Genomic DNA, 113313 nt, shown 5'->3' on the forward strand with positions numbered 1-113313 from the left:
GCTCCTGACGGGAGCGGGCCTGCTGCGCCGCCGCACGGCGTAACGCGGACCCCGGGGGTGCGGAGCACCGGGGGGGGGGGGGGGACTGCCTCTCCCCCCCCCCCCCCGCGGGCGGATCAACGGAATTCGGCGGTGCCCTCGTCGTACTGCTCGCCGAGGTTCGCGTTCGTGGTCTCGGCATCCTGCACGCCGGTGACCAGACCCTGCAGCTCCTGCACGATCACGTCGTAGAAGCCGGGTGCGGGCCAGTCCGGGTAGAACGACAGGCCGTCGGCGTCGAGCACGCCGTTGAACGTCTCGATGAGCGCGGCGCTCTTCTCGTCGGTGATGTCGGCGGTGTCGGCGGCGACGGGGAGGCCGCCGTTGTTGCCGATGATCGCCTGGATCTCCGGGCGCATCGTGATGTCGATGAACTCGTACGCGAGCTCCTTGTTGGCGGCGTTCTCGGGAACGACCCAGAGGTTGCCCGAGGAGCCGAGCGAGAGATCGGCGCCCGGGAAGGCGTTCATCGTCCACTCGAAGCCGGTGGCCTCGGCGACGAAGCGGCCGAACCACCACGAGCCCGACACGAAGATCGGCGAGGTGCCGTTGATGAACGAGACACCGGCGTCCTCGGCCTTGACGGAGGAGACATCGGAGGCGATGTAGCCCTTGTCGACGTACTCCTTCAGGGTCTCGGTCGCGGAGGTGATCTCCGGACCCTGCCAGTCGACCTCTCCGTCGTAGAGCTGGTAGGCGTCGACGAAGCTGCGGTCGCCCTCGAGCAGGGCGAGCTGGTACCAGAGCTGGCCGAGCGGGTACTCGGCGCCGGCCTCGGCCAGCGGGGTGATGCCCTGTGCGACGAAGGCGTCGAGCACGTCGACGAACTCCTCGTAGGTGGTGGGGATCTCGAGTCCCGCTGCGGCGAAGGCATCCTGGTTGTAGTAGACGCCGACGAACTCGCCGTAGTTCGGGACGCCGAACCAGGTGTCGCCGCCCATCACGCCGTCTTCGGAGTACTTGGCCGTGGTCTGCAGCGACGGGGCGAGCTTCTCGTCCCAGCCGTACTCCTCGACGGCGTCGGAGATGTCGGTGATGAGGCCGGTCGAGGCCAGGAAGCCCGCCGTCGCGTTGCCCTTGTTGAACTCCATCAGGTCGGGGGCGGCGTCGGTGTCGAGCACCTGGCTCGCGGTCTTCTGGATCTGCTCGAACGACTTCTCCTCGAACTCGACCGTCGCGCCGGTCTCCTCTTCGAAGATCTTGATCGCTTCGTCCCAGGCCTTGCCCATGGCGCTGTCGGCGCCCTCGTAGTGCCAGAGCTTGAGGGTCTGGCCGTCTCCGCCGTCGTCGGACGATCCGGCGGTGCAGCCGCTCAGCGCGATACCGGTCGCGGTGAGAGCGGCCAGGGCGGTGAGCGTCTTCGTCCTGCGTGTCGTGCGTGCCATCGTCGGCACTCCTTTCTCGGTGGCCCCGGAGGGCCGAACACTGCATCGGTGGGGTGTTCAGTTGTGGCGATCGCGTGATCGTCGAAGCGTTTCGATCTCGGCGATACGGGAGGGAGGCGTGAGGGGGAGGTCAGTCCCGGGGCGGTCGGACGGAACCCGCGCCGTGGTACTCGGGCGCGATGAGGTGGATCTCGGGTGGCACGTTCGTCTCGTCGAGGTGGCGCACGGCGATGTCGACCGCGAGCTCGCACGACTGCTGCGGGACGAGCGGGATCGTGTCGATCGGCGATGCGAGTACGGAGGTGTCGAAGGATGCCGCGGCCGAGATGACCGAGGCGTCGACGCCGAGCGCGAGGCCGCGTTCGTCCAGCACCTCGAGGAGCACGTCATGCACGTCGCCGACGGCGTGCACGACGAACGCGCGGATGCCGTCATCGAGAGCAGCCTCGGCCGATCGGCGCACGAGAGCGGGGTCGGTGGCGGCAGCCCCGGTCGCGGTCCAGGTCAGGGCGACGCCGCGGTCGGCGGCGCGCTCCTCGACCCCGCGGAGGAGTCGGCGGGGGAAGTTCGACTTGCGGTACGACACCTCTGTCTGGCCGAGGAGGTGCACCGCGGCGTGTCCGGCGTCGGCGAGCCGATCGATCGCGAGGTGGCCGGCGGCCTCGAAGTCGAGGTCGACGCAGGTGAGGTCGCGCTGATCGTCGGGGAGCCCGATGAAGATCGTCGGCGTGCGCACCGAGCGGGCGATGTCGACGCGCTCGTCGTCGGGCGCCACATCGAGCACGAGGATCGCATCGACGAGGTTCGACGCGGCGACGCGGTTCATCCCATCGGAGGTCTGCTCGTCGGTGAGGAGGAGGATGTCGTAGCCGCGGCGGCGCGCGGCGACGGCGGTGGCCAGCACGAACGCCATGTGCGTGGGGGCGTGCGTGTCGGCGCGCAGCGGCTCGGTGAGCGCGAAGATGTGGGTGCGGCGACCCGCGAGCATCCGGGCGCCGGCATCGGGCTGGTACCCGAGCGTCTGCGCCGCGTCCTCGATGCGGCGGCGGGTCTTCTCCGACACGGGGCGCTTGCCGCTGAGCGCGTACGACACGGTGCTGATCGAGACACCGGCGGCAGCGGCCACCTCGTGGATCGTCGTCATCGTGACTCCATCGTCGCTCTGGGTGAGATTGTCGAAGCGCTTCGCTCAGGCTTCTTCAGCGATGATAGACACGGTTTGTGGTCGAGCGCAACATATTTCTGTCACGCCGAGGGAGACGCGCGCGGGCACGGTCGCCCGACGCCCCGGCCGAAGGCGACGGGGTCTCGATGGGGGAGGGGATTCGAGACCCCGCCGCCGGCTTCAGGATGTGATGCGGATCGAGGCGATGACCTCGCCGTACTCCGTCTCGCCGACGGGCGTGAAGCCCACGCGCAGGAAGAACGCCTCGGGGCCGTCGTCTCCGGCCTCGTAGATCACATCGACATGGTCGAGGCCGCGGGAGCGGGCTTCCTCGAGCAGCTTCTCGACGGCGAACCGGCCGACGCCGCGACCCTGGTCGTCGGCGTCGACGTTGATGCGCCACAGCACCGAGCGGAAGTGATCCTCCGGGGCCTCGGGGTCGAAGTTGGCGCTCACGAAGCCCACGACGGCATCGCCGTCGAGGACGACCCGCTGCCACGACGTGGCCGGGTTGATGACGGTCGCCGCGATCCCGTACGAGACCGGAGCGAGGAACTGCTCCTGCCCGGGCTTGAGCGACATGTTGTTCACGGCGACGATCGTCGCAGCGGAGAGTTCGACCATGCGCAGTTCGGACATGACCCCAGGCTAACCCCTCACGCGCACGCGCACACTCGATCGGGTCGAGATTTCTCCCACAGCGTTGCGGGTATCTTGGTATCGAGACAAATCGCCCTTGTGAACGGAGATCATCCGGTGACTGACGACGCCATCATCTACACCTACACCGACGAGGCACCGGCGCTCGCCACCGCCTCGCTCCTGCCGATCATCACGGCCTACACCGGTCAGGCGGGCATCGAGGTCGAGACCAGGGACATCTCGCTCGCCGGCCGCATCCTCGCGGCCTTCCCGCAGAAGCTCACGCCCGAGCAGCAGGTGGGCGACGCGCTCGCCGAGCTCGGCGGCCTCGCCACGCTGCCCGAGGCGAACATCATCAAGCTGCCGAACATCTCGGCATCCATCCCGCAGCTGAAGGCGGCGATCGCCGAGCTGCAGAAGGCCGGATACGACATCCCGGACTTCCCCGACGACCCGACCTCGCTCGACGAGAAGGACGTGCGCGCGCGCTACGACCGCATCAAGGGCTCCGCCGTGAACCCGGTGCTGCGCGAGGGCAACAGCGACCGCCGCGCGCCCCTGGCGGTGAAGAACTACGCGAAGAAGCACCCGCACCGCAACAAGCCCTTCGCCGAGGGGTCGAAGACCCGCGTCGCGACGATGGGCCACGACGACTTCAAGTCCAACGAGAAGTCGTGGGTCGCGGCATCCGACGATGTGCTGAGCATCCGCCACACGGCCGCCGACGGCACCGTCACCGTTCTCAAGGAGGGCCTCAAGGTCCTGCCGCGCGAGATCATCGACGCGACCTTCCTCTCGGCCGCGGCTCTCGACGCGTTCCTCGCCGAGACCCTCGCCCAGGCCAAGGCCGATGACGTGCTCTACTCGGTGCACCTCAAGGCCACGATGATGAAGGTCAGCGACCCGATCATCTTCGGCCACGTCGTGAAGGCCTTCTTCGCCGACGTGTTCGCGACCTACGGCACGCAGCTCGCCGAGGCGGGTCTGCGTCCGAACGACGGTCTCGGCTCGATCCTGGCCGGTCTCGCCGATGTCGCGGACGGAACCGCGATCGCCGCGGCCTTCGACAAGGCCATCGCCGAGGGCCCGCGTCTGTCGTACGTGAACTCCGACAAGGGGATCACCAACCTGCACGTGCCGAGCGACGTGATCGTCGACGCCTCGATGCCCGCCCTCGTGCGCAACGGCGGCAAGCTGTGGGGCCAGGACGGCGGCGAGGACGACACCCTCGCGGTCATCCCCGACTCGTCGTACGCCGGCGTGTACCAGGCCGTCATCGACGACGTGATCGCGAACGGCCCGCTCGACCCCGCCACGATCGGCACCGTGCCGAACGTCGGTCTCATGGCGCAGGCGGCCGAGGAGTACGGCAGCCACGACAAGACCTTCGAGATCCCCGCGGCCGGTGTCGTGCAGATCCTCGACGGCGAGGGCAACGCGCTCATCGAGCACGAGGTCGAGGCCGGAGACATCTGGCGCGCCACGCAGACCAAGCACATCGCGGTCATGGACTGGGTCAAGCTCGCGGTCACCCGCGCTCGCGCGACCGGCGACCCGGCGGTCTTCTGGCTCGACGCGAACCGTTCGCACGATGCCCAGATCATCGCCAAGGTGCACCAGGGCCTCGCGCTGCTCGACACGCACGGCCTGACGCTGACGATCCTCGCCCCCGAGGAGGCCACGCGCTACACGCTCGCGCGCATGCGTCACGGACTCGACACCATCTCGGTGACGGGCAACGTGCTGCGCGACTACCTCACCGACCTGTTCCCGATCCTCGAAGTGGGCACGAGCGCCAAGATGCTCTCGATCGTTCCGCTGCTCGCCGGTGGTGGGCTGTTCGAGACGGGTGCCGGTGGCTCCGCGCCCAAGCACGTGCAGCAGCTCGTCGAGCAGAACTACCTGCGCTGGGACTCGCTCGGCGAGTTCTTCGCGCTGGCGGCCTCGCTCGAGCACTTCGCCGACCGCACGGGCAACGAGAAGGCCCGCGTGCTCGCCGAGACCCTCGACGCCGCGACCGGAACCTTCCTCGAGGAGGACCGTTCCCCGGGTCGCGCGCTCGGCACGATCGACAACCGCGGCAGCCACTTCTACCTCGGCCTGTACTGGGCGCAGGAGCTGGCGAAGCAGACGAAGGATGCCGACCTCGCGGCGGCCTTCGCGCCCATCGCCGCGGCACTGACCGAGAACGAGCAGACCATCGTCGCCGAGCTCAACGCGGTGCAGGGCTCGCCCGTCGAGATCGCGGGGTACTACCGCCCCGACGACGCGCTCGTGGCGGCCGTCATGCGTCCGTCGGCCACCCTGAACGGGATCATCGACGCGCTGAACTGATCGCAGACACGACGAAGGGGCGGATGCTTCGGCATCCGCCCCTTCGTCGTATCCGCTCGTGTCGGGCGTGATCTTGGATCAGACGTGGACCGCGTCGGTCAGTTGTGGACCGAGACCTCGAGGCCCTTCGGCGACCAGTCGTAGACGAACTTCGCGAGGTCGATCGGCAGGTTGACGCAGCCGTGGCTCATCCGGTTGCCGTAGTTGTTGTGCCAGTAGGTGCCGTGGAACCCGATGTTGGTCGTGAACCAGGTGATCCACGGGACATCCTCGGTGCAGTACGGGGCGCCCTCGTAGCAGCCCATGTCCTGCATGCGGGTGTGCGCGAACACCTCGAAGTTGCCCGTCGGCGTGGGCGTGCCGGGCAGGCCCGTCGACACCAGCCAGCTCTTGACGACCTGGTCGTTCTCGTAGAGCGTCGCGGTCTGCGAGCTGAGGTTGATGTCGATGTGGCGGTAGAGGTTCACCGACTCGAACGGCACCTCGGAGACGGCGAGCGGGAACATCCCGTCGCCCGCCTCGATCTTGGCGGCGACGTCGTCGGCGATGCCGGTCGTATCGCCGATCGTGCGTCCGGTGACGCCCTCGGTCTCGGCGCGGAGCACCTTTCCGGTCGAGTTCACGATGTTGCTCGCGTTCACGGGTGCGCGGTCGACGATCCCGGGCAGCAGGTCGACGGTCTTCTGGATCTCCGCGGCGTCGGCCGAGACGGCCAGCTGGCCGCCCTCATCGGTGACGGTGAGCCACGAGGCGACGACGTCGGGCGTCAGAGGGACCGTGCGCTCCTCGCCCACGTAGAACCCGGCGGTGCCGAGCAGGGTGTTCAGCGAGGCGGCGGTGGTCGCGGCGTCGTCGTCGGAGACCGCAGCTGCGGCCTCGGTCGGGTCGCCCGAGAATTCGACGTTCGAGCCGCCGGCGGCGACCGTGTCGATGATCGCGGCCGTGAGGGCATCGACGTCGATCGCGGTGCCGGCCTCGGCGGGGGTCGTGACGTACGTCTGGCTGGCGGCGTCGAAGGTGACGCCCGCATCGGTGGGGTCGACGAAGCTGGAGGGCACCGCGGCGCGCAGGGCGCTGGTGGCCGTGGCGGTATCGAGCGTGATGTCTCCCGCGATCGGCTCGCCCATCCAGGCGCCGAGGTTCCACATCGGACGCTCGGCGAAGGCCTGGTTGCTGAGCGCTTCACCGTCGAGGGCGATGCCCAGATCGCTGCCGCTGATGACCGTGCCGTCGCCGGCTCCGGTGAGAGTGATCTGCGTGTCGGCGAGGTGCGACTCGATCGCGTCGTTCGCGGCGCCGGGCGTCATCCACCCGACGTTGATGCCGGCGACCGTGGTGCCGGGGGCGATCAGGATCATCGAGGCCGCACCGGCGCCGATGGCCACGACGCCGAGGCCGAGGCCGATCCAGAGGCCCAGGCGGCGCTTCTTGGGTGCAGGCTCGTTGGGCGCCCACGCGAGGGGCTGCTCGCCCGTGGGCGGCTCGGACTCCGCCGCGGTCGGCGCTCCGTCGAGCGCTTCTGTCGCAGCCTCGTGAGTCGAGATCACATCCGTCACGAACTTCACCCCCCGGTTATCTAACGTGCCGTCTTTGACAAGAGTACCGGAGAGCATATAACGGGGAGGCAACGGTCGCCCGTGGCCTCCCCGTGAGAATCACTCGACGATCGCGATGCCGTCGATCTCGACGAGCATCTCTTCGCGCGGCAGGCCCGTGAAGACCGTGGTGCGCGAGGGCAGCACGCCGCTCGTGGTGTGCGCCTCTACGAACGCCCCGTAGGCGTCGTTCATGATCGGGAAGTCCTCGCGCTTGGTGAGGTACACGCGCAGCATGACGACGTCGTCGAACGTCGCGCCGGAGGCCTCGACGATCGCCTTGACGTTCTCGAGCGTGCGGGTCGTCTGCGCCGCGACGTCACCGGGGTAGAGGTATTCGTTGGTCACGGCGTCGACCGGGCCCTGGCCGGAGACCTGGACGAAGGGGCCCTTGCGCACGCCCTGCGAGAAGGTGTGGGCGGGAGCGGGGGCGGCGTCGGTGGAGATACGGGTCTTCGCAGTCATGAGGCCAGCCTAGTAGCCTTGTTAGATGCCTCAACAAATTGCGGATGCCGTGGACGGAGCCCCCGGAGAGGCCCTGGTGCTCAGCGCCGAGAAGGCCGCCCAGGGCCGGGTGCGCGTGTACCGCGGGGCGACCGTGGTCGACGGCACGGGTGCGGATCGCTTCGTCGCCGACGTCGCGGTCGAGGGCGCGCGCGTGGTCGCGGTGGTGCGGGAGGGCGCGGAGTCGCCGACCCTCGTGCTGCCCGAGGGGGCGATCGAGGTCGACGCCCGCGGACTCGTGCTCGCACCGGGGTTCATCGACATGCACGCCCACAGCGACCTCGCGGTGCTCGCCGGCGCCGCGCACGACGCGAAGATCCTGCAGGGGGTCACCACCGAGGTCATCGGCCAGGACGGACTCGGCTACGCGCCGCTCGACGACGCGACCGCACCCGTGATCGCCGCGCAGATCGCCGGCTGGAACGGGCCGACCACCGCGCCGTGGCGAACCGTCGCCGATCTGCTCGACGCGATCGATCGGGCATCCGTCGCGAATGCCGCGATGCTGGTGCCGCAGGGCAACCTGCGGATGATCGTGGTGGGCCACGAGAACCGTCTGGCGACGACGGACGAGATCGCTCGGATGTGCGCGCTGCTCGCCGACTGCCTCGACGCGGGCGCCTTCGGCATGTCGAGCGGTCTCACCTACACGCCGGGGATGTACGCCGACACCGACGAGCTCGAGGCGCTGTGCCGGGTCGTGGCCGAACGCGGCGGGTACTGGGCGCCGCACACGCGCAGCTACGGCGGATCCGCGCTCGACGCCTATCGTGAGGCGCTCGACATCGGCCGGCGCACCGGGTGCCCGATCCACCTCACGCACGCGACCATGAACTTCGCCCCGAACCGCGGGCGCGCAGGCGACCTCCTCGAACTCATCGATCAGGCGATCGCCGACGGCGTGGATGCGACGCTCGACACCTATCCCTACCTGCCGGGGGCGACGACGCTCGCTGCGCTCCTCCCGAGTCGGCTCTCCGAGACCGGCTCGCTGCTGCGGACGCTCGCAGACCTCGACGACGCCGGACGCGAGCGCGTGCGGGTCGAGCTCGAGGAGATCGGCTGCGACGGGTTCCACGGAGAGCGCGCGGACTGGACGCAGATCCAGATCTCCGGCACCGCCAACCCGGAGCTGGCCGACCTCGTGGGACGCACCATCGCCGAGATCGCCGCGACCGAGGGGCGTCGCGCGGTCGACGTGGTGCTCGACACGATCATCGCGGATGCCGGAGCCACGGGCATCCTCATGCACATCGGCGACGAGGCCAACGTGCAGGCGATCATGCGCCATCCGCGGCACACGGCGGGGAGCGACGGCATCCTGATCGGTGCGCGACCTCACCCGCGGGGACGCGGCACCTTCGCCCGCTATCTGGGTCACTACGTGCGCGAGCTCGGCATCCTCACGCTCGAGGAGGGCGTGCGGCATCTGTCGGGTACTCCCGCGCAGCGCCTCGGCCTCGACCGCGGCGATGCGCCTCGAGGCGTGATCCGCGAGCGGGCGACCGCCGACCTCGTCCTCTTCGACGCACGGACGATCGCCGCGGGTGCCACGTTCGAGTCTCCTCTCGAGCCGCCCGTGGGCGTGGTCGAGGTACTGGTCGGGGGAGTTCCGGTCGTGGCGGACGGCGCGGTCACGGGCGCCACCCCCGGTCGGGCGCTGCGCATGCCGCCGGCGCCGCACCGCGCGACCGTGCCCCGGATCGCCGCGCGCATCGACGAGAACGCGCCGGGGTTCCGGTGGTCCACGCGCACGCCGGTCGTCGGAGCGGACGAGCTGGTCGCCGCGATCCGCCGGCTCGGCGGCGGCGAACGGGCGGAGGACCGGGGTGAGGCGGTTCCCGCCATCCGACTCCGCGTCGATGCCGCGCTGGCCGAGGCTCCCGATTCCGAGGGGCGCATCGGCGCCGAGGCCTTCCGCCTGTCGGTCGATGCCGGGGGGATCGAGATCGTCGGCGCGACACCGGCCGGCGTCTTCCGCGGCGCGACCGTGCTGCGTCAGCTGCGCGATCCCGATGCGGAGGCGGAGGCGGACGCCCTGATCCCGGCCGGCGTCTGGCAGGGCTCGCCGGCGTACGGCTGGCGCGGGGCGATGCTCGACGTCGCCCGGCACTTCCGTCCGGCCGACGACGTGCGACGCCTCATCGATCTCCTCGCCGATCACCACCTCACCGTGCTCCACCTGCACCTCACCGATGACCAGGGCTGGCGCTTCGAGGTGCCGGGGTATCCCCGTCTGACCGGGATCGGCGCACGGCGCGAGGCCACGCAGCGCGGCCACGGCCCGCTCGCGACCGTGGAGCCGGGCGTGCACGAGGGGTTCTACACGCAGGCCGAGCTGCGCGAACTCGTCGCCTATGCGGCGGAGCGCTTCGTCACGCTGGTGCCGGAGGTCGAGCTGCCCGGTCACATCCAGGCGGCTCTCGCGGCCTACCCCGAGCTCGGCAACGTCGACGTGGGTGAGCCGATCACCGGCCCCTGGGAGCGCTTCGGAGTGAACCCGCGCACGCTCGCGCCCACCGAAGCGGCGCTCGCGTTCGGGCGGGCGGCCATCGATGCGCTCTGCGACGTGTTCGACGCGGAGTGGATCGGCATCGGCGGCGACGAGGTGCCGGTCACCGAATGGGCGGAGAGCCCGGCCGCGCAGGCGCGCATGGCCGAGCTCGGTCTCGCCGACCCGCATGACGTGCAGCCCTGGTTCACCGCGCACTTCGCCGCTCACGTGCGCAGCCGCGGTCGCACCGCGCTCGCCTGGGACGAGGTGCTCGAGGGCGATGTTCCCGAGGGAGTGCGCATCCTCGCCTGGCGCGGCCCCGTGGCGATGCGCGAAGCGGTGCGCCGCGGCATCCCGGTCATCGCCTGTCCCGACCTCGAGGTGTACCTCGACTACGCGCAGGCGGATTCGACCGAGGAGCCCATCCGCGTCGGGCCGCCGCTGACCATCGAGCGCAGCTACACGCTGCGGATCGAGGAGGGAGCGGTCGGCGGGCAGGCGAACGTCTGGACCGAGCACCTGCCCACGCGCGACCGTGTGGATTTCGCGATGTTCCCGCGCCTCGCGGCGATCGCCGAGCGGCTCTGGGAGGGTGGGGATCCCGCACCGTTCGACGACTTCGCGCGCCGGCTCCCCACGCACCTGCGGCGCCTCGCGGCCGCCGGGGTGCGGTACCGTTCCCCTGACGGTCCCTCGCCCGTGCAGCGGCGACCCGGCGTGCCGGGCAAACCGATGACGATCGAGGCCCGAGAGCAGATCGTCGAGGGCCTCGTCGCACGCCTCGTGACCGGGGCGGAAACGTCTCCTGACGAGGCCGTCACACAGAAGTAACGTTTCGGTAACCTCGCGGACTCGCTCGGCGAGCGGGGTTGCGTAAATTATGTTCGTAAGGTCTACTAACAAACATGTCCGTGTCGGATGAACAGCGCCCCGCATCGTCGTCGGAGTACGTCGATGCGAATACGCACGCCTTCGGACCCGGCCGCCACCTGCGCTCGCGGTCGAAGGTCCTCCCCGAGCACGCGCGCGGCCACAATCGTGCCCTCGTGCTGCAGACGCTGTACCACGCCGGCGCGATGAGCCGAGCGGACCTCTCCCGCGAGACGGGCCTCACGCGAGTCACCATCTCCGACCTCGTGGCCGAGTTCATCGCCGACGGGATCGTCATCGAGATGGGCGTGCGCGAGACCGCCGGTCCCGGCAAGCCGCCGATCCTCATCGACATCGACCGCGTCGGCCACCAGATCCTCGGACTCGACCTCTCGGGCCCGCACGCGTTCATCGGAGCCGTGCTCAGCCTCGACGGCGACGTGCTCGAGCGCCGCGAGGTGCCGCGGCCCGAGTCCGCCGACGGCGACGCGGCCTACGCCGCCACGCTCGAGCTCGCACGCTCGCTGGTCGCCGCCTCGACGCGCCCGCTGCTCGGCGTCGGCATCGGCACCCCCGGTGTCGTGCGCCCCGACGGCATCGTGCTGAGCTCGCCGAACCTGGGCTGGACGAGCTTCCCCCTCGAGGCCAAGCTCGGCGCCGACCTCGACCTCCCCGTGCTCGCCCGCAACGACGCCAACGCCGCCGTGCTGGCCGAGTACACCTTCGGCGAGGCGAAGGCCGACTTCATGCTCATCAAGATCGGCCGCGGTGTCGGCGCCGGTCTCATCACCGGCAGCCAGCCGCTGCTCGGCAGCCGCTTCGCCGCCGGTGAGATCGGTCACGTCACGGTCGGCACCGACGGGGGTCCGCGCTGCGCCTGCGGCAAGGACGGATGCCTGGAGGCATGGCTGAGCGAGACGCGCCTGAGCGAGGCCGTCGCCGCCGACCCGTCCGCCCGCGACGAGATCCTCCGCGACGCCGGCACCCGTATGGCGATCGCCATCGCCCCGATCGTCGCCGCCCTCGACCTCTCGGAGGTCGTGCTCTCGGGTCCCGCCGACCTGCTCGACGGCATCCTCATCGACGCGGCCGTCGAGACCCTGCACGCCCGCACGCTGGAAGGCGTGTTCGAGGACGCTCTCATCCGCCTCACCGTGCAGGACGACATCGTCCTCCGCGGAGCCGCAGTGATGGTGCTCTCGGGCCAGCTGGGAGTCTCGTGACCCGCACGACCCCGAGCCCCGGCATCCCGGAGCTCGCGACTCGTCGAGGCGCCGGCGAGTCCGCGGGCGGCGCCGTGCGCGTCGGACTCGACGTCGGCGGCACCAAGATCGATGCCGTCGCGGTCTCGCCGTCGGGCGAGATCATCGGACGCCTGCGGCGCCCCACCGGTTGGGGCGATGACGCCGTGGTCGAGAGCACCGTGCTCGCCGTGCGCGCGCTGGCCGCGGAGAACGCGATCGCGATGGCCGACATCGGCTCGGTCGGCATCGGCATCCCCGGGCTCGTCGACGTCGAGAGCGGGCGGGTCCTGCACGCGGTCAACCTCGGCGTCGAGTCGCTCGACCTCGCTGCCCGCGCCCAGGCCGAGCTCGGCACCCCCTTCCGCGTCGAGAACGACGTCAAAGCCGCAGCGCTCGGCGCCGCCGTGCTGCGCGGGGCGACCGGATCCATGGCCTACCTCAACCTCGGCACGGGTGTCGCCGCCGGCATCGTGATCGACGGCCGCATCCACCGCGGCTCCCGGGGCACCGCCGGGGAAGTGGGGCACATCTCCGTCGACCCCCGCGGACGCGTGTGCGGGTGCGGGCAGCGCGGCTGCATCGAGACCCTCTGCGGCGGCGGCGCACTCGCCAAGGCCTGGGGCAGGCCCGGCGCGCTCCCGGTCAAGGACATCATCGAGGCGGCCGACGCCGGTGATGCCGACGCGATCCGCCTCCGCGCCGATCTGCACCACGGGGGAGCGGCCGCCGTACGCGTGCTCGTGCTCTCCGCGGATGTCGACACCGTCATCATCGGCGGCGGACTCACCGCTCTCGGCCCGCGCCTGGAGGACGGCATCCGCTCGGCCCTGCAGGCGGATGCCGAGACCTCGCCGTTCATGCGATCGCTCCACCTCGATGAGCGCATCGAGATGCTTCCCGCGGGGTCACCCGCTGCCGCCTTCGGTGCCGCGCTCGTCGGCGCCGCCGTCCCCGAGAAGGAGATCGTCTTCCATGGCTGAGGTCGTCATCGTCGAGAGCAAGGAAGCCGCCGGCTCCCTGGTCGCCACCGAGATCGTCGAGCTGCTCGACGCACGCGCGGACGCCGTGCTGGGTCTCGCGACCGGGTCGACCCCGCTCCCCGTGTACGAGGCGCTGCGCGTGCAGCTCGCCGGTCGCGACCTCTCGCAGGTGCGCGGCTTCGCGCTCGACGAGTACGTGGGCATCGACCCGCACCACCCCGAGAGCTACCGCTCGGTCATCACGCGCGAGGTCGTCGAGCCGCTCGGCCTCGACCCCCGCCGCATCCACGTTCCCAACGGAGCGATGGAGACGATCCAGCACGCCGGCGACGACTACGAGGCCGCGATCGCCGCCGCGGGAGGCGTCGACCTGCAGATCCTCGGGATCGGAACCGACGGTCACATCGGCTTCAACGAGCCCGGCTCGTCGTTCGCCTCGCAGACCCGGGTGAAGACGCTCACGGCACAGACCCGCGAGGACAACGCGCGCTTCTTCGACTCGATCGACGACGTGCCGATGCACTGCATCACGCAGGGACTCGGCACGATCCTGAAGGCACGCCACCTCGTGCTGCTCGCGTTCGGCGAGGGCAAGGCCGAGGCCGTGGCCGCCGCGGTCGAGGGCCCGCTCACGGCATCGCTGCCGGGCTCGGCGATCCAGCTGCACCCGCACGCGACCGTCGTCGTCGACGAGGCGGCCGCATCGCGTCTCGCGCAGGCGGACTACTACCGCTACACGTTCGCGAACAAGCCGGCCTGGCAGGGCATCTGAGCGCGTTCGGACGAGCAGCGGGCCCGCGTCAGGGCTGAGGCGTCACTCCACGCGGAGCGCGCCACGCCAGCGGCAGCAGGTGCTCGACGCTGAGGGGAGCGAGGGGGAGCGCCGACGCGTCGTCGGGCGTGATCCAGCGCAGCTCCTCGAGTTCGGCCTGCACGCTCACCTCGCTCGGATCGATCGTCGTGCGGAACGCATCGGCGACCACCCGGTGGCCCGGTTCGTTCGCCGCCGCCGAGACGAACCGCCCGAGGGGTTCGATCGCGCTCTCGTCGAGCTCGAGTCCGAGCTCCTCGTGCAGTTCGCGCAGCAGCGTCTGCGCGGGCGTCTCGCCGGGCTCGGGTTTGCCGCCGGGCTGCATGAACCGGGTGGTGCCGCGCTTGCGCACGACGAGCACACGTCCGGCGCCGTCGTCGATGATCGCCGCGCTCACGTGGATGTCAGGCATCGGGGGCGAACACCTTTCCGGGGTTGAGGATGCCGAGCGGGTCGAACACCCGCGCGATCTGCCGCTGCAGCTCCCACTGGTCGTCGCCGAGCTCGTCGGCGAGCCAGCGGCGCTTGAGGGTGCCGATCCCGTGCTCGCCGGTCAGTGTGCCTCCGAGGGCGATCGCCGCCCGGAACAGGTCGTCGGCCGCCTGCCACACGTGCGCGGGCGTCTCGGCACCCGCGAACAGGAAGTTCGGATGCAGGTTGCCGTCTCCCGCGTGCGCGACGGTGGGGATCGTGAGTCCGTACTGCCGCTCGATGCGCGCGATCTCGTCGAACATCGCCGGCATCGCGCTGCGCGGCACCGAGACGTCTTCGATGAGGGCGGTGCCCAGCGATGCCATCGCCTGGTGCATCGACCGGCGGATCGCCAGCAGGCGCTCGCCCTCGACGGGGTCGTGCGTCACGGCGACGGTGCCCTGGTGGACGCGCAGGATCTCGGCGATCGCATCGGCCTCCGTCTCGGAGGCGGGGCCGTCGGTCTGGATCGTGAGCTGCGCGGCACCCGGCGTGGGGGCGGGGAGGTCGAGGACGGTGTGCACGGCGGCGAGACTCGCGGCGTCCATCAGCTCCATGATGGCCGGCTGCACGCCGGAGGCCGTGACGGCGGCGGAAGCGGTCGCGGCGCTGCGGACGTCGGGGAACGTCGCGGCGATCGTGCAGACCGTGCCGACGACGCGGCGGCGCAGCTTGAGCGTGGCGCCGACGACGACGCCGAGGGTGCCCTCCGAGCCGATCACGAGCGAGGTCAGGTCGAGGCCGGTGACGCCCTTCACGCTGCGGTGGCCGAGATGCAGCAGGCGGCCGTCGGCCAGGACGAGGTCGACGCCCAGCACGGCATCGCGCACCACACCGTACTTGGCGCACAGCAGCCCGCCCGCGCCGGTGGCGATGTTGCCGCCGACCGTCGAGATCTCGCGGCTCGCGGGATCGGGCGCCCACCACACGCCGTGCTCGGCGAGGAGACGGTTGAGATCGGCGTTCAGGATGCCGGGTTCGACGACCGCGAGGAGGTCGTCGGGGCGCACTTCGAGCACCGCGGTCATGCGGGCGGTGGAGAGGACGATCTCCCCCTCGCCGGCGTTCGCGGCTCCGGCGAGACCGGTGCCGGCGCCCCGCACGACGACGGGGGTGCGGGTCGCGGTCGCGATGCGCATCGTCTCCTGCACGTGCGCGACGGTCTCGGCGTGCACGATGGCGAGGGGGCGCCCCTCGGCGGCATGTCCGGAGCGGTCGGCCCTCGCCTCCTCGAGCGCAGCCGCGCGTGTGTCGACGAGATCGCCGAGGGCCGCGGTCAGCTGCGCGAGGACGCTCATCCGAGTGCGCGTCGTCCGCTGATGAGGCCGGTGACGATCGCGACGAGGGCGAAGGCCGATCCGACCAGGGCCTGATCCATCGACCACCAGGCGATCGTGACGCCCACGTAGATGAGCAGCTCGACCGCGGCGCGCAGGAACGGGTGCACCCGTAGTACGGGGCGCGGCGAGAGGAACAGCGCCCAGACGAGGATCACGACGACCGGGGCGCCGATGCCCACCACGATGCTCCAGGGGAGATCCCAGGTGGCGAAGCCCCAGAGGGCGAGAGAGGCGACGGCCACCACCAGCACGACGGCACGGATGACGTCGATGACCGTGATGACGGGGCGCTCGACGCCGGGTACGGGGGTGGGATCCTGGGGCATGGATCCAGTCTATTCGGCGGGAACCGGCTCCTCGTCCGGCACCACGACGACCTCGGGCGTCACCGCGGCGTCGACCCGGGCATCGGTCTCGGCGGGAGCGGTCGCCGCTGCGGGCTCGTCCTCGACAGGTGCCGGGGTGGGCTGCTCGACCGGGGTGGGCTGCTCGACCGGGGCGGGCTGCTCGACCGGGGTGGGCTGCTCGACCGGGGTGGGCTGCTCAGCGGCGGGTTGTTCGGCGGGAGCGGGCTGCTCGACGGCGGCGCGCTCGTCCGCGGCCTCACCCACCAGGATGAATCCGCACGGCGTGCCGTTGCGGCCGGGGAGCTCCGTCAGCCAGACGTCTGCGGTGCGATCGCCCGTCTCTTCACCGAGGATGTAGGCGAACGAGACGACTTCGTCGGTCTCGAAGGCGATGGTGAGCCGGCCTTCGAAGGTCACGGCGCCGAAGCCCGCGTCATCGAGGGTGATGGGGGCAACGCGCTGGGTGTCGCCGTCCAGGTACGTCTGCACGGTCGCCCCGGGTTCCCCCGAGACGTGGATCACGTACTGCGTGAATCCGACCACCGGATCGCTGACCAGCGGCGCGCACGACAGATCCGTCGACAGGACGCTCGGCGTCCCATCGGGCAGTACCGCCGGCTCGGTGGGGTCTGTTCCCGGGTCCGTTCCCGGGTCGGTTCCGGGGTCCGTTCCCGGATCTGTATCGGGGTCGGTTCCGGGGTCTGTTCCTGGGTCCGTACCCGGGTCGGTTCCGGGGTCCGTTCCCGGATCTGTACCGGGGTCCGTTCCCGGGTCGGTTCCGGGATTCTCGCCCGGGTCCGTTCCCGGGTTCGTTCCGGGACCCGAATCGCCGCCCGAGTCCGGAGACGGATTCGCCGGAGTCGTGACGACGGGGGCCGCGGGGACGTCCGTGCCGGTGTCGGCATCCGTCTCGTCTTCGGTCACCGGAGGAACGGTCTCGTCCTTCGGCTTCTCGACGGGCTCGTCGAGCTCGTCATCCACGGGTTCGGTGCTCATCGACGCGTCCGGTCCGACGTCCGAGGAGATCGACGACGAATCGGAGTCGCCGGCACTCGGCAGTGACGTCGACGGGTTCGCCCCGGCCAGGCCGGGGATGATCGTCGCCGCGGCGACGACACCGGCCACCACGAGAGCGGCCGAACCGGCGCCGACGAGGGCGCCCATGCCCGACAGCATCCCGCCGGATGCTCCGGCCGAACCGCCGGCACCACCGCCGGCCGACCCGCCTGCTCCGCCGGCACCGCCGGCTCCCGCACCGCCGGCGGTCGAGTCCGCCGCGAGGGCGCCAGATCCGCCGTCCCCGGCGACCACGCCGCCGGGGACGCTGGAGGGCATGGCCGCGAGAGCGACGATCGGTGCGCCGCCGCCCTGCAGCGTCGCCAGGTACCCCGCGGCGCCCGTCACGCCGAGCACGAGGGGGAGCAGGACGAGTGCGAGGCGCTTGGAGACGTCCTTCGCCTCGGCGGCCACGATCATGCAGCGGGCGCACTCGTCGAGGTGAGCCTCGATGCGACGGTGGTCACGCGATCCGAGATTGCCGCGCGAGTAGGCGCCGAGATGCTCGATCGTCCACTGGCACTCCGAACCCGGGGCCGAGCTGCGCAGGTGCGCCTGGATCCACGCCTCGCGCAGACCCTCGCGGGCGCGGAACGCGAGCTGTGAGACCGCGCCAGACTTCATGCCCAGGAGCGGAGCGACCTCCTGCGGCCGCATCTGCTCGATCTCGGTGTACCAGAGCACTTCCTGCCAGCGCGTGGGGAGACTGCGGAACGCCTGCGCGGTGAGGCTGCGATCGAGGGCGTCGTTCGATGCCTGGTCGGTGCTGTCGGGGTCGGCGACCGCGTCGAGCTCGTCCATCGCGTCTTCGCGGCGCGAGCGACCCCAGGCGGCGGCCGTGTTGCGGATGCTGGTGAAGAGGTAGGCGCGGAACGAGCCGTTAGGCCCGCCGCCCTTGACGATCGCCTGGTAGATGCGGGTGTACGACTCCTGCACGAGGTCGTCGGGATCGATCGACGAGGTGACCGAGCGTGCGACCGCGATCCCCGAGGGATAGTGACGACGCCAGAGTTCTCCGAACGCCCCCGTGTCACCCGAACGGGTGCGGAGGATGAGGTCTGCGTCGGCGATCGTGTCGTCGGTGTGAGGAGTGTTCTCTTCGTGCACTGTGATCCCTCGGTCGTGGGGCACGGGTATGTGCCTTCACAGAGTGAGACGCGTGATGGGCCGGATCATCACGCGAGTTCTCCATTCTCTCTCGGAACTCGCCCGAGGGCCAGCCCTCAACGGAGTCCGTCGACAAAAAGTGCTCGAGAAGGAAAGACCTGGTCAGAAATGGATAATTGTGAGTCTCAGAACTTTTCTCAGATTTTTTCCCAGGTTCGCGTAATGAATCGGGCCGCACGTCGTCTCATCTGTAGAGACAGCCACGACGAACTCCACCGGGGGGCGGGGTTCGGGCTCCGATGCAGGGGGTTCACGCATCGGTCGGGCGGGTCGGGAGCCTCGGGGGAGGAGTTCTCGGCCCCCCTCTCTACGTGGGGGAACCCGAGGGTGCCGATCCGGGGGGATCGGCACCCTCCACTCTCTCCGCGCGAAGGGACCGGAGTCGCCTGCGCTGTGCGTCGGCGCGCGGTGGAAGGATCTAGGCCCTGCGGGGCCGCTCCCCGACCCACACGCGCGCCACGCGTAGTTCTGCATCGAGCAGCAGGGCATCGCCCACCATCCCGGTGCGCAGCGCGCCCAGCTCCGAGGCGAAGCCCACGGCCCCGGCCGGGGTCTCGGTCAGCGCACGCACGGCGTCGACGAGCGCGACGCCCGCGGCGACCGCGCGCCGCAGAGCCTCGTCCTGGGTGAGCGTCGAGCCGGCGATCGCCCCCGTCTCGACGGTGCGGGCGATGCCGTTCTCGACCGTCACGCTCACCGCGCCCAGGTCGTAGCGGCCGTCCGCGCTCCCCGCTGCGGCCATGGCATCCGTGATCAGGGCCACACGCCCGGGAGCGGCGTCGAACACCAGCTTGACGACGTGCGGATCGAGGTGCACGTCGTCGGCGATCGCCTCGAGCACCACGCGGTGATCGGCCGCGGCGGCGAGCACGGGCCCCGGAGCGCGGTGGTGGATGCCGGGCATCGCGTTGAACGCATGGGTGAGGATCGACGCCCCCGCCTCGAACGCGGCGACCGCCATGGCGGCATCCGCATCGGTGTGGCCGACGGCGGCCGCGGAGCCTGCCGCGACGATCCGGCGGATCGCGTCGAGTCCGCCGGGAAGCTCCGGGGCGATCGTGATCTGACGGATCGTTCCGCGACCCGCGGCGAGCAGCCGGTCGACGTCGTCGGGCAGCGGTGCGCGCAGGAGCGACGGGTCGTGGGCGCCGTGGTGCCCCGGATCGAGGAACGGCCCCTCGAGGTGCGAGCCGAGGATGTCGGCATCCGTCTGCACGAGGTCGGCGATCAGTGCGGCGCTGCGGGCGAGTTCATCGAGCGGAGCCGTCACCAGCGACACCACGGCGCGGGTCGTGCCGTGCGCGCGGTGCAGGTCGCGTGCGGTGCGGATGGAGTCGACGCCGTCGTCGAACGACGCACCGGCGCCGCCGTGTCCGTGGATGTCGACGAAGCCGGGCGTGAGAAGCGCACCGGGGCCGGCAACGGATGCCGCGTCGACGACCTCGTCGGCGGGCGCCCAGTCGGCGCCCGTTCCGCGTGCGGCGACCCGGCCGTCGTCGAATCGCACCCAGGCGTCGTCGACGATCTCGCCGCGATCCACGACGCGCGCGGAGTGGACGACCAGGCTTCCGGTCGCTGCAGAGTGGACGCTCATCGATCGCTCCAGGGGATGTCTGCGACGGGGTGGAATCGGGTCCCCTCAGCCTTCCACAGCGGAGCGAGGGCGCCGAGCCGCTCGCGGAACGACGACCATTCGCGTCCCTCTCCATGCTGCGGCGACCAGGCGATCTCGGCCTCCGCGGCGGCGCGTGGGAAGACGAGCAGCTCGACGTCGTCGATCGTGCGCGTGGTCTCGGACCACAGCGGTGCCTCGGTGCCGAGGATCGCCGTATCCGGAACATCGAGCACGGCGGTCGGTTCCCAGTCGTACGCGGTTCGCACGTCGATCACGGCGGCCCAGGTGAGGCCGAGGGGGAACTCCTCGTCGTACTTCATGTCGAGGTACGTGGCATCCGCGGCCGACATGATCAGGGCCCCGCCGCGTTCCACGAAGTGCGCGGCCTCGGCGGCGTGCGAACCGGTGGGGACCTTCATGCCCCAGTACTGCCCGATCGTGCCCTCGGCGATGCCGTCGGCGGCACCCATCTCGTGCCAGGCGACGGGGATCTTCCCGGCGTCCACGACGATCTGCGTCGCGCGCTCGGCGAAGTGGTCGAAGTCCTCCTGCGAGGTACCCAGCGACTCGTCGCCGCCGATGTGGAGGTACGGGCCCGGGGTCATCTCGGCGAGCTCGCGCACGACGTCGCGCACGAAGTCGTAGGTGCGCTCCTCGCGGATGCGCACGCTCGAGTGGCCGACGCCCCAACCGAGGTACGTCTCTCCCGCGACGGGCAAGGGCTGCCCCAGAGTCTCGGACTGCGCGACGAGGGCGTCGTTGAGCACCGGCGCCTCGACGAGCTCGGGGTAGGCGACGCCGACCGCGTGGGTGTGACCCGGCAGATCGATCTCGGGGATCAGCAGCATGTGCCGCGACGCCGCGTGGGCGACGATCTCGCGGTAGTCGTCCTTCGTGTAGAAACCGCCGGGGTCGCCGCCGGCCGACGTCGCCGATGACCGCTCGGTGAGCAGCGGCCAGGAGTCGATGTGCACCCGCCACCCCTGATCGTCGGTGAGGTGCAGGTGCAGGCGGTTGAACTTGAGTGCGCTGGTGGCGTCGATGAACCGCTTCACCTCGGCGACGTCGAAGAAGTGGCGGGCGACGTCGAGCATCACTCCGCGATGCGTGAAGCGCGGGGCGTCGTCGATCTCGACGTACGGCAGGCTCCAGCCCTCGTCGTCCTCGCGGAGCAGCTGCAGCAGGGTCTGCACGCCGTAGAACAGGCCGGCCTCGTCGGCGCCGATGATCTCGACGTGCGTGCCGACCGACAGGCGGTAGCCCTCGGATGCCGCGGCGTCGGCGTCGATGCGCAGCACGATGTCGCCCGGGGCCGGGGTGTGCTCCGGCTCGTCGACGGGGGTGAGGGGAGGGGTGCCGCGCCGTGCGGCCGCGGCCGTCAGGACGTCGGCCGCGGGGGAGGATCCGTGCACGCGCGTCGTCGCGGTGATCGGCATCCGTCCTTCGTGCACGACGGCTGCGGCAGGCACCGGGACGAGCGGAAGCTGATGTGTAAAGACCATGAACAAACCCTAGCCGCGCGGCGGGGAGTCGACCAGGGGGAATCCGGTATGCTCGATCTGTCGCGACTGGCGTCTGGGTGGGTTACCACCGGGGAGCGACCGACCACGGAATTCGACCGCGCGCCTGGGCCGATGAGAACACCCTTCGAATCCGTCGTCAGAGGAGCCCGTCATCATGACCGACCGTTACTTCAACGCCCCGCTCGCCGAGGTCGATCCCGAGATCGCCGAGGTGCTCGACCGCGAGCTGAAGCGTCAGCAGACCTTCCTCGAGATGATCGCGTCCGAGAACTTCGTGCCCGTCTCGGTGCTGCAGTCGCAGGGCTCCGTGCTCACGAACAAGTACGCCGAGGGCTACCCCGGCCGTCGCTACTACGGCGGCTGCGAAGAGGTCGACGTCGCCGAGGAACTCGCGATCTCGCGTGCGAAGAGCCTGTTCGGCGCCGAGTTCGCGAACGTCCAGCCGCACTCCGGCGCCTCGGCCAACGCCGCCGTGCTGCACGCGATCGCGCGCCCCGGCGACACGCTCCTCGGCCTCTCGCTCGACCAGGGCGGCCACCTCACGCACGGCATGAAGATCAACTTCTCGGGCCGTCTCTACGACATCGTCGCCTACGGCGTGAACCCCGAGACCTCGGTCATCGACATGGACGAGGTGCGTCGCCTCGCGATCGAGCACAAGCCGAAGGTCATCATCGCCGGCTGGTCGGCCTACCCCCGAACGCTCGACTTCGCGGCGTTCCGCGCGATCGCCGACGAGGTCGGCGCACTGCTCTGGGTCGACATGGCGCACTTCGCCGGTCTCGTCGCCGCGGGCCTGCACCCGAACCCGGTGCCCCACGCCCACGTCGTCTCCTCGACCGTGCACAAGACGATCGGCGGCCCCCGCTCGGGCTTCATCCTGACGAACGACGCCGACATCGCCAAGAAGATCAACACGGCCGTGTTCCCGGGCCAGCAGGGCGGCCCGCTCATGCACGTGATCGCCGCCAAGGCGACCGCGTTCAAGCTCGCCGCGACCCCCGAGTTCGCCGAGCGACAGGAGCGCGTGCTGCGCGGCGCCGCGCTGATCGCCGAGCGCCTCTCGCAGCAGGACGTCAAGGATGCCGGCATCGCCGTGCGCTCGGGTGGCACCGACGTGCACCTCGTGCTGGTCGACCTGCGCGAGGCCGAGATCGACGGCAAGCAGGCCGAAGACCTGCTGCACGACATCCACATCACGGTCAACCGCAACGCCGTGCCGAACGACCCGCGTCCGCCCATGGTCACCTCGGGTCTGCGCATCGGCACCCCGGCGCTCGCCACCCGCGGGTTCGGCGACACGGAGTTCACCGAGGTCGCCGACATCATCGCGCTGGCGCTGCAGCCGGGTGCCGACGTCGAGGCTCTCCGCGCCCGCGTCGACGCGCTCGCCGCCGGCTTCCCGCTCTACCCGGACCTGCAGCAGTGACCGCGGTCGTCCTCGACGGCAAGGCGGCATCGGCCGAGATCAAGGCCGAGCTGACCGAGCGCGTCGCCGCCCTGCGCGCTCGCGGGATCACCCCGGGCATCGCCACGGTGCTCGTCGGTGCGGACCCCGCGTCGCAGCTGTACGTGGGCATGAAGCACCGCCAGTCCGAGGCGATCGGGATGAACTCGATCCAGCGCGAGCTGCCAGCCGATGCCACGCAGCAGCAGGTCGAGGCGCTGATCGACGAGCTCAACGCCGATCCCGACTGCCACGGCTACATCGTGCAGCTGCCGCTGCCGAAGCACCTCGACACGGATGCGATCCTCGAGCGGATCGACCCGGCGAAGGATGCCGACGGACTGCACCCGACGAACCTCGGTCGCCTGGTGCTCAACGTCAACAGCCCGATCCACACCCCGCTGCCGTGCACGCCGCGCGGTGTGATCGAGCTGCTGCTGCGCAACGACTACGACCTGAAGGGCAAGCACGTCGTGGTCGTCGGCCGCGGCGTCACGATCGGCCGCTCGATCGGACTGCTGCTCACGCGCCGCGACATCAACGCGACCGTGACGCTCACCCACACCGGCACGGTCGACATGCCGCGCTACCTCCGCGAGGCCGACGTGATCGTGGCCGCCGCGGGCGTCGCGCACCTCATCCGTGCCGAGGACGTCAAGCCCGGTGCCGCCGTGCTCGACGTGGGTGTGACCCGCACGACCGACCCCGAGACGGGCAAGAGCGTCGTCTCCGGCGACGTGCACCCCGACGTGGCCGAGGTCGCCGGCTTCCTCTCGCCGAACCCGGGCGGGGTCGGCCCGATGACCGTCGCGCTGCTCATGACGAACGTGGTCGAGGCGGCAGAGCGCCTCGCCTGAACGAAGACGCTGACGGCATCCCGCTCGACGGATGCCGTCAGCGTCGGCGCACGCGCGCCTGCACGCTGTCGTAGACCTCGGAGGCCTTCGCCTGCAGCTTGTCGTCGACCTGGTCGTAGATCATCCACCCGACCAGCAGCAGGAGCGGCGGGATCACGTAGCCCCAGAATCCGCGGGCGTCGACGCCGCTCAGCCACACCGTGAGCGCCCAGACGATCAGTTCGACCAGGTACACGAGCACGTACTGGACGACCTTCTCGCCCGCCTTCGTACGGTCGGCGGCCGACTTCGCGGCGGATCGGCGGAAGGCGGCTGCCAGCGTCGGCTTCACGAACAGCGCGGCGAGGGTGAGGATGATCGCCGCCCAGAACGCGTGCCATCCCACCGAGACGCCCCGCAGCAGCAGTCCGATCAGCAGCAGAACCACCACGTTGAACACGTAGAGCGAGCCGAAGCGCACGATTGCCTTCTTCATGGGATCAGAATCCCACAGCCCGCGCGGAGTGCGCATCCCCGGAGCGACCGGGGACGATGTCAGCGCTGGCCGCCGAGCGAGCTCTGCACGTTCGAGATGCGGGCGTGCTCGTCGAAGCTGAAGGTGGCGGAACCCGTCGCATCGACGACGGTCGCGCCCGAGAAGGACTCGTCGCTCCAGGTGAGCGTCCAGCCGGCGAGGCGGGCGAGATCCCACACCGAGGTGCGTGCGTCGGACAGGGACAAGCTCGCGAGCATGCGCGGCATGACGATCATGGCGTCGGCCACGGTGAGCTGCGGCAGCGGCGCGTCGAGGAGGAAGACGGCGCGTGTGCCGCCGCCGACGGGAGCGGAGTAGTACGGGGAGCGGCCGGTGAGCTCCACCGCGACGCCGCCGACGGTGTGCGCGGCCGCGGCGATCCAGTCCTCGTCGCCCGAGGCATCCGCGGGGAACGGCACCTCGGCCGAGGTGAGTTCGGCGATGCCGTGCTCCTCTCCGTAGGCGCGCAGCTGCGCGGCGACGCCCTGCGGGTCGCCCTGCGGGTGCGCCCAGGCCCAGAGCATCGAGCGCGGCCCCGGGGCGATGGTGGCGATCAGGTGCGCACGCGTGACGAGCTGACGCGAGGGGTCGGCGTTCGCGGTGAAGGTGAGGGTGCCCGCCGTCATGTCGGCGTCCCAGCGATGCTCGCCCAGCGCATCGGCAGCGGCCGAGAGCTGATCCTGGCGGATCACGGAGTAGAGGGCGGCACGATCGGCGAGAGGCTGGAGCGCAGCGAAGGTCATGCGAACAGTTTCGTGGCTGAGCCTATGAATCCGCCAGTCAGTAGCTCTGTTTCTCACCCCGGTCCGGAGCATCCGAACCACCCGAGGCGATGAACCGCGCGGCGAGAGCCTCGGATGCCCGCGCGAGCAGCGCCACGTCGGCACCGACCGCCACGAAGTCGGCGCCGGCGGCGAGGTAGGCCTCGGCAGCCACCGGATCGAAGGCGTTCACCCCGACCGGGGTTCCGGCCGCCTTCGCCGCGGCGAAGACGCGCTCGACGGCGGCGACGACATCCGGATGCGTCTGCTGACCCAGCAGGCCCATCGAGGCCGAGAGGTCGGACGGGCCGACGAACACGGCATCCACCCCGTCGACGGCCGCGATCTCGCCCGCCGCCTCGACGCCCGCCGTGGTCTCGATCTGCACCGTGAGCGACGTGTGCTGCGCCGAATCGCGCAGGTAGCCGTCGACGCGGTTCCAGCGCGCACTGCGGGCGAGGGCGCTGCCGACACCGCGCACGCCCTCCGGCGGGTAGCGGGTGGCGGCGACCGCGGCTCGCGCCTCCTCGGCGGACGACACCATCGGCACGATCACGTTCTGCGCGCCGAGGTCGAGGATCTGCTTGAGGGCCACGACGTCGTTCGCGGGCGCGCGCACGACCGGTGTCACCGGATACGCGGCGACCGCCTGCAGCTGCAGGAGAACCGAATCGAGGGTGTTGGCGGAGTGCTCCATGTCGATCAGCAGCCAGTCGAGGCCGGAGCCCGCGGCGACCTCGGCGAGCAGCGGGCTGCCCGAGCACACCCACATGCCCACGAGCGTGCGATCGGATGCCGCGAGCCGGTCGCGGAAGGGGGGATCTAGACGAAGCGGCATGCGATCGTTCCCATCGGTCCGTAGTCGCACAGCACCTCGTCGCCGCGCGACACCCACATCGGGCGTGTGAACGATCCTGCCAGGATGATCTCGCCGGCCTCCAGGCGCGCGCCGTGCTGGTGGAACTTGTTCGCGAGCCACGCGACGCCGGTGGCCGGGTGACCGAGCACGCCCGCGGCGACGCCCGTCTCCTCGATCTCGCCGTTGCGCGACAGCACGCCGGGCACCCAGCGCAGATCGATCTCATCGGGACGTTTGCGCACCGAGCCGAGCACCATCGCCCCGTAGGCGGCGTTGTCGCTGATCGTGTCGACGATCGTGCGGCCCTCGAGCTCGATGTGCGAGTTGAGCACCTCGAGCGCGGGGACCGCGTAGTCGATCGCCGCGAGCGCGTCGTCGAGCGTGCAGTCGGGGCCCTCGAGCGGATGCTTGAGCACGAACGCGAGTTCGACCTCGATGCGCACGTTCGAGAAGTGGTCGACGGGGATCTCGGCGCCGGACTCGTGCACCGTGTCGTCGAACATCACCCCGTAATCGGGCTCGGTGATGCCCGTCGCCTGCTGCATGGCCTTCGACGTCAGTCCGATCTTGCGGCCCACGAGCGTGCGGCCCGCGGCGACCTGCGTGTCGCGCCACACGCCCTGGATCGCGTAGGAGTCCTCGATCGTCGCCTCGGGCCAACGCGCCGTGATCCGGGGGATCACCGTGTGCTCCCGGTCGGCCCGGGCCAATTCTGCGGCGATCTGCGCGATCACCTCTGCTGACAGCATCCGCATCTCCTACAGCTGGTGGCCGAGCTTGTACTCGCCCTGCTTGTACTCGGGCATCGATGCCTCGCCCTCGTCCGGCCGCGTGTACGAGAAGCCGTCGGCGCCGATCGTCACCGCCATCTCGCTGGAGTCGGTGCGGGCGACGACGGGCTGAGGGTTGCCGTCGAGGTCGAGCACGAGCGACGCCTCGGTGTACCAGGAGGGCACGACGGGGTTGCCCCACCAGTCCCGGCGCTGGTTGTCGTGCACGTCCCACGTGATGACGGGGTTGTCGGGGTCGCCGGTGTAGTAGTCCTGCGTGTAGATCTCGACGCGGTGTCCGTCGGGGTCGCGCAGGTAGAGGTAGAAGGCGTTCGAGACGCCGTGGCGGCCGGGGCCGCGCTCGATCGCGTCGGAGCGGCGGAGCGCGCCGAGCTTGTCGCAGATCGCGAGGATGTTGTGCTTCTCGTGCGTGGCGAACGCGACGTGGTGCATGCGGGGTCCGTCTCCGCCGGTCGCCGCGGTGTCGTGCACGGTGGGCTTGCGGCGCATCCACGCGGCGTACACGGTGCCCTCGTCGTCCTGGATATCCTCCGTGACGCGGAAACCGAGGTCCTGGTAGTGGCGCACCGCGCGGGGCACGTCGGGGGTGACCTGGTTGAAGTGGTCGAGGCGCACGAGCTCGCCCGGGGTGTGCAGGTCGTAGCGCCACGAGAGGCGCTCGACGTGGGTGGTCGCGAAGAAGAACTCGTAGGGGAAGCCGAGCGGGTCGACCACGCGCACCGAGTCGCCGATGCCCTGCACGAAGCCGTTCGGCTCGCGGCGCACGTCGCAGCCGAGCTCGGTGTAGAAGGCGACGGCGCGGTCGAGGTCTTCCGCGCTGCGCACCCGGTAGGAGAACGCGGCGACGGCGGCGATCGGACCTCGGCGCAGGACGAGATTGTGGTGGATGAACTCCTCGGTCGAGCGCAGGTAGATCGCGTCGTCGTCTTCGGCGGTCACGTACAGCCCGAGCACGTCGACGTAGAACTGACGCGAGGCGGCGAGGTCGGTGACCACGAGCTCCATGTAGGCGCAGCGCAGGATGTCGGGCGGCGTGCTGGTCGGTGTCGCGACCGGGTTGTCGGAGTGGATCGGTGCCTCCTGCGACACGTAGTAGCCGGAGGAGGTGAGAGTCTTCTGCGTCTTGTCGGTCATGTCAGCGTCCTTGCTGTCGATTCCTGCGTGACAGGAGGGGGTCAGTTCTTGCCGAAGGTGGGGTTGTGGGCGCCGCCGAGCGTGATGTGCACGCTCTGCTGGTCGGTGTAGAAGTCGATCGAGCGGTAGCCGCCCTCGTGGCCGAGGCCCGAGGCCTTCACGCCGCCGAAGGGGGTACGCAGGTCGCGCACGTTGTTGCTGTTCAGCCACACCATGCCCGCCTCCACCGACTGCGCGAAGTTGTGCGCGCGCTTCAGATCGTTCGTCCAGATGTAGGCGGCGAGGCCGTACTTCGTGTCGTTCGCGAGCGCGAGCGCCTCGTCGTCGGAGTCGAACGGGGTGATCGCGACCACAGGGCCGAAGATCTCCTCCTGGAAGAGCCGGGCATCGGGGGCGACATCGGCGAAGACGGTCGGGGCGACGAAGTTGCCCTCGTCGAAGCCCTCGGGGCGCCCGCCGCCGGCGACGAGGCGGCCCTCGGTCTTGCCGACACGTACGTAACTCATCACCTTCTCGTAGTGCTCGGGGTGAACGAGTGCGCCCACCTCGGTCGACGGGTCGTGCGGGTAGCCGACCTTCACGCGCTTCGCCTGCGCCGCATAGCGCTCGACGAACTCCTCGTAGATCGCGCGTTCGACGAGGATCCGCGAGCCGGCCGTGCAGCGCTCGCCGTTGAGCGAGAAGACGCCGAAGATCGTCGCATCCACCGCGGCCTCGAGATCGGCATCCGCGAAGACGACGGCGGGCGACTTGCCGCCGAGCTCCATCGAGAGGCCCTTGAGGAAGGGGGCGGCGTTGCCGAAGATGATCTGCCCGGTGCGGCTCTCGCCGGTGAAGGAGATGAGGGGGACGTCCGGGTGCTTCACCAGCGCGTCACCCGCATCCTCACCGAGCCCGTTGACGAGATTGAAGACGCCCTGCGGCAGGCCCGCCTCCTCGAAGATCCCGGCCCACAGCGACGCCGACAGGGGCGTGAACTCGGCGGGCTTGAGCACCACCGTGTTGCCGGTCGCGAGGGCCGGGCCGAGCTTCCACGACTCGAGCATGAACGGCGTGTTCCACGGGGTGATGAGACCCGCGACGCCGATCGGCTTGCGGTTGACGTAGTTCATCTGGCGACCGGGCACCTTGAAGGCGTCGTCGGACTGCGCGACGATCAGGTCGGCGAAGAAGCGGAAGTTCTCGGCCGCGCGGCGGGCCTGGCCCAGCGCCTGCGTGATCGGGAGGCCGGAATCGTACGACTCGAGCTCGGCGAGGCGGGCATCGCGCGACTCGACGATGTCGGCGATGCGGTGCAGCACGCGGGAGCGCTCGCGGGGGAGCATGCGCGGCCAAGGGCCCTCGGTGAACGCGCGGCGGGCGGCGGCGACGGCCCGGTCGATGTCGGCCTTCTTGCCCGCGGATGCCGTCGTGTAGGTCGTGTTCGTCACGGGGTCGAGCACGTCGAAGGTGTCGCCGTCGACCGAGTCGACGAATCCGCCGTCGATGTAGTGCTGGATGTGGTCGGGCAGGTCGGCGGGAATGCGCGGATCGGTCATGACTGGTCTCCGGTCGTCGGGGCGGTGCGGGTGTGCAGTGCGTCGAGGAACGCGTCCATCGTGCGCCAGCGGTGGTTGCGGGCGGCGAGTTCGATCTCGAGCGGATCGGCGCCCGCTCGGATGAGGTCGAGGATCTCGCTGTGCTCCTCGACGGAGTGCTGGGCCCGGCCCGGGATCGACGCGAAGGTCGAATCGCGGATGCCGGAGAGCCGTGACCATCCGCGGTGCACGAGGTCGAGCAGGTGCGGGTTCGGGCACGGCTCGAACAGCACGGAGTGGAACTGCCGGTTGAGCTCGGTGAAGGCATGGGCGTCGAGGTGGTCGAGCATCCGGGCCATGCGGTCGTTGATGCGGGCCGCCTCGTCGAGGGCGTCGTCGTCGAGCAGCGGGGCGGAGAGAGCGGTCGCCGACCCCTCGACGATGCCCAGCGTCTGCATGGTGTGGGCGTACTCGCTCTCGTCGACGAGTGTGACCCGGGCGCCGACGTTGCGCTCGAAGGTGACGAGTCCCTCGGCCTCGAGGCGGCGGATGGCCTCGCGCACGGGCACGACGCTCATCTTCAGGTCGTCGGCGATCGAGCCGAGCACCAGGCGGTAGCCGGGACTGAACATGTGCCCGGTGATGCGCGAGCGGATCCACTCGTACGCGACCTCGGACTTGCTGGCGGCGGTGGTCGTCATGCGTTCGTGCCCGTCTCGGTGTGCGGGGCGGTCTCGGTTTGCGGGGCGGTCTCGCTCTGCGGGGCGGTCTCCGCCTCGTACCGGGCGCGCCATTCGGCGTTCAGGGGGAACAGGCCGTCGACGGGATGCCCCGCTTCGACCTGCGTCGCGATCCACGCATCCTCGTTCTCCTGGGCGATCGCGGCGTCCGCGATCTCCTCGGCGAGAGCCGGCGGGATCACGATCACGCCGTCGCCATCGCCCACGACGATGTCACCGGTCTGCACGGTCGCCCCGCCGCAGGCGATCGTGACGTCGACCTCCCAGGGCACGTGTCGGCGACCGAGCACCGAGGGGTGCGCGCCCTGCGAGAAGACGGGGAGGCCGATGTCGGCGACCTGGTCGAAGTCGCGCACGCCGCCGTCGGTGACGACCCCGGCCGCGCCTCGGGTGCGGGCGCGCAGGGCGAGGATGTCACCGAGCGTGCCGGTGGTTGCATCGCCGCGCGCCTCGATCACGATGACCTCACCCTCCTCGACGGCGTCGAACGCGCGCTTCTGGGCGTTGTAGCCGCCGCCGTGGCTCGCGAAGAGGTCTTCGCGGAAGGGGACGAAGCGCAGCGTCTTCGCGGTGCCGACGATCTTCGAGCCCGGGATGTTCGCGGTGACGCCGTCGATGAAGCACGAGTGGTGGCCGCGTTTGCGCAGCTGGGCCGAGAGCCCGGCGGTCGGGGCCTCGAGGAGCTTCGCGCGGAGGGCGGGGGAGAGGGTGGGCCCTTCGTCTCGCTTCGCTCGCTCAGGAACCGGGTCTCGCTTCGCTCGCTCAGGAACCGGGTGGTGCGCCACGAGACCGGCGGCCTCGGCGGAGCCCCAGGCCTCGGTGCGCTGCAGGTCGTCGACCGCGGGGAGCGACCCGATCGTCTCGTCGAAGGCGACGTGGCCCTGCGTGACGGTCGTGACGAGCCGGCCCGAGGTGGGCGAGCCCGAAGCGTCGGGAGCATCCACCTCGATCTCGACCACGTCGCCGGGGACGATGACGGATGACCCGGCCGGGGTGCCGGTGAGGATCACGTCGCCGGGCTCGAGCGTGAAGTGCTGCGACAGGTCGGCGACGAGCTGCGCGAGCGGGAAGATCAACCCGGCCGTCGTGTCGTCCTGGCGGAGTTCGCCGTTGACCCAGGCGCGCACGCGCAGCGCCGTCGGGTCGACCGTTCGGGCGTCGATGAGGTGCGGTCCGAGGGGCGTGTAGCCGTCACCGCCCTTCGATCGCACGTTCGATCCCTTGTCGTTCGCTCTCAGGTCGTAGAGGCCGAGGTCGTTCGAGGCCGTGACCCACGCGACGTGCGCCCAGGCATCCGCCAGTGCTACCCGCCGGGCGGGGGTGCCGATGACGAGCGCGATCTCGCCCTCGAACGCGAGCAACTCGGTTCCCGCGGGACGCTCGACCGTGCCGCCCGAGACCCCGACGGAACTGGACGGCTTGAAGAAGTACGAGGGGGCGGCGGGGCGGCGGCCGCGCTGGTCGGCTCGGGAGGCGTAGCTCAGATGGATCGCGATGATCTTGCCGGGGCGGGCGATGGTATCCGTCACGGGGCGCCTCCTCGCGCATTCTCCGACACCTTGTGCGTCGTATCCGAAATCATATATCATCGCTTCCACCCCCGGCAAGCACCTCCGACCGAGACTCGGATGCACGCCGTGACAATGCAGTCACGAACAAAGGAGACACCGCATGAGCGGTCAGTCACAGGCGGGTTTCACACCCACCGGAACCATCGCGACGGCGGCCGACCGTCGCCGCGTCGTCTTCGCCACGGTGGTCGGGACCACCGTCGAGTGGTACGACTTCTTCATCTACGCCACGGCCGTCGGGCTCGTGTTCGGGCAGTTGTTCTTCGCGCCGCTCGGCGCCGACAGCGCCCTGATCGCGTTCGCCACAGTCGGCGTGAGCTTCCTCTTCCGCCCGCTCGGAGCGTTCCTCGCCGGCCACTACGGCGACAAGCTCGGACGCAAGACGGTGCTCATGTGGACGCTCATCCTCATGGGTCTCGCGACCGCGCTGATCGGACTGCTGCCGACCTACGAGACGATCGGCATCACCGCCCCGGTGCTGCTCGTCCTGCTGCGCATCCTGCAGGGCATCTCGGCCGGCGGCGAGTGGGGCGGCGCGGTGCTCATGGCCGTCGAGCACGCCCCGCGCGCCAAGCGCGGCATCTTCGGCGCCTCTCCGCAGATCGGCGTTCCGCTCGGTCTGCTGCTGGCCTCGGGCGTCATGGCGCTCATGACGGTGATCGCGCCCGGCGACCAGTTCCTCGCGTGGGGCTGGCGCGTGCCGTTCCTGCTCAGCGTCGTGCTGATCCTCGTGGGCTACTACGTGCGTCGCCGCGTCGAGGAGAGCCCGGTCTTCGCCGAACTCGCGGAGCGCAAGGAGAAGGCGAAGATGCCGATCGTGCAGCTGTTCCGCAAGCACGCGCTGCTCGTGATCATCGCCGCGCTCGTGTTCGCGGGCAACAACGCCGTCGGCTACATGACCACCGGCGGCTACATCCAGGGGTATACGACCAACCCCGAGGGTCCGATCGGACTCGAGCGCGGTCCGGTGCTGTGGGCCGTCGCGGGGTCGGCGGTCACCTGGCTGATCAGCACGCTCGTCGCGGGCTGGATCTGCGACCGCATCGGTCGCCGCACGACCTACATCATCGGTTGGGTGCTGCAGCTCGGCGGCGTGTTCGCGCTGTTCCCGCTCGTGAACACCGGGGAGATCGGGCTCGTCTTCGCGGGCCTCGCGATCCTCACGATCGGCCTCGGCTTCACGTACGGCCCGCAGGCGGCGCTGTACACGGAGCTGTTCCCGGCCAGCATCCGCTTCTCGGGCGTCTCGATCTCGTACGCGATCGGTGCCATCGCCGGCGGCGCGTTCGCCCCGACCATCGCGACGGCCATCGTGGCGGCGACCGGTTCGACGCAGGCCGTCACCTGGTACCTCGCCGGCATGACCGTGATCGGACTCATCGCGACGTTGCTGTTGCGTGACCGTTCCGGCATTCCGCTCGGCCCGGATCACGAGGAGGAGCAGGCCGTGAGCCCGATCCACGGACTCGCCCGGGCCTGACCCGCGGATCCGTCCCATCGCAGTTTCCGTCGGCCCGGTGCGCCCGGGCCGACGGAAAAGTGCGACGGGAGCGCAGAAGCCGCGCACAATGAGAGAAGTTCGGAAGGAATCGACGACGATGCAGTTCCACCACCACGGCTATGTCTCCGGCGACCCGCGCGTGCAGGATGCCGCGGGCACGGGTATCGAGCGACCCGATGACCTGCCCGACGAGGTCGACGTGCTCATCGTCGGCTCGGGGCCGGCGGGAATGCTCCTCGCGGCGCAGATGTCGCAGTACCCGGGCGTGACGACCCGCATCATCGAGAAGCGCGACGGACGGCTCGTGCTGGGTCAGGCCGACGGCATCCAGCCGCGCAGCGTCGAGACCTTCCAGGCGTTCGGGTTCGCCGAGCGCATCACCGCCGAGGCCTACAACATCGGCTGGATGAACTTCTGGGGGCCCGATCCCGACGACGCCGCCGGCATCGTGCGCACGGCGCGCACCGCCGACTACGCCTACGACATCTGCGAGTTCCCGCACCTGATCGTCAACCAGGCGCGCGTGCTCGACTACTTCGCCGAGGCGGCCGCCGACGGGCCCGCACGCATCGTGCCCGATTACGGCGTCGCGTTCGAGGGGCTGACCGTGCACGACGAGGGCGAGTACCCGGTCGAGGTGCGCGTGCGGTACGTCGCGGGAGCGCGGACGGGGGAGGAACGGGTCATCCGGGCGAAGTACGTCGCCGGATGCGACGGTGCTCGTAGTCGCGTGCGCGAGGCGATCGGTCGCATCCATGTGGGCGACGTCGCGGCGCACGCCTGGGGCGTCATGGACGTGCTGGTGAACACCGACTTCCCCGATTGGCGCACCAAGTGCGCGATCAACTCGCGCGCCGGGAACATCCTCCACATCCCGCGTGAGGGCGGCTACCTCAGCCGCATGTACATCGACCTCGGCGAGGTCGCGGACGACGACGACCACCGCGTGCGGCAGACCCCGATCGAGGAGATCATCCGTCGGGCGAACGCGATCCTGCACCCGTACACGCTCGACGTCCGCGAGGTGGCGTGGCACAGCGTCTACGAGGTCGGCCATCGCGTGACCGACGGATTCGATGACGCCCCCGAGGATTCCGGGCGCTCGCCGCGGGTGTTCCTGACCGGCGACGCCTGCCACACGCACAGTGCCAAGGCCGGGCAGGGCATGAACGTCTCGATGCAGGACGGCTTCAACCTCGGGTGGAAACTCGGTTCGGTGCTCACCGGCCGCGCGCCCGAGGCGCTGCTCGCGACGTACGGCACCGAGCGGCGGCCCGTCGCGCAGCAGCTCATCGACTTCGATCGCGAGTGGTCGAGCCTCATGGCGCGCAAGCCGGAGGAGATCTCGGACCCGCAGGAGCTCGCGACCTACTACCTCGCGACGGCCGAATTCCCGTCCGGGTTCATGACGCAGTACTCGGCATCGATGATCACGGGGTCGGATGCGCATCAGGGACTGGCCACCGGCTTCCCGCTCGGGAAGCGTTTCCGCTCCGCGGAGGTCGTGCGGGTGGGCGACGGGAACGTGGTGCACCTCGGACACCACGCGCGCGCCGACGGGCGGTGGCGCGTCTACGCCTTCGGCGACGCGTCCGGCGACCGGTTGGCTGCGTGGGCGCAGGCTGCGGCACCGCTCTTCGAGCGATTCACCCCGGCGGATGCCGATGCGGACGCCGTGTTCGACGTGAAGGCCGTGTATCAGCAGCCCTTCGAGGATGTCGAGGTGACGACGACGCCCGCGCTGTTCCAACCCCGGACCGGGCCGCTCGGTCTCGTCGACTGGGAGAAGGTCTACGCGGCGGGGCCCAGCAAGTGGACGGGTGTCGACATCTTCGCCGAGCGGGGGCTGTCGCGCGACGGCGTCGTCGTGGTGGTGCGGCCCGACCAGTACGTCGCCGCGATCCTGCCGTTGGATGAGGCCGGCGTGCGGGAGCTGGCGGAGTTCCTGGCTGAGGGGATGCTGCCGGCGCGGTGAGGCTGACGTTCGCCTCCCGCCTGTTCCGGGGTCCGATCTGGCCAATGTCGGAGGTGCGGCCTACCGTGGGTGCGGACGGGCGATGACGCCCGCCGTGACCTGAGGAGTGGCGTGATGGACTGGAAGATCGAACTCATCTTCGTGCCGGTGTCGGATGTCGACCGCGCGAAGGACTTCTACGTGAAGATCGGCTTCAACGCCGACCACGACCAGACCCCGACCGAGGGGCTGCGGTTCGTGCAGATGACTCCGCCGGGCTCGGCGTGCTCGATCGCGTTCGGCACCGGGCTGGGTCTGGATCTCGAGCCGGGTCAGCAGAACTCGATCCAGGTCGTCGTTCCGGATGCCGACGAGGCTCTCGCCCACCTGCGGGGCCTCGGGGTCGATGCCCGCGGCGTCGAGGATCTCGACTGGGGGCGGTTCGTGTCGTTCGACGACCCGGACGGCAACACCTGGACGCTGCAGGAGCTGCCCGACTACGGCGCGCAGGGCTGAGGATTTTTGGCGGCGCGGGGCTGAGGGGCGCGGTCAGGCTCCTTCCGCGACGATCTCGACCTTGAAGCCTGCGGCGTTCTCCAGCCATCCGGCGTAGTGGTCGGGGCCGCCCGCGTGGGGGTAGCGCTCGTGGTACAGCGGGCGCCAGCCATTCTCCGAGGCGAGCGACATGATCGCGTCGACGGCCGTTGCGGTGCCTCCCTGGAAGGCGAGGTGGTTGACGCCCGGGCGACGGCGGTCATGGCCTCGATCGTCGACGCTCGGTGGGGTCGTGATCGTGAGGTAGGGCCCGCTGGCGGCAGCCCAGGTCTGCCCCTCCGGCCATTCCTGCTGCAGCGAGAAACCCAGCCGCGGGAGGAGCCATCCCCAGTCGCGGCGAGCGGAATCGGGGTCGGCGACCCATACTTCGACGTGGTGGAGACCGGGCATGGCATCGATTCTCGCAGGCGCAGGCGCAGGCGCAGGGGCAGGGGCAGGGGCAGGGGGGCAGGCGCAGGGGGCAGGGGCAGGGGCAGGACGACGGACACGGTCCTCACCGGGAACGCCCTTCTGCTCGACCGTGTTCATGCGCGGATCGGTGTTCGTGTCCGGTGTATCGCGGTGGCGGTGGCGGTGGCCGTGGCCGCGGCGGCGTGGGGTCTGGGGCGTGGTGTTCGCCATTTTTGGTGGGGGTCCCACCAGGCGGGTCCGCGGACGTGGGGTGTGCCGTTGTGCATGCGGATGCTCCAGCCGGAGGTGTCGAGGGTGCGGTGGTGGTGCCAGCAGAGGGTGACGCCGTTGTCGGTGCTGGTGGGTCCGCCGCGGGAATGTTCTGTGACGTGGTGGATCTCGCACCAGGCCGCGGGCACGTGGCATCCGGGGATGAGACATTCCTTGTCGCGGAGGGTGATCGCGCGGCGTTGGTGCGCGGTGAACACCCGGTCGGTCGAATCGATCCCGACGATGCGACCGGTGGGGTCGGAGGTGACGCGTTGGATGCTGCCGCCGCACGCGGTGTGCCGGGCCGTCGCGAGGGAGACGGGGGTGTCGATGCCGTCGACGTGCGCCCATCCTCGCCCGGTCGCGTAGTCCTCCGCGGTCACGGAGACGACGAGGGTCGGGGCGGCGCCGCCGAGGGAGGGCATATCACTGTGGCGGGCGGCGATGCCGAGGGCGGCGGCGAGGGCGTCGTGCTGCTTTTGCGCCCGGGACCGGCCATCGACCATGCCGCCGGGATCACCGGCCGGGAGCACATCACCATCGAGGAAGTCGTTCGTTTCACGTAGCGGCGCGTCGTCAACGGTCGGAACGAACCTCACGCCACCCGCCATCCCTTCATCAGACATCGGGGTCGCCGGGACAGGTGGTCCGTCCACTTTCGGGTTCAGGTACGCGTCCCAGATGCGTTGCAGTTGCCCCGCTGTCTCGGGCAGCAGTGACCCGCGGATCGGGATCACCCCGTCCTTGACACGGCCGAGGACGATCCCGCGGGCGCGCATCGCCCGCTCTTCGGCGGGTTCGGCGCCGTCCGGGTCGAGGTACGTCACGATCACCCGCGACAACAACCGGAGGTCCTCGGGAGTCGCCGGCGGCGCGGAGTCCCCACGGTGCTCCGTTCCCGGGTCGCCGCCGGAGTCTGCGCCCTCTCCGGCATCTACCTCACCGTCGCCCTCCGCACTCCCGCTACCGTCGCCCTCGACGGCGACGAGTCCACGCGCGTACTCCGCCAGCTCCACGTCCGCCCGCAGCCGGTCCGCCGCACCGATCCGCGCCCCGGCCTGCTCCACCGGCCCGGTCGCCGCCAACAGCCCCGCCACCCCGACCACCCCGTCCAGCAGCGCTTCCCGCAGGCCCGGCCACCGGGCGGGAAGCAGCGCCCCGGAGGAGAAGTCCACCTCCCGACGGACGACCTTCCCCGCTTTCACGACCCGTGCCGCCCCGGCCGCGTCCATACGGAGCACCCGTTGGACGAGTTCGTTCATCGTCCGGCATCCGAACCTTCCACAGAACGCCAATTCTCCCGATCCGGCCGGGCGTTGATCGACCGATCCGACCGTCTCGACGATGACCGCATCCACCCGGCGGGCGACCTCACCCGCGGCGCGGAGCACCTGCATCTTCTCGGCATCCGACAACCCCGCCAGCGCGTCTGCGCGCAGCACCGCGGCCAGGTCGGCGGCGACCCGGTCCAGGACTTCGGCGGTGCTGTTCATACGTCTCAGTCCATCAGTAGCCACCGACATTCCGACACGAAAAACCCAGGCCACAGCGAGTATCCACGTGATCGGTGGAGAACTCCGAACAACACGGCAGTGGTGCAGAACGAGTGCACACGGGCGGGACCCTTCGACAAGCTCAGGGACCCAGTTCGTGCAGCAATGCGGAGCCCTTCGTCTCGCTGCGCTCGCTCGCTCAGGAACCGCGGCCGCCCGCGGGGCGGGGCCCTTCGACAAGCTCAGGGACCCAGTTCGCGCGGCAATGCGGCGGCCCTTCGTCTCGCTGCGCTCGCTCAGGAACCGCGGCCGCCCACGGGGCGGGACCCTTCGACAAGCTCAGGGACCCAGTTCGTGCAGCAACGCCGCCGCCCTTCGTCTCGCTGCGCTCGCTCAGGAGCCGCGGCCGCCCACGGGGCGGGACCCTTCGACAGGCTCAGGGACCCAGTTCGTGCGGCAATGCCGCGGTCCTTCGTCTCGCTACGCCCGCTCAGGAGCCGTCGGCGGGAAGCGGGAAGGCGCCGCCCGCGACGACGATGCCGCCGGACTCCGGGATCGTCACGATCAACTCACTCGGCCGACCGACGTGCGCGCCCTGGCGGATGCGGATCGTCTCTCCCGCGTATCCGTGCTCCCGCAGATACGCGCCGGTCGAAGCCGCCGCGGATCCCGTCGCCGGATCCTCGGTGATGCGTCCGACCGGGAAGAGATTGCGAGCCTCGAACGCGGTCGAATCGTGTGCATGCAGCACCGTCACCGTTCCGAGCCAGCCCCGCGTTCGCATCAGATCGGCGACGTCGGCGGGACGGAAGCGGAACTGATGGAACAGCTCCCGATCGGCGACGAAGACGATCGGATGCCAGTTGCCGGCGAACGACTCCTGCACGGGGAACCGCGGATCGACATCGGCCACGGTGAGACCCAGCAGGTCCAGCAAGCGATCGCGCACCGCCGGGTCGAGCTCGCGCACCTGCGGCTCGACGCTCGTGAAGGACACGGTGATCGCGCCCGCGGCATCCGCCACCGACTCCAGGGTCACCGGCCCCGCCGCGGTCTCGAACACGACCGTCCCCGTCCCGTCACGTTCGGCGAGGGCCACCGCCGTCGCCACCGTGGCGTGACCGCAGAACGGCACTTCAGCTCCCGGCGAGAAGTACCGCACTCGGTGATGCGGCACCCCGTCGACCTCGGAACGCCCCGTCACGAAGGCGGTCTCGGAGTATCCGACGTCGGCGGCGATCCGCAGCATCCGCGCGTCGTCGAGACCTGCGGCGTCGAGCACGACGCCCGCGGGGTTGCCGCCGTCGGCTGTCGCGGCGAACGCGCTGTAGCGCAGGACCTCGGGATTCTCGGGCATGGAACGGAGCCTAACGGACAGGAACGAACGGACAGGAACGAACGGACGGGAACGAACGACGGATGCCGCGCCTATGAGTTCACGCGGATGATCTCCTGCTGGTAGGGCGCGATCACGTCACCCGAGATGCGCAGGTCGAGCAGCAGGAAGCGACGGGTCGCGGGGTCTTCGGCAGCCCACGATTCCAGGCGGTCGAGATCGGCGAGCGTGCGCACGACGACGCCCTCGGCGCCGACCGCTGCGGCGAAGGCGGCGAAGTCGACCTCGGGAATGCGCATCGGCGCCTCGGCGAGCCCCTTCAATCCGTACAGGTTGACCTCGGCACCGTAGGCGGCGTCGTTCCAGATCACCGCCACCCCGCGGCCGGCGGCTGCGCGCACCGCGGACTCGAGATCGGCGATCGCCATGAGTCCGCCGCCGTCGCCCGAGGTGAGCACGACGGTGGCGTCGCGCCGGGCGAGAGCGGCACCGACGACGCTCGGCCAGCCCTGTCCGATCGATTGGAAGGCCGTGCCGATCATCATCATCCGGTCGGGCGCGGCGACCGGCCAGTACATGTTCGCCCAGCCGATGAAATGCCCGCCGTCCGAGACCACCACTCGGTCCTCGGGCAGCAGCGTGGCGATGCGCCGGGCCGCGGAGCGGGGGTCGAGACGCCCGTCGGGGGCGAGATCGTCGCCGTGGTCGTACGCCCGTGCGGCGGCGATGTCGACGCTCTCACGCCACGGCGCACCGATCGAACCCGTCACCCGCTGCACCCTCTCCACCAGAGCCTCGGCCGCGAGACGTGCGTCGGCCCGGACGAAGCCGCCGACGTGGGCGTGCGTGGCAGCCGGGGCGATGTCGATCTGGAACACCTTCGTGCCGGGCGCGAACAGCGCGCCGAAGCGCATCGTGAACTGGTTCAGTCCCGCGCCGAACACGACGGCGACATCGGCCTCGCGGATCAGCTCCATCGCCCCCTCGGCCCCGAAACCGCCCGTGACGCCGAGATCGAAGCGCGCGTCGGGGAAGACTCCGCGGCCGAGGGCGGTGGATGCCGTGAGCGCGCCGGTGGACGCTGCGAGCTCGCCCAGCGCCGCGCTCGCTCCCGACAGCCAGGCGCCGCGGCCGGCCAACAGGAACGGCCGCTCGGCCGTGGACAGAGCGGCAGCAATCTCGTCGAGCATCCCCTCGGTGAACTCGCCGCTCGGTGCCAGCGCTGCCGGCACCCGCGGCTCCGGGGCTGGCGGCACGGGGCCGGCCTCCCGCGCCGCGACGTCGTAGGGGATCGCCAGCACGACGGGCACGCGGTAGGTGAGCGCGTGCTCGATCGCGATGACGGTCGTCGCGGCCGCGTCGGCGCGGCCCACGGTATAGGTGCGCGCACCGACCGCCGACGCGAGGGCGATCTGGTCGACGTCCCACGGACGCGGCCCGGACGTCGGCTCGTCGCCGACCACGAGCACCAGCGGCACGTGCGCCTGCACCGCCTCCGCCAGCGCCGTGAGCGTGTTCGTGAATCCGGCGCCGTAGGTGGAGGTGCCCGCGGCGATCCGGCCCGAGGCGCGGAAGTGCGCGTCGGCGGCGACCACGGCGCCCTGTTCGTGGCGCACGGCGGTGAAGACGGCATCCGTCTGCGTCTCGATCGCGTCGAGGAAGTAGGCGTTGCCGTTTCCCATCACCCCGAAGACGGCGTCGATGTGCTGGGCGAGGGTGAGCGCGACGTGCGCGGAGACGGAGGGCATGGCGAAGCCTTTCGAGACAGGGACGGAGAACGAGGTTCCGTATGTGTCTCGCACCCGCGTCGGCGAGGAGTGCTTCGTGCCTCTTTTTCAGGCACCGGTCGCAGGGCGGCCGGACGTGGTCAGTCTATCGCCGCGATGGAGGACAATGGATCGGGTGACTGATGCATCGAACGAGCGCGAGACGCTCACCTGGGACGGCTTCGGCGCCGCCACCCGCGACCTTGCCCGTGACATCCTCGCCAGCGGCTTCGAGCCCGAGGTCGTCGTCGCGATCGCCCGCGGAGGGCTCCTGCCCGCCGGCGCCATCGCGTACGGTCTCGGCGCGAAGAACTGCGGCGCGATCAACGTCGAGTTCTACACCGGCATCGGCACCGTGCTCGACGCTCCCGAGGTGCTCCCGCCCGAGCTCGACATGGCATACCTCGACGGGCGCCGCGTGCTGCTCGTCGATGACGTCGCCGACTCGGGCCGCACCCTCGCCCTCGCGGTTCAGTTGCTGAAGGATAAGGGCGCCGACGTGCGCTCGGTCACGATCTACACGAAGCCGTCGACCATCATCCAGCCCGACTACGCCTGGAAGGACACCGATCTCTGGATCAACTTCCCGTGGTCGTTCCAGGGAACCGTGCGCGAAGAGGACCTCGGTCTCACGCCTTCGGCCTGAGCGGATGCCGTAGCCGGCGCTCTTCTCACCTCACTCCCGCAGCAGGGAGCGGAGCGTCTGGATCGTGTCGGCCTCGCCCGGCGCCTTGTCGGGGCGGTAGCCCTTGACGCGGGCGAAGCGCAGCGCGATGCCCCCGGGATAACGCGGGGAGCGCTGAACGCCGTCGATCGCGATCTCGACGACCAATTCGGGCCGCAGGAACACGGTGCCCTGCGTGTGTCGGGCCTCGAGCGTCGGGAACGTGGCGGTCTGCCAGCGCAGCAGTTCGTCGGTGAGCCCTTTGAAGGTCTTGCCGACCATGACGAGAGCGCCGGGTTCGCCGAATTCTCCGGCGGGATCGAGTGCCCCGAGATGCAGGTTCGACAGCAGACCCTGACGGCGCCCCGAGCCCCATTCGGCCGCGAGCACCACGAGGTCGTAGGTGAGCACGGGCTTGACCTTGACCCAGGATTTGCCCCGGCGACCCGCGGCGTACGGCGAGTCGATGGCCTTGGCGACGATGCCCTCGTGGCCGGCGGCGAGGGCGTCGTGCGAGACCCGTTCGGCGGCCTCGGCATCGGCCGTCACCGTTCCCGGGATGCGCCAGGGGCCGGCGACCCGATCGAGCTCAGCGAGCCGCACGCCCAGCGGCTCGTCGATGAGGTCGCGCCCGTCGACGTGCAGCAGATCGAAGAACCACGGGCGCAGGGCGAGCTCGCGCGCGGCGTCGGCCCCGAACCGCGACATCGTCTCCTGGAACGGACGCGGCCCACCGTCCTCGTCGAGGGCCAGCGTCTCGCCGTCGAGGATGAGGTCGTGCGCGGGCAGGGCACGCACGATCTCGACGAGCTCGGGCACGCGGTGGGTGATGTCGGCGAGGCTGCGGGTATACACCGACACCTCGTCGCCGTGGCGGTGCACCTGGATGCGGGCACCGTCGAGCTTGTACTCGACCGAGGCCTCACCCGTGATGCCGAGGGCATCGGTCGGGGTCGCGGCGGTGGCGGCGAGCATCGGCAGCACGGGACGACCGACGCGGAGCCCGACCTCGTCGAGCGATTCGGCGCTTCCGGTGAGTGCGATCAGCGCCGTCTCGCCGAGGTCGCCCGACAGCATGGCGGCCCGGCGTACGGCGGGCACCGGACGATCGGAGGCGCGGGCGATCGCGTCGAGCAGCACGCCACCGAGCGCACCGGTGCGCAGCTCGCCGAGCATGGCCCGGGTGAGGAAATCCCACTCCGGCGCGGTCGCCCGCGCGGCCAGCGCCTGGAGGGTGCTGCTGCGCACGCTCGCGGAGCCGGTTCCGGATGCCGCGGCGAGACGCTCGAACGCCTGATCGACGTCGGTGATCGCGAGCGTTGAGGCGTCGGCGTGGGAGATCTCGAGGGCGCTCATTCCTCGCCATCCGACGCCGAGGCGCCCCTGCCGCGGCGTCGCGAGGAGGAGCCCGGTCAGCGGCGCGATCTCATCGGCGTCGGCCTGGACCAGCAGCCGGGCGAGCGCGTCGATCTTCGCCAGGCGCGAGGATGTGGCGGCGACCTCCTCGGTCGTCGAGACCAGCTGCGAGAGCATCATCTCCGAAGTGTGACACCGGGCACCGACATCCGGCCAGAGCGTTGACAACCCGGGGTCACCGGTTCAGGGGGCGCCCCCGTTCACCGGCGTGCCGGCACGCGGTCCCGCCGCCTCACCGCCCGCCGCCTCACCGTCCGCCGCCTCAACGACCGCGGAACCGCGGCTTCCGCTTCTGCTGGAACGCCGCGAATCCCTCGCGGTAATCATCGGTGTCGCCGAGCTCCGCCTGGGCCGCGCTCTCGAGCTCGACCGACTCCCACAGCGCCAGCCGCTCGTCGCGGATGCGCGCCACGAGGCGCTTGCTGGCGACGAACGCGGCCGTCGGTCCGAGGGCGGCCGTCGCCGCGGCATCCCTCGTCGCCTCGTGCACCTCCTCGTCGGGCAGCACCCGCGAGAAGAGCCCCGCGGTCACGGCCTCGACGCCGGTCATCAGGCGTCCGGTGTAGATGAGGTCGAGGGTGCGGTGCGCGCCCAGGCGATCGAGGAAGAGGGCATGCCCGCCGGAGTCGAGGGTCGCGCCGAGAGCGGCGAACGGCGAGCCGATCTTCGCCGACTCCGCGACGTACACGACATCGGTGGCGATCAGCAGCCCGAGGCCGACGCCGAGGCAGGCGCCGTGGGCAGCCGCGAACGTGGGCGCGGGAAAGCGCGACATCCGCTGCAGGAGCGGGGCGACGAGCCCGCCCAGGTACCCGATCACGTCGTCGTCGCGCGGATCCACGCCCGAGATGTCCCGTCCCGCGCAGAACGCGCGCCCCTCTCCGCTCAGCACAAGGGCGCGCACACCCGCCGTCTCGGCCTCGGCGTAGGCGGCATCGAGGCCGTGGAGCGCCTGCTCGTCGAGCGTGTTCAGTCGCTCGGGAGCGCGCAGGGTGACGTGGGCGACGTCGTCGGCGATGCGGAGATCGATCATCGGTGCGTTCTCCCTCACACGTCGTAGTCGACGACGACGCGGTCGCTGGTCGGATGGGACTGGCAGGTGAGCACGAACCCGCGCTCGATCTCGTCGGGCTCGAGCGCATAGTTCTCGGTCATCGTGACGCTGCCCTCGACGACCCGGGCCCGACAGGTGCCGCACACCCCGCCCGCGCAGGCGAAGGGGGCGTCGGGGCGCACGCGCAGCGCCGCATTCAGCACCGACTCGTGCGCATCCACGGGGCTCTCGACCGTTGACGAGACGCCGTCGAGCGTCACCTCGATCGTGGTCGTGCGCTCACCCGCCCGCACCTGCACCGGTCGTGCGGCACGGGCGGGCTCGTCGCCGGTGGTGAACAGCTCGAAGCGGATGTGCTCGCCGCCCACGCCGACATCGGCCAGCACCTCGCGGCAGAGGTCGACCAGGGCGAGCGGCCCGCACAGGAACCACTCGTCGACGTCGTCGGGCGGGAGGAGGGTCGTGAGGATCGTGCGCAGCTTCGGCTCGTCGATGCGGCCCGACAGCACGGGAGCGGTGCGCTGCTCGCGCGAGAGCACGTGGTGCAGGGTGAGGCGGGTGGGGTAGCGGTCCTTCAGATCGGCGAGATCCTCGAGGAACATCACGTCGAGCGTCGACCGGTTCGTGTAGAGCAGGGTGAACCGCGCGGTGTCCGACCGCGACAGCACCGTGTGCGCCAGGGCCATCAGCGGGGTGATGCCGGAGCCGGCGGCGATGCCCACCACGTGCCGGTGATCGAGGTCGGGCAGGGCCGAGGTGAAGGTGCCCTGCGGACTCATCACGTCGATCTCGAACCCCGGCTTCAGACCGATCTGCGCCCAGGTCGAGAACCGCCCGCCCTCGTCGCGCTTGACCGCCACGCTCAGCCGGGTGTCGGCGCCGTCGGCGCGATGCTCGGGAGCACGGCACAGGGAGTACGACCGCCGCACCTCGACCCCGTCGAGCACGGTGCGCAGCGCGACGTACTGGCCGGGCAGGTGGTCGTACTCGCCGGCGAGCGCGGCCGGCACCGTGAACGTCACCTCGACCGCATCGTCGGTGAGCGGGCGCACGGCCTCGACGACGAGCGTGTGGAAGCGGGCGCGTCGACGCGCCTTCGGCACCTCGCGGGGCGGGGCCGGGGGAGCGGATGCCGTGGCGGGCGCGAACAGCGACATCAGTGCACCTTGAAATGGTCGAAGGGCTCGAGGCAGGCGCGGCACTCGAACAGCGCCTTGCACGAGGTGGAACCGAACCGCGACACCTCCCGGGTGTCGAGCGATCCGCATCGCGGGCAGCACACGCTCAGCGTGAGAGGGATGGGTCCGTCGCGCACCGCCGCGCGACCGGTCGGAGGGGCGATGCCGTAGCGTTCGAGCTTGCGCCTGCCGGCATCCGACATCCAGTCCGTCGTCCAGGCCGGGGCGAGCACGAGCCGCACCTCGACCTCGGCGAAGCCCGCCGCGGTGAGCGCCAGGATCACGTCGTCGCGGATCGTGTCCATCGCGGGGCATCCGCTGTAGGTGGGGGTGATGTCGACGCGCACCCGCGCGCCGTCGGACTCGACAGCGCGCAGTACGCCCAGGTCCTCGATGGTCAGCACCGGGACCTCGGGGTCGGCGACGGCGGCGGCGATCCGCCAGGCATCCGTCGTCGTCATCGCCGTCACCATGTCGCCCCCGGATGCCGTCGCGCGAGCACCTGCATCTCGGCGAGGATGTGCCCCATCGGCGTGGCATGCGACCCCTGTCGTCCGCCCGCCGACGACGCCGCGACATCGGGCACCGCGAGGTCGGCCCGGGCGAAGACCGTGTCGATCACGGCATCGAAGCCCGCGCGCAGCGATGACGGGCGCGCGGCCGCATCGCCGAGCCGGTCGATCAGCGGGTCGTCGCGGAACAGCTCGTCGACGAAGGGCCAGACGTCGCCCAGGGCGCGGATCATCCGCGTGCGCGACTCCTCGGTGCCGCCCGCGAGCCGGAGCGTCCACTGCACGGCGTGGTCGCGGTGGTAGTCGACCTCTTTGAGAGCCTTCTCGGCGACGGCCGCGATGGTCGCGTCGCCGCTCGATCGCAGCGCCGCGTAGAGCTCGACCATGTACGCCGAGACGACGAGCTGGCGCGCGATGGTCTGCGCGAAGTCGCCGTTGGGCTGCTCCACGATCCAGGCGCTGTGGAACTCCGGCTCGTCGCGGAAGAACGCCAGATCGTCTTCGCTGCGTCCGTCGAAGGAGCCGGCGTAGCGCAGCAGCGAGCGGGCGTGGCCGAGCAGGTCGAGGGCGATGTTGCCGAGCGCCACGTCCTCCTCGAGCTCCGGCGCACGCGAGATCCAGGCGCCCAGCTGCTGCGACAGGATCAGCGCATCGTCGCCGAGACGCAGCGCGTACTCGGCGATGTCGGCGGATGCCGCGCGCTCGCCGGATCCCGCGAGCTCCTGTGCGAGGTGCAGCTCCTCGACGGTGACGTCACCGTGCGTGCTCATAGGTGCGGCACCCCTTCGGAGGCCGTGTAGTACACGGCGTGCCGGTAGTTCTTGCCTGCGGCGCTCTCGAAGTACGCGCCCTTCGCATCCGGGTCGCTCGTCGTGATGGCCTCGGCGGGCACCGCCCAGATCGAGACCCCTTCGCCGCGTCGGGTGTAGAGATCGCGGGCGTTGCGGATCGCCATCTCGGCATCCGGCGCGTGCAGGGACCCCACGTGCACGTGGCTGAGCCCGCGGTTCGCACGCACGAAGACCTCCCAGAGGGGCCAGGGCTCGCGGGGGTCGGTGCCGGGGCTCGCCATCAGGCCACCTCCTCGTCGAGTGCCGAGGCGGATGCCTGCCGGCGGGCGTACTCCGCCGCGGCCTCCCGCACCCAAGCCCCATCTTCGTGAGCGGTGCGCCGGCGCTCCAGCCGTTCGGTGTTGCACGGTCCGTTGCCGCGGAGCACCTCGAAGAACTCGTCCCAGTCGATCTCACCCATCTCGTACCGCACGGATGCCTCGTCGAACCGCAACTCGGGGTCGGGGAGGGTGACGCCGAGGATCTCTGCCTGCGGAACGAGCATCCCCACGAACCGCTGGCGCAGCTCGTCGTTCGAGAAGCGTTTGATCTTCCAGGCCATCGACTGCGCGGAGTTGGGGGACCGGTCGTCCGGCGGGCCGAACATCGCCAGGCTCGGCCAGTACCAGCGGTCGACGGCATCCTGCGCCATGCGTCGCTGCTCCTCGGTGCCCTGCATGAGGGTGAGCAGGATCTCGAAGCCCTGGCGCTGGTGGAACGACTCCTCTTTGCAGACCCGCACCATCGCGCGGCCGTAGGGCCCGTACGAGGCGCGGCAGAGCGGAACCTGATTGCAGATCGCGGCGCCGTCGACGAGCCATCCGATCGCGCCCATGTCGGCCCAGGTCGGAGTGGGGTAGTTGAAGATCGAGGAGTACTTTGCCCGCCCGTCGATGAGCTGCTGCATCATCTCGTCGCGGGTGATGCCGAGGGTCTGCGCCGCGGAGTAGAGGTAGAGCCCGTGGCCCGCTTCGTCCTGCACCTTCGCCATCAGGATCGCCTTGCGCTTGAGGCTGGGCGCGCGCGTGATCCAGTTGCCCTCCGGCTGCATGCCGATGATCTCGGAGTGCGCGTGCTGCGAGATCTGACGGATGAGCGTCTTGCGGTAGGCCTCGGGCATCCAGTCGCGCGGCTCGATGCGCTGCTCGTTCGCGATGAGCTCGTCGAAGAGACGTTCCTCGTCAGAGATGCGTTGCTCGTCGGAGATGCGTTGCTCGTCGGAGACGTCCGCGGTGATCGAGGGGTCTGCGGGGGCGTTCATCGTGGCTCCTCCCGGTCAGCACCTTTACTGACCGATCGTTAGGTAATTCTGTCACGACGGGACGGGATCCTCAAGGCCGGCGCGCGCCGGATCCTCGACTCACTGCGAGCGCGAGACCAGCTCCAGCAGCGCTCGGCCGTACGCCTCGGCGGGATCGGGGTGCTCGAATGAGAGGTCTTCCCCCGATATCCGCACCCGTACACGGAAGGTGTCGTCGAGCCGCTCCAGCGAGCGGAAGGTTCCGCGCAGCAGCTCGCGCAACTGATCCTCGCGGGGGAGCCACACGGCATCCGCGAGGGTCACCGCGTCGAGCGCCCACTCGGTCGTGCCGTTGAAGGCGAGGTCGGTGCCGCTCGGCGTCTGCCGCGCCTCGATCGTCATGCCGCTGACGGTGAACACGTCGGCCTCGGATTCCAGCTCCACCTCGTTCGGGAGGTCGAGCTGGAAGCGGTCGCCCTCGATCGGATGCCACACCAGGCCGGCGGCTCGGAGGGCGACGGCGAGGTCTCGGGTGATCACGTCTCCACGCTAGACGACCGGGTGCACGGCGGGGCCGGTGCGCCGGTGCGCCGATCGCGGTGTCGGAGGGATGGGGCAGAGTGAGGGGATGACCTCCGCACCCTCCGTCGGCACCCGCGCGGCCGCTCTCGCCGCCCTCCGCGAGCTGGTCGGCCGCCCCGATGCCGACTTCCACGACGGGCAGTACGAGGCCATCGAAGCGCTCGTCGACGGTCGCCGCCGGGCGCTCGTCGTGCAGCGCACGGGGTGGGGGAAGTCCGCGGTCTACTTCGTCGCCACCCGCCTGCTGCGGAGCCAGGGGGCGGGGCCGACCGTCCTGGTCTCGCCGCTGCTGGCCCTGATGCGCGACCAGATCGCGGCAGCCTCCCGGGCCGGGGTGAGGGCGGTCACCATCGATTCGACGAACGCCCACGAGTGGACCGACGTCCTCGCGCAGCTCGACCGTGACGAGGTCGACGTGCTGCTCGTGTCGCCCGAGCGCCTCAACAATCCGGCCTTCCGGGAAGAACGCCTGCCGGCGCTCGTGAGCCGAATGGGGATGCTGGTGGTCGACGAGGCGCACTGCATCAGCGACTGGGGGCACGACTTCCGCCCCGACTACCGACGGCTACGCGATCTCATCGCCGAGATGCCGGCCGACGTCCCGGTTCTCGCCACGACGGCCACGGCGAACAGCCGCGTCATGGTCGACGTGGCCGAGCAGCTCGGCGCGAGCACGGCGGGAGGCGATCCCGGCACCGGGGTGCTCACGATCCGCGGACCGCTCGCGCGCACCTCGCTGCGCCTCGGGGTGCTCCGGCTGCGCGACTCCGCGAGCCGACTGGCCTGGCTGCTGAGCCACCTCGACGATCTCCCCGGATCGGGCATCATCTACACGTTGACGGTCGCTGCGGCGGTCGATACGGCGCGACTGCTGCGCGATCACGGGCACGACGTGCGGGCGTACACGGGGCAGACCGACACCGAGGAACGCGCCGAATCCGAGGGGATGCTGCAGCGCAACGAGGTGAAGGCGCTCGTCGCGACGAGTGCGCTGGGCATGGGGTTCGACAAGCCCGATCTCGGTTTCGTGCTGCACCTCGGCGCGCCCTCGTCACCCGTGGCGTACTACCAACAGGTGGGTCGTGCGGGCCGTGCGAGCGAGAGCGCCGACGTGCTGCTGCTGCCCGGTGTCGAAGACCGCGACATCTGGCACTACTTCGCGACCGCGTCGATGCCCGACCGTGAACGTGCGGAGCGGGTGATCGGCGCACTCGGTGACGCGCCGATCTCGACACCGGCCCTCGAGGCGATGGTCGACATCCGTCGGACCCCGCTCGAACTGCTGCTGAAGGTGCTCGACGTCGACGGCGCGGTGCGTCGCGTGCAGGGCGGGTGGGTCGCGACGGGGGCGCCGTGGAGCTACGACGCCGAGCGATACGAACGCATCGCGGGGGAGCGCATCGCCGAGCAGCAGCACATGATCGCGTACGAGCAGACCGACGGATGCCGGATGGAGTTCCTGCAGCGCGCCCTCGACGACGACACCGCGAAGCCCTGCGGGCGGTGCGACAACTGCGCGGGTGAATGGTTCCCGCGCGAGATCGGCGCGGCGGCCACCACCCAGGCCTCCCGGTCGCTCGACCGAGTCGGGGTGCCGATCGAGCCCCGCCGCGCCTGGCCCACGGGCGCCGATCGGCTCGACGTCCCCGTCAAGGGGCGCATCGCCGCCGACGAACAGGCGGGCGAGGGGCGGGCGCTGGCGCGATTGACCGACCTGGGGTGGGGTGGCACGTTGCGCACGCTCTTCGCCGCGGGGGCTGCGGATGCCGCGGTGACGCGACAGGTGCTCGACGGATGCGTGCGCGTGCTGGCCGGGTGGGAGTGGTCGCAGCGGCCCGTCGCGGTGGTCGCACTCCCGTCGCGCTCGCGCCCCCAGCTCGTCGACAGCCTCGCCCGCGGACTGGCCGAGATCGGCCGGCTGCCGTACCTGGGTGAGCTCGGTCTCGTCGGCGGCGGTCCGAGCGGTCAGCCCGGCGGTAACAGCGTCTTCCGCCTCGGCGGTCTCTGGGATCGGTTCAGCGCCGATCACCTCGAGATCCCCGACGGTCCCGTGCTGCTCGTCGACGATCTCGCCGACAGCAGGTGGACTCTCACGGTCGCCGCGCGCACGCTTCGGCGCGCCGGCGCGAGCGAGGTGCTGCCGTTCGTGCTCGCCCTGCGCGGGTGACGCTGCGCGGGTGACACGGTGGCGTCGAAGAACGCCGACGAAGAGAGTTCGTGGCCGGATCCCACGTTCGACCTTGACAAGACCAGCCGTCCCGAGCATGTTCGACAGTGACGGCGGTGTCGCCTGTTCCAGGTCGCCTGCTTTCGCGACGTCGGCCACGCGGCCGGCATCGACACCCGACGGAAGAGATCGAAGGAGATCGGATGATGAAGAAGCTCATCAACGCCCCGGAGGACGTGCTCGTCGAATCGCTCAAGGGAGTCGCACTCGCGCATCCCGAGCTGTCGGTCGACCTCGAGACGCACGTCATCACGCGGGCCGAGCCGAAGGCGCAGGGAAAGGTCGCGATCGTCTCCGGCGGCGGATCGGGGCACGAACCCCTGCACGGCGGCTACGTCGGCGTCGGGATGCTCGACGCCGCGGTCGCGGGTGAGGTCTTCACCTCACCGACGCCCGACCGCGTGCAGGCAGCGACGAAGGCCGTCGACCGGGGGGCCGGCGTGCTGCACATCGTGAAGAACTACACCGGCGACGTGCTCAACTTCGAGATGGCCGCAGAGCTCGCCTCGATGGAGGGCATCGAGGTCGGCACGGTCGTCGTCGACGACGACGTCGCCGTGCAGGACTCGCTCTACACGGCCGGACGACGCGGCGTCGGCCTCACCGTGCTGCTCGAGAAGATCGTCGGCGCGGCCGCGGAGGAGGGACAGGACCTCGCCGCCGTCGTCGCCCTCGCGCAACGCGTCAACGGCCAGGGGCGTTCCATGGGCATGGCGCTCACCAGCTGCACGGTGCCGGCCGCCGGCAAGCCGACCTTCGACCTTCCGGACGACCAGATGGAGATCGGCATCGGCATCCACGGCGAGCCCGGGCGCCACCGGGAGCCCCTGGCGCCGGCATCCGACATCGCCCGCCAGCTCGTCGAGCCGATCCTCGCCGACCTCGACTTCGCGGGACCCGCGATCGTGATGGTCAACGGCATGGGCGCGACCCCGCAGATCGAGCTCTACCTGATGTACGCCGAGGTCGCAGCGCTCCTGGAGGCAGCGGGCGTTCAGGTCGTGCGCAACCTCGTCGGGAACTACATCACCTCACTCGACATGGCCGGATGCTCGGTCACGGTGTTGAAGGCCGACGACGAGGTGCTGCGGTTGTGGGACAGCCCGGTCGTGACCCCCGGTCTGCGGTGGGGCGCCTGATGGCCGCGGATACCGTCTCGATCGCCACCCTGCAGGACTGGATCATCCGCTTCGGCGCGGCCGTCGCCGAGAAGCGCGAATGGCTCACCGAGCTCGACTCCGCGATCGGCGACGCCGACCACGGCGCGAACATGGCGCGGGGGATGAGCGCCGTCACCGAGAAGCTCGCAGCGAGCGCGCCGGCCGCGGCGGACGACCTCCTGAAGACCGTCGGGATGACGCTCGTCAGTTCGGTCGGCGGCGCCAGCGGGCCGCTCTACGGCACGTTCTTCCTGCGGATGGGGATGACGACCGGCGCGGTCCAGGATCTCGACGCGACCGGCCTGGCCGCCGCGCTGCGCGCCGGGCTCGAGGGCATCGTCGCGCGCGGCAAGCCCGAGGTCGGGGACAAGACGATGTTCGACGCGATGTCGCCGGCGGTCGATGCGCTCGACGCCGCCATCGCGGGAGGTGCCGACCTGGCCGAGGCGACGCAGGCCGCTGCGGTCGCCGCCGCCACGGGGCGCGACGCGACGCTGCCGCTGGTGGCCCGGAAGGGGAGGGCCAGCTATCTCGGCGAACGCAGTGCCGGCCATCTCGATCCCGGTGCCGCATCGACCACGCTCCTCTTCGAGACGCTCGCCGCGGCGATCGCGGCGAGCTGATGATCGGCATCGTCGCCGTCTCCCACAGCGCACGACTCGGGGAGGCGGCGCTCGAGCTCGCCCTGCAGATGGTGCAGGGGCCTGGAGCGCGAGTGCGCGTCGCGGCCGGTGCGGGGACGGATGCCGACGGCACGCCGATCCTCGGCACGGATGCCGTGGCCGTCGCCGGAGCGATCGACGAGCTCGCCGGCGACTGCGACGGTGTGCTCGTGCTCATGGACCTCGGGTCAGCCGTGCTCAGCGCCGAGCTCGCACTCGAACTGCGCCTGAGCGACGTGCCGGTCAGGCTCGCCCCGGCGCCGTTCGTCGAGGGTCTGCTCGCCGCCGTGGTGTCGGCGGCGGCCGGGGGAGATCTCGACACGGTCGCCGCCGAGGCGTCCGCGGCCCTCGGAGCGAAGACGGGGCAGCTCGGTGCGGAGGAACCGGTTCCGGAACCGGTGGCTCCGTCCCGACCCGCCGGCGACGCGCAGACCCGCCGTGTGCTCGTGCGCAACCCGCAGGGCCTCCACGCCCGCCCGGCGGCCCTGATCGCCGAGGCTTCCGGCGGCGTCGACGTGCGTCTGCGGCGGCTGCCCGACGGCCCGGAGGCGGCTGCGGCGAGTCTCTCGCGGCTGCTGATCCTCGGCGCGCGCCAGGGCGACGAGATCGAGATCTCGGCGCGGGGTGCGGATGCCGCCGGTGCCCTCGATCGGATCGCGGCGCTCTTCGACGACGGGTTCGGGGAGGGAACGGACACCGGCACCGGCACCGGCACCGGCGTCGGGACGGGGACGGGCTCGGCGCCGGAACCGGTCGCGCCGCCTCGGGATGCTGCGGGTGCGGTGACCGCGGGCGATGTGCTGCGCGGACGAGGCGTGAGCTCCGGGGTCGCCGCGGCATCCGTCGTTCATCTCGCTCCCGCGCTGCCCGAGCCCGATGGCGGAGTCGTCGTCGCCGAGAGCGAGCGCGCCGCCGAGGTCTCGGCGGTCGAGCGGGCGACCGTCGCGGTCGCCGAGCACCTGCGTGCGCGCTCCGCGGAGTCGACGGGGGAGGCGCGGGAGATCCTCGATGCCGCACGCCTCATCGCGTCCGATCCCGAGCTGCTCGCCGATGCCCGCGCGCTCGTGCTCTCGCAGGGTCGCACGGCCGCGCGCGCGGTATGGGAAGCGGCCCGATCGCACGAGACGGCCCTCGAGGCGCTCGGGGGGCGGATGGCCGAACGCGTGGCCGATATCCGCGACGTGCGCGACCGCGTGATCGCGGAGATCCTCGGACTCGACCTGCCGGGGGTCCCCGAGCGCGAGGAGCCGTTCGTGCTCGTCGCCGTGGACCTCTCGCCCGCCGACACGGCCGCCCTCGGCGGTGGTCGCTGCACAGCGCTCGTCACCGAGCAGGGCGGTCCCACCTCTCACACGGCGATCATCGCCCGCTCGCTCGGGCTCCCGGCGGTCGTCGGCGTCACCGGTGCCACGGGCATCCGCGAGGGGGAGATCGTGCTCGTCGACGGTGATCGCGGCACCGTCGAGGTCGGCCCGGATGAGGAGCGAGTGGCGTCCGCGCGTGCCGCCGCGGTCGTCGTCGAGTTCGACGGGCAGGGCCGCTCGGCGGACGGCCATCCGCTCGCCCTGCTCGCCAACGTCGGAGGTGCGGCGGACGCCCTCGCCGCTGCGGCGGCGCGCGCCGAGGGCGTGGGACTGTTCCGCACGGAGTTCTGCTTCCTCGGGCGCACGGATGCTCCCTCCGTCGATGAGCAGGTCATCGCGTACCGCGGGGTGCTCGCCGCGTTCCCCGGTCGCAAGGTGGTCGTGCGCACGCTCGACGCGGGAAGCGACAAACCCCTGCCCTTCGCGAACGTCGACGACGAGGAGAACCCGGCGCTCGGTATACGGGGTCTGCGGATCGCCCGTCGCAGCCCGCGTCTTCTCGACGATCAGTTGCGAGCGCTCGCCCTCGCCGCCGAGGCGGAATCGGCCCTCGTCGAGGTCATGGCGCCGATGGTGGCGACCGTCGACGAAGCGGCAGAGTTCGCGGAGCGGGCCAGGGGCGCGGGGATCGACCGTGTCGGCATCATGATCGAGACCCCGTCGGCTGCCCTGCTCGCCACCGAGATCTTCGAGGTCGTCGACTTCGTCAGCCTCGGCACCAACGATCTCGCCCAGTACACGCTCGCGGCCGACCGGCTCCTCAGCGAACTGGGCGACCTCAACGATCCGTGGCAGCCCGCGGTGCTGCGACTCATCGGCGCCGTCGGTGCCGCGGGGCGCGCGGCGGGGAAGCCGGTCGGGGTGTGCGGGGAGGCCGCTGCCGACCCCGCTCTCGCGCCTGTGCTCGCGGGGCTCGGAGTGACTTCGCTCTCGATGGCACCGCGCGCGCTCGGGCGGGTCGGCGCGGCGCTCGCGGCCGTCGATCAGGACGCGTGCCGACGTGCGGCCGATGCGGCCCTCGCAGCGCCGACCGCTTCGGCGGCGCGGGAGGCGGTGGGCGCCGTTCTGGCGGACGTGAGCGGGCTCTGACCCCTTCCGTCGCGGCATATATGCGCCCACGGGCATGCGATTCGTATCGTTCTGATCTCGACCGGTCGTGGAGGCGGGCGGGATGTCCGGAACAGCCGCTACGCTCGCCCCAGGGGAGGCGTCGGCAGGCGGCGCAGCGGATCATCGGAGGGTCATATGCCGCACGCGCGGTCGTTCACGAAGCTCGTCCTCGGCCTGGTCACGGCCGGGGCATTGTTCGGACTCTCCGGGTGCGCGCCCGAACCCGAATCGACGCCGGACCCGACCCCGACGGCGGCCCCCGAGACTCCGGAGCCCGCGGCCTACGACGGGCCGCTCCACTTCGTCGGTGACGAGCTCGACTGGTTCCTGCTGTCGGAGGACGAGATCGCGGCGGTCATTCCGGGGTCGGCGGATTTCGCGGAGCCATCGGCATCGCTGCTGCAGATCGGCGACGGTGACGGAGCGATGTTCTCCCCGAGTATCTGCGGCACCGTCCAGTCTGAAGCGTCGCTCGGTTCGATCGGCGCGCGCAGCATCACCTGGAAGGCCGAGAACGAGCGTCAGGGGCGCTTGAGCGTGCTGCAGTTCGCGGACGAAGGGCAAGCCGCGCGACGGATGGACGACTACGTGGCCGCGTCGGAGCAGTGCGCGACGTTCACGTTCGACCAGAGCGCGTCGTCGTTCGACAGCGCGGCGATCGACGAGGACGATGTGCGCACGGTCGTCGGATCGATAGAGCTGGGCACGGCCGACAGCGGCTTCCGGCATTACTTCGGGATCGCATCCGTGGGCAATGTGCTGGTGGAGTTCTGGCACTCGTATACGGGAGACTCACTCATCGATGCCGACGCGGCTGCTCGTACGTTGCACGCACGCGCCGCTCAGGCGAAGGAGCTCCTGATCGGTGAACTGACGGCGAATCCGCCGGCGACGCCGGCCGAGCCGCCCGCCGCTGACGCCGCGGAAGCCTGGTCGGAATGGACGATCGGCTTCGACGGTATCGGTCCGCTCCGTCTCGGGGAGGATATCGATGCGGCCATGGCTGCGGTCCCCGGTACCGATATCTCTGCGGCGGAGTGGCCCTCGCGTCCACGCACATTCGTGAGCCCTGACGGGTCCGCGAGCCTGGTCATCAGTGCGCAAGAGGAGGGGAAGGCCATTGCGAGCATCCTCGTCGGCAAGATCTCGCTCTACGGTGAACCTTCCGTTGATGGCGCCATGCTTCCGCGCGCCGCCGGCGTCGGAATCGGAGATCCGATCGAGAAGGCCATGGCATCGTTCCCGGACGGTACCTCGGTCCACGTCGTGGCGGCAGGCCTCGATTTCTACGAGGTGTCGACGCGCGACGGTCGAGTACTGCTCTTTTTCACTGAGCACGACATCGCTACGCCGGGAGCCGCCATCATCGGGATCACCGCCGAAGACGGCACGCTGCGTCGCGAGCACTACTTTGGTGCCTATCTGGAGTAGTCGCCTGCTCAGACAGGCGCTGTCTCGCCCTGAGGCTGTTTGCTCACGAGCGTGAGCACGTCGTAGGTCGCGACGGTCTCGTCGCGTTGATTGCGGATGACGGCGTCCCAGCGCACCTCGCCGTAGTCGTCGGTCTCGCGCGGCGTGATCTGCTTCGCGGTCAGTTCGACGCGGATCTCATCACCCGGCGACACCGGCGTGACGAAGCGAAGGTCCTCGAGTCCGTAGTTCGCGAGCACTGGACCGGGCTCGGGATCGACGAAGAGCCCTGCCGCCCACGACACGAGCAGATAGCCGTGGGCGACCCGCCCCGGGAAGAACGGATTCGCCGCCGCCGCGGCCTCGTCCATGTGGGCGTAGAAGGTGTCGCCGGTGAAGCGCCCGAACGTCTCGATGTCGTCGAGGGTCACGGTGCGCGATCCCGAGGCCACCTGGTCGCCGACCCGCAGTTCGGCGAGTGATCGGCGGAACGGATGCCGTCCGTCGCTGCGCACCGCGGCGCCGGAGTGCCAGACACCGGTCAGGGCCGTGAGCATCTCGGGCGATCCCTGCACCGCGGTGCGCTGCATGTGGTGCAGCACCGCCCGGATCCCGCCCAGCTCCTCGCCACCGCCGGCCCGCCCCGGTCCACCGTGCACGAGGTTCGGGAGCGGGGATCCGTGTCCGGTCGACGAGCGCGCATCGTCGCGGTCGAGCACCAGCAGTCGACCGTTGAACGGCGCGATGCGGGTCGCGAGCGCCACCGCCTGCGCGGGGTCGTGCGTCGCGATGCTCGTCACCAGCGAACCGCCGCCGCGGGCGACGAGACCTGCGGCCTCCGCGATGGTCGAGTAGGTCAGCATCGAGGCGACCGGGCCGAAGGCCTCGACGCCGTGCACGGCATCCGCCTCGGCGTCGTCGAAGCGCAGCAGCATCGGCGCGACGAAGGCCCCCTCCGAGATCTGCCCCGTGGTTCCGTCGGCGCGACGCACCTCCGGCGTCGCGGTCGTGCCGATCACGATCCGTCCACCGGCATCCTGCAGCGCGGCGACCTGTCGCAGCACCTCGTCGCGCTGGGCGAGCGAGGCGAGCGGGCCCATGGTCACGCCCTCGGCGCGGGGGTCTCCGAGCACCGTGCGCTCCGCGAGGCGGGTGCGCACGGCGTCGATCACGGCATCCGCCGATCCTTCCGGCACGATGACGCGACGGATCGCCGTGCACTTCTGCCCGGCCTTCGTCGTCATCTCGGTGACGAGCTGGCGTACGTAGGCATCGAACTCGGGCGTGCCGACCGTGGCATCCGTGCCGAGTACCGAGGCGTTGATCGAGTCGGTCTCGGCCGTGAAACGCACGCCTCCGGTCTGCATCGCGGCGCTCCGCCGCAGGGACTCGCCGGTCGAGGCGCTGCCGGTGAATCCCACGATGTCGCCGAGGAGCAGGTGGTCGAAGAGATCGGGCACGCTCCCGCTCACGAGCTGCAGCGTGCCTTCGGGCACCAGACCCGACTCGATGAGGATGCGCACCATCGCCTCGGCGAGGTAGCCGGTCGGGGTCGCGGGCTTGATCAGCGTCGGCATTCCCGCGAGGAAGGCGGGGGCGAACTTCTCGAGCGCACCCCACACGGGGAAGTTGAAGGCGTTGATCTGCACGGCGACGCCCGGCAGCGTGGTGTGCACGTGGCGGCCGAGGAAGGACCCGTCCTTCGAGAGGGGCTCGACCGGGCCGTCGATGCGCACGGTGCCGTTCGGCAGTTCGCGGCGTCCCTTGCCCGAGTAGGAGAAGAGCACGCCGATGCCGCCGTCGATGTCGACCCACGAATCGGCGGCCGTCGCACCCGTGCGGGCCGAGAGCGCGTACAGCTCGTCCTTGCGGGCGCTCAGCGCCAGCGCGAACTGCTTCAGCAGCACGGCCCGCTGGTGGAAGGTGAGCGCGGCGAGGCTCGCCTGCCCGACCGTGCGGGCGTGCACGAGCGCCGCCGCGAGGTCGAGACCCGTGGTCGACACGCGGGTCACGAGCTCGCCGGTCGATGCGTCGCGCACCTCCGTCGAGGGTGATCCGGCCGCGGGCGCCCACCAGGCGCCCTCGATGTAACTGGGCAGGTACTCGGTCATCGCGTCTCCTTCGGAGAGTCGGGGGCAGTCCAGTCGTAGAAGCCTGCGCCGCTCTTTCGTCCCAGCCGCCCCTCGGCCACCATCCGGCGCAGCAGAGCGGGTGGCTCGAAGCGCTCACCCAACTCGCGGGCGAGCTCCTGGGCGATCCCGAGACGCACGTCGAGCCCCACGAGGTCGGTCGTGCGCAACGGACCCACCGGATGCCGATACCCCAGCGTCATGGCGGCGTCGATGTCGGTCGCCGATGCGACGCGCTCCTCGAGCATCCGAATGGCTTCGAGGCCGAGCGCGACGCCGAGGCGCGACGACGCGAAGCCGGGGGAGTCGGCGACCACGATCGGAGTCTTGCCCAGCAGAGCGACCCACTCGCGCGCGGTATCGACGACGGCCGGGTCGGTGGCCGCTCCCCGCACGATCTCGACGAGCGCCGACGAGGGCACCGGGTTGAAGAAGTGGAGCCCGAGAAAGCGCTCCGGCCGTCGGCGGGCGAGCGCGAGGTCGTCGATCGAGATCGATGAGGTGTTCGAGGCGAGCACGGCCTCGTCCGGCAGCACCTGCTCGAGCCGCGCGAGCGCGTCCTCCTTGAGCACGCGGTCCTCGGGCACGGCCTCGACGACCAGTGCGGCCCCCCTGCACCCCTCGACATCGGTCGTGAGCCGGAGGCGCGCGGCGCATTCGCCCGCATCGAGGCCGGGGTCGCGGTCGGCGGAACGGCGGAGACTCTCGTCGATGCGCAGCGCCGCGGCATCCGCGCCCTCCGTATCGCGCTCGACGACGACCACTCGCGATCCGGCGAGCAGGAACGCGTGCGCGATGCCCGCGCCCATACGCCCTCCGCCCATCACGCCGACGACGGCCGGCGCGCTCACGAGCGACCCGTGCGATCGAGGAAGGCGGTCATGCGGCGCTCCTTCTCGGGGCTCTCGAACAGCTCGGCCTGCAGTTCTCCGTCGATGTGCGGATGCTCTGCACGCGGCGCGCGGAGGGCGCGCTTGGTGTGTCGGGTGGCGAGCGGGTCGTTCGCGGCGATGCGGTCCGCGAGCGCGTGCGCGGCGGGCAGCAACTGCTCGGGCGGATGGATCGCCGAGATGAGCCCCCAGGCGAGGGCGTCGTCCGCGCCCAGCGCACGGCCCGTGAGCAGGAGATCGGCGGCGCGGGCGTGGCCGACGATCTCGGGCAGGCGCCAGGTCGCGCCGGCAGCGGCGAGGATGCCGAGTCCGGTCTCGGGGTTGCCGATGCGGAGCGACGCGGTGGCGATGCGGATGTCGGCGGCGTAGGCGAGCTCCGCGCCGCCGCCCAGCGCGTAGCCGTCGAGGGCGGCGATGACCGGCATCGGCAGTTCGGCCACGCGGAGGAAGGCCGTGGCGTTGATCCCGCGGCGCGCATCGTCGGCGCGGCGCTCGCGCAGTTGGGCGATGTCGGCGCCCGCCGCGAAGTCGCCGCCCGCACCCGTGAGGATCAGCGTGCGGGGGTCGGCTTCCAGCTCGGCGCAGAGCGCGTGCAGGGCATCGATCGTGGCGAGGTCGATGGCGTTGCGGCGCTCCGGTCGGTTGAGCGTGGCGAGCACGCGGTCGTCACGCCGTTCGATCAGCAGCGGGTCGCTCATGCCACCCGCTCCAGGATCATGGCGGTGCCCTGCCCGACGCCCACGCACATCGTCGCGAGTCCGAGCCCCGCCCCCTCGCGCTCCATGCGCCCGAGCAGCGTGACGACGATGCGGCACCCGCTCGACCCGAGCGGGTGCCCGAGGGCGATCGCTCCGCCGTCGCGGTTGACGCGCTCCGGGTCGAGTCCGAGTCGGCGGATCGAGGCGAGCGACTGGGAGGCGAAGGCTTCGTTCAGCTCGACGGCCCCGATCGCGTCGACCGCGAGGCCGGTGCGGCGCAACGCCCTCTCGGTCGCCGGCACGGGACCGAGACCCATGATCTCCGGAGCGAGTGCGGCGGAGGTCGCCGTGACGATGCGGGCACGGGGGGTGAGGCCGTAGCGGCGCACGGCCTCACCCGAGGCGACGATCACGGCGGAGGCCCCGTCGTTCAAGGAGCTCGAGTTGCCGGCGGTGACGACGCGGCCGCCCTCCACGACGGGGCGCAGCGACGCGAGCGCACCGAGGTCGGTGTCGCGGCGCGGGCCCTCGTCGACGTCGACATCGCCGGCGCGCGTGGGCACGGCGACGATCTCGTCGGCGAAGCGTCCCGCGTCGATCGCGGCGATCGCGCGCCCGTGGCTGCGCAGCGCGAACGCATCGGCATCCTCTCGTGTGATCCCGTCGCGCCGGGCGACCTCCTCCGCGGTCTCCGGCATCGAGAGCGTGGTGCCTGCGCGCGCGGAGAGCCGCGGGTTCGTGAACCGCCAGCCGATCGAGGTGTCGACGACGGCGCCCGGTTTCGCCCACGCCCGTTCGGGCTTGGCCTGCACCCACGGGGCCCGGGTCATCGACTCGACGCCGCCCGCGACGAGCAGCTCGGCGTCCCCCGCGCGGATCGCCTGGGTCGCCAGGGCGATGGCCGACATCCCCGAGGCGCAGAGCCGGTTCACGGTCAGACCCGGGATGTCGTCGGGGAGTCCCGCGAGCAGCACGGCCATGCGCGCGACGTTGCGGTTGTCCTCGCCTGCCTGGTTCGCCGCTCCCAGGATCACCTCGTCGATCGCGCCACCCGGCACTCCGGCGCGATCGACGGCAGTGCGCACCACGAGGGCGGCGAGGTCGTCGGGGCGGATGCCGGAGAGGGCACCGCCGTAGCGCCCGATCGGGGTGCGGACCCCGCCGATGAGGAACGCCTCGGTCATATCGGCCTCCTCACACGCGCCCGTAGGCGCGCAACGGCTGTTCGATCAGCGCGACCAGCTGCCGCAGGAAGCTCGCGGCGTAGCCGCCGTCGCACACGCGGTGATCGAACACCAGCGACAGCTGCGCGATGCGGCGGGCGACGACCTCGCCGTCGACGACCCAGGGGCGCTCGAGCACGCGTCCGATGCCGAGGATCGCCACGTCGGGGTGGTTGATGATCGCAGCCGACCCGTCGACGCCGAGTCCGCCGTAGTTGTTGAGGGTGAAGGTCGAGCCGCGCATCCGTTCGGGCGGCATCGCCCCGGCCCGGGCGGTCTCGGCGAGCTCGCCCAGCGCGGCGTCGAGTCGCGCGACACTCAGCTCGTGTGCGCGGGGGACGACCGGCACGAGCAGCCCGCGCTCGGTGTCGGTGGCCACCCCGAGGTTCACGCCCTCGAACGCGATGAGCTCCTCGCCGCCGTCATCCAGACGCGAGGCGAGCACGGGGTGGTCCTCGAGCGCGAGCAGGGCGAAGCGAGCGAACAGCGCGGTCAGCGACGGCGCGCGCTCGCCGGCCGCGGCGATCTCGCGCCGCAGATCCCAGAGACGCGTCGCGTCGACGTCGACCCAGACGGTCGCCTCGGGGATCTCGGCGCGACTGCGGCTCAGGCGGGCGCTCACGGCCCGGCGCAGCGGAGACAGGCGCTCACGGGCGCGCACGCGCAGGCCGTCGATCTCGTCGGCGGACGACGCCGGACCTGCGGATGCCGGTGCGTGCGCGCCGTCGACGGCATGATCGACCGCGGCCCGCAGCACATCGGCGCGCGTCACGGCGCCGTCGGCTCCGGTCGCGGGGATCGCGTGCACGTCGAGACCGAGGTCGCGGGCGAGCCGACGGACGATCGGTGAGCGCACCGCGACGGTGCGAGCGGCGGGTGCCTCCGCTGTGCCGACGGGTGCCTCCGCCGTGTCGGTGGGCGCCGCGGCCGAGTCGTGCACGGCCGACCGCCGGCGGCGTCCGCCCGCCGACCGTTCGCTCGTGCCGTAGCCGATGAGCACGTTGCCGGAGCCTGCGCGTTCCTCGACTCGGTAGTCCTCGTGCGCCGCGTTCTCGGGGAGGACGGCGTCGGATGAGGCGCTCGCCGCCGCGGCATCCGACACCTCCAGCACCGGGGCGCCGACGGCGATCGTGTCGCCGGCGTCGCCGTGCAGCGCGGTCACCACACCCGCGAAGGGGGACGGCAGCTCCACGACGCTCTTGGCGGTCTCGACCTCGGCGATCGCCTGATCGACGGCGATCGTGTCTCCGACCGCCACGAGCCACTGCACGAGACCGGCCTCGGTGAGACCCTCGCCCAGATCGGGCAACCGGAAGACGTGCGCGGTGAGGGTGCTCACGATTCGTCCTCCCAGTGCAGCGTGTCGATCGCGTCGAGCACGCGGTCGACGTCGGGCAGGTACCAGTGCTCGAGCTTCGGCGGGGCGTAGGGGATGTCGAACCCCGTCACCTTGCGCACCGGCGCCTCGAGGTGTTCGAAGCAGCGCTCGAACACCCGCGATTGGATCTCGGAGGCGACGCTCGCGTAGCCCGGTGCCTCGGCGATCACGACGGCCCGACCGGTGGCGCGCACGGCGGCCGTGACCGTGGCGTCGTCGAAGGGCGAGAGCGAGCGCACATCGACGACCTCGACGCTGCGGCCGTCGGCGGCTGCGGCCTCGGCGGCTTCCAGTGCGAGCGGCACGGCCGCGCCGTAGGCGAGCAACGTCACATCGGTGCCGGTGCGCGCGACCCGGGCGCTGCCGAGGTCGGCGCGGTGCGCGGTGTCGACCTGGCCGCGCGTCCAGTACAGCTTCTTGGGCTCGAGGAACACGACCGGATCGGGCGACTCGATCGCCGCCCGCAGCAGCGAATAGGCGTCCTGCGGGGTCGACGGGCACACGACCGTGAGCCCCGGGGTGTGCGCGTAGTACGCCTCCGACGAGTCGCAGTGGTGCTCGACCCCGCCGATGCCGCCACCGAACGGGATGCGGATGACCAGCGGCATCCGCACCCCTCCGCGCGTGCGGTTCCCGTACTTCGCGACGTGGCTCACCACCTGCTCGAACGCGGGCAGCGCGAAAGCGTCGAACTGCATCTCGACCACGGGGCGCATGCCGTTCATCGCCATGCCCACCGCCGTGCCGACGATCCCGGACTCGGCGAGCGGGGTGTCGAAGCAGCGATCCTCGCCGAAGCGCGCGGTGAGTCCGTCGGTTACCCGGAAGACCCCGCCGAGCGCCCCCACGTCCTCCCCGAAGACGACGACCTCGGGGTCGTCGGTCAGGGCGTCTGCGAGCGCGAGGTTCAGTGCCGCGGCCATCGTGAGCGTCACCGGGGCGCGGCTGCCCGTATCGACGCCCGGGCGGATGCCGTCGAGATGCGTGCCGTCCTGCGCGATCGTCATCGGGATGCTCCTTCTCGAGAGGCGGACTCCGCCTGGCCGGATGCCGCCGCCGTGCGCTCGATCTCGCCCCGCAGCATCGCCCACTGCTCCTCGAGCTGCGGGGAACGGGTCGCGGTCACGAATCGGAAGAGATCCTCGGGATCGAGGTCGGCGTCGGTGTTCAGCGCGGTGCGCAGCTCGATCGCGAGGGTCTCGGCATCCGCCGCGAACCGGGCCTCGATCTCATCGTCGAGCGCTCCGACCGCGCGGAGGTGCGTGCGCAGCCGCCGCAGCGGGTCGCGCTCGACCCAGGCCTGCACCTCGGCGCGATCGCGGTAGCGGGTGTCGTCGTCGGCGTTGGTGTGCGCCTGCATCCGATAGGTGTGCGCCTCGACGAGCGTGGGGCCGTCGCCCGCGCGTGCTCGCCGCACAGCCGCGCTGAGCACCGAGAGCACCGCGGCGACGTCGTTGCCGTCGACCCGCTGCCCCGGCATCCCGTAGCCGATCGCCTTGTGCGCGAGCGAGGGAGCAGCGGTCTGGCGCGAGAGGGGCACCGAGATCGCGAACCCGTTGTTCTGCACGAAGAAGACCACCGGCACGCGGAAGACCGACGCGAAGTTCATCGCCTCGTGGAAGTCGCCCTCGCTGGTGGCGCCGTCGCCGCACAGGGCGAGCACGACCGTGTCGTCGCCGCGGCGCTTCGCGGCGTACGCGAAGCCGACCGCGTGCAGCAACTGGGTCGCGAGGGGCGTGGACTGCGTGGCGACGCGGTGCGCGCGCACGTCGTAGCCCGAATGCCAGTCGCCCGCGAGCAGCACCATGGTCTCCGCCGGCGGGACTCCGCGTCCGATGATGGCGACGGCGTCGCGGTACGTGGGGAACAGCCAGTCAGCGGCGCCGTCGAGCACCCGCGCGGCTGCGACCTGGCAGGCCTCCTGCCCGTGCGACGAGGGGTAGACCGCGAGGCGGCCCTGGCGCACCAGTGCGCTCGCCTGATCGTTGAAGCGGCGTCCCTCGACGAGTCCGCGGTAGGCGTCGAGCAGCGCGCCGCGGTCGGGGAGCGGATAGTCCGCGTCCTCGGTGAGCGTGCCGTCGGGGGCGATGAGCTGTACCGCCTCGTCGCGGGGGAGCATGTCGTCGTTCATCTGGTCGCCTTCCTCGCCGAACCTGATGACGACAGCATGCGCTCTCGCGCGCAGTCGTCCAAGAGGTGCGGCCGAATGCTGGACGATTGCGCGATCGTTGCCCTCACGCTCGCCGAAGTGTCAGAATTCGACCCGGGACGAAGGAGTGCCATGACCACGCTGGATGAGATCGACCGGGCCATCCTCGACGAGCTGCGACGCGATGCGCGGGCGTCGATGACCGCACTGGCGGATGCCGTGCACATCTCGCGGGCGGGCGCCCATGCCCGCATCCGACGGCTCACCGATGCGGGCGTGATCACGGGGTACACCGTGCGCACGGATCCCGCGAAGCTCGGGCATCACGCGAGCGCCTACGTCACGCTCGCGATCGAGCAGGCCAGTTGGCAGCTCGTGCAGGATCGGTTGCGGGCGATCCCCGAGATCGAGCACATGGCGCTGGTCGGCGGAGACTTCGACGTGATCCTGCTCGTGCGGGCGAACGATGCGCGCGATCTCCGCCGGATCGTTCTCGAGGACATCCAGGCGATCCCGTCGATCCGCACGACCCGCACGACCCTGATCTTCGAGGACTTCGAGCGCTGAGCGGCCACCTCGCCGCGCGGCCCGCGTGCCAGACTGGGGCGATGAGCGCAGCCGACCCCGTCCGTCGCGGGCGCCCCGGGTACGACCGCCGGGGTCTGCTCGACGCGGCGGTGGCGGTGTTCAACGAGTCCGGGTACGACGGCACCTCGGTGGCCGCCCTCGCCGCCCGGCTCGGGCTGTCGAAGGCGGCGCTCTACCACCACTTCTCCTCCAAGGAGGAGATCCTCGAGACGGCCCTCGACGAAGCGCTCGACGGCCTCGAGGGCCTGCTGGCCTCCACGGATGCCGTGCGCCCGGGCGACCGACTGGCCGCGGTGCTCGAGGGTGCCGTCGGTGTTCTCGTGGCGCACCTGCCCTCGGTCACGCTGCTGCTGCGCGTGCGGGGCAACAGCGAGGTCGAACGGCGCGCGCTCGAACGTCGACGCGCCTTCGATCAGGCCGTGACCGCGATCGTGCGCGCGGCGCAGGAGGAGGGCGCGGTGCGCGTCGATGTGGATGCCTCGGTCGCGACGCGTCTGCTCTTCGGCATGGTCAACTCGCTCGTGGAGTGGTATCGCCCGAGCGGTCCCGAGGGGGCCGAAGCCCTCGCCCGCGACGTTCTCGCCGTGGCGCTCGACGGGCTCCGCACGCGCTGAGCCGCGGCATCCGCCTCTCCGTCGTGCGGCGCGGGTCGTCAGCCGATCGTCAGCGTGAAGCCGTCGTCTGTCGCCGTCACGGCGACACGGGTGAGGTCGTCGACCTGCACCTCGGGGTCGTGCGCATGGGCGTGCGGGCCGACGCCGACCACGCGCATGCCGGCGGCGTGCGCGGCCTGGATGCCGGCACCCGAGTCCTCGAACACGATGCAGTCGGCGGGATCGACACCGAGCTCCGCTGCGGCGCGGAGGAAGCCCTCGGGGTCGGGCTTCGAGGCCGAGACGCTCTCGGCGGTGATCGTCAGGGCGGGCAGGGGGAGCCCCGCCGCGCCCATGCGCGCGGTCATCAGTTCGACGTTCGCCGAAGTCACGATCGCGTGCGGGTGGGGGAGCAGCGCCTGCAGCAGTGCGGCGGCTCCGGTGATCTCGACGACGCCCGCGACATCGCTGCTCTCGTTCGCGAGCATGACGGTGTTCTCGTGCAGATTGATGGCGTGGTCGCGCTCGGGCAGCAGGATCGACATGCTCTGGTGGCCCTGGCGGCCGTGGATGACCCGCAGCACCGTGGCGGGGTCGAGCCCGTGCGGCTGCGCCCACTCCAGCCAGAGGCGTTCGACGACGGCGGTCGAGTCGACCAGGGTCCCGTCCATGTCGAGGAGGACGGCGCGGGCGTGGAGGGTCTCGGTCACCCCTCCAGGCTAACGGCGCGGCGCCGGGGCATCCGCCCCCATCGGCGAGCGCCGCGACCCTAGGATGGCGGCGGGAGGTGCAGCATGCACGCGATCGCCGAACGGGTCCGCCGGGTGCTCCGGCAGGTGCGGGGGCCGGCGCGCGACGACGCCGTGCTCGAGGCCGCCGCGCTCATCGTGGGGGCGCTGTTCCTCGTGATCGGTTTCCTCGTCGCCTTCCCCGTGTTCTTCGGCCATGAGATGGCGATCAGCGGCACGGGATCGATCGGCAACTTCGCAGCCTACGGGGGAGCGGCCACTGCGGCCCTCGCGTTCGCACTCGGACGTCTCGTCGCCCGCCCCGAGGATGCCGATCCGGATGCCGTGCGCGACGGCTTCAGCGTGCCGGGGGACCGTCTGCGCTGGTACGACCTGCTCGCGATCGCCTTCGCCCACGCGGCGATCGCCTACCTCGGCTGGCTCGGGATCGCGAAGCTGCTCGAGCAGAGTTTCACGGATGCGCCGGTGTTCGCGTTCCCCGGAGCGGTGCTCATCGGTGTCGCCTTCGCTCTCACCGCCTACGTGTCGTTCCTCAGCTCCGTCGCGCTCACCCCGATGACCCTTTCTCTCGTGCTCGCGGTGTTCCTCGTGATCGGCGCCTTCGCGAGCATGCTCGCCTCGAGCGATCCGCACTGGTGGCGCGACAACCTCTCGGCGCTGGGCATGAGCTCCAACAGTGCCTCGTACGCCTTCAACATCACCCTGATCATCGCGGGCGTCATGGTCACGACGATCTCCCGCTACGCGACCGCGGGCCTTCCCGCGACCGACCCGGTCGATCGGCGCGGCCGCACGATCGTGCGTACGGGACTCATCCTCATCGGGATCTTCCTGGCGTGCGTGGGGATCTTCCCGGTCGACGAGTTCTTCGCGGTGCACAACACCGTCGCGACCGGGATGGCGGTGGCCTTCGCCGTGATCGTGGTCGGGCTGCCGTGGCTCCTGCGCACCATCCCGCGCGTCTTCGTGCTGCTCGGGTGGGCGTACGTGCTGGTGATCGTGCTGCTCGCGGTGTTCTTCGCGACCGGGTACTACAACCTGACCGCCGTCGAGCTGATCGCCGCGGTGCTCATCTTCAGCTGGATCATCGTGTTCCTGCGCACGGCGGGCTCGATCCATGAGCGGTCAGCGGAACCCGCTGCTGCGCCGGACGCCGCCGACATCACCTGAGAACGGCTACTCGCCCCGCAGCGCCCGGGTCGCGGCCGCGCTGCGCTCGAGCGCGTCGACCGCGACGTCGCGGCGCAACTGCGCCGCACCGATGAAGAGGCAGTCGACGAGCGCGAGCTGGGCGATGCGGCTCACCATCGCGCCGGCGCGGAAGCGGGATTCGCGCGCGTGGGTGAGGAGGAGGTGATCGGAGGCGCGGGCGAGGGGAGATGTACCGGCGCCGGTGATGCCGATCGTGGTGGCACCGGTGTCGCGGGCGGCCTGCAGGAAGAGCACAGCTTCGGGGGTCGTTCCCGAGTTCGAGAAGCCGATCGCGACGGTGGGCGAGGTGCGCAGGGCGGCAGCGGCGCTCGCCTCGTGCGCATCGTCGAGAGCGATCGCGTTGTGGCCGATGCGCAGCAGTTTGTGGCCGAGATCGGCGGCGGCCAGGCGACTCGCCCCGATTCCGAACAGCAGGATGCGCCCCGAGCCCTCGATGGCCTCGGCGGCCGCTCCGAGCGCGTCGTAGTCGAGGCGTTCGACGGTCTCCTCGATCGCGAGGCGTTCCAGAGCGGCGAGTTTGCGGGCGGCGTCACGCAGGCTGTCGTCGGCGGCGATCTCGGCGCCGAACCCGCTGTTGGTGCCGAAGTTGACCGATTCGCGCCCGAGCTCGGCGGCGAGGGTGCGACGCAGCGCGGCGTAACCGCTCACCCCGATCACGCGGCAGAAGCGCACGACCGACGCGACCGAGGTGTCGCACGACGCGGCGAGCTCGGTGATCGTGCTCTCGATCACCTGGGTGGGGTTGTCGGCGACGGCGCGGGCGATCCGGGCGAGGGAGGGCGGCAGCGTATCGACCGAAGCCGCGATCGTCGTCTGGATGCTCATTCATCTCCCTTTCCGGCTGTGAAGAATTCTTTCATGTCGCCATCAATCTGCGTAGACTATTTTTATGATCTCGATGTCCCGCGTGCTCGCCGTCGACCTCGGCAAGTCGCGCTGCCGACTGGTGGTCGCCGATCCGACACGCCGGCCTGCACATGAGGGTACAGGTGCGCCGGGGCTCGCCGCCGCCGACGGTGTCAGTGCCGCGCTGGCCGCGGTCGAGACCGTGCTCGCCGAGGTACCGGACGGGATGATCTCGGCCCTCTCCGTCGGGGCGGCAGGTGCGTGGGCCGCACCCGCCGCCGCGCAGCGCCTGGCCGGTCTCCTCGCCGCGCGGGTGCTGGCCCCCGTCGCCGTGACCTCTGATGTCGTCACCGCACACGCCGGTGCACTCGACGGCGGCCACGGCGTGCTTCTCATCGCCGGCACGGGAGCCGCCGCCCTCGGAACGGATGCCGAAGGCGCCCGTCTCGTCGACGGCTGGGGTCCCGACGTCGGCGACCTCGGAAGCGGCTCCTGGCTCGGCCGCGAGGTGCTCCGCGCGGTACTGCGCGCCGCGGACGGTCTCGGGCCCGCGACCTCTCTCACGGAGGCGATCGCGGAACCCGTGGGCGCGGCATCCGACATCATTCCCTGGCTCGCCCACGGCGACCCGCTCGCCCGACGCCTCGCGACCCTCGCTCCGCTCGCCCTGGATGCCGCCGAGGCCGGCGATGAGGCCGCCGCGGCGATCGCCGCCGAGGCGACCCGCCTGCTCACCTCCTCCGCCGTCGCGGCGTCCACGACGCCCGACGTCGTGCTGCACGGCGGACTCACCGACCACGCCTGGTTCCGTGCGCGGCTCACCGACGCGCTCGCCGCAGCCGGCCGCCGGGTCCGGCCGCCCGTCGGCGACGCGATCGACGGCGCCCTTCTGCTCGCCACCCGCTTCGATCTCCCTCACGAAAGGTTCGTGCACCGTGCCGAATGACGACACCCGACTCACCGCTCTGATCGAGGAGCTGTCGAAGCTCGACACCGAGGCCGCGACCACCGAGCGCGGCGACCTCGATCTGCTGACGAGCGCGCAGCTCGTCGAGCGGATGAACGCCGAGGACGCCCGGGTGGCGGGAGCGGTGGCCGCGGAGGCCGCGCAGATCGCCGCCGCCGTCGACGGCATCACCGAGCGCTTCCGTCGCGGAGGGCGCCTCATCTACATCGGTGCGGGGACGGCCGGACGCATCGGCGTGCTCGACGCGAGCGAGTGCCCGCCCACCTTCGGAACCGACCCGTCGCTCGTGGTCGGCATCATCGCGGGCGGTGAGACGGCGATCCGCTCGGCCGTCGAGAACGCCGAGGACGACGCCGACGCCGCGGCCGCATCACTGGCGGAACTGCAGCTCACCGCATCCGACACGGTCGTCGGCATCTCGGCCTCGGGCCGCACGCCCTACGTGATCGGCGGACTCGACTACGCCCGCGGTCTGGGCGCACTCACGGTCGCGATCGCCTCGAACCGGGCCTCCGCGATCGGTGCCGCCGCCGACATCGCGATCGAGGTCGTGACGGGCCCGGAGTTCATCTCCGGGTCGACGCGCCTGAAGTCGGGCACCGCGCAGAAGCTCGTGGTCAACATGCTCACGACGCTCTCGATGATCAAGCTCGGCAAGACCTACCGCGGCGTGATGGTCGATCTGCTCGCCACCAACGAGAAGCTGCACGCGCGGTCGATCCGCACGGTGTCGCAGCTCGCCGGGGTCGACACCGACGAGGCCGCGCGCGCGCTCCTCGCCGCGGACGGATCGGTCAAGCTCGCGGTGCTCATCCTCGCGACCGGCGCGACGCCCGCCGACGCGGCCTCCGCCCTCGACGCGGCCGACGGCCTGTTGCGCGAGGCGATCTCGGCGCTGAGCTGAGCTCGTCCGGCTGTCGCGGGGGTCAGTGCCCGAACTCGATCAGTGCGACGCCGACCGCGATGAGCGCGACGCCCGCGGCCATCATCGCCGAGAAGTGGTCCTTGAAGAGGATGCGGCCCATCACGGCCGTGATCGCCACGCCGGCGGCGGCCCAGATCCCGTAGGCGACGCCCACGGGCATGCCCATCGCCAGGATCGTGCCCAGCAGCGAGAACGCGGCGAGGTAGCCGACGACGATCACGGGGATCCACCGCCGGCGGCGCAGGCCCTCCGAGGCACGCAGGCTCAGTGTGGCGGTGACCTCGCTGGCGATCGCGAGAACCAGCAGCAGCCAGATCACGAGACGACCTCCGTCGAGGTCGGGCGGGCGTGCGAGCCGAGCTCGACGAGCAGCACGCCGATCACGATCGCGCCGACACCGATGATCTGCACCGTGCCGAGCGTCTCACCGAACAGCACGGTGCCCAGCACGGCGGTGAGCACGACGCCGATAGCCGACCAGATGCCGTAGGCGACGCCCACCGGCATCCCCCGATCGAGCACGACCGAGAGCAACCACAGCGACCCGGTGTACCCGGCGACGACCACGATCAGCCAGAGCGGATGCGTGAAGCCCTCGGCCGCGCGCAGTGACAGCGTCGCCGATACCTCGAGCGCGATCGCGATCAGCAGGGGCGGCCACGGCGAGCGGTGGGGTCGGTCTGACATCGAGGGCCTTTCGGGAGCGGCGGTGCCGACAGCGGATGCCGGGGATCGTGCGCCGCAGGGGAGAACACGTCGGATGCTCGCAGGATTCCCTGTCCGGCAGGTGAACGGGTGGCGGGGGATCGGGTGTCGGGGGTACCGGGCATCATGGGGACATGAACCGCACGTCGTTGCGCCGCGAGCGCCTTCGTTCGCATCGGCTCACCGCGCGCGCCGCGTCGGTGGTCGAGGCGGCGCAGCACATGCTGGCGGTGCAGAGCCAGGACTTCACCGCCGGGCGCTGGGCGCTGGCTGCCCGCACGCGCGGCACCGTTGCCCTGGGAACGGTCGATCGCGCGTTCGAGCGCGGCGACCTCGTGCGTGCCTGGACGATGCGCGGCACCCTGCACACGATCCCGGCACGAGATCTGGGGTGGGTGCTGTCGGTCACCGGGGCGCGTCAGTTGGCGGCCGCCGCGACGCGCCATCGCGATCTCGGCATCGACGACGAACTGCTGCGACGCGCGGCCCGGATCATCGACCCGGCGCTCCGCGACGGCGGCTGCTCCCGCGCCGAGGCGTTCGCGCGATGGTCGGATGCCGGGATCGACCCGCGGGATCAGCGCGGCGTGCACCTGCTCGGGGCGCTCGCGATGCGGGGCGAGATCTGCCAGGGGCCGGTCGTGCCTGCGACGACCTCCGCGGGGATCACCCGCGAACAGCGCTTCGTCGCGACCGACGCGTGGATCCGTGATTCGATGCGGCCCGACGATCCGCTCGCCGAACTCTTCGTGCGCTACGTCGACGGTCACGGACCGGTGCGGGTCGAGGACTTCGCGTGGTGGTCGGGGCTCACCCTCGGGGCGTCGCGCGAGGCCGTGGCTCGCGCGGGCGTCCGCGTGGTCGAGGTCGAGGAGGGCACCTATGCAGCGGTCGCACCGCCGCGTCGCTCGCCCGGGGCGCCACGGGTGCAGGTGCTCGGAGCCTTCGACGAGTACTACATCTCCTATGCGGATCGCGCGCTCGTGTGCCCGCCCGAGGGGCTGGCCGCGGTCGGTCCGGGCAAGAACGGCATGGTGCGCCCCGTCGTGGTCGTCGACGGCGAGGTGGTCGGGGTGTGGCGTCTGCCGCGGGCATCCGGACGCGGGGGTGGTGAGGCGGTCGTCGAGCTGTTCGCCGCGGGGGAGCGGCCGGCGCTCGATCCGGAGATCGACGAGCAGGTGCGCGCCGCGCTCGCGCGTCATGCGGCGTTCCTCGGTGCCGCGCCTGATCCGCGGAGCGACCCGCAGGTGGACGCCGCGGATCACTCCTCGGCGTGACGCCCGAGGAACTCGTAGACCTCGCTGTCGTCGACGCCGGGGAAGGCGCCACGGGGCAGCGGCGAGAACATGTGGGTGTGCACGCGGGCGCTCGGCCACGCTTTGCCGTTCCAGCGCTCCGTCAGCTCCGACGACGGGCGTCGGCAGCACGATTCGTCGGGGCAGTTCGACACCGCGCGATCGGTCGTCTCGCGACCGCGCCACCAGCGTGCGTCGTCGAACGGGACGCCCACCGTGATCGAGAACTCGCCGTCGGCCGACGACCCGGTCTGGGTCGAGCACCAGAACGTGCCCGACGGAGTGTCGGTGTACTGGTGATGCTCGGTCGTGCGGTTCTGCTGCGTGAAGGCCGCCCGTGCCTGGAACTTGCGGCACACGCGCTGACCCTCGACGGCCCCGGTGACGTCCATGGGCAGGGGCAGGTCGTCGTTCTCGTAGACGCGGGTGATCGCGCCGTCGGAGTCCACGCGCAGGAAGTGCAGCGACATGCCCAGGTGCTGGGTGAGCAGGTTGGTCATCCGCATCCCCGCGGCCTCGTGCGTGACACCGAAGGCGTCGCGGAAGTCCTCGACGGCCAGGTTGCGATCCTTCTTGGCCTGCTGCAGGAAGGCGACGGATGCCGTCTCGGGCAGCAGGCAGCACGCGCCGAAGTAGTTGATCTCGAGGCGCTGCTGCAGGAAGTCGGCGTAGTCGGTGGGCGGGGTGTGCCCGAGCAGGCGGTGGGCCATCGCCTGCAGCGCCATGGAGCGCAGGCCGTGGCCGCCGGGGATGGAAGCGGGCGGCAGGTAGATGCGCCCGTTCTCGAGGTCGGTGACCGAACGCGTGGAGTGCGGCAGGTCGTTGACGTAGATGAGCTCGAACCCGAGGCGCTCGGCCATGATGCTCACGGTGCGGTGGCTGAGCGCGCCCTGCACGTGCCCGGCGGCCTTGAGCTGCTTCTCGGCGAGCTTCTCGATGTCGCCGAGGTAGTTGTTCTGCGCCCGCATCCGCAGCCGGAGCTCGGTGTTGGCGCGGCGGGCCTCCTCCGGGGTCGCGATGGCCTCGCGCTCGCGGCGCTGGAGCTCGCGGTGCAGACCCAGCACCGACTCGATCGTCTCGTCGCTCATGCCCTTCGTCACGCGCACGGGGGAGATGCCGAGCTGGCGGAACACCGGGCTCTGCTGCGCGCGGTCGAGCTCGATCTCGAGGGCCGCGCGGCGGTTCGGCGGCTCGCCCGAGATGAGGTCGGTGACCTCGGTGCCCGTGGCCTGGGCGATGGCCTGCAGCAGCGAGAGTTTCGGCTCGCGCTTGCCGTTCTCGATCAGGCTGAGCTGCGACCCCGCGACCCCCACGAGCGCGCCGAGCTCGTCGAGGGTGAACCCCTGAGCCTGCCGGTGGTGACGGATGCGGTGGCCGAGGGTCGTGAGATGGATGCCGGAGGACGCCATTCCTTGATCTTAGACGAAAGAATCGTGATATTTACGACCGGAATCGTCGAAAAGTCCGGAGGAATGCCGAAGAAGATGGGTTCAACGCCCCACACTTCAAAGGAGCAGCCCATGGCCATCGCCGAAGTCTTCACCCCTCGCACCTCGCCCGTCGCCGCCGCGCGCACCTTCGGCGCGGTGCCGGCCTATGACACTCCCGCGATGGCGGAGCTGGTGGCCTGGGTCGACGAGATGGCGGAGCTGACGCAGCCCGACTCCGTGCACTGGGTCGACGGGTCGCGCGCCGAGAACGACTGGCTGCTGCGCGGCCTCGTCTCCGAGGGCAAGCTCATCAAGCTCAACCCCGAGTGGCGTCCCGGCTCGTACCTCGCCCGCTCGCACCCCAGCGACGTCGCCCGCACCGAGGGGCGCACGTTCATCTCCTCCGAGAAGGAGGAGGACGCAGGTCCCACGAACAACTGGGCACCGCCCGCCGAGATGCACGAGAAGATGACCGCCCTGTTCGCCGGGTCCATGCGCGGACGCACGATGTACGTCGTGCCGTTCTCGATGGGTGCGGTCGGCGGCCCGCTCTCGCACATCGGCGTGCAGATCACCGACAGCGCCTACGCGGTCGCCTCGATCGGCATCATGACCCGCGTCGGCGATGCCGTCACCCGGCAGATCGCCGACGGCGCCCCGTGGGTGCGCACCGCGCACACCGTCGGCGCCCCGCTCGCGCCGGGACAGGCGGATGCCGAGTGGCCGTGCAACGACGAGAAGTACATCGTGCACTTCCCCGACACCCTCGAGGTGTTCTCCTACGGCTCGGGATACGGCGGTAACGCGATCCTCGCCAAGAAGTGCTTCGCGCTGCGCATCGCCTCGGTGATCGCTCGCGACCAGGGCTGGCTCGCCGAGCACATGCTGCTGATCCGCGTGATCGACCCGCAGGGCACGGCCTACCACGTGGCTGCGGCGTTCCCCTCGGCGTGCGGCAAGACGAACCTCGCGATGCTGCGCCCCACGATCCCCGGATGGAAGGTCGAGACGCTCGGCGACGACATCGCGTGGATCCGTCCGGGCGAGGACGGCCGCCTCTGGGCGATCAACCCCGAGGCCGGTTTCTTCGGCGTCGCTCCGGGTACGGGCGAGGCGACCAACGTCACGGCGGTCGAGACGCTGTGGGGCAACACGATCTTCACGAACGTGGCCCTGCGCCCCGACGGCGACGTGTGGTGGGAGGGACTGACCGACACCGCTCCCGCCGAGCTCACCGACTGGGAGGGCAATGCCTGGACGCCGGATTCCGGCCGCCCCGCTGCGCACCCGAACTCCCGTTTCACCGTCTCCGCGGCTCAGTGCCCGCAGATCGCCGAGGACTGGGAGGAGGCCGTGCCGCTCGACGTCATCCTGTTCGGTGGGCGTCGCGCCAGCAACGTCCCTCTCGTCGTCGAGGCGACCGACTGGACCCACGGCGTCTTCCTCGGATCGAACATCTCGTCCGAGCGCACCGCCGCGGCCGAGGGAACCCTCGGCGAGCTGCGTCGCGATCCCTTCGCGATGCTCCCGTTCTGCGGCTACAACATGGGCGACTACTTCGGCCACTGGTTGAAGGTCGGTCGCGGTCTGCGCTTCGATCGTGCGCCGCGCATCTTCCAGGTCAACTGGTTCCGCCGCGGCGACGACGGCCGCTTCCTGTGGCCCGGGTTCGGTGACAACTCGCGGGTCGTCGACTGGATCATCCGCCGGATCGCGGGCGAGGTGCCGGCCGTCGACAGTCCGATCGGGCGCCTGCCGCGCACGCAGGACCTCAACCTCACGGGACTCGACATCCCGCAGGCCGACCTCGACGAGCTGTTCGAGGTCGACCCCGCGGCGTGGCGGATCGAGGCCGATCGCACCGAGGAGTTCTACGACACGTTCGGCGACCGGCTTCCGGCCGCCCTGCGTGCCGAACTGGCGTCGCTCCGGTACCGCCTCGAGAAGGCGTAGCCGGAGCGCAGGGCCAGGTGCCGGTTCGGGGGAGCCGGCACCTCTGCGGGTCCTCATCGCAGGACGCGCGCACAGACCCGCGACGGCGGGATGTCGGAGACGAACCCATGGCTGAGTGGTCTCCGGTATCCCGCCGTCGCGTCTTTCCGTGCGCGTCGCGCCGTGTGACCGGGTGCAGCGGTCGGATCAGGCGAGCAGCTGGTGGCGGGCGAGGTCGCGGTACAGCGGCGTCGACTCGACGAGCTCCGCGTGCGTGCCCTGACCGACCACCTCGCCGTCCTGCAGCACGACGATGAGGTCGCTGTCGACGACCGTCGAGAGGCGGTGCGCGATCACCACGAGGGTGCGGTCGTTCGAGACGGCGTCGATCGCCTCGCGCATGCGCTGCTCGTTCACGCCGTCGAGCGAGGAGGTCGACTCGTCGAGCAGCAGGATCGGAGCGTCGGTGAGCAGGGCGCGGGCGATCGCGAGTCGCTGGCGCTCGCCGCCCGAGAGCATCACGCCGTCCTCGCCGACCGGTGCCGCAAGGCCCAGGGGGCTGCGCTCGAGCACGTCGCCCAGGTTGACCGCGCGCAGCACCCGTTCGCAGTCCGCATCGGATGCCGCGGGCGAGGCGAGCCGCAGGTTGTCGGCGAGCGTGCCGGCGAGGGTCGGAGCGTCCTGCTCGACGTAGCCGAAGTGCGCGCGCAGCTCGTCGCGCGGGTAGGTGCGCGCGTCGTGCCCGTGCACGCGGATCGATCCGCCCGTCGGGTCGTAGAAGCGCTCGACGAGCGAGAGGATCGTGCTCTTGCCGGCGCCACTCGGGCCGACGAGAGCGACGCGGGCGCCGCGGGGAACGGCGAACGAGACGCCGCGCAGCACCTCGCGGTCGGGGGCGTCGGCTGCGGGAGTGGTGTCGAGGGTCGTCTCCGGCTTCTCGACGTGGGCGTCTTCGAGCAGCGTCCGGGCGGCCTTCGCCGCCGCCTCGCGCGCAGCGACCACGTTGTCGGGGTAGCGGAAGTGCACGTCGCGGAACTCGATCGCGGGAGCATCCGGTGCCGTCGCGGTGCGCACGATGTCGGCGGCGATCCGCTCGTCGTCCTGCGTCTCGGTCGGCAGGTCGAGCACCTCCTTGATGCGGCCGAGTGCGCCGAGCGCCTGATTGACCGAGGTGATCGCCCCGAACGTCGTCGCGAGCGGCATGACCAGCAGGAACAGGAACATGATGAACGCGATCAGCGAGGCGATCGAGAGTGCACCGGCGGCGACGCGGAACCCGCCGACGCCGAGCACCACGATCAGCGAGAGCTGGAGGGCGATGCCCGCGACCGGCACCACGAGCGAGGAGATCTTCGCGATCCGCACGCCGATGCCGTAGGCCTCGTCGGCCGTCTGCGACACGGTCGCGGTCTCGCGCTCGGTCGCGCCGGACGCGCGGATCGTGCGGATGGACCCCACCGCGCGCTCGACCCCGGAGGCCAGCTCGCCGACCTTCTGCTGCTGCGCGGTCGAGGCCGTGCGGATGCGGCCGCTGAGCGCCACCACGACGACGACGGAGACGCCGATCACCAGCACGATCAGCAGCAGGAGGATCGGGTCGATCACGAGCATCGCCACGAGGGCTCCCACGAACAGCACGGCGCTGCCGACGGCATCCGCCAGTCCCTGCGTGAGCACGGCGTAGAGCAGGGTCGTGTCGGTGCCGACGCGCGAGACGAGGTCGCCGGTGCGGCGCGCGTCGAACTCCGAGGTCGGCAGGTGCAGGATGCGGGCGATGAGCTTGCGGCGGCTGGAGAGCACGACCGCGGTGCCGGTGCGCTGCAGCAGGTAGTGCTGGAAGCCGGAGATGATCGACGACACGATCACGAACCCGATCAGCAACCACACCAGGATCCCGAGCGTGCCGCCGGACTGCACGGCTTCGATGACCTGCCCGACGAGCAGCGGTTGGACCAGCGACGTCGCGGCGCCGAAGACGCTGAGCACGGCTACGACGACGAGCGTGCGCTTGTGCTCGAAGAGGAAGGGGAGGAGCTGGCGGAACGTGGCGCGCGGGCCATCCTGCTGCGCGCCGCGTCCGCGTCGGCGCGGTGTCGCCGTCCGGGACATGGAAGACCTCGTTCTGGGAAAAAGGGGGTACTACGACCGTACTTCGTGCGGAGGGTGTCTGCGGTCGCTCAGGATCGCCCGAACCGGCGGTGCGCGGCCTGCTTCGATACGCCGAGGGCGCTGGCGATGGCCTGCCAGGAGTAGCCGCCGTTGCGCGCCCGGCGCACCTGGGCCTCCTCGGCGCGCGAGATCTCGCGGCGGAGTGCCGTGAGCCGGTTCAGCTCGGCGAGGGGCTCGCCCTCGGGGTCGGTCGCGATCGCGGTGCGGATGCTCATGCGTCAACGCTAGTTGACACCCGAGCCGGCGTCAACCCAAATTGACGTCTCGAATCGCTCGCTTCGTCGATTCCGACCCCGCGAAACGGCGAAGTGAGCGATTCGAACCCGTGGTTGGCAGACTGGGCGGATGCTCGACACCCCCGCACTCCGACCCGGCGACCGTATCGCCGTGCTGTCTCCCGCCTTCGCCGCTCCGGCCGCCGCACCCGAGATCCACGAGCAGGCGATGAGGCGTCTCGTCGAACTCACCGGACTCGTCCCCGTCGAGTACCCGACGACGCGCCTCCTCGGCGCGAGTCCGGAAGCACGGGCCGCCGACGTCAATGCGGCGTTCGCCGATCCGAGCATCCGAGCGATCCTGGCGACCATCGGCGGCGACGACCAGATCCTCGTCGTGCCGCACCTCGATCCCGCGCTGGCGCTCGCCGATCCCAAGCCGTTCCTCGGGTACAGCGACAACACGAACATCCTCAACTGGCTCTGGGGGCTCGGCATCTGCGGGTACTACGGCGGCTCGACCGCTGTCCACCTGGGGCCGGGCGCCGCCGTCGACGACGTGCACCTGCGGTCGCTGCGTGCGGCGCTCCTCGACCGCGGCACGGTCGAGATCACCGAACCGGGGGAGTCCGAGGACATCGGTCGGCGCTGGACCGATCCGCGTGCGTTGACCGAGTTCGGCGACCGGACCCCGACGGAGGCCTGGACGTGGGCGGGCCCTGCGCGCACTGTCTCGGGGCGGAGCTGGGGCGGATGCCTCGAGGTCATCGACAGCCTCGCCCTCGCCGACCGCCTGCCGGTGATCGATGATCTCGCCGGGTCGATCCTGTTGCTCGAGACGAGCGAGGAGCGTCCACCGGCGAGCTGGGTGTACCGATGGCTGCGCGGGCTGGGGGAGCGTGGCATCCTCTCGGCTGTCGCAGGGGTGGTGGTCGCGCGACCGCCGGTGAGCGACTTCGACTTCTCGCCGTCCACCGAAGAGGCGCGCGACCTGCGCGCGGCCCAGCGTGACGCGGTGATCGACGTCGTCACGCGTTACAACCCGGAGGCGGTGGTGTGCGTCGGTCCGCCCTTCGGCCACACCCGCCCGCAGTGGATCGTGCCCTACGGTGGCACGATGACCCTCGACGGCGTCGCCCACCGGGTCTTCGCCGACTACTGACTCGCGACCGCCGGGGACGCGAGAACGCCCCTGGATCCCTGAGTTTCGTACCAGGGTTCCAGAGGCGTTCTCCGGTGAGCGATGCCGTTACGGCTGCGGCGTCGCCGCCACGCCGAGGTCGTCCTCGTAGTCGACGTCCTTCGTCTCCTTCGAGAGCACCAGGGCGATGAACGTGAGAACACCCATCGACGAAAGGTACAGACCCACGAGCCACGGTGCGCCGCCGCCCGCCTGCCACAGCCACACCGCGATGAGGGGAGCGACGGCCGCGCCGAGGATCGACGAGACGTTGTACGAGATCGCCGAGCCCGAGTAGCGCACGTTCGTCGGGAAGAGCTCGGGCAGCAGGGCGCCCATCGGGCCGAAAGTGGCGCCCATGAGCATGAAGCCGAACACGAGGAACGCCTGGGCGAGAGCACCGGTGAACTTCGGGTCGACGGCCGGCAGCAGGAATGCGTTGAACGTCAGACCGAAGATGATGATGAGGCCCGTGACCCAGAGCAGCAGCTTGCGGCGGCCGATCTTGTCGGCGATCGGACCCGACAGCAGGGTGAAGATTCCGAAGAACACGACACCGATGATCTGCATGAGCACGAAGTCCGTGTAGCCGAAGCCGAGACCGGGGTAGAACTGGGCGGCGAACGCCGACGCGTCGAAGTCGTTGCCGGCGGCCTCCGCGGCGGCCTGTGCGGCGGCGGATGCCGTCTCGAGCGAGGCCGCCTTCGTGCCGTACGACAGCGTGAAGTTCGTCATCAGGTAGAACAGCACGTACGTCGCCAGCATGAAGAACGTGCCGAGGATGAGCTGCTTCCAGTGGTGGCGGAAGACGGTCGCGAGCGGGAGCTTGCGGATCGTGCCCTTGGTCTCGGCCTTCTTGAAGGTGTCGGACTCGACGAGGCGCAGACGCACCCAGAGGCCGATGATGACCATCACGGCGGAGAACAGGAACGGGATGCGCCAGCCCCACGAGAGGAACGCCTCGGACTTCAGCGCCGGGTTCTCGGCGTGGGGCAGCAGCCAGTTGATGCTGAGGAACAGCAGGTTCGCGATGATGAACCCGAGCGGGGCGCCGAGCTGCGGGAAGGTGCCGTACCAGGCGCGCTTGCCCTTCGGCGCGTTCTCGGTGGCGACCAGGGCCGCGCCCGACCACTCGCCGCCGAGCGCGAAGCCCTGCGCGAGACGCATGATCAGCAGCAGGAGCGCGGCCACCCAGCCGATCTGCTGGAACGTGGGCAGGAGCCCGATGAGGAACGTCGCGATACCCATCGTGAGCAGCGAGGCGACGAGCGTGGCCTTGCGGCCGTACTTGTCGCCGAAGTGTCCGAAGACCACCGCGCCGATGGGGCGGGCGACCATGGCCGCGCCGAAGACACCGAACGAGGCGAGGAGGGAGGTGGTGTCGTTGCCGGTCGGGAAGAAGAGGACCGGGAACACGAGCACGGCCGCCGTGGCGTAGGCGTAGAAGTCGTAGAACTCGATGGTCGTGCCGACCAGGCTCGCGGTGATGACACGCGAGCGGGGATTCGCCGGCGCTGTGGTCGTACTCATGCTGCTCCTTAGGAATAAGTGCCTCGGTATACCGAGACACTCGGGCGAGTTTACGCCTTCCTGAGTGTTCGCTGTACGCCGGGCGGGGCCGGAAGGCGCTGTGTGACGCGATGCGTAGAGTCGGGCCGACGAGGGGACATCTGCATGGCGACCGAAATGCCCGTCTACCGGGCCCCGATGCGCTCGCGTGACGACTCCGTGCCGCGGGGCGTCGGAGCCGAGCGGGCGCTCGCGCTCGGGATCTGCGGCATCGGCGGCCGAGTATCGCCGACGCCGACGGTGCTGGAGGACGCGCTCACCCGCGCCGACGAGCAGAGCGGCATCCGTTTGGCGTGGAGGATCGAGCGCTTCGCCAAGGCGCCGATCGGGGCCTACGTCTGGACGCGCGACATCGACGGCCTGAGCTACCTCGGGCGGCTCACCGGCCCGTGGACCTACGACGATACGGCGGACGCGCTCGCCGCAGACCTGGTGCACGTGCGCCGCTGCGACTGGATCCTCGAGCCGATCGAGGAGAGCGTCGTCCCCGGCGCCGTGCAGGCCGCCTTCGGTCGTGGCGGACGCAACTGGCAGCGCATCCGTGCCGAGGGCGTCACGCCGCCCACGGCAGCGATCTGGCAGCGGCATCGCGGAGACGTCTGAGCCCTCTGCCCTCGCCGGGTTCGGTCACTCCTCGGTGTCGCCCAGGCACAGTCCGCGCACGAACTCCGCACGCGGCGAGAGCAGTTCCTCGAGTTCGAGGACGACGACGCGGTTCGCCCCGGCGCGGGTCGCCGGCGCGGGAACGAACAGCGTGCGCTGCGGACCGTTTCGCCAGTAGCGGCCGAGGAAGAACCCGTTCACGAACGCGTATCCCTTGCTCCACGCGCCGGTGTCGAGGAAGAGGTCGGCCGGAGCATCCAGCACGAGGTCACCCGTCCAGGCGCGCGGGCCGTCGCCCGATCGGGGGGCGGTGCGGGTCGCGACCTCGTCGGCGATGGCCTGCACGTCGAGCGGAGTCGAGGTCCAGTCGCCGAGGGGCGCGCCATCGAGCATCGGAGCGCCGATCAGGCCCTTCTCCTCGCCGAGACGATGGTTGTAGTTCACGCGACCCTGCTCCTCGACGAGGATGCTGAGGGTGCGACCGGCGGGGATCCGCAGCGCCTGGTCGTGCCGCGTGCGCGACAGGGTGCCGACGGGCTGGCCGTCGACGCTCACCCAGGCGAGGTCGCGCACCTCCTCGACCGTGAGCAGCCCGGGGCCGCTCATCGGAGGAAGGGCGACGTCGTAGCGCACGAGGGCGCTGAGGTGCCCCAACTCGTCGAACGTGGCCGGAAGTGGAGCAGGAGAAGCGGATGCCGCGGCATCCGTCCATGCGCCGGCCGGCGTGAGTTCGACGCTCGTGACCGGGGCGGATGCCCGGGGCGCGGGCAGCTCGTCGGGGACGGGTGCGTACTTCGCGATCACGTCGCGGAAGGCGAAGAACTTCGCCGTCGGATCGCCGGCCTCGTCGAGCGGGGCGTCGTAGTCGTACGACGTGACGATCGGGAGGTAGCGGCCCTTGTGGTTCGCGCCGTTCGTCAGGCCGAAGTTCGTGCCGCCGTGGAACATGTAGATGTTCACCGACGCTCCTGCGGCGAGCAGGGCGTCGAGATCGGATGCCGCGGCATCCACGTCGGTCGTGTGGTGCACCCCGCCCCACCAGTCGAACCATCCGTCCCAGAACTCGGAGCACATGAGGGGCCCGGTGGGCTGGTGCGCGCGCAGGGTCGCGAGACGCTCGGTGCTGCGCGATCCGAACGAGCCGGTCTTGTGGAGCTCGGGCAGGCTGCCATCGGCGAGCATCTGATCGGTGGGCTGATCGACGGTCGTGAGCGGCACCGTGATCCCGGCCTCGCGGGTGAGGGCGACGAGGGCTTCGAGGTAGGCCTTGTCGGAGCCGTAGGCGCCGTACTCGTTCTCGATCTGCACGAGCACGACGGGACCTCCGCGGTCGATCTGCCGCGGGGCGACGATCTCGTACACGCGGCGCAGGTAGGCGCTGATGTCGGCGAGGAACGCCGGATCGGAGGAGCGCAGAGCGCGCTCGCCGGCGGTCAGCCAGGTCGGCAGCCCGCCGTTGTGCCACTCGGCGCAGATGTACGGTCCGGGGCGCACGATCGCGTCCATCCCCTCCGCGTGCACCAGGTCGAGGAAGCGGCCGAGGTCGTTCCATCCGGTGGCGTCCCACTCGCCGCGCCGAGGTTCGTGCGCGTTCCAGGCGACGTAGGTCTCGATCGTGTTGAGACCCATCAGGCGCGCCTTGCGGATGCGGTCCTGCCACTGGTCCGGGTGGATGCGGAAGTAGTGCAGGGCGCCGGCGATGACCTGGTGCTTCCGTCCGTCGCGGAGGAAGTCGGTGTCGCCGATGGTGAAGGAGGTCACGATGTGAAGTGCTTTCGGTAGAGAAGTGGCCGGATCGGGTCCCGAGCTCAGGATCGTTCCCTGAGCCTGTCGAAGGGCCCGATCCGGCCACCGTGTTACTTGTTGACGCTGAAGCCCTGCGAGTTGCCGTACTCGACCAGCGCGTCCTGCCAGGCGATGAGGCCCTCGTTCAGGTCGGTGCCGTTCTGGTAGGCCTGGCCGACGGTGTCACCGAAGATGCTGATGCCGTACACCTGGTAGGGGAGGTAGCTCCAGTCGGGGACCACGTCCTCGGCCGCTGCGGCGAGCACCTCGTTGATCTTCTGGCCGCCGAAGTACTCCGGGGCGTCGGAGAGGAACTCCTCGCTCGACAGCTCGGCGGAGGTCGACGGGAAGCCGCCGCTCTCGAGGAAGAGCGAGATGCTGTCCTCGGAGTTGTTGAGCCACCACAGGAATCCGGCCGCGAGCTCCGGGTTCTCGCTCTGCGTGGTCACGGCCTGGCCGCCGCCGCCGTTCTCGGCGCTGGCGGGGGTGCCGTCGTAGGTCGGCATCGGAGCGACGCGCCAGTCACCGGCGCCGTCGGGCGCACCCGAGATGAGGTTGCCGGGCATCCAGGCGCCGATCACGAGGGTCGCGATGCTGCCGTCGCCGAGGGCGCGGAACCACTCGTCGCTCCAGCTGCTGACCGGGGCGACGAGGTCCTCCTCGACGAGGCGGTTCCAGTTCTCGGTCCACTTCTTCGAGCCCTCGTCCTGAAGGTCGATCGTGACGTCGGTGCCGTCGGTCGAGAAGGGCTGGCCGCCGGCCTGCCAGATCATCGACGTCGCGAAGCCCGCGTCGCCGGTGTCGTTGGTGATGTACGCGTCGGGGTTCGCGGCGTGGATCGCCTTCGCGGCCTCGTAGTACTCGTCCCACGTGGTCGGCACGGCGATGCCGGCGGCGTCGAACACGGCCTTGTTGTAGAACAGCGCCATGGGGCCCGAGTCCTGGGGGAGGCCGTAGATGGCGTCACCGTCGGTGACCGAGTTCCAGGTCGAGGCGGTGTAGTCGTCCTCGAAGTCGCCGAAGCCGTACTGCGACAGGTCGACGAAGGCATCCGTGAGGGCGAACTGCGGGAAGGCGTAGTACTCGACCTGCACGACGTCGGGGGCACCGGAGCCCGCCTTGATGGCGTTCTGCAGCTTCGTGTACTCGTCGGTGTTGGTGCCGGCGTTGACGACGTTGACCTTGACGTTCGGGTACTCCTCCATGAACGCCGCGGCCTGCGCCTCGGCGGAGGGGGTCCACGACCAGTACGTGATCTCGCCGCCCTTCTCGAGCGCGGCCTCGACCGAGTCGAACGATCCGTCGCCGGCGGCGCTGCCGCCGCCGGTGCCTCCGGTGCTGCAGCCGGCCAGAGCGAGAGCCGCGACGGTGCCGGCGGCGAGCACCGTCAGGGTGCGGCGCGCAGCGGGGTGAGGAAGGTGCTTCATTGCTGTGTCCTTTCGGGGGTGCGATCCAGCGTCGGATCGACGTTTTCTGCGATGCGAGGTGCGGGAAGAGGGGTGCTTACTGCTTGACGCTTCCCGCGGTGAGACCTGACTGCCAGAACCGCTGCAGCAGCAGGAAGGCGATCACGATCGGGATGATCGTGAGCAGCGAGCCCATGATCACCAGGTTGTAGATCGGCTGGGATCCGGCCCCGATCGCCTGCGAACTCCACTGGTTCAGGCCCACGGTGAGCGGGTACCAGGCGGGGTCGGAGAGCATGATCAGGGGCAGGAAGTAGTTGTTCCACGTCGCGACGACCGTGAAGAGGGCGACGGTCACGATGCCGGGTGCGAGCAGGCGCATCGAGATCGTGAAGAACGTGCGGAACTCCCCGGCGCCGTCGATGCGAGCGGCTTCCAGCAGTTCGGTCGGCACGGATTCCGAGGCGAACACCCAGATGAGGTAGAGGCCGAACGGGCTGATGAGCGAGGGGATGATGACCGCCCAGGGGGTGTTCGTCAGCCCCAGCTCGCTGAAGAGCAGGAAGGTGGGCACCGCGAGCGCCGTGCCGGGCACCGCGACCGCTCCGAGCACGATCGCGAAGACGGCGCGTCGGCCGGGGAAGCGGTACTTCGCCAGGCCGTAGCCGGCCATGGTCGCCAGCAGCGTCGCGCCGCCCGCGCCGACCACGACGTAGAGCAGCGTGTTGCCCAGCCAGCGCAGGAAGATGCCGTCGCGGAACGAGAACGTCGCGACCAGGTTGTCGATGAACGCGAAGTCGTCGGCGAACCAGAGGCCGAACGAGCTGAAGAGCCCTGATTGCGTCTTGGTCGAGCTGAACAGCAGCCAGACGAGCGGCACGAGCGTGTACAGCGCGTAGACGACCATCACGATCAGCAGCGTCTTCGACGACCGCGGGTTCATCGGGTCGTTGCGCTTGCGCGTGGAGCGGGCGAGGGGGAGTGCCATCTCAGCGCACCTCCGACTTCGAGCCGCGCAGTTGCACGACGTAGGCGATCACGGCCGTGATGATGCCCATGATGATGGCGATCGTCGCGGCGTAGTTGAACTGCTGGCCCGCGAACGAGAGGTTGTACGCGTACATGTTGGGGGTGAAGTACGTCGTGATCACGTTCGGGGCGAGGGGGCGCAGGATGTTGGGCTCGTTGAAGAGCTGGAAGCTGCCGATGATCGAGAAGATCGTCGCGATGACCAGCGCGCCGCGCACGGAGGGGATCTTGATGGAGAAGATCGTGCGCCAGGCGCCGGCGCCGTCGAGCGAGGCCGCCTCGTACATCTCGGTGGGGATCGTCTTGAGCGAGGAGTAGAAGATCAGCATGTTGTAGCCGACGAACTGCCACGTGACGATGTTTCCGATCGACACGAGGATCCACTCGCGGGCGAACGGGGTGATGAGGTCGCTGCCGAGGAAATCGTTGAAGTTCGACGTCAGACCGAACTGGTCGCCGTAGATGTAGCCCCACATGAGCACCGCGACGACGGCGGGAACGGCGTACGGCAGGAAGATCAGGATGCGGAAGAACGAGGCCCCGCGCAGGCGTGCGCTGTCGAGGGCCAGGGCCGCACCGAGGGCGAGGGCGAGCATGATCGGCACCTGCACGACGAGGAAGATCAGCACTCGGCCGAACGCCTCCCAGAACTGGGGGTCGGTGAGGGCGCGCACGTAGTTGTCGACGCCGACGAACGCGTTGCCGCCGATCAGCTTCTCCTGGAAGAAGCTGAGGTACAGGGCGTACGCGAGCGGGGTGAGGAACACCAGCGCGAACACGAGCATGAACGGGCCGACGAAGGCCCATCCCTTCCAGTCGCGCTTCTCGCGGCGGCGGATGCCGGCGGCTCCGGGTGCCGCAATGATTTCAGTCGTCATCGACGAGACCTTCTCCAAGTCCAGGCGCTCACTGCGCCGTGTGTCAACGTCAACATATGCGATGCGCTGCTAGTGTGTCAACGTCAACACATGAATGGATGATGAATCGTGTCCCTGGAATCCTCGACAGAGCAGTCGCCGCGGCGGCGAGACCCCTCGATGGAAGACGTGGCGCGCGAGGCCGGCGTCTCCGGCCAGACCGTCTCCCGGGTGGTGAACGCGCGCGGCTACGTCGGTGCGGCGACCAGGGAGCGCGTCGAGCAGGCGATGCAGCACCTCGGCTATCGGCCCAACAGTGCGGCCAGGGCTCTGCGATCGGGCCGCTTCCGCGCCATCGGCGTGATCATGTTCTCGTTCAGCTCCTACGGAAACCAGCGCACGCTCGACGCGATCGCCGTGCGCGCCTCGCAGATGGGCTACGCGCTCACCCTGATCCCGGTCGAGTCCAGCGCCCGCGAGACCGTGGCGGGCGCGTTCCGCCGTCTCGAGGAGCATGCCGTCGACGGCATCATCATCGTGGTCGAGGCCCACCAGCTCGATGAGGCGGAGGTCGAGATCCCCGACGGGTTGCCGATCGTGCTCGTCGACTCGAACCGCGGCTCGACGCATCCGTTCGTCGACACCGACCAGGCGCAGGGCGCCCGGCTCGCCACCGAGCATCTGCTCGACCTCGGGCACGAGACCGTCTGGCACGTGTCGGGGCCGACCGAGTCGTACTCCGCCGAGCGTCGCCGCGAGGCCTGGCGGTCGACGCTGGAGGCGCGGGGTCGCCGGGTTCCCGAGATGATCCCGGGCGACTGGAGCGCTGCCTCCGGCTACCGGGCCGGTGTCGAGTTGCGCGACCGCGACGACGTCACCGCGGTGTTCGCCGCGAACGACCAGATGGCGATCGGCGTGGTGCGCGCGTTCCGCGAAGCAGGCCGAGATATCCCGAACGACGTCAGCGTGGTCGGCTTCGACGGACTGCCCGATGCGGCGCAGATCTGGCCGCCGCTCACGACGGTGCAGCAGCACCCCGAGAAGGTCGGCGCACTCGCGGTCGACGCGCTGCTCGCGGAACTCGACGGGGGAGAGGCCGCGCAGACGCCCCTCGTCGGCACCGAACTCGTCGTCCGCGAGAGCACGGCGCCCCCGCGCCCCGCTCCCTGAGCCCGTCGGAGGGCCCCGTGCAACTGGGTCCCTGAGCCTGTCGAAGGGCCCCGCCCCGCCGGAACTGGGTCCCTGAGCCTGTCGAAGGGTCCCGCACCCTCACCATCCCCGGACCCACCCAACAGATCCGCATCTACGAAGCCCACACCGCCTTCGTCGCCCACACCTGCACCGAACAACCCACCGCCCCCGGCTGCTGACACAGCATCGCGCCCGCAGGTGCACACGAGACGGGGCCCTTCGACGAGCTCAGGGACCCAGTACCAATCCTCCCGCCGCCTCATCTGCACGGATCGATCACACCCGCACGACGAAACCACCGGATGCCCCGTGCAGACGTGACATCTCCGTGCAGACGTGCGCGCCTCGCGCTCACCTGCAGGGAATGACGACATCTGCAGGGAGAAATGCCCGATGTCTCCCTGCACGTGCGCGTTCTCCCTGCGAACGGAGGCCAGCCCCGGGGCTGAGCCACATCTGCACGGCTCGATCACACCTGCACGACGAAATCGGCGGATGCTCCATGCAGACGTGACGCCTCCGTGCACACGAGCACGCGAGGGACGCGAAAGACGCGCCAGACGCGAGCCGCGGGTGGGCTCAGCGCCAGATCGCGGCGATGGCGGCGTTCGCGGCGGTGAGGATTCCGACGAGCCAGAACATCACCGGGGGCACGGATGCTCCGCGCTTCTGCCGCGCGGTGCCGATGCCGAGCAGTGCGCCGATGACGAGCAGCAGCACGAGCTTCACGCCGATCTTGACGTAGTTCAGGTCGTACGAGATGCCCCACGGGGCCGCGAGAGCGAGACCGGCGACCGCGGCGATCGCCATGCCGATGCTCATCAGCCGCGTGAAGACGCGCTTACCGCCGAAGGCCTGCGCCGCCCACGCTCCGAAGAGCACGGCGAAGCCGATCAGGTGGACGAAGAGAACGATGTGGCGCAGGGTCTCCATGACCCTCACCGTACGAGTCCGCGCCTTCCCTCCGCTACGAAGGGAAGGCTGGCCTCAGCGCGCTCTCAGCCTCGCAGCTCTTTGATGACGAGTGCGGTGCGCAGCGCGGCATCCGCTGCTTCGGCGCCCTTGTCCTCCTTCGACCCCTCGAGACCCGCACGGTCGAGACCCTGCTGCTCGTCGTCGAGGGTGAGCACGCCGAAGCCGACGGGCTTGCCGGTGTCGAGCGAGACGCGGGTGAGGCCATCGGTCGTCGCCGCCGACACGTACTCGAAGTGCGGGGTGCCGCCGCGGATGATCACGCCGAGCGCGACCACCGCATCCGCGCCACCCGCGAAGGCGGCCTGTGCGGCGACGGCGAGTTCGAAGGACCCCGGCACGCGCACGAGGCGGTGCGTGGCCCGTGCCTCGTTCAGCACGCGCTCGGCCCCGGCGATGAGGCCGTTCGTGATCGTGTCGTGCCAGGTGCCGGCGATGATGACGACGTCGAGTCCGCGTCCGTCGATGTTCCCGGTCGTGGGTGCTCCTGCGCCGCTCATGCGTCGTCCTTCCGTCCTGCGAGGGCGGCCTTGAGCTCGTCCTCGCCGATGATGTGACCCATGCGGTCACGCTTGGTCTCGAGATACTGGTGGTTGTTGGGTCCGACGCCGACGATCAGCGGCACCTGCTCGACCACGTCGAGGCCGAGCTCGCGCAGCTGATTCACCTTGTCGATGTTGTTCGTCAGCAGGCGCACCTTCGACACGCCGAGATCGGCGAGGATGCCGGCGGCCGCCGCGTATTCGCGGGCATCGGCCGGCAGCCCGAGAGCGAGGTTCGCGTCGACCGTGTCGAGCCCCTCCTCCTGCAGGCTGTATGCCCGGAGCTTGTTGATGAGCCCGATGCCGCGTCCCTCGTGACCGCGCATGTAGATGACGATGCCGCCGTCCTGCTCGATCGCGTCGAGCGCGGCGTCGAGCTGGGGGCCGCACTCGCACTTGAGCGAACCGAAGGCTTCGCCGGTCAGGCACTCGGAGTGCACGCGCACGAGCGCGGTCTCCTGCGGTTCGCCCGAGACGACGGCGATGTGGTCGGTGCCGGTGACGCGGTCCTTGTAGGCGAGGAACCGGAAGGTTCCGTGCGTGGTCGGCACGGTCGCATCGGCGCGCAGGCTCACGCGGCGGTTGCGTACCGGGCCGTTGTCGCCCTGCGGGTCGATCTCGTTGAGGTGGTCGATCAGCTGCTCGATCGTGATGACGGGCACACCGTCGCGGGCGCCGAGCTCGAGAAGCCCCGGCATCCGCATCATGCTGCCGTCCTCGGCGACGACCTCGGCGATCGCCCCCACCGGCTGCAGTCCCGCGAGGCGCATGAGATCGACCGCGGCCTCGGTGTGGCCGCTGCGCTCGCGCACCCCGCCGTCGACCGCGCGCAGCGGCAGCACGTGGCCCGGGCGGATGATGCTCGTGGCGGTTGATTCGGGGTTCGCGAGCACGTTGAGCGTGTGCGCGCGGTCGTGCGCGCTGATACCGGTCGTGACGCCCTCGGCGGCATCGACGCTCACCGTGTACGCGGTGGCGCGCGCGTCTTCGCTCGCGGCGACCATCGGCTGCAGGTTGAGGTCGTCGGCGCGGTCGGCGGGCATCGGCGCGCAGATGAATCCGGACGACCAGCGCACGGTCCACGCGACCCACTCGGGGGTGGCGAGCTCGGCCGAGAGGATGACATCGCCCTCGTTCTCGCGGTTCTCGTCGTCGGCGACGAGAACGGGGCGCCCGGCGCGCAGGGCGTCGAGGGCGTCGGCGATCGTGGAAAGGCTCATCGCGAGCCTCCTTCCGGTGCGTTCCGGAACGCGAGCAGGCGCTCGACGTGCCGGGCGAGGATGTCGGTCTCGAGGTTGACGCGGTCGCCGACGGCGCGGGTGCCGAGGGTCGTCGCGGCGAGCGTCTCGGGGATCAGGGAGATCTCGAACCAGTGCTGCTCGTGGGGTCCTGAGCCTGACGAAGGAGGGTCGCTGACCGCGCTGACGGTGAGCGAGGTGCCGTCGACCGAGATCGATCCCTTGTCGACGACGAGCGGGGCGAGGTCGGCGGGAAGGCCGATGCGCAGCACGCTCCACTGGGCTCCGGGCCGCACCTCGAGAACCGTGCCGACGCCGTCGACGTGGCCCTGCACGATGTGCCCGCCCAGGCGCGCGCCGACGGGCATCGCCTTCTCGATGTTGACGCGGGTGCCGACGGCGGCATCGCCGAGCGCCGCGACGTCGAGGGTCTGCTTCATGACGTCGGCGTCGAAGGAATCCGCATCCGAGGCGACCACGGTCAGGCATACGCCCGAGACGGCGATCGACTCGCCGTGCACGGCGTCGGCGGCGGCCTTCGGAGCGCGCACGGTCAGACGCCAGCCGTCACCCGACGGCGAGATGGCGGTGATCTCGCCGATCTCCTCGATGATCCCGGTGAACATCAGACGGCTCCTTCGGTCGACGCGGTGGGGAGAGCGGTGGGGAGAGAAGCGGGATGGGCGATCGCGAGCAGATCGGCACCGAGGGGCAGCCACTCGTCGATCGTCAGGCGGTGCGCCTCGCCGATGGACGAGACGCCGATGTCGGTGAGGGCGAGGCGGCTTCCGCCCAGCAGCACGGGGGCGATATAGGCGAGCACGCGATCGGCCAGCCCCGCCGCGACGAACGCGCTCGCGAGGGTCGGTCCGCCCTCGACGAAGACGCTCTGGATGCCGCGGCCGTGCAGGTCGGCGAGCACCGCGTGCAGGTCGTGTCCGTCGAAGAAGAGGGGACTGTGCGGATGCCGGCGCACCGCCGCATCCGCCGGAGTGGGGCGCGAGCCGACGACCACCGGGACGGGCTGGTCGGGGAGGAGTGCGTCTCCGTCGCGAGCGGTGAGCGAGGGGTCGTCGGCCAGTACGGTGCCGGTGCCGACGACGATGGCATCGGATGCCGCGCGGCGGCGGTGCACATCGGCACGGGCAGCGGGACCGGTGATCCACTGGCTCGATCCGTCGTCGGCCGCGGCGCGTCCGTCGAGGCTCTGCGCCCACTTCACGGTGACGTGGGGGCGGCCGAGGCGCTGCGCGGTGAGCCATCCGTCGATCACGGCGTGCGCGGCATCCGCCTGCTCGCCGGCCTCGACGCTGACGCCCGCGGCCCGCAGCCGCTCTGCGCCTCCGCCCGACACGGCGCCGGGATCGTCGAGCGCGTAGACGACGCGGCTCACGCCGGCCTCGATGAGGGCGAGCGCGCAGGGACCGGTCCGTCCGGTGTGGTTGCAGGGTTCGAGGGTCACGACCGCCGTCGCGCCGCGCGCTGCGCCGGGCGCGAGCTTCGACAGCGCGTCGACCTCGGCGTGCGGGGTGCCGGCGCCGTGGTGCCATCCCTCGGCGAGGATCGTGCCGTCGGGGGAGAGGATGACCGCGCCGACCTGCGGGTTCACGCCGCGGGGGCCGAGCGCCGCGAGCGCGAGAGCACGGCTCATCGCCTCGCGCTCTGTCTCGTTCACTGCCATCCGTCGTCCTTCTCTGAAGGCTCCGGGGGAGGCGGACGGCGCGCACGGCGGCGCATCGTGCTGCCTCCCTTCCGGACTAGCGGGATCTCTCCCGCATCACCGTCGGTCCCGGATTTCCACCGGATCGGCACCTCGGTCGAAACCGAGACGCTCGCGGACTGTCACCGCCGGTTCGGATTCCCACCGACCCCGGAGCACGTTGATGTTCTGAGTGTACTCAACGCGCCCGCGCGGAATTCATTCCCCGTCATCCGGCGACGTCTCGGCTCATTTCAGCAGGCGCGACAGGCGTCGGTCGGCGAGCACCTTTCCGCCCGTCTGGCAGGTCGGGCAGTACTCGAGAGAGCGGTCGGCGAAGAAGACGCTGCGCACGGTGTCTCCGCAGACCGGGCAGGTCTCGCCGCGGCGGGCGTGCACCTGCATCCCCCGGCGCTTGGCGTCTTTCAGCTCGGCCGGGGGCTTGCCGGATGCCTCGGCGAGCGCCTCGCGCAGAGTCGCCTGCATCGCCGCGAACAGCGAGTCGATCGCCGCGTCGTCGAGCGTCGCGGCGATCGCGTACGGCGACATGCGCGCGGCGTGCAGGATCTCGTCGGAGTACGCGTTGCCGATACCGGCGATCACCGCCTGATCGCGCAGCAGGCCCTTGATCTGCGTGCGCTTGCCGTCCAGGAGACCGGCGAACACCTCGCGGGTGAAGGCGTCGTCGAGAGGGTCCGGGCCGAGACGGGCGATGCCCGGCACCTCCGCCGGGTCGCGCACGACGTAGACCGCGAGGGACTTCTTCGTGCCCGCCTCGGTGAGGTCGAACCCGCTGCCGTCGTCGAGCGCGACGCGCAGGGCGATCGGCGTCTTGCCGGGCTTGATGATCGTCGTGGGCAGGGTCTCGTACCATCGCAGCCAGCCCGCCTTCGCGAGGTGGAAGACGAGGTGAAGATCGTCTCCGCACGAGAGCACGATGAACTTGCCCCGACGCGAGGCGCCGCTGATCACGGCGCCGTGCAGCGCGGTGTTGGACGGGTCGTAGGTCTTCAGCGCGGCGATCGCCGCCACGCTCGTGCGCGTGATCGTGCGCCCCACGACGCGCTCGCCGAGGAAGTCGACAAGCCCCTGCACCTCCGGCATCTCGGGCATGCGAACATCCTGCCACCGGCATCCGACATCGTCACCCCCCGGCACCGGGCGGGAGGGACGGGTCAGAGGACGGGCCAGGCCACCGGGGCGCGGTCGTCGGTGGGGAGGAGCCCCGCGACCCAGCCGTCGTCGCGGCCGCGCGGGCCGGTGAGCAGTTGCCGCTGAAGACCCTCGTAGCGGAAGCCGAGCGCGCGGGCTGCACGAGCCGAGGGGACGTTCCCGACCACGGCGCGCCAGGTGAGGCGCGCGAGACCCAGCTCGTCGAAGCCCCAGTCGATGACGGAGCGGGCCGCCTCGACGAGATACCCCCGACCACGGGCGGATGCCGCGATCCAGTAGCCGAGTTCGGCATGCCCGCCCGCGTCGTGCGGGGTGATGTGGTGCAGCCCGATCGAGCCCACGAGTTCCTCACCCGCGTGCACGGTCCACACCGCCTGCGACCCGTCGGCCCACCACTCGCCGGTCAGACGCACGTAATCGGCGGCGTCGTCGCGCGAGTAGGGCGAAGGCACGGTGGTCCAGCGCGGGATCTCCGGGTCCTGGCACGCGGCCGTGATCGCGTCGATGTCGGCGTCGGTCGGCGCCGCCAGCACGAGGCGCTCGGTCTCCAGTCGCACAGCTTCCATCGGACTACGGTATCGCCCGCCGCGGGCGGCGCGAGGCGGATGCCGGAGCCGATGTCGGAGGCGGCGGCTAGTCTTGTCCGGTGACTGTTCCAGGGATTCTGCGCGCCTTGGAAGAGGCGTCTCTGTACCGTGAAGCACTCGGCTGGGCTCAGACCGATGCCGACCTCGGCCTCGTCGACGGGCTCGATGCTCCGGCCCTCGCGGGACTCCTCGCCAAGCGCGCCGCCGCGGGGCATCCGCCGGCGTTGCTCGCCGTCGTACCCACGGGCCGTCGCGCCGAGAGCCTGGCGCAGGCGCTCGGCTCCTACATCCCCGACGCCGAGGTGCTCACGTTCCCGGCCTGGGAGACGCTGCCGCACGAGCGCCTCAGCCCGAGCCCCGACACGGTGGGTCTCCGACTGCAGACGCTGCGCCGCATCCGCGAGTGGGCGGGCGATCATCCGCTCGTCGTCGTCGCCTCGGTGCGTGCGGCCCTGCAGCCGATCGCCGGCAACCTCGGCGAGATCGAGCCGCTCGAACTCGCGGTCGGCAGCCGCGGCCTCGAACTCGACACCGTGGCCGCCCGTCTCGTCGAGCGCGCCTACTCGCGCGTCGACATGGTCTCGCGTCGCGGTGAGTTCGCGGTGCGCGGCGGCATCCTCGACGTGTTCCCGGCGATCTCCGACCACCCGTTCCGCGTCGAGTTCTTCGGCGACGAGATCGATCAGATCCGCGCGTTCTCGGTCGCCGACCAGCGCTCCCTCCCCGGCGACGTCGGCTCCGTCGACCTGCCGCCCAGCCGCGAGCTGCTGCTCACCGACGACGTGCGCGATCGCGCGCGTGCGCTGATCGGCGGCTTCCCGGCGATCGCCGGGATGCTCGAGAAGATGGCCGAAGGCATCCCGGTCGAGGGCATGGAGTCGCTCCTGCCCGCGGTCGCCGGTCCCCTCTCGTCGCTCGCCGAGTACCTTCCCGCGGGGGCGGCGACCGCCGTGGTCGACCCCGAGCGTTCGAGCGCCCGGGCCATCACCCTCGGCGACACCAATCGCGAGTTCCTCGACGCGGCCTGGAGCGCCGCGACCTCGGGTGCCTCGGCACCCATCGACCTCGGCGCGGGCGACTTCCTCACGATCGCCCAGCTGCGCGAGGTCGTCCGCGACCGCGGCGGTGTGTGGTGGCGGCTCAGCCCCTTCGGCGCGGGTCTCGGTGAAGACGAGGCCGAGGCGGCGAACCTCGACGCCACCGTGATCCCGTCGTTCCACGGAAACGTCGACGGGGCGATCTCCTTCGTCGCCGGGCGCATCTCCGAGGGCTGGCGCGTCGTGGTCATCGCCACCGGTTCGGGTCTCGTTGATCGCGCCCGCGACGTGCTCGCCGATCGCGGCATCGCCGCTCGCATCCTTCCCGAGCTGAACGATGCGCCCGAGCCCGGCGTCGCGACGCTGCTCACCGGCTCGGTCGAGGCCGGATTCCAGGTGCCGGAGGCGAAGCTCGCCGTCCTCACCGACAACGAGTTCTACGGTCGCACGATCGGCGGCGACCAGCGGGTGGTCAAGAAGCTCGCCTCCCGCCGCAAGAACGTCGTCGACCCGCTGCAGCTCAAGCCGGGCGACTTCGTGGTGCACAACACCCACGGCATCGGACGCTTCGTTGAGATGACGCAGCGCGAGGTCTCGACCGGTGGACGCAACGCCACGAAGTCGGTGCGCGACTACCTCGTGCTCGAGTACGCACCCTCGAAGCGCGGCTACCCGGGCGACAAGCTCTACGTCCCCACCGACCAGCTCGACCTGCTCTCGAAGTACGTGGGCGGCGAGGGCCCGACCCTGTCGAAGATGGGCGGCAGCGACTGGTCGCAGGCCAAGGGCAAGGCCCGCAAGGCCGTGCGCGACATCGCCGTCGAGCTCGTCAAGCTCTATTCGGCGCGCATGAGCGCCAAGGGCTACGCCTTCGGGCCCGACACCCCCTGGCAGCGCGAGCTCGAGGAGGCGTTCCCCTTCGCCGAGACGGCCGACCAGCTGCAGACGATCGACGAGATCAAAGCCGACATGGAGCGGCCGATCCCGATGGACCGCCTGCTCTCGGGCGATGTCGGCTTCGGCAAGACCGAGGTGGCCGTGCGCGCGGCGTTCAAGGCCATTCAAGACGGCAAGCAGGTCGCGATGCTCGTGCCGACGACGCTGCTGGTGAAGCAGCACCTCGAGACGTTCACCGAGCGCTTCGCCGGATTCCCGGTGAAGGTGCGCCCGCTCTCGCGATTCCAGACCGACAAGGAGGCCCGCCTCACGCTGCAGGGTCTGCTCGACGGCACGGTCGACATGGTCATCGGCACGCACCGCATCCTCACCGACCAGGTGATGTTCAAGGACCTCGGCCTCATGATCATCGACGAGGAGCAGCGGTTCGGCGTCGAGCACAAGGACGCTCTCAAGAAGATGAAGACGAACGTCGACATCCTCGCCATGAGCGCCACGCCGATCCCGCGCACGCTCGAGATGGCGGTCACCGGCATCCGCGAGATGTCGACGCTGGCCACCCCGCCGGAGGACCGGCATCCGATCCTGTCGTTCGTCGGTCCGCGCAGCGACAAGCAGATAGCCGCGGCGATCCGTCGCGAGATCCTGCGCGAGGGCCAGGTGTTCTTCGTGCACAACCGGGTGCAGTCCATCCAGCGCGTCGCCGCCCAGCTCGCCGAGCTCGTGCCCGAGGCGCGCATCGCGGTCGCCCACGGGCAGATGAGCGAGCACGCGCTCGAGCAGGTCGTCGACGACTTCTGGGAGCGCAAGTTCGACGTGCTCGTCTCGACGACGATCATCGAGACCGGGCTCGACATCTCGAACGCGAACACGATCATCATCGATCGAGCCGACCGCTACGGCCTCAGCCAGCTGCACCAGCTCCGCGGACGCGTGGGCCGCGGTCGCGAGCGCGCCTACGCGTACTTCCTGTACGACGAGATGAAACCGCTCAGCGAGACGGCGGCCGACCGGCTGCAGACGATCGCCGTGAACAACGACCTCGGCTCGGGCATGCAGGTCGCCCTGAAGGACCTCGAGCTGCGCGGCGCGGGCAACCTGCTCGGCGGCGAGCAGGCCGGTCACATCGCGGGCGTCGGCTTCGACCTGTATCTGCGCATGATCGGTGAGGCGGTGTCGACGTTCCGCGGCGAGGAGGTCGAGTCCGGTCAGGAGCTGCGTCTCGAGTTGCCGCTCGACGCGCGTATCCCCGAGTACTACATCGACAGCGAACGCCTGCGGCTCGAGGCCTACCAGAAGCTGTCGGCGGCCTCGATCGCGACGGCGAAGGACGACGCGATCGACCTCGTCATCGACGAGCTCACCGACCGCTACGGCACGCCCCCGGCCGAGGTCGAGGGGCTCATCGCGATCGCCCGTCTGCGCCGCCGGGCCGCACGCGCGGGCCTCGCCGACGTCGTCGTGATGGGCTCGAACCTGCGCATCGCACCGGCTCGCCTCGAGGATTCGATCAAGGTGCGCCTGCAGCGGCTCTACCCGAAGGCGAAGCTCGTCTCCGGCGGCGAGGCGCTGGTCGTGCCGATGCCCACGGTGCCGGCCGCGGTCGGCGTCGGGCTCGAACCCCTCCCGGATGCCGAGCTGCTCGAGTGGGTGGGGCAGTTGTTCACCGCCATCTTCCCGGAGCCCGTGAAGGCCGAGAGCGCATAGCCCGCGAGACCGCGTAGCCCGCTAGACCAGCAGCGGGCGCGCGTCAACGGGGTGTGGAACCGGCGCAGGGCGGCGGATGCTGAAGCCATGTGGACACTTCTGATCATCTTGCTCATCGTGTGGGCCGGCCTCGCCGTGTTCGGCTTCGTGGTCAAGGGCCTCATCTGGCTCGCCGTCCTCGGCATCGTGCTGTTCCTGGCGACCCTCGTCATCGGCATGCTCCGCCGCACCGCGGCGACCAAGGAGTAGATCGTCGACCGGAGCAGACCTCCCGCCGCGCGCTCCCGCGCCACTACGCTGTGAGCATGTTGTACGAGCACCTCGGGGCTCGGCCCCGGATCCACGACACCGCCGTCATCGCTCCCACCGCCGTCATCTCCGGCGACGTCGAGATCGGAGCGGGCTGCCAGGTGCTGCACGGCGCCGTGATCACGGCCGAGGGCGGGCCGATCACGCTCGGCGCGCACGTGATCGTGATGGAGAACGCCCTCGTGCGGGCGACCGCCGCGGACGCCGTGCACATCGGCGATCACACCCTCGTCGGCACGCTGGCGAGCATCGCCGGCGCGACGGTGGGCGAGGAGGTGTTCCTCGCCTCGGGTGCGCGGATCTTCAACGGCGCGATCGTGGGTGCTCGCAGCGAGGTGCGCGTCAACGCGATCGTTCAGAGGCGTGCGCGCGTTCCCGAGGGCACGGTCGTGCCGATCGGCTGGGTGGCGGTGGGCGATCCGCTCCACCTGTTCTCGCCGGATCGGGATGCCGAGATCGCCGCGGCGCAGCCCGATCTCGACTTCCCGGGGCACGTGTTCGGCGTCGACCGCGACACCCCGGATCTGATGGTGCAGCTCACCGAGCGCTACGGCTCTTCGCTGGCGCGTCACGCCGACGACCTCCCGCTCGGCGACCACCGTGGCTGAGGCCGGCGCGGGACTCGTCCGCCCGGACGTCGACGAGGAAGACGCCGCCCGGATCGCCCGTGATCTCTATGGGGTCGACGCCGCGGCGCGCGAGCTCGGCAGCAACCAGGACCGCAACTTCCTGCTCACGGAGGTCGACGGCTCGCGCAGCGTCCTCCGCATCGACAACCCGGTGTTCGGCGACGGGGCCCGCGACGCCCAGCACGCGGCCCTCGATGCCTACCGGGCAGCGGGCGTGGCCGTGCCCGCCGTGCTTCCGGGACTCGACGGTGCGCTGACCCAGCGCTGGCGCGGATTCGCCGTGCGCCGCAGCGAGTTCGCGGTCGGGGAGGAGCTCGTCGACGCCGGTTATCTCGCGCCGGTCGTGCTCGCCGAGTTCGGTGCGCTCGCGGCGGCGTCGGTGAACGCGCTCGCGTCCCTCCGGCATCCGGGACTCGATCGCCCGCACATGTGGGACATGCGCGTGGCCTTCGACGAGACGGCGAAGCTCGCAGGCTCGATCACCGACGACGCGCTGCGCGGGCGCGTGCTCGCGGCGTCCGAGGAAGCTCGGAAGGCGCTCGCGGCGGTCGAGAGCGATCTGCCCGTCCAACCGATCCACGGCGATCTCACGGACGACAACGTCATGGGGCGGCGAGGGGCCGACTCCCGCCTGCACCCGCACACCGTGCTCGACCTCGGCGACCTGGCTCTCGGGTGGCGTGTGGCCGAGCTCGCGGTGTGCGTGTCGTCGATGCTGCACCACGAACCGGATCGCCCGCTGCGGGTCCTCGACACGGTCGCCGCCTTCCACGCCGATGCGCCGCTGAGCGACGCGGAGGCCCGCGCGGTCTGGCCTCTCGTGGTGCTGCGCGCCGCGCTCCTCGTCGCCAGCGGGTGGCGGCAGCTCGAGATCGACGGTGACAACGACTACGCCCGCGAACGGATCGCGGGGGAGCAGGCGATCTTCGACGCGGCGACCCTCCTGCCGCTCGCGGAGGTCTGCGAGCAGGTGCTCGCACGAGTCGGGGTCGAGGCTCCGCAGTTCTCCGGTCGGGTCGAGGGGGCGCCGCTCACCGCTGTGCTCCCCGACTTCACCGGCACCGTCGAGGCGGTCGATCCGGGCGTCGAGTCCGACGCTCTCGACGCCGGACGCTGGCAGCGAGCGGATGCCGAGGCGGCCCTGGTCGCGTCGGCCCTGGCGGGGGGAGCCGGAGCGGCGCTCATGCCCTACGGGGTGTTCCGGCTGACGCGCACGCGCGTGGACGTCGCGGATGCCGCCCCCACCTGGCCCGTGCACACCGAGATCCATCTCGGCGCCGGCCCTCGCCTCCGCGTGACGAGTCCCGTCGACGGAGCGCTCCGGGCGAGCCGCGAAGAGCCGCGCATCGTGCTCGGGGACGGCTGGATCCTCGATCTGCGCGGGGTCGAGATCGACGACCGGGCGGCGCTGCACGTGTCGGCGGGTGACATGGTGGGGTGGCTCCCGGCGTCCGACACGGATCGCGTGCTCACCCTCGGCCTCCGACGGGCGGATGCCCCCGAACGACCTCCGCGCGCTCCCGGCGCCGCCCTGGTCGAGCCCGAGCGCGTACCGGCCTGGCGCCGTCTCACGGCCGATCCCGCGCCGTTGCTGGGTGTGCCGTCGCGCGCGCAGCACGACGAGTCCGCCGACGAGCTCGCACGCCGGGAGCGGATCTTCGCCGCCGCCCAGGAGCGGTACTACGCGCATCCGCCGCAGATCGAGCGCGGCTGGCGGCACCACCTGGTCGATACGACGGGCCGCGCCTACATCGACATGGTCAACAACGTCGCCGGCCTCGGACACGGACACCCGAGGGTCGCCGATGCGGCGGCCCACCAGCTGCGCACACTCGGCACCAACTCGCGGTTCCTGTTCCGCGACCTCGCGGAGTACAGCGAGCGACTTCTCGCGCTGATGCCGGAGGGGAGCGGCCTCGACACGGTGCTGCTCGTCAACAGCGGCTCGGAGGCGGTCGACCTCGCGATCCGGCTCGCGCAGGCGGCGACCGGGCGGCGCACGATCGTGGCGCTGCGCGAGGCGTATCACGGCTGGACGATGGCCAGCGATGCGGTGACCACGAGCGCCTACGACAACCCGTTCGCCCTCGAGACGCGACCCGACTGGGTGCACGTCGCCGACGTGCCCAACCGGTACCGCGGTACGTATCGCGGCGACGACACGGCGGGATGCTATCTCGACGACCTCTCGGCCGATCTCGCGGCCCTCGATCGTGACGGCCGCGATGCGGCCGCCTTCCTGTGCGAATCCGTGCTCGGCAACGCCGGGGGAGTGCTCCTGCCCGAGGGGTACCTCGCGGGCGCCTACGAACGCGTCCGGGCCGCGGGCGGTCTGTGCATCGCCGACGAGGTGCAGGTGGGCTTCGGCCGCCTGGGATCGACGTTCTGGGGCTTCGAGCAGGCGGGCGTCGCGCCCGACATCGTCACGATCGCCAAGCCCATGGGCAACGGCTTCCCGATCGGCGGAGTGATCACCTCGAAGCGCATCGCGGATGCCCTCGCCACGCAGGGGCAGTTCTTCTCCTCGGCCGGGGGCAGCACCCTGAGCTGCCGCGTCGGACTCGCCGTGCTCGACGCGATGGTCGAGGACGACCTCCAGCGCAACGCCGAGAACATCGGCGCGCGGCTGGCCGACGGGCTGCGGGCGCTCGGCGACGAGCATCCGATGGTGGCCGTCGTGCACGGAGCCGGGCTGTATCTGGGCGTCGAGCTCGTGCGCGATCGCGCGACGATGGAGCCCGCGGATGCCGAGGCCGCCGCGATCTGCGAACGGATGCGCGAACTCGGGGTCGTGGTGCTGACGACCTCGGAACGATCGAACGTGCTGAAGATCAAGCCGCCGCTGTGTCTGACAGTGGAGAGCGCCGACCATGTCGTCGCGATGCTGGAACGGGTGCTGCGCGAGGGCTGGTGATCCGGCGAAACTTCGAATCGCGCGCATTTTCGTCATGTTAAATGCGCATTTCGAATCGAAATAAGGGGTCGCGCTGAGGAATACCTGTGCTCCATACTGATCCTCAACCGCCGGACGACCCGAGTCCGGCCCCTGGCGCTGTTCCAACGAGGAGTACCCATGGCACTGAAGACGAAGCCGCTCGCCCAGGGTGGCGGAACGCTCAGACGGAATCTCGGCCTGTGGGCCATCGTCGGTCTGGGCCTCGGATACATGACGCCCACCGTGGTGTTCGACACGTTCGGCATGGTCGCGCGCGACACGAACAACGTGGTTCCCGCCGCGTATCTCGTCGCCCTCGTGGTCATGGTGTTCACGGCCATCAGCTACGGCAAGATCGCCGGCGCCATCCCGAGCGCGGGATCGGCGTACACCTACGTGCGCGAATCGATCCACCCGAATCTCGGATTCATGGTCGGGTGGACGTCGTTGATCGACTACGTGCTGCTGCCCATGGTCAACTGCCTCATCATCAAGAGCTACCTCGAGGCGATGTTCCCCGACATCCCGGCGTGGATCTGGGTGGTGCTGTACTGCATCCTCGTCACCAGCATCATCTACATGACGATGCGCGGCACCTCGAACCTGAACGTGATCCTGCTGATCTTCTCGATCATCGTCATGGTCGTGTTCGTCGTTCTCGTGGTCGCGCAGCTGATGCGCGGCGACGGGGCGGCGACCATCCTCTCGGTCGGCGCGTTCCTGCACGACGACGTCACCTTCACCGCCGTGCTGACCGGTGCGACCATCGTCTGCTTCTCGTTCATCGGATTCGACGCGGTCACGATGTACGCCGAGGAGGCGAAGGATCCGAAGGTCATGCCGAAGGCGATCCTGCTCACGGTCCTCATCGGCGGCGGCATCTTCCTCGTCTCCTCCTACGTGTCGCAGCTGCGGTTCCCGGACTGGAACGAATTCGCCCCCGGCGGCGACATGCAGTTCGTCGAGGACTCGACGCTCCCGATCATCGGCGACCTCGTCGGCGGCAACGTCTTCATGGCGGTGCTGACCGCCGCCGGTTTCTGCGCGACGCTCGCCTCGGGCCTCGCCTCGCACGCCTCGGTCTCGCGCATGCTGCTCGTGATGGGCCGCAACAACGTGCTGCCGCAGAAGGCCTTCGGCTACATCAACCCGCGCACCCACACGCCCACGTTCAACATCGTGCTCGTCGGGGCGATCTCGCTGCTCGCGATCCCCTTCACCCTCGAGCTCATCGCCGCGTGGATCAACTACGGTGCGCTGATCGCCTTCACCTTCGTGAACATCTCGGTGATCGCCTGGTTCGCGATCCGCAAGGGACGCCGCAAGACGCCGGCCGACATCTTCAACTTCATCGTGATGCCGACCATCGGCATGCTGCTCACCGGGCTGCTCTGGGTCAACCTGCACCAGGACGCCCTCATCGGCGGCCTCACCTGGACGGCGATCGGGTTCGTCTACCTGCTCGTGATCACGCGCGGCTTCCGCCGGAAGGTCGCGGCCTTCGACGAGAACCAGGCGGTGACCGGGTTCAACAAGGTCGTGAAGGTGCCGGTCGACGAGAGCTGACTGCGCCCGCGCGCACGAAGGGCCGTCTCCCGAGGGTCGTGGGAGACGGCCCTTCCGCAGGGGTCAGATGACGCCCTGCGCGAGCATCGCCGCAGCGACGCGCTCGAAACCGGCGATGTTCGCGCCGGCCACGTAATCACCCTCGACGCCGTAGCGCGCGGCCGCGTCGAAGGACGCCCGGTGGATGTCGCCCATGATCTCGCGCAGCTTGTTCTCGCTGTCGCCGAAGGTCCAGCGCTGACGGGAGGCGTTCTGGCTCATCTCGAGGGCCGAGGTGGCCACGCCGCCGGCGTTCGCCGCCTTGCCGGGGGCGAAGAGCACGCCCGCCTTCTGGAACGCCTCGACCGCTTCGGGCACGCATGGCATGTTCGCGCCCTCGGAGACCGCGCGCACGCCGTTCGCGATGAGGGCCTGAGCATCGGCGAGGGAGACCTCGTTCTGCGTCGCCGAGGGCACGGCGATGTCGACCGGCACCTCCCAGACGCTGCCGCCCTCGACGAAGCGGGCGCTGGCGCGACGGTTCGCGTACTCGACGATGCGGGCCCGTTCGACCTCCTTGATCTGGCGCAGCAGGTCGACGTCGATCCCCGCGTCATCGACCACGTAACCGGAGGAATCGGATGCCGTCACCGGTATGGCGCCGAGCTGGGTGGCCTTCTGGATCGCGTAGATCGCCACGTTGCCCGAGCCCGAGATGCCGACGCGCTTGCCCTCGAAGGAGTCGCCCTTCACGGCGAGCATCTCCTGCGCGAAGAAGACGGCGCCGTAGCCGGTGGCCTCGGTGCGCACCTCGGCACCGCCCCAGCCCGTTCCCTTGCCGGTGAACATGCCCGACTCGTGACGGTTGGTGACCTTGCGGTACTGGCCGAAGAGGTAGCCGATCTCGCGGCCGCCCACTCCGATGTCGCCCGCGGGCACGTCGGTGTGCTCGCCGAGGTGACGGTAGAGCTCGTTCATGAACGACTGGCAGAAGCGCATGACCTCGGCGTTCGAGCGGCCGTGGGGGTCGAAGTCCGAGCCGCCCTTGCCGCCGCCGATGCCCTGGCCGGTGAGCGCGTTCTTGAAGATCTGCTCGAAGCCGAGGAACTTGATGATCGAGAGATTCACCGAGGGGTGGAAACGCAGACCTCCCTTGTACGGCCCGAGCACCGACGAGAACTGGATGCGGTAGCCGCGGTTGACCTGCAGCTTGCCCGAGTCGTCGACCCACGGCACGCGGAAGAGGATCTGCCGCTCCGGCTCGACGAGACGCTCGAGGATGCCGCCGTCGACGTACTCCGGGTGCGCGGCGAGCACCGGTGCGATCGACTGCAGCACCTCGTGCACCGCCTGGTGGAACTCGGGTTCGTGCGGGCTGCGGGTGAGCACCGTGTCGAACACGGGCTGCACGGCGGCGTCGAGCGGGTGGAAGGCGGCAGGGGAGAGTGCGGTCACGCGGAAGACTTTCTGGGGTGGGGGAGGGTGGTGCAGGCGATCGTGTCGCGTGAGGCTTCGCCGGATCAGGCGCGAGTTTTCACTCTATCGCGCGTCCTCCGCGCGCCCTCCCGCCCGGCCCCGCCCCCACGAGGACGCGCGGGTCACCCGGTGTTCTGCAGGCCCGCCGCGACGCCGCTCACCGACAGCAGCAGCAGTCGCTGCTGCTCGGCGTCGGCGCCGGAACCCGTCGCCTCGGCATCCGCGGGCGCGCGCAACGCACGCAGTGCGCGCAGCTGGAGCAGCGAGAGCGCGTCGACGTACGGGCTGCGCAGCTGCACCGCACGCTGCAGCACGGGCTTGTTCTCGAGCAGTCCCTCTCCGCCGGTGAGGCGGATGACCCACTGGCGCGTGAGAGCGAGTTCCTCGAGCACGAGAGCGGCCAGGTCGTCGCGATCGCCGAGCGCGAGGTACTCGCGGGCGATGCGCTCGTCGGTCTTCGCGAGGCTCATCGCGACGTTGTCGATCATCGTGCGCAGCAGCGGCCACTCGCGGTAGGCCTCGGTGAGAAGCGCCTCGTCGCCCACGGCCTCGAGCGCGGTACCGAGACCGAACCAGCCGGCGAGGTTGATGCGGGCCTGGGTCCAGGCGAACACCCACGGGATGGCGCGCAGGTCCTCGAGCGACTCCACCGACAGGCCGCGGCGCGCGGGGCGCGAACCCAGCGCGAGCAGACCGATCTCCTCCATCGGGGTCACGGTCGCGAACCAGGGTGCGAAGCCCTCGGCCTTCACGAGCGAGAAGAAGCGATCGCGCGAGGAGCGGTCCATCACCGCGGCCACCTCGGCGTACCGGGCGGCGGCACCGCTCGTGCGCTGCTCGACCGAGGGGGAGGAGGCGAGCAGAGTCGCCGCGGCGACCTGGTCGATGTGGCGCATCGCGATGGCCGGCTCGCCGTAGCGGGCGAAGATGACCTCGCCCTGCTCGGTGAGCTTGAAGCGACCGTCGACCGAGTGCGGCGGCTGAGCGAGGATCGCCGAGTTCGCGGGCCCGCCGCCGCGCCCGAGCGCACCGCCGCGGCCGTGGAACAGCGTCAGCTCGATGTCGGAGTCCTGCGCCCACTGCGCGATCTTCTCCTGCGCCTCGTAGAGCGCGAGGTTCGCGGCGACCGGGCCGACGTCCTTCGACGAGTCGGAGTACCCGAGCATGACCTCGAGGCGGTTGCCCGTCTCGGCCATGCGCGCCCGGAACTCGGGGAAGGTCACGGCCTCGGCGAGGATGCCGGGGGCCGCCTGCAGGTCGGCGAAGGTCTCGAACAGCGGCACGACGTCGAGCACCGGGGCGTCGTCGCCGAGCGCGTGGCGGGCGAGACGGTGCACGTTCGCGAGGTCGGAGGCCGCCTGGGTGAACGAGACGACGTAGCGGCCGGCGGCGCGCAGACCGCGGTCGCGCTGGATCTCGGCGATCGCACGGAAGACCTCGAGCACCTCCTCGGTCTGGGCGCTGATCGGCTCGTCCGACTCCAGCTCGGCGAGGGCCTTGGCGTGCACCTGGGAGTGCTGGCGCACCTCGAGCTCGGTCAGGTGGAAGCCGTAGGTCTCGACCTGCCAGATGAGGTGCTGCACCCCGCCGAACGCGTGGCGGCGCGCGCCGGAGGCGACCAGCGAGGCCTGCACCGCGCGCAGATCGGCGAGCAGTTCCTCGGGCGTCGCATAGCGCTGAGCGCCATCGCCCCGGCGCGTCGCCGCGACCCGGTGCGCGAGCAGCAGCAGCACGCGCCGGTGCGGTTCGTCGGGGGAGCGGGTGGCCAGGGCCGCCGCGGCATCCGCATCGGCGGCGGCGAAGTCGTTCCACAGGGCGGTGACCTCGGCGCTGGGCGGCGTGGTCTCGGCATCGAGCGTGAGCGTGCGGCCGATGCGCTCGAGAGCTCGCTCGAGGCCGCGGAGCACGTGGTCCGAAGCGATCTGCGATGCCTCGCGGGTGACGGATGCCGTCACGAACGGGTTGCCGTCGCGGTCGCCGCCGACCCACGACCCGATGCGCACGAACGCCGGTACGACCGGTGCGCTGGCGCCGGACTCCTCGCCGCGGAGGGCGTCGTCGATGCGACGGTAGACGTGGGGGACCGTCGTGAAGAGGGTCTCGTCGAAGACACCCATGACCGTCCGAACCTCGTCGGTCGGTGACGGCTTCTGCGAGCGCAGCGGCGCGGTGCGCCACAGGGTGTCGATCTCCTCGAGCATGCGGCGACGGGCGCGGTGCTGCTCGGCTCCGCCCGCGCTCGCCGCATCGTGCTGCGTCAGCAGGTCGGAGAGACGGCGGATGCTCGACGAGACGGCGCGGCGGCGAGCCTCGGTCGGGTGCGCCGTGAAGACGGGGTGGAAGCGGAGACCCGCCAGGCGACGGCGCGCCTCCTCGTCACCGACCTCGGTGCGCAGACGCGCGTATGCGGTCGCGACGGTGTCGGCGGCATCCTCGCGGCCGGGCTGACCCGCGCGTTCGCGCAGCACGCGCACGCGCTGGTGCTCTTCGGCGAGGTTGACGAGGTGGAAGTAGCAGGTGAAGGCGCGGGCGACCTCGTCGGCGCGGGCGATCGTGAACGACTCGGCGATCGCCGAGGCCCGCTCGAAGGCATCCGAGGTCGAGTCCTCGTACGCCTGGATGGTCGCCAGACGCAGCCGCTCGACGTCGTCGAACAGGTCGTCGCCGCCCGCCTCGCGCAGCACCTGTCCGAGGAGCCCACCCAGCATGCGCACGTCGGAGCGCATCGCGTCGGGTATGCCCTGGCCTGCCTCGAAGCGCCCGATGACGCGGATGGCTTCGGTGTTGGTGGGCTCGGTGAAGACGTGTTCGGGGGTCACCCGTCGAGCGTATCCCGGTCGACGGGGGTGCTCCGAACGCATGACGGCGTGCGACACCGGTGCGCCGCCTAGCATGAGGGGGATGCGCATCTCGGTGAACCCCCTTCGCGGGCAGCAGTTCCCGGCCGTCCTCCTGCTGGTGGCAGCGGGGCTCGGCCTCCTTCTCGCGAATCTGCCGACGCACGATCCGATCGCCGCGGCGCTCGACGTGCATCTCGCGGTGCCGGGCACGAGCCTCGACCTCTCCCTCGCGCACTGGGTGTCGGACGGTCTGCTCGCCGTCTTCTTCTTCGTGGTCGCGATCGAGCTGCGGCACGAGCTCACCCATGGCGAGCTCGACTCGCCCCGCAAGGCCCTCCAGCCCGCCATCGCGGCGACGGGCGGAGTGCTCGTGCCGATCGCGATCTACCTGCTGATCGCGGGTGACGGAGCGACGGCATCCGGCTGGCCGATCCCCACGGCCACCGACATCGCGTTCGCGCTCGGAGTGCTGGCGATGTTCGGACGGGGCCTGCCGTCGACCGTGCGGGTGTTCCTGCTCGCCCTCGCGATCCTCGACGACATCATCGGCATCGTCTTCATCGCGGTGCTGTTCGCCCACGACGTGCAGTGGGTGGCGCTCGCCGCGGCGGGCGTCGCGGTCGCGGTCTTCTGGGTGCTGAGCAGGTGGCTCGGTGCGACCGGGCACACGGGCATCGCCGTGCTCATGGTGCTGGTCGGCATCCTCTGTTGGGGCCTGGTCGCGGCCTCCGGCATCCACGCCACGATCGCCGGGGTGATGCTGGGCCTGGTGATGGCGCCGACCCCCGCCGGACGTTCTCGTCATGCGCTCGAGCCCACGGTCAACGGCGCGATCCTCCCGCTGTTCGCGTTCGTCGCCGCGTTCGTGGTGATCCCCGCCGTCTCCCCGACGCAGCTGTCCCCGGCATTCTGGGCGATCGTGGTCGCCCTGCCGGTCGGCAAAATCGTCGGCATCGGTCTGTTCGGCTGGCTCGCGATGCGCATCCGACCGCGCGGGACGGCGCCCGCGCTGGTGCTGCCCGACATCCTGGCCGCCGGCGCCCTCGGCGGCATCGGCTTCACGGTCTCGCTGTTGCTCGCGAACCTCGCGTTCGCGTCCGACGACGGCATCCGCGACCAGGCGATCCTCGGCGTCCTGGTGGGGTCCCTCCTCTCGCTCCTCTTCTCGGGCGTGGTCGTGTCGGCGCGAGCGCGGCACTATCGTCGGATCGCAGCGGCGTCGTCCTGACACCCGAGAGGCCGCACCGAGTGAAGGAGCATCCATGACCGCGCAGGCCTCGGACCACGGCGACGGATCTCCCCGCGATTCCCTCCGCGCGGCGGCCGACACCATGCGCGCCGTGCGCGAGCGCTGCGTGTGGTCGCAGCGGATCACGCACCGCGACCTCGTGCCGTACCTGATCGAGGAGTCCCACGAGGTGATCGACGCGGTCGAGAGCGGCACGCGCGACGATCTGCGCGAGGAGCTCGGAGACCTGCTGTGGCAGGTACTCTTCCACGCCGCGATCGCCGCGCAGGACCCCGACGACCCCTTCGACATCGATGACGTGGCCGACACCCTCACCGAGAAGATGGTGCGGCGGCATCCGCACGTCTTCGCGGGCGAGACCGCGACCACCCCCGAAGAGGTGCTCGTGCACTGGAACGCCGCGAAGGCGGCCGAGAAGCGTACGCGCACGAGCGTGCTCGACGGGGTGCCCCGGGGGATGCCGGCGCTGGCGCTCGCGCAGAAGCTCGCCGGTCGCGCGGTCGGGGCGGGCATCGATGCGCCGGTGGCCGACGGTCCGTCGAGCGAGGCCGAACTCGGAGAGGCTCTCCTCGCCCTCGTGGGGCGCGCACGCGCCGAAGGGTGGGACGCCGAGCGGGCGCTGCGCGAAAGACTCCGCGTCCTCGAAGACGACGTTCGGTCGGCCGAGGGCTGAGCCGCGCCCTGGGTCGCTGCGCCGCGCCGGGGTCGCTGAGTCGCCCAGGGGCCACTGAGCCGCGCCTTGGGTCGCTGAGCCTGTCGAAGCGTCCCAGGCCTCGCAACAGACCTGGAAAGATGGAGTCGTGGCTACTGTGAACCCGCCGCGCGGCATGCGCGACATCCTCCCCGCCGACAAGGCCCGCCGTGAGCGCGTGCTCTCCGTCATCCGCGAGCGCTACCGGGCGCACGGATTCGACGAGATCGAGACGCCCGTCGTCGAGGAGTACGCGCGTCTGCACGCCGGCATCGGCGGCGACAACGAGAAGCTCGCCTACAACGTGCTGCGCCGCGGACTCGACGCCGATGCCATCCGTGCGGCCGCCGACGACCCCGCCGCGCTGTCGGACCTCGGGCTGCGCTACGACCTGACCGTGCCGCTCGCGCGCTTCTACGCGAGCAACCGGGCGCAGCTGCCCGCGGTCTTCCGCTCGATCCAGATCGGCGCGGTCTGGCGGGCCGAGCGTCCCCAGAAGGGGCGCTACCGCCAGTTCGTGCAGTGCGACATCGACATCATGGGCGACGACTCCTCGCGTGCCGAGGCCGAGCTCCTGGTCGCGTCGCTCGATGCCGTCGACGCACTGGGGTTGGAAGGTGCGATGGTGCGCATCAACGACCGTCGCGTGCTCGACTGGATGCTCGAGAGCTTCGGTTTCGCCGCGGACGAGCGTCCCGGCGTGCTCATCACGATCGACAAGCTCGACAAGATCGGACCCGACGGCGTCGCCGCCGAACTGCGCGAGCGGGACGCGACCTTGAGCGCCGTCGACGCGTTCGAGGCGTTCCTGCGTCGCCCGCAGACCCGTGAGTACCTGCCCTACGGCGAGGCCCAGATCCGCAAGGCGCTGCCCGCGGACGCCCCCGATGAGATCGTCGATCACCTCGTGGGCATCGGCGAGGCCGTCGCGGTCGGCCGCGCGTCCGAGGCGACGGATGCCGCCGGCATCCCGCTCGTGTTCGATCCGTTCCTCGTGCGCGGCATGGGCTATTACACCGGCACGATCTTCGAGCTCGCGCACCCCTCCGTCAGCTATTCGCTGGGCGGTGGCGGTCGCTACGACGGCATGATCGGTCGCTTCCTCGGGCAGCAGGTGCCGGCGGTGGGCTTCTCGCTCGGGTTCGAGCGCCTCGTCGACCTCGTGACGGCTGGCGCCGACGACCGTGAGGAGGCGATCGTGCTGGTGCACGACGCCGACGTCCCGGTCGCCGAACTTCTCGCGCACAAGACCGCACTGATCGCCGAGGGTGCGCGCGTGCGTCTCGAGCGTCGCACGAAGAACCTCAAGGCGCTGCTCGAGCGGGCGTCCGCCGACGGCTTCACGTCGTTCGCCACGGTGTCGGCCGGAGCGGCCTCGCTGGAGCGCAAGCCGCTCGCCTGACGGTCGGCTCCGCGCCCGCGTTCACGCGGCGTTCACGTCACCGAGGTCGAATCGGGGCATGGGACGAACACGCCTCCCCATCCTGCTCGGCGCCACGGCCCTGACCGCGGGCTTCGCGGTCGGCGGGCGGGTTCTCCTCACGCGCCAGGCGGCGATCGCTCGGCGCCGGATCGGCAAGCCGCTGGGCGAGGACTCGCTGGATGCGGACCGCGTCTGGCGGCGCTCGCTCGACGGTGAGCCGATCGAACTCCTCGTGCTCGGCGACTCGCTCGCCGCGGGCCTCGGTGCGGCGCGGCGCAAGGAGACCCTCGGCGGACGCATCGCCAAGGGCCTGGCCGTTCGTCTGCACCGCCCGGTGCGGTTGCGCACCGCTGCGGTCGTCGGCTCGGAGTCGCCGGATCTCGACGCGCAGCTCGACGGTCTCGCGGCGGGGTACCGGCCCGATGTCGCGGTGATCGTGGTGGGGGGAAACGACGTGACGCATCGTCTTCCGGTCGCGACATCGGTGCGGCATCTCGATGCGGCCGTCCGGAGGCTGCGGGCGCTGGGCGCGGAGGTGGTGGTGGGCACCTGTCCCGATCTGGGATCGCTGCGACCGGTGCCGCAGCCGTTGCGTCGGATCGTGTCGAGCCTGTCGCGGCGGCTCGCGGTCGCGCAGACGGATGCCGCGCGCCTCGCCGGCGCCGAGCCCGTCGACCTGCGCCGATCGGTCGGTCCGATGTTCTTCGACGAGCCGGAGGAGATGTTCAGCCTCGATCGATTCCACCCCAGCGCCCTCGGCTACCGCCGCACTGCCGAGGCCCTGCTACCGGCGGTCTGCCGAGGAGCGCAGCGGTCGGTCAGGACGCGTCCTCACTCGGCGTCGCGCTGAACGAGTCGGCCCTACCGGTCGGATGCCGGGGGCTGAGCGCGAGGTCCGCTCCTGCGCCGGGCACGCAGCACGATCGCTCGTCCGCCCACGCCGACGATCACGACGGCGGTGCCGACGAGAGACGCCAGCACGGGGAGCGTGTTCACGAGCATCAGGCACCCGAACGCGCCGACGACCTGCAGTGCGCGGGGGAAGCGGCGGGCCGCGCCCTCCTGCCGGAAAGCCGCGGCGTTCGCGATCAGGTAGTAGAGCAGCACTCCGAACGACGAGAATCCGATCGCGTCGCGCAGATCGGCCACCAGGACGATGCCGATCACGACCACGCCGATCGTGATCTCGGCGCGGCGGGGCGCCTGCCAGCGGGGATCGACCTTCGCGAGCACCGCGGGAAGGTCGTGTTCGCGCGCCATCGCGAGGGTCGTGCGCCCGATGCCCGTGAGCAGCGCCAGCAGCGCCCCGAGCGATGCGGTCGCCGCCGCGACGCGCACCACGGGCGCGAGCCACTCCGTGCCGGTCGCCGTGAGCACATCGACCAGCGGGGCGGGGCTGGTCGCGGCATCCGCTCCCAGCGTGAGCATCACGACGGCCGCGACCGCGCCGTAGACGACGACCGCGCCGCCGAGCGCGAGCAGGATCGCGCGGGGGATCGTGCGCGCGGGATCCACGACCTCTTCGCCCATCGTCGCGATGCGGGCGTACCCGGCGAACGCGAAGAACAGCAGCCCGGCACCCTGCAGCACGCCATAGGCCGTCGCATCGGGGAGCGCAGGGGCGGGGATGGTGGGCGATGCGCCGAATCCCGCAGCGACGACGATCGTCAGCCCGATCAGCGAGAGCACCACCAGGATGCGTGTGACCAGTGCCGTGCGCGTCACGCCGAAGCAATTCACCGCGACGAGGGCGGCGACGGCCACCGCCGCGACGAGCGTCTCCCACCCCGCGGGGGCGGCGTAGGCGGCGAAGGTCATCGCCATGGCCGCGCAGCTCGCGATCTTGCCGATCACGAAGCTCCACCCGGCGACGAAACCCCACCAGGGACCGATCTCGGCGCGGGCGTACGCGTAGGTCCCTCCCGCGACGGGGTGGGAGGCGGCGAGCTGGGCGGAGGCGGTGGCGTTGGCGTAGGCGACGATCGCGGCGATCGCCAGGGCGACGGGAAGCCCGACACCGGCGACGCCGATCGCGGGCGCCCAGACCGAGAAGACCCCCGCTCCGATCATCGAGCCGAGACCGATGAAGACGGCATCGGCGGGTCTCAGTCGGCGGGCGAGGGGCATCCCGTCATCGTCGCATCGATCGGTGAACGGCGGGTGACTCGCGTCAGCGCCGGGCCTCGGTGACCCGCTTCTTCTCG

96 protein-coding genes and 2 riboswitches (1 of these 98 only partly in view) are annotated in these 113313 nt (G+C 70.7%); of the genes, 35 read left to right on the plus strand and 61 right to left on the minus strand.

All coding sequences use genetic code 11. From position 1 onward, the window contains the following. Positions 1–116: 116 nt before the first annotated feature. The 3 genes from ACTJKK_RS00005 to ACTJKK_RS00015 all read right to left on the minus strand — a co-directional run bounded on the left by ACTJKK_RS00005 (position 117) and on the right by ACTJKK_RS00015 (position 3228). On the minus strand, positions 117–1424 hold the full coding sequence (locus tag ACTJKK_RS00005) for an ABC transporter substrate-binding protein (RefSeq protein WP_247623123.1): 1308 nt from the start codon (positions 1422–1424) through the stop codon (positions 117–119). Positions 1425–1554: 130 nt separating this feature from the next. Beyond that, on the minus strand, positions 1555–2568 hold the full coding sequence (locus ACTJKK_RS00010) for a LacI family DNA-binding transcriptional regulator (RefSeq protein ID WP_440746567.1): 1014 nt from the start codon (positions 2566–2568) through the stop codon (positions 1555–1557). A 201-nt stretch (positions 2569–2769) separates the two neighbouring features. Next, positions 2770–3228 carry a GNAT family N-acetyltransferase gene (locus tag ACTJKK_RS00015; RefSeq protein ID WP_247632708.1) on the minus strand — a complete coding sequence of 153 codons (459 nt, stop codon included), beginning with the start codon at positions 3226–3228 and terminating at the stop codon, positions 2770–2772. A 117-nt stretch (positions 3229–3345) separates the two neighbouring features. Between ACTJKK_RS00015 and ACTJKK_RS00020 the strand changes: the two genes are divergently transcribed. Next, the gene (locus ACTJKK_RS00020) at positions 3346–5565 is read left to right on the plus strand and encodes an NADP-dependent isocitrate dehydrogenase (protein WP_440746568.1); all 2220 of its coding nucleotides are present in this window, start codon (positions 3346–3348) and stop codon (positions 5563–5565) included. 98 nt (positions 5566–5663) lie between these two features. On the opposite strand, the gene ACTJKK_RS00025 is transcribed toward ACTJKK_RS00020, so the two are convergent. Together ACTJKK_RS00025 and ACTJKK_RS00030 are read right to left on the minus strand one after the other, a co-directional pair. Next, positions 5664–7130: a L,D-transpeptidase family protein gene (locus tag ACTJKK_RS00025; protein WP_440746569.1), complete on the minus strand. Its 1467-nt coding sequence runs from the start codon at positions 7128–7130 to the stop codon at positions 5664–5666. A 90-nt stretch (positions 7131–7220) separates the two neighbouring features. After that, positions 7221–7625, minus strand: a complete 405-nt coding sequence (locus ACTJKK_RS00030; RefSeq protein ID WP_247623118.1) for a RidA family protein — start codon at positions 7623–7625, stop codon at positions 7221–7223. A gap of 25 nt (positions 7626–7650) precedes the next feature. Here ACTJKK_RS00030 and ACTJKK_RS00035 point away from each other — a divergent pair, with 25 nt between their 5' ends. The 4 genes from ACTJKK_RS00035 to ACTJKK_RS00050 all read left to right on the plus strand — a co-directional run bounded on the left by ACTJKK_RS00035 (position 7651) and on the right by ACTJKK_RS00050 (position 14024). After that, on the plus strand, positions 7651–10989 hold the full coding sequence (locus ACTJKK_RS00035; RefSeq protein WP_440746570.1) for a family 20 glycosylhydrolase: 3339 nt from the start codon (positions 7651–7653) through the stop codon (positions 10987–10989). Between the two features lie 74 nt (positions 10990–11063). Continuing rightward, positions 11064–12251: an ROK family transcriptional regulator gene (locus ACTJKK_RS00040; RefSeq protein ID WP_247623116.1), complete on the plus strand. Its 1188-nt coding sequence runs from the start codon at positions 11064–11066 to the stop codon at positions 12249–12251. 74 nt (positions 12252–12325) lie between these two features. Further along, the gene (locus ACTJKK_RS00045) at positions 12326–13252 is read left to right on the plus strand and encodes an ROK family protein (RefSeq protein WP_440747189.1); all 927 of its coding nucleotides are present in this window, start codon (positions 12326–12328) and stop codon (positions 13250–13252) included. Then, the gene (locus ACTJKK_RS00050; RefSeq protein ID WP_404597478.1) at positions 13245–14024 is read left to right on the plus strand and encodes a glucosamine-6-phosphate deaminase; all 780 of its coding nucleotides are present in this window, start codon (positions 13245–13247) and stop codon (positions 14022–14024) included. The genes ACTJKK_RS00045 and ACTJKK_RS00050 overlap by 8 nt, the downstream gene beginning before the upstream one ends. A 28-nt stretch (positions 14025–14052) precedes the next feature. Here ACTJKK_RS00050 and ACTJKK_RS00055 read toward each other — a convergent pair whose 3' ends face one another. The 6 genes from ACTJKK_RS00055 to ACTJKK_RS00080 form a co-directional block, all read right to left on the minus strand. Beyond that, positions 14053–14475: an NUDIX hydrolase gene (locus ACTJKK_RS00055; RefSeq protein WP_440746571.1), complete on the minus strand. Its 423-nt coding sequence runs from the start codon at positions 14473–14475 to the stop codon at positions 14053–14055. Beyond that, on the minus strand, positions 14468–15832 hold the full coding sequence (locus ACTJKK_RS00060; protein WP_440746572.1) for an FAD-binding oxidoreductase: 1365 nt from the start codon (positions 15830–15832) through the stop codon (positions 14468–14470). Before ACTJKK_RS00060 ends, ACTJKK_RS00055 begins: the two co-directional genes overlap by 8 nt. After that, positions 15829–16200: a YrdB family protein gene (locus ACTJKK_RS00065; RefSeq protein WP_247632700.1), complete on the minus strand. Its 372-nt coding sequence runs from the start codon at positions 16198–16200 to the stop codon at positions 15829–15831. The genes ACTJKK_RS00060 and ACTJKK_RS00065 overlap by 4 nt, the downstream gene beginning before the upstream one ends. A gap of 9 nt (positions 16201–16209) precedes the next feature. Then, entirely contained in the window at positions 16210–18384 is a 2175-nt protein-coding gene (locus tag ACTJKK_RS00070) for a sigma-70 family RNA polymerase sigma factor (RefSeq protein WP_440746573.1), read from the minus strand. A gap of 478 nt (positions 18385–18862) precedes the next feature. Next, positions 18863–20038, minus strand: a complete 1176-nt coding sequence (locus ACTJKK_RS00075) for an N-acetylglucosamine-6-phosphate deacetylase (protein WP_440746574.1) — start codon at positions 20036–20038, stop codon at positions 18863–18865. After that, entirely contained in the window at positions 20035–21561 is a 1527-nt protein-coding gene (locus ACTJKK_RS00080) for a family 20 glycosylhydrolase (RefSeq protein ID WP_440746575.1), read from the minus strand. The genes ACTJKK_RS00075 and ACTJKK_RS00080 overlap by 4 nt, the downstream gene beginning before the upstream one ends. 52 nt (positions 21562–21613) lie before the next feature. Then, positions 21614–21698: riboswitch (ZMP/ZTP riboswitch) on the plus strand. 38 nt (positions 21699–21736) lie between these two features. Here ACTJKK_RS00080 and glyA point away from each other — a divergent pair. Both glyA and ACTJKK_RS00090 read left to right on the plus strand, forming a co-directional pair. Then, complete coding sequence (glyA, locus tag ACTJKK_RS00085; protein WP_247623108.1) at positions 21737–23011, plus strand: serine hydroxymethyltransferase; 1275 nt, start codon at positions 21737–21739, stop codon at positions 23009–23011. Then, positions 23008–23886, plus strand: a complete 879-nt coding sequence (locus ACTJKK_RS00090) for a bifunctional methylenetetrahydrofolate dehydrogenase/methenyltetrahydrofolate cyclohydrolase (RefSeq protein ID WP_247955759.1) — start codon at positions 23008–23010, stop codon at positions 23884–23886. The genes glyA and ACTJKK_RS00090 overlap by 4 nt, the downstream gene beginning before the upstream one ends. A 37-nt stretch (positions 23887–23923) precedes the next feature. On the opposite strand, the gene ACTJKK_RS00095 is transcribed toward ACTJKK_RS00090, so the two are convergent. From ACTJKK_RS00095 to ACTJKK_RS00130, 8 genes are read right to left on the minus strand one after another with little or no spacing between them, the layout of a single operon-like run. After that, positions 23924–24361, minus strand: coding sequence for a hypothetical protein (locus ACTJKK_RS00095; protein ID WP_247623106.1), 438 nt, complete (start codon positions 24359–24361; stop codon positions 23924–23926). Positions 24362–24420: 59 nt separating this feature from the next. Then, positions 24421–25143 carry a DUF6882 domain-containing protein gene (locus ACTJKK_RS00100; RefSeq protein ID WP_440746576.1) on the minus strand — a complete coding sequence of 241 codons (723 nt, stop codon included), beginning with the start codon at positions 25141–25143 and terminating at the stop codon, positions 24421–24423. Positions 25144–25180: 37 nt separating this feature from the next. Next, complete coding sequence (locus ACTJKK_RS00105) at positions 25181–25999, minus strand: HpcH/HpaI aldolase family protein (RefSeq protein ID WP_440746577.1); 819 nt, start codon at positions 25997–25999, stop codon at positions 25181–25183. Further along, positions 25984–26769 carry a 2-keto-4-pentenoate hydratase gene (locus tag ACTJKK_RS00110; RefSeq protein ID WP_440746578.1) on the minus strand — a complete coding sequence of 262 codons (786 nt, stop codon included), beginning with the start codon at positions 26767–26769 and terminating at the stop codon, positions 25984–25986. The genes ACTJKK_RS00105 and ACTJKK_RS00110 overlap by 16 nt, the downstream gene beginning before the upstream one ends. Positions 26770–26778: 9 nt before the next feature. Next, positions 26779–27945: a 3,4-dihydroxyphenylacetate 2,3-dioxygenase gene (hpaD, locus tag ACTJKK_RS00115; protein WP_440746579.1), complete on the minus strand. Its 1167-nt coding sequence runs from the start codon at positions 27943–27945 to the stop codon at positions 26779–26781. Between the two features lie 41 nt (positions 27946–27986). Then, the gene (gene hpaE / locus ACTJKK_RS00120) at positions 27987–29483 is read right to left on the minus strand and encodes a 5-carboxymethyl-2-hydroxymuconate semialdehyde dehydrogenase (RefSeq protein ID WP_440746580.1); all 1497 of its coding nucleotides are present in this window, start codon (positions 29481–29483) and stop codon (positions 27987–27989) included. Then, positions 29480–30163 (minus strand): GntR family transcriptional regulator, encoded by a 684-nt coding sequence (locus tag ACTJKK_RS00125; RefSeq protein ID WP_440746581.1) that lies wholly within the window; start codon positions 30161–30163, stop codon positions 29480–29482. Before ACTJKK_RS00125 ends, hpaE begins: the two co-directional genes overlap by 4 nt. After that, the gene (locus ACTJKK_RS00130; RefSeq protein ID WP_440746582.1) at positions 30160–31731 is read right to left on the minus strand and encodes a fumarylacetoacetate hydrolase family protein; all 1572 of its coding nucleotides are present in this window, start codon (positions 31729–31731) and stop codon (positions 30160–30162) included. The genes ACTJKK_RS00125 and ACTJKK_RS00130 overlap by 4 nt, the downstream gene beginning before the upstream one ends. 142 nt (positions 31732–31873) lie before the next feature. On the opposite strand from ACTJKK_RS00130, the gene ACTJKK_RS00135 reads away from it, so the two are divergent. From ACTJKK_RS00135 to ACTJKK_RS00145, 3 genes are all read left to right on the plus strand, one after another. After that, positions 31874–33253, plus strand: a complete 1380-nt coding sequence (locus ACTJKK_RS00135) for an MFS transporter (protein WP_247632688.1) — start codon at positions 31874–31876, stop codon at positions 33251–33253. 118 nt (positions 33254–33371) lie between these two features. Beyond that, positions 33372–35249: an FAD-dependent monooxygenase gene (locus ACTJKK_RS00140; RefSeq protein WP_440747190.1), complete on the plus strand. Its 1878-nt coding sequence runs from the start codon at positions 33372–33374 to the stop codon at positions 35247–35249. Between the two features lie 114 nt (positions 35250–35363). After that, positions 35364–35744: a VOC family protein gene (locus tag ACTJKK_RS00145; protein ID WP_247623096.1), complete on the plus strand. Its 381-nt coding sequence runs from the start codon at positions 35364–35366 to the stop codon at positions 35742–35744. A 33-nt stretch (positions 35745–35777) separates the two neighbouring features. On the opposite strand, the gene ACTJKK_RS00150 is transcribed toward ACTJKK_RS00145, so the two are convergent. The 4 genes from ACTJKK_RS00150 to ACTJKK_RS00165 all read right to left on the minus strand — a co-directional run bounded on the left by ACTJKK_RS00150 (position 35778) and on the right by ACTJKK_RS00165 (position 41020). After that, positions 35778–36173 carry a VOC family protein gene (locus tag ACTJKK_RS00150; protein WP_440746583.1) on the minus strand — a complete coding sequence of 132 codons (396 nt, stop codon included), beginning with the start codon at positions 36171–36173 and terminating at the stop codon, positions 35778–35780. 134 nt (positions 36174–36307) lie between these two features. Beyond that, positions 36308–37936: a DUF222 domain-containing protein gene (locus tag ACTJKK_RS00155; protein ID WP_440746584.1), complete on the minus strand. Its 1629-nt coding sequence runs from the start codon at positions 37934–37936 to the stop codon at positions 36308–36310. Positions 37937–38426: 490 nt separating this feature from the next. Next, entirely contained in the window at positions 38427–39293 is an 867-nt protein-coding gene (locus ACTJKK_RS00160; protein ID WP_440746585.1) for a PhzF family phenazine biosynthesis protein, read from the minus strand. 71 nt (positions 39294–39364) lie between these two features. Then, positions 39365–41020 carry a thiamine pyrophosphate-binding protein gene (locus ACTJKK_RS00165; protein WP_440746586.1) on the minus strand — a complete coding sequence of 552 codons (1656 nt, stop codon included), beginning with the start codon at positions 41018–41020 and terminating at the stop codon, positions 39365–39367. Between the two features lie 145 nt (positions 41021–41165). On the opposite strand from ACTJKK_RS00165, the gene ACTJKK_RS00170 reads away from it, so the two are divergent. Continuing rightward, positions 41166–41684, plus strand: coding sequence for a phosphoribosyltransferase (locus ACTJKK_RS00170; protein ID WP_440746587.1), 519 nt, complete (start codon positions 41166–41168; stop codon positions 41682–41684). Between the two features lie 30 nt (positions 41685–41714). On the opposite strand, the gene ACTJKK_RS00175 is transcribed toward ACTJKK_RS00170, so the two are convergent. The 8 genes from ACTJKK_RS00175 to ACTJKK_RS00210 all read right to left on the minus strand — a co-directional run bounded on the left by ACTJKK_RS00175 (position 41715) and on the right by ACTJKK_RS00210 (position 48472). After that, positions 41715–43238, minus strand: a complete 1524-nt coding sequence (locus tag ACTJKK_RS00175; RefSeq protein WP_440746588.1) for an ATP-dependent DNA ligase — start codon at positions 43236–43238, stop codon at positions 41715–41717. Between the two features lie 142 nt (positions 43239–43380). Then, positions 43381–44151 carry an enoyl-CoA hydratase/isomerase family protein gene (locus tag ACTJKK_RS00180; RefSeq protein ID WP_440746589.1) on the minus strand — a complete coding sequence of 257 codons (771 nt, stop codon included), beginning with the start codon at positions 44149–44151 and terminating at the stop codon, positions 43381–43383. Between the two features lie 14 nt (positions 44152–44165). After that, on the minus strand, positions 44166–45329 hold the full coding sequence (paaE, locus tag ACTJKK_RS00185) for a 1,2-phenylacetyl-CoA epoxidase subunit PaaE (RefSeq protein WP_440746590.1): 1164 nt from the start codon (positions 45327–45329) through the stop codon (positions 44166–44168). After that, positions 45329–45811 (minus strand): 1,2-phenylacetyl-CoA epoxidase subunit PaaD, encoded by a 483-nt coding sequence (gene paaD / locus ACTJKK_RS00190; RefSeq protein ID WP_440746591.1) that lies wholly within the window; start codon positions 45809–45811, stop codon positions 45329–45331. Before paaD ends, paaE begins: the two co-directional genes overlap by 1 nt. Before the next feature lie 5 nt (positions 45812–45816). After that, a complete protein-coding gene (paaC, locus tag ACTJKK_RS00195; RefSeq protein WP_440746592.1) occupies positions 45817–46632 on the minus strand; it encodes a 1,2-phenylacetyl-CoA epoxidase subunit PaaC in 816 nt (271 codons plus the stop codon). Further along, positions 46629–46934, minus strand: coding sequence for a 1,2-phenylacetyl-CoA epoxidase subunit PaaB (gene paaB, locus ACTJKK_RS00200; protein ID WP_247623085.1), 306 nt, complete (start codon positions 46932–46934; stop codon positions 46629–46631). Before paaB ends, paaC begins: the two co-directional genes overlap by 4 nt. Then, positions 46934–47953: a 1,2-phenylacetyl-CoA epoxidase subunit PaaA gene (gene paaA, locus ACTJKK_RS00205; protein WP_440746593.1), complete on the minus strand. Its 1020-nt coding sequence runs from the start codon at positions 47951–47953 to the stop codon at positions 46934–46936. Before paaA ends, paaB begins: the two co-directional genes overlap by 1 nt. 99 nt (positions 47954–48052) lie before the next feature. Further along, a complete protein-coding gene (locus ACTJKK_RS00210) occupies positions 48053–48472 on the minus strand; it encodes a pilus assembly protein CpaE (RefSeq protein WP_247632676.1) in 420 nt (139 codons plus the stop codon). 88 nt (positions 48473–48560) lie between these two features. Here ACTJKK_RS00210 and ACTJKK_RS00215 point away from each other — a divergent pair, with 88 nt between their 5' ends. The 5 genes from ACTJKK_RS00215 to ACTJKK_RS00235 all read left to right on the plus strand — a co-directional run bounded on the left by ACTJKK_RS00215 (position 48561) and on the right by ACTJKK_RS00235 (position 56468). Then, on the plus strand, positions 48561–50681 hold the full coding sequence (locus tag ACTJKK_RS00215) for a RecQ family ATP-dependent DNA helicase (protein WP_440746594.1): 2121 nt from the start codon (positions 48561–48563) through the stop codon (positions 50679–50681). 206 nt (positions 50682–50887) lie between these two features. After that, a complete protein-coding gene (gene dhaK / locus ACTJKK_RS00220) occupies positions 50888–51880 on the plus strand; it encodes a dihydroxyacetone kinase subunit DhaK (RefSeq protein WP_247632674.1) in 993 nt (330 codons plus the stop codon). Further along, the gene (gene dhaL / locus ACTJKK_RS00225) at positions 51880–52524 is read left to right on the plus strand and encodes a dihydroxyacetone kinase subunit DhaL (protein ID WP_440746595.1); all 645 of its coding nucleotides are present in this window, start codon (positions 51880–51882) and stop codon (positions 52522–52524) included. Before dhaK ends, dhaL begins: the two co-directional genes overlap by 1 nt. Further along, complete coding sequence (gene ptsP / locus ACTJKK_RS00230; protein ID WP_440746596.1) at positions 52524–55016, plus strand: phosphoenolpyruvate--protein phosphotransferase; 2493 nt, start codon at positions 52524–52526, stop codon at positions 55014–55016. The genes dhaL and ptsP overlap by 1 nt, the downstream gene beginning before the upstream one ends. Before the next feature lie 156 nt (positions 55017–55172). After that, positions 55173–56468: a hypothetical protein gene (locus tag ACTJKK_RS00235; protein WP_440746597.1), complete on the plus strand. Its 1296-nt coding sequence runs from the start codon at positions 55173–55175 to the stop codon at positions 56466–56468. An 8-nt stretch (positions 56469–56476) separates the two neighbouring features. Here the strand turns inward: ACTJKK_RS00235 and paaZ are convergent, their stop codons facing one another. From paaZ to ACTJKK_RS00270, 7 genes are read right to left on the minus strand one after another with little or no spacing between them, the layout of a single operon-like run. Beyond that, on the minus strand, positions 56477–58558 hold the full coding sequence (paaZ, locus tag ACTJKK_RS00240) for a phenylacetic acid degradation bifunctional protein PaaZ (protein WP_440746598.1): 2082 nt from the start codon (positions 58556–58558) through the stop codon (positions 56477–56479). Then, complete coding sequence (locus ACTJKK_RS00245; RefSeq protein WP_440747191.1) at positions 58555–59400, minus strand: 3-hydroxyacyl-CoA dehydrogenase family protein; 846 nt, start codon at positions 59398–59400, stop codon at positions 58555–58557. Before ACTJKK_RS00245 ends, paaZ begins: the two co-directional genes overlap by 4 nt. A gap of 23 nt (positions 59401–59423) precedes the next feature. Beyond that, positions 59424–60164 carry an enoyl-CoA hydratase/isomerase family protein gene (locus tag ACTJKK_RS00250; protein WP_440746599.1) on the minus strand — a complete coding sequence of 247 codons (741 nt, stop codon included), beginning with the start codon at positions 60162–60164 and terminating at the stop codon, positions 59424–59426. After that, on the minus strand, positions 60161–61348 hold the full coding sequence (locus tag ACTJKK_RS00255) for a thiolase family protein (protein ID WP_440746600.1): 1188 nt from the start codon (positions 61346–61348) through the stop codon (positions 60161–60163). The genes ACTJKK_RS00250 and ACTJKK_RS00255 overlap by 4 nt, the downstream gene beginning before the upstream one ends. A 10-nt stretch (positions 61349–61358) precedes the next feature. Next, complete coding sequence (locus tag ACTJKK_RS00260) at positions 61359–62726, minus strand: dihydrolipoamide acetyltransferase family protein (protein WP_440746601.1); 1368 nt, start codon at positions 62724–62726, stop codon at positions 61359–61361. Beyond that, entirely contained in the window at positions 62723–63772 is a 1050-nt protein-coding gene (locus ACTJKK_RS00265; RefSeq protein ID WP_440746602.1) for an alpha-ketoacid dehydrogenase subunit beta, read from the minus strand. Before ACTJKK_RS00265 ends, ACTJKK_RS00260 begins: the two co-directional genes overlap by 4 nt. Next, complete coding sequence (locus ACTJKK_RS00270) at positions 63769–64896, minus strand: thiamine pyrophosphate-dependent enzyme (protein ID WP_440746603.1); 1128 nt, start codon at positions 64894–64896, stop codon at positions 63769–63771. The genes ACTJKK_RS00265 and ACTJKK_RS00270 overlap by 4 nt, the downstream gene beginning before the upstream one ends. A gap of 150 nt (positions 64897–65046) precedes the next feature. Between ACTJKK_RS00270 and ACTJKK_RS00275 the strand changes: the two genes are divergently transcribed. Further along, positions 65047–65481 carry an Lrp/AsnC family transcriptional regulator gene (locus tag ACTJKK_RS00275; RefSeq protein ID WP_247623073.1) on the plus strand — a complete coding sequence of 145 codons (435 nt, stop codon included), beginning with the start codon at positions 65047–65049 and terminating at the stop codon, positions 65479–65481. Between the two features lie 41 nt (positions 65482–65522). After that, entirely contained in the window at positions 65523–66116 is a 594-nt protein-coding gene (locus ACTJKK_RS00280; RefSeq protein WP_440746604.1) for a TetR/AcrR family transcriptional regulator, read from the plus strand. A 38-nt stretch (positions 66117–66154) separates the two neighbouring features. Here ACTJKK_RS00280 and ACTJKK_RS00285 read toward each other — a convergent pair whose 3' ends face one another. Then, positions 66155–66805 (minus strand): HAD-IA family hydrolase, encoded by a 651-nt coding sequence (locus ACTJKK_RS00285; RefSeq protein ID WP_336640761.1) that lies wholly within the window; start codon positions 66803–66805, stop codon positions 66155–66157. 84 nt (positions 66806–66889) lie between these two features. On the opposite strand from ACTJKK_RS00285, the gene ACTJKK_RS00290 reads away from it, so the two are divergent. After that, on the plus strand, positions 66890–68014 hold the full coding sequence (locus ACTJKK_RS00290) for a DUF998 domain-containing protein (protein WP_440746605.1): 1125 nt from the start codon (positions 66890–66892) through the stop codon (positions 68012–68014). A 6-nt stretch (positions 68015–68020) separates the two neighbouring features. Here the strand turns inward: ACTJKK_RS00290 and ACTJKK_RS00295 are convergent, their stop codons facing one another. After that, complete coding sequence (locus ACTJKK_RS00295) at positions 68021–68881, minus strand: MurR/RpiR family transcriptional regulator (protein WP_247623069.1); 861 nt, start codon at positions 68879–68881, stop codon at positions 68021–68023. Between the two features lie 64 nt (positions 68882–68945). Here ACTJKK_RS00295 and ACTJKK_RS00300 point away from each other — a divergent pair, with 64 nt between their 5' ends. Continuing rightward, the gene (locus ACTJKK_RS00300; protein ID WP_440746606.1) at positions 68946–69848 is read left to right on the plus strand and encodes an N-acetylglucosamine kinase; all 903 of its coding nucleotides are present in this window, start codon (positions 68946–68948) and stop codon (positions 69846–69848) included. Continuing rightward, entirely contained in the window at positions 69838–70773 is a 936-nt protein-coding gene (gene murQ, locus ACTJKK_RS00305) for an N-acetylmuramic acid 6-phosphate etherase (RefSeq protein ID WP_440746607.1), read from the plus strand. The genes ACTJKK_RS00300 and murQ overlap by 11 nt, the downstream gene beginning before the upstream one ends. Before the next feature lie 22 nt (positions 70774–70795). Here murQ and ACTJKK_RS00310 read toward each other — a convergent pair whose 3' ends face one another. After that, entirely contained in the window at positions 70796–71113 is a 318-nt protein-coding gene (locus tag ACTJKK_RS00310; RefSeq protein WP_247623066.1) for a DMT family transporter, read from the minus strand. Further along, positions 71110–71481 carry a DMT family transporter gene (locus tag ACTJKK_RS00315; protein ID WP_440746608.1) on the minus strand — a complete coding sequence of 124 codons (372 nt, stop codon included), beginning with the start codon at positions 71479–71481 and terminating at the stop codon, positions 71110–71112. Before ACTJKK_RS00315 ends, ACTJKK_RS00310 begins: the two co-directional genes overlap by 4 nt. A 152-nt stretch (positions 71482–71633) precedes the next feature. Here ACTJKK_RS00315 and ACTJKK_RS00320 point away from each other — a divergent pair, with 152 nt between their 5' ends. Next, positions 71634–72776: a winged helix DNA-binding domain-containing protein gene (locus tag ACTJKK_RS00320; protein WP_440746609.1), complete on the plus strand. Its 1143-nt coding sequence runs from the start codon at positions 71634–71636 to the stop codon at positions 72774–72776. On the opposite strand, the gene ACTJKK_RS00325 is transcribed toward ACTJKK_RS00320, so the two are convergent. Continuing rightward, complete coding sequence (locus ACTJKK_RS00325) at positions 72761–74203, minus strand: helix-turn-helix domain-containing protein (RefSeq protein WP_440746610.1); 1443 nt, start codon at positions 74201–74203, stop codon at positions 72761–72763. The genes ACTJKK_RS00320 and ACTJKK_RS00325 overlap by 16 nt on opposite strands. Positions 74204–74314: 111 nt before the next feature. On the opposite strand from ACTJKK_RS00325, the gene ACTJKK_RS00330 reads away from it, so the two are divergent. Further along, a complete protein-coding gene (locus tag ACTJKK_RS00330) occupies positions 74315–76177 on the plus strand; it encodes a phosphoenolpyruvate carboxykinase (GTP) (protein ID WP_440746611.1) in 1863 nt (620 codons plus the stop codon). A 186-nt stretch (positions 76178–76363) separates the two neighbouring features. Here ACTJKK_RS00330 and ACTJKK_RS00335 read toward each other — a convergent pair whose 3' ends face one another. Both ACTJKK_RS00335 and ACTJKK_RS00340 read right to left on the minus strand, forming a co-directional pair. Beyond that, on the minus strand, positions 76364–78265 hold the full coding sequence (locus tag ACTJKK_RS00335) for an ABC transporter ATP-binding protein (protein WP_440746612.1): 1902 nt from the start codon (positions 78263–78265) through the stop codon (positions 76364–76366). A 68-nt stretch (positions 78266–78333) separates the two neighbouring features. Next, complete coding sequence (locus ACTJKK_RS00340) at positions 78334–78540, minus strand: AsnC family protein (protein WP_247623060.1); 207 nt, start codon at positions 78538–78540, stop codon at positions 78334–78336. 130 nt (positions 78541–78670) lie between these two features. On the opposite strand from ACTJKK_RS00340, the gene ACTJKK_RS00345 reads away from it, so the two are divergent. Continuing rightward, positions 78671–79702: a S66 family peptidase gene (locus ACTJKK_RS00345; protein WP_440746613.1), complete on the plus strand. Its 1032-nt coding sequence runs from the start codon at positions 78671–78673 to the stop codon at positions 79700–79702. An 87-nt stretch (positions 79703–79789) separates the two neighbouring features. Here the strand turns inward: ACTJKK_RS00345 and ACTJKK_RS00350 are convergent, their stop codons facing one another. Next, complete coding sequence (locus ACTJKK_RS00350) at positions 79790–81250, minus strand: MFS transporter (protein WP_247623058.1); 1461 nt, start codon at positions 81248–81250, stop codon at positions 79790–79792. Between the two features lie 144 nt (positions 81251–81394). Between ACTJKK_RS00350 and ACTJKK_RS00355 the strand changes: the two genes are divergently transcribed. Then, positions 81395–81892 carry a GAF domain-containing protein gene (locus tag ACTJKK_RS00355; protein WP_440746614.1) on the plus strand — a complete coding sequence of 166 codons (498 nt, stop codon included), beginning with the start codon at positions 81395–81397 and terminating at the stop codon, positions 81890–81892. Positions 81893–81916: 24 nt separating this feature from the next. Here the strand turns inward: ACTJKK_RS00355 and ACTJKK_RS00360 are convergent, their stop codons facing one another. The 4 genes from ACTJKK_RS00360 to ACTJKK_RS00375 all read right to left on the minus strand — a co-directional run bounded on the left by ACTJKK_RS00360 (position 81917) and on the right by ACTJKK_RS00375 (position 86990). Continuing rightward, positions 81917–83653 (minus strand): glycoside hydrolase family 35 protein, encoded by a 1737-nt coding sequence (locus tag ACTJKK_RS00360; RefSeq protein ID WP_440746615.1) that lies wholly within the window; start codon positions 83651–83653, stop codon positions 81917–81919. A gap of 95 nt (positions 83654–83748) precedes the next feature. After that, complete coding sequence (locus ACTJKK_RS00365) at positions 83749–85104, minus strand: ABC transporter substrate-binding protein (RefSeq protein WP_336640751.1); 1356 nt, start codon at positions 85102–85104, stop codon at positions 83749–83751. Between the two features lie 76 nt (positions 85105–85180). Further along, positions 85181–86026, minus strand: a complete 846-nt coding sequence (locus ACTJKK_RS00370) for a carbohydrate ABC transporter permease (RefSeq protein WP_247624713.1) — start codon at positions 86024–86026, stop codon at positions 85181–85183. A 46-nt stretch (positions 86027–86072) separates the two neighbouring features. Then, positions 86073–86990, minus strand: coding sequence for a carbohydrate ABC transporter permease (locus tag ACTJKK_RS00375; protein ID WP_247623054.1), 918 nt, complete (start codon positions 86988–86990; stop codon positions 86073–86075). A 159-nt stretch (positions 86991–87149) separates the two neighbouring features. Here ACTJKK_RS00375 and ACTJKK_RS00380 point away from each other — a divergent pair, with 159 nt between their 5' ends. Further along, positions 87150–88139: a LacI family DNA-binding transcriptional regulator gene (locus ACTJKK_RS00380; protein ID WP_440747192.1), complete on the plus strand. Its 990-nt coding sequence runs from the start codon at positions 87150–87152 to the stop codon at positions 88137–88139. Positions 88140–88739: 600 nt separating this feature from the next. On the opposite strand, the gene ACTJKK_RS00385 is transcribed toward ACTJKK_RS00380, so the two are convergent. The 7 genes from ACTJKK_RS00385 to ACTJKK_RS00415 all read right to left on the minus strand — a co-directional run bounded on the left by ACTJKK_RS00385 (position 88740) and on the right by ACTJKK_RS00415 (position 94350). Then, on the minus strand, positions 88740–89093 hold the full coding sequence (locus ACTJKK_RS00385) for a Fe-S protein (RefSeq protein ID WP_247623053.1): 354 nt from the start codon (positions 89091–89093) through the stop codon (positions 88740–88742). A 65-nt stretch (positions 89094–89158) separates the two neighbouring features. Continuing rightward, positions 89159–89632: a 6,7-dimethyl-8-ribityllumazine synthase gene (gene ribH / locus ACTJKK_RS00390; protein ID WP_247623052.1), complete on the minus strand. Its 474-nt coding sequence runs from the start codon at positions 89630–89632 to the stop codon at positions 89159–89161. After that, positions 89629–90894, minus strand: coding sequence for a GTP cyclohydrolase II (gene ribA / locus ACTJKK_RS00395; protein ID WP_440746616.1), 1266 nt, complete (start codon positions 90892–90894; stop codon positions 89629–89631). Before ribA ends, ribH begins: the two co-directional genes overlap by 4 nt. Continuing rightward, positions 90891–91538 carry a riboflavin synthase gene (locus ACTJKK_RS00400; RefSeq protein WP_440746617.1) on the minus strand — a complete coding sequence of 216 codons (648 nt, stop codon included), beginning with the start codon at positions 91536–91538 and terminating at the stop codon, positions 90891–90893. The genes ribA and ACTJKK_RS00400 overlap by 4 nt, the downstream gene beginning before the upstream one ends. Then, on the minus strand, positions 91538–92593 hold the full coding sequence (ribD, locus tag ACTJKK_RS00405; RefSeq protein ID WP_440746618.1) for a bifunctional diaminohydroxyphosphoribosylaminopyrimidine deaminase/5-amino-6-(5-phosphoribosylamino)uracil reductase RibD: 1056 nt from the start codon (positions 92591–92593) through the stop codon (positions 91538–91540). The genes ACTJKK_RS00400 and ribD overlap by 1 nt, the downstream gene beginning before the upstream one ends. 54 nt (positions 92594–92647) lie before the next feature. Further along, positions 92648–92794: riboswitch (FMN riboswitch) on the minus strand. Between the two features lie 66 nt (positions 92795–92860). Further along, positions 92861–93724: an Fpg/Nei family DNA glycosylase gene (locus tag ACTJKK_RS00410; RefSeq protein ID WP_440746619.1), complete on the minus strand. Its 864-nt coding sequence runs from the start codon at positions 93722–93724 to the stop codon at positions 92861–92863. 62 nt (positions 93725–93786) lie between these two features. Then, positions 93787–94350: a GNAT family N-acetyltransferase gene (locus ACTJKK_RS00415; protein ID WP_440746620.1), complete on the minus strand. Its 564-nt coding sequence runs from the start codon at positions 94348–94350 to the stop codon at positions 93787–93789. Between the two features lie 80 nt (positions 94351–94430). Here ACTJKK_RS00415 and mfd point away from each other — a divergent pair, with 80 nt between their 5' ends. The 5 genes from mfd (at position 94431) to ACTJKK_RS00440 (ending at position 103451) form a co-directional block, all read left to right on the plus strand. Beyond that, positions 94431–98012 (plus strand): transcription-repair coupling factor, encoded by a 3582-nt coding sequence (gene mfd, locus ACTJKK_RS00420; protein ID WP_440746621.1) that lies wholly within the window; start codon positions 94431–94433, stop codon positions 98010–98012. 87 nt (positions 98013–98099) lie between these two features. Next, positions 98100–98261 carry a hypothetical protein gene (locus tag ACTJKK_RS00425; RefSeq protein WP_440746622.1) on the plus strand — a complete coding sequence of 54 codons (162 nt, stop codon included), beginning with the start codon at positions 98100–98102 and terminating at the stop codon, positions 98259–98261. Between the two features lie 56 nt (positions 98262–98317). Then, positions 98318–98929 (plus strand): gamma carbonic anhydrase family protein, encoded by a 612-nt coding sequence (locus ACTJKK_RS00430; protein WP_440746623.1) that lies wholly within the window; start codon positions 98318–98320, stop codon positions 98927–98929. Then, on the plus strand, positions 98922–101864 hold the full coding sequence (locus tag ACTJKK_RS00435; protein WP_440746624.1) for an aminotransferase: 2943 nt from the start codon (positions 98922–98924) through the stop codon (positions 101862–101864). The genes ACTJKK_RS00430 and ACTJKK_RS00435 overlap by 8 nt, the downstream gene beginning before the upstream one ends. 159 nt (positions 101865–102023) lie before the next feature. Further along, positions 102024–103451: an APC family permease gene (locus ACTJKK_RS00440; RefSeq protein WP_440746625.1), complete on the plus strand. Its 1428-nt coding sequence runs from the start codon at positions 102024–102026 to the stop codon at positions 103449–103451. Between the two features lie 63 nt (positions 103452–103514). Here the strand turns inward: ACTJKK_RS00440 and gdhA are convergent, their stop codons facing one another. Beyond that, positions 103515–104885 carry an NADP-specific glutamate dehydrogenase gene (gene gdhA, locus ACTJKK_RS00445; protein ID WP_440746626.1) on the minus strand — a complete coding sequence of 457 codons (1371 nt, stop codon included), beginning with the start codon at positions 104883–104885 and terminating at the stop codon, positions 103515–103517. Positions 104886–105028: 143 nt separating this feature from the next. Continuing rightward, complete coding sequence (locus ACTJKK_RS00450) at positions 105029–107725, minus strand: phosphoenolpyruvate carboxylase (RefSeq protein ID WP_440746627.1); 2697 nt, start codon at positions 107723–107725, stop codon at positions 105029–105031. A gap of 82 nt (positions 107726–107807) precedes the next feature. On the opposite strand from ACTJKK_RS00450, the gene ACTJKK_RS00455 reads away from it, so the two are divergent. From ACTJKK_RS00455 to ACTJKK_RS00470, 4 genes are all read left to right on the plus strand, one after another. Then, complete coding sequence (locus ACTJKK_RS00455; RefSeq protein ID WP_440746628.1) at positions 107808–108974, plus strand: Na+/H+ antiporter NhaA; 1167 nt, start codon at positions 107808–107810, stop codon at positions 108972–108974. A 34-nt stretch (positions 108975–109008) separates the two neighbouring features. After that, entirely contained in the window at positions 109009–109668 is a 660-nt protein-coding gene (locus ACTJKK_RS00460; protein WP_440746629.1) for a MazG family protein, read from the plus strand. 154 nt (positions 109669–109822) lie between these two features. Beyond that, entirely contained in the window at positions 109823–111088 is a 1266-nt protein-coding gene (hisS, locus tag ACTJKK_RS00465; RefSeq protein ID WP_440747193.1) for a histidine--tRNA ligase, read from the plus strand. Between the two features lie 58 nt (positions 111089–111146). Continuing rightward, positions 111147–111959, plus strand: a complete 813-nt coding sequence (locus ACTJKK_RS00470; RefSeq protein ID WP_440746630.1) for an SGNH/GDSL hydrolase family protein — start codon at positions 111147–111149, stop codon at positions 111957–111959. An 11-nt stretch (positions 111960–111970) separates the two neighbouring features. Here ACTJKK_RS00470 and ACTJKK_RS00475 read toward each other — a convergent pair whose 3' ends face one another. Together ACTJKK_RS00475 and ACTJKK_RS00480 are read right to left on the minus strand one after the other, a co-directional pair. Further along, complete coding sequence (locus ACTJKK_RS00475) at positions 111971–113236, minus strand: APC family permease (RefSeq protein WP_440746631.1); 1266 nt, start codon at positions 113234–113236, stop codon at positions 111971–111973. A 43-nt stretch (positions 113237–113279) separates the two neighbouring features. Further along, on the minus strand, positions 113280–113313 hold the 3' portion of the coding sequence (locus ACTJKK_RS00480; protein WP_247632632.1) for a PaaI family thioesterase. Its footprint extends 437 nt past the window's final position; only the last 34 of its 471 coding nucleotides appear in the window; its start codon lies beyond the right edge, outside the window — the gene reads right to left on this strand; the stop codon is at positions 113280–113282.

This window comes from Microbacterium sp. 22179 (assembly GCF_052045715.1).
GTDB classification, from domain to species: Bacteria; Actinomycetota; Actinomycetes; order Actinomycetales; family Microbacteriaceae; genus Microbacterium; species Microbacterium galbinum.

Bases quoted from the DNA above. Each gene is read 5' to 3' on its own strand.
- ACTJKK_RS00165 (WP_440746586.1), bottom strand. From the start codon at position 41,020: ATGCCCTCCGTCTCCGCGCACGTCGCGCTCACCCTCGCCCAGCACATC.
- ACTJKK_RS00340 (WP_247623060.1), bottom strand. From the start codon at position 78,540: ATGAGCATCCGCACCGCGATCGCGACCGACCCCGAGGGCGAGCCCCTC.
- ACTJKK_RS00300 (WP_440746606.1), top strand. From the start codon at position 68,946: ATGATCTCGATGTCCCGCGTGCTCGCCGTCGACCTCGGCAAGTCGCGC.
- ACTJKK_RS00315 (WP_440746608.1), bottom strand. From the start codon at position 71,481: ATGTCAGACCGACCCCACCGCTCGCCGTGGCCGCCCCTGCTGATCGCG.
- ACTJKK_RS00110 (WP_440746578.1), bottom strand. From the start codon at position 26,769: ATGCTGTCAGCAGAGGTGATCGCGCAGATCGCCGCAGAATTGGCCCGG.
- hisS (WP_440747193.1), top strand. From the start codon at position 109,823: ATGCGCGACATCCTCCCCGCCGACAAGGCCCGCCGTGAGCGCGTGCTC.
- ACTJKK_RS00035 (WP_440746570.1), top strand. From the start codon at position 7,651: ATGCCTCAACAAATTGCGGATGCCGTGGACGGAGCCCCCGGAGAGGCC.
- ACTJKK_RS00345 (WP_440746613.1), top strand. From the start codon at position 78,671: ATGCTCGACACCCCCGCACTCCGACCCGGCGACCGTATCGCCGTGCTG.
- ACTJKK_RS00180 (WP_440746589.1), bottom strand. From the start codon at position 44,151: ATGATCGATCTCCGCATCGCCGACGACGTCGCCCACGTCACCCTGCGC.
- ACTJKK_RS00160 (WP_440746585.1), bottom strand. From the start codon at position 39,293: ATGCCCGAGAATCCCGAGGTCCTGCGCTACAGCGCGTTCGCCGCGACA.
- ACTJKK_RS00105 (WP_440746577.1), bottom strand. From the start codon at position 25,999: ATGCCGCTTCGTCTAGATCCCCCCTTCCGCGACCGGCTCGCGGCATCC.
- ACTJKK_RS00155 (WP_440746584.1), bottom strand. From the start codon at position 37,936: ATGAACAGCACCGCCGAAGTCCTGGACCGGGTCGCCGCCGACCTGGCC.
- ACTJKK_RS00455 (WP_440746628.1), top strand. From the start codon at position 107,808: ATGCGCATCTCGGTGAACCCCCTTCGCGGGCAGCAGTTCCCGGCCGTC.
- dhaK (WP_247632674.1), top strand. From the start codon at position 50,888: ATGAAGAAGCTCATCAACGCCCCGGAGGACGTGCTCGTCGAATCGCTC.
- ACTJKK_RS00055 (WP_440746571.1), bottom strand. From the start codon at position 14,475: ATGCCTGACATCCACGTGAGCGCGGCGATCATCGACGACGGCGCCGGA.
- ACTJKK_RS00095 (WP_247623106.1), bottom strand. From the start codon at position 24,361: ATGAAGAAGGCAATCGTGCGCTTCGGCTCGCTCTACGTGTTCAACGTG.
- ACTJKK_RS00150 (WP_440746583.1), bottom strand. From the start codon at position 36,173: ATGCCCGGTCTCCACCACGTCGAAGTATGGGTCGCCGACCCCGATTCC.
- ACTJKK_RS00325 (WP_440746610.1), bottom strand. From the start codon at position 74,203: ATGGCGTCCTCCGGCATCCATCTCACGACCCTCGGCCACCGCATCCGT.
- ACTJKK_RS00380 (WP_440747192.1), top strand. From the start codon at position 87,150: ATGGAAGACGTGGCGCGCGAGGCCGGCGTCTCCGGCCAGACCGTCTCC.
- ACTJKK_RS00135 (WP_247632688.1), top strand. From the start codon at position 31,874: ATGAGCGGTCAGTCACAGGCGGGTTTCACACCCACCGGAACCATCGCG.
- ACTJKK_RS00140 (WP_440747190.1), top strand. From the start codon at position 33,372: ATGCAGTTCCACCACCACGGCTATGTCTCCGGCGACCCGCGCGTGCAG.
- glyA (WP_247623108.1), top strand. From the start codon at position 21,737: ATGACCGACCGTTACTTCAACGCCCCGCTCGCCGAGGTCGATCCCGAG.
- paaA (WP_440746593.1), bottom strand. From the start codon at position 47,953: ATGAACGCCCCCGCAGACCCCTCGATCACCGCGGACGTCTCCGACGAG.
- ACTJKK_RS00250 (WP_440746599.1), bottom strand. From the start codon at position 60,164: ATGAGCGACCCGCTGCTGATCGAACGGCGTGACGACCGCGTGCTCGCC.
- ACTJKK_RS00440 (WP_440746625.1), top strand. From the start codon at position 102,024: ATGGCACTGAAGACGAAGCCGCTCGCCCAGGGTGGCGGAACGCTCAGA.
- ACTJKK_RS00365 (WP_336640751.1), bottom strand. From the start codon at position 85,104: ATGAAGCACCTTCCTCACCCCGCTGCGCGCCGCACCCTGACGGTGCTC.
- paaE (WP_440746590.1), bottom strand. From the start codon at position 45,329: ATGTCGCTGTTCGCGCCCGCCACGGCATCCGCTCCCCCGGCCCCGCCC.
- ACTJKK_RS00370 (WP_247624713.1), bottom strand. From the start codon at position 86,026: ATGAACCCGCGGTCGTCGAAGACGCTGCTGATCGTGATGGTCGTCTAC.
- ACTJKK_RS00005 (WP_247623123.1), bottom strand. From the start codon at position 1,424: ATGGCACGCACGACACGCAGGACGAAGACGCTCACCGCCCTGGCCGCT.
- ptsP (WP_440746596.1), top strand. From the start codon at position 52,524: ATGATCGGCATCGTCGCCGTCTCCCACAGCGCACGACTCGGGGAGGCG.
- ACTJKK_RS00410 (WP_440746619.1), bottom strand. From the start codon at position 93,724: ATGCCCGAGATGCCGGAGGTGCAGGGGCTTGTCGACTTCCTCGGCGAG.
- ACTJKK_RS00430 (WP_440746623.1), top strand. From the start codon at position 98,318: ATGTTGTACGAGCACCTCGGGGCTCGGCCCCGGATCCACGACACCGCC.
- ACTJKK_RS00460 (WP_440746629.1), top strand. From the start codon at position 109,009: ATGACCGCGCAGGCCTCGGACCACGGCGACGGATCTCCCCGCGATTCC.
- ACTJKK_RS00400 (WP_440746617.1), bottom strand. From the start codon at position 91,538: ATGTTCACCGGGATCATCGAGGAGATCGGCGAGATCACCGCCATCTCG.
- ACTJKK_RS00350 (WP_247623058.1), bottom strand. From the start codon at position 81,250: ATGAGTACGACCACAGCGCCGGCGAATCCCCGCTCGCGTGTCATCACC.
- ACTJKK_RS00355 (WP_440746614.1), top strand. From the start codon at position 81,395: ATGGCGACCGAAATGCCCGTCTACCGGGCCCCGATGCGCTCGCGTGAC.
- ACTJKK_RS00065 (WP_247632700.1), bottom strand. From the start codon at position 16,200: ATGCCCCAGGATCCCACCCCCGTACCCGGCGTCGAGCGCCCCGTCATC.
- ACTJKK_RS00145 (WP_247623096.1), top strand. From the start codon at position 35,364: ATGGACTGGAAGATCGAACTCATCTTCGTGCCGGTGTCGGATGTCGAC.
- ACTJKK_RS00280 (WP_440746604.1), top strand. From the start codon at position 65,523: ATGAGCGCAGCCGACCCCGTCCGTCGCGGGCGCCCCGGGTACGACCGC.
- ACTJKK_RS00170 (WP_440746587.1), top strand. From the start codon at position 41,166: ATGGATCGGGTGACTGATGCATCGAACGAGCGCGAGACGCTCACCTGG.
- hpaD (WP_440746579.1), bottom strand. From the start codon at position 27,945: ATGACCGACAAGACGCAGAAGACTCTCACCTCCTCCGGCTACTACGTG.
- dhaL (WP_440746595.1), top strand. From the start codon at position 51,880: ATGGCCGCGGATACCGTCTCGATCGCCACCCTGCAGGACTGGATCATC.
- ACTJKK_RS00320 (WP_440746609.1), top strand. From the start codon at position 71,634: ATGAACCGCACGTCGTTGCGCCGCGAGCGCCTTCGTTCGCATCGGCTC.
- ACTJKK_RS00255 (WP_440746600.1), bottom strand. From the start codon at position 61,348: ATGACCGAGGCGTTCCTCATCGGCGGGGTCCGCACCCCGATCGGGCGC.
- ACTJKK_RS00215 (WP_440746594.1), top strand. From the start codon at position 48,561: ATGACCTCCGCACCCTCCGTCGGCACCCGCGCGGCCGCTCTCGCCGCC.
- ACTJKK_RS00385 (WP_247623053.1), bottom strand. From the start codon at position 89,093: ATGGAGACCCTGCGCCACATCGTTCTCTTCGTCCACCTGATCGGCTTC.
- ACTJKK_RS00030 (WP_247623118.1), bottom strand. From the start codon at position 7,625: ATGACTGCGAAGACCCGTATCTCCACCGACGCCGCCCCCGCTCCCGCC.
- ACTJKK_RS00290 (WP_440746605.1), top strand. From the start codon at position 66,890: ATGCACGCGATCGCCGAACGGGTCCGCCGGGTGCTCCGGCAGGTGCGG.
- ACTJKK_RS00330 (WP_440746611.1), top strand. From the start codon at position 74,315: ATGGCCATCGCCGAAGTCTTCACCCCTCGCACCTCGCCCGTCGCCGCC.
- paaC (WP_440746592.1), bottom strand. From the start codon at position 46,632: ATGAGCACGCACGGTGACGTCACCGTCGAGGAGCTGCACCTCGCACAG.
- paaD (WP_440746591.1), bottom strand. From the start codon at position 45,811: ATGACGACGACGGATGCCTGGCGGATCGCCGCCGCCGTCGCCGACCCC.
- ACTJKK_RS00235 (WP_440746597.1), top strand. From the start codon at position 55,173: ATGCCGCACGCGCGGTCGTTCACGAAGCTCGTCCTCGGCCTGGTCACG.
- paaZ (WP_440746598.1), bottom strand. From the start codon at position 58,558: ATGACCGAGTACCTGCCCAGTTACATCGAGGGCGCCTGGTGGGCGCCC.
- ACTJKK_RS00265 (WP_440746602.1), bottom strand. From the start codon at position 63,772: ATGACGATCGCGCAGGACGGCACGCATCTCGACGGCATCCGCCCGGGC.
- ACTJKK_RS00050 (WP_404597478.1), top strand. From the start codon at position 13,245: ATGGCTGAGGTCGTCATCGTCGAGAGCAAGGAAGCCGCCGGCTCCCTG.
- ribD (WP_440746618.1), bottom strand. From the start codon at position 92,593: ATGGCAGTGAACGAGACAGAGCGCGAGGCGATGAGCCGTGCTCTCGCG.
- ACTJKK_RS00270 (WP_440746603.1), bottom strand. From the start codon at position 64,896: ATGAACGACGACATGCTCCCCCGCGACGAGGCGGTACAGCTCATCGCC.
- ACTJKK_RS00295 (WP_247623069.1), bottom strand. From the start codon at position 68,881: ATGAGCATCCAGACGACGATCGCGGCTTCGGTCGATACGCTGCCGCCC.
- ACTJKK_RS00335 (WP_440746612.1), bottom strand. From the start codon at position 78,265: ATGTCCCGGACGGCGACACCGCGCCGACGCGGACGCGGCGCGCAGCAG.
- ACTJKK_RS00075 (WP_440746574.1), bottom strand. From the start codon at position 20,038: ATGAGCGTCCACTCTGCAGCGACCGGAAGCCTGGTCGTCCACTCCGCG.
- ACTJKK_RS00040 (WP_247623116.1), top strand. From the start codon at position 11,064: ATGTCCGTGTCGGATGAACAGCGCCCCGCATCGTCGTCGGAGTACGTC.
- ACTJKK_RS00175 (WP_440746588.1), bottom strand. From the start codon at position 43,238: ATGATGCTCTCGCAGCTGGTCTCGACGACCGAGGAGGTCGCCGCCACA.
- hpaE (WP_440746580.1), bottom strand. From the start codon at position 29,483: ATGACCGATCCGCGCATTCCCGCCGACCTGCCCGACCACATCCAGCAC.
- ACTJKK_RS00015 (WP_247632708.1), bottom strand. From the start codon at position 3,228: ATGTCCGAACTGCGCATGGTCGAACTCTCCGCTGCGACGATCGTCGCC.
- ACTJKK_RS00245 (WP_440747191.1), bottom strand. From the start codon at position 59,400: ATGGGCGGAGGGCGTATGGGCGCGGGCATCGCGCACGCGTTCCTGCTC.
- ribH (WP_247623052.1), bottom strand. From the start codon at position 89,632: ATGAGCGGCGCAGGAGCACCCACGACCGGGAACATCGACGGACGCGGA.
- ACTJKK_RS00010 (WP_440746567.1), bottom strand. From the start codon at position 2,568: ATGACGACGATCCACGAGGTGGCCGCTGCCGCCGGTGTCTCGATCAGC.
- ACTJKK_RS00375 (WP_247623054.1), bottom strand. From the start codon at position 86,990: ATGACGACTGAAATCATTGCGGCACCCGGAGCCGCCGGCATCCGCCGC.
- ACTJKK_RS00080 (WP_440746575.1), bottom strand. From the start codon at position 21,561: ATGGTCTTTACACATCAGCTTCCGCTCGTCCCGGTGCCTGCCGCAGCC.
- ACTJKK_RS00060 (WP_440746572.1), bottom strand. From the start codon at position 15,832: ATGAGCGTCCTCGCGCAGCTGACCGCGGCCCTCGGCGATCTCGTCGAC.
- ACTJKK_RS00125 (WP_440746581.1), bottom strand. From the start codon at position 30,163: ATGACGACCACCGCCGCCAGCAAGTCCGAGGTCGCGTACGAGTGGATC.
- ACTJKK_RS00470 (WP_440746630.1), top strand. From the start codon at position 111,147: ATGGGACGAACACGCCTCCCCATCCTGCTCGGCGCCACGGCCCTGACC.
- paaB (WP_247623085.1), bottom strand. From the start codon at position 46,934: ATGGCGAGCCCCGGCACCGACCCCCGCGAGCCCTGGCCCCTCTGGGAG.
- ACTJKK_RS00415 (WP_440746620.1), bottom strand. From the start codon at position 94,350: ATGGAAGCTGTGCGACTGGAGACCGAGCGCCTCGTGCTGGCGGCGCCG.
- ACTJKK_RS00275 (WP_247623073.1), top strand. From the start codon at position 65,047: ATGACCACGCTGGATGAGATCGACCGGGCCATCCTCGACGAGCTGCGA.
- ACTJKK_RS00475 (WP_440746631.1), bottom strand. From the start codon at position 113,236: ATGCCCCTCGCCCGCCGACTGAGACCCGCCGATGCCGTCTTCATCGGT.
- ACTJKK_RS00425 (WP_440746622.1), top strand. From the start codon at position 98,100: ATGTGGACACTTCTGATCATCTTGCTCATCGTGTGGGCCGGCCTCGCC.
- ACTJKK_RS00100 (WP_440746576.1), bottom strand. From the start codon at position 25,143: ATGACCTTCGCTGCGCTCCAGCCTCTCGCCGATCGTGCCGCCCTCTAC.
- ribA (WP_440746616.1), bottom strand. From the start codon at position 90,894: ATGAGCCTTTCCACGATCGCCGACGCCCTCGACGCCCTGCGCGCCGGG.